The organism is Nonomuraea sp. NPDC049758 (assembly GCF_040674635.1).
Lineage (GTDB): Bacteria > Actinomycetota > Actinomycetes > Streptosporangiales > Streptosporangiaceae > Nonomuraea.
This window is the reverse complement of record NZ_JBFAMZ010000004.1, coordinates 168,401-279,012: the sequence shown is the minus strand read 5'-3', so window position 1 is coordinate 279,012 and position 110,612 is coordinate 168,401. Positions and strand designations below refer to the sequence as shown.

Annotated in this window: 109 protein-coding genes, 2 tRNA genes and 1 riboswitch (1 of these 112 cut by a window edge); of the genes, 67 read left to right on the top strand and 44 right to left on the bottom strand. The window is 72.2% G+C overall.

Going from position 1 to position 110,612, the window contains the following annotated elements; all coding sequences use genetic code 11:
* A protein-coding gene (locus AB0J46_RS12755) for a hypothetical protein (protein ID WP_364330277.1) crosses the window boundary here: on the top strand, positions 1–119 show its 3' end. 778 nt of this gene lie to the left of the window's left edge; the window shows 119 of its 897 coding nt (coding positions 779–897); its start codon lies beyond the left edge, outside the window; the stop codon is at positions 117–119.
* Here the strand turns inward: AB0J46_RS12755 and AB0J46_RS12750 are convergent.
* Positions 101–1,414 carry a GH1 family beta-glucosidase gene (locus tag AB0J46_RS12750; RefSeq protein ID WP_364330274.1) on the bottom strand — a complete coding sequence of 438 codons (1,314 nt, stop codon included), beginning with the start codon at positions 1,412–1,414 and terminating at the stop codon, positions 101–103. The two genes, AB0J46_RS12755 and AB0J46_RS12750, sit on opposite strands and share 19 nt — an antisense overlap.
* 88 nt (positions 1,415–1,502) lie before the next feature.
* Here AB0J46_RS12750 and AB0J46_RS12745 point away from each other — a divergent pair, with 88 nt between their 5' ends.
* On the top strand, positions 1,503–2,141 hold the full coding sequence (locus tag AB0J46_RS12745) for a TetR family transcriptional regulator (protein WP_364330271.1): 639 nt from the start codon (positions 1,503–1,505) through the stop codon (positions 2,139–2,141).
* Positions 2,142–2,159: 18 nt separating this feature from the next.
* Here AB0J46_RS12745 and AB0J46_RS12740 read toward each other — a convergent pair whose 3' ends face one another.
* Positions 2,160–2,552 (bottom strand): aldo/keto reductase, encoded by a 393-nt coding sequence (locus AB0J46_RS12740; RefSeq protein ID WP_364330268.1) that lies wholly within the window; start codon positions 2,550–2,552, stop codon positions 2,160–2,162.
* Positions 2,553–2,599: 47 nt separating this feature from the next.
* Between AB0J46_RS12740 and AB0J46_RS12735 the strand changes: the two genes are divergently transcribed.
* From AB0J46_RS12735 to AB0J46_RS12705, 7 genes are all read left to right on the top strand, one after another.
* Entirely contained in the window at positions 2,600–2,959 is a 360-nt protein-coding gene (locus AB0J46_RS12735; RefSeq protein WP_364330265.1) for a MerR family transcriptional regulator, read from the top strand.
* Between the two features lie 36 nt (positions 2,960–2,995).
* Positions 2,996–4,420, top strand: a complete 1,425-nt coding sequence (locus AB0J46_RS12730; RefSeq protein ID WP_364330262.1) for a penicillin-binding transpeptidase domain-containing protein — start codon at positions 2,996–2,998, stop codon at positions 4,418–4,420.
* A 69-nt stretch (positions 4,421–4,489) separates the two neighbouring features.
* Positions 4,490–6,844 (top strand): LuxR C-terminal-related transcriptional regulator, encoded by a 2,355-nt coding sequence (locus AB0J46_RS12725; RefSeq protein ID WP_364330259.1) that lies wholly within the window; start codon positions 4,490–4,492, stop codon positions 6,842–6,844.
* 358 nt (positions 6,845–7,202) lie between these two features.
* A complete protein-coding gene (locus AB0J46_RS12720; protein WP_364330256.1) occupies positions 7,203–7,976 on the top strand; it encodes an AMP-binding protein in 774 nt (257 codons plus the stop codon).
* A 123-nt stretch (positions 7,977–8,099) separates the two neighbouring features.
* Positions 8,100–9,392 (top strand): ABC transporter substrate-binding protein, encoded by a 1,293-nt coding sequence (locus AB0J46_RS12715; RefSeq protein WP_364330253.1) that lies wholly within the window; start codon positions 8,100–8,102, stop codon positions 9,390–9,392.
* Between the two features lie 54 nt (positions 9,393–9,446).
* Positions 9,447–10,328, top strand: a complete 882-nt coding sequence (locus AB0J46_RS12710) for a sugar ABC transporter permease (RefSeq protein WP_357972963.1) — start codon at positions 9,447–9,449, stop codon at positions 10,326–10,328.
* Positions 10,325–11,185, top strand: coding sequence for a carbohydrate ABC transporter permease (locus tag AB0J46_RS12705; protein WP_364330250.1), 861 nt, complete (start codon positions 10,325–10,327; stop codon positions 11,183–11,185). The genes AB0J46_RS12710 and AB0J46_RS12705 overlap by 4 nt, the downstream gene beginning before the upstream one ends.
* A 14-nt stretch (positions 11,186–11,199) precedes the next feature.
* Here the strand turns inward: AB0J46_RS12705 and AB0J46_RS12700 are convergent, their stop codons facing one another.
* A complete protein-coding gene (locus AB0J46_RS12700) occupies positions 11,200–12,186 on the bottom strand; it encodes an ArsR family transcriptional regulator (RefSeq protein WP_364330247.1) in 987 nt (328 codons plus the stop codon).
* A 59-nt stretch (positions 12,187–12,245) separates the two neighbouring features.
* Here AB0J46_RS12700 and AB0J46_RS12695 point away from each other — a divergent pair, with 59 nt between their 5' ends.
* A complete protein-coding gene (locus AB0J46_RS12695) occupies positions 12,246–13,496 on the top strand; it encodes an MFS transporter (RefSeq protein WP_364330244.1) in 1,251 nt (416 codons plus the stop codon).
* On the opposite strand, the gene AB0J46_RS12690 is transcribed toward AB0J46_RS12695, so the two are convergent.
* Complete coding sequence (locus AB0J46_RS12690; RefSeq protein WP_364330943.1) at positions 13,459–14,430, bottom strand: LacI family DNA-binding transcriptional regulator; 972 nt, start codon at positions 14,428–14,430, stop codon at positions 13,459–13,461. The genes AB0J46_RS12695 and AB0J46_RS12690 overlap by 38 nt on opposite strands.
* An 81-nt stretch (positions 14,431–14,511) precedes the next feature.
* On the opposite strand from AB0J46_RS12690, the gene AB0J46_RS12685 reads away from it, so the two are divergent.
* Both AB0J46_RS12685 and AB0J46_RS12680 read left to right on the top strand, forming a co-directional pair.
* On the top strand, positions 14,512–15,684 hold the full coding sequence (locus tag AB0J46_RS12685) for an MFS transporter (protein ID WP_364330241.1): 1,173 nt from the start codon (positions 14,512–14,514) through the stop codon (positions 15,682–15,684).
* Between the two features lie 14 nt (positions 15,685–15,698).
* Positions 15,699–16,364, top strand: a complete 666-nt coding sequence (locus tag AB0J46_RS12680; RefSeq protein WP_364330238.1) for a hypothetical protein — start codon at positions 15,699–15,701, stop codon at positions 16,362–16,364.
* Here the strand turns inward: AB0J46_RS12680 and AB0J46_RS12675 are convergent.
* Both AB0J46_RS12675 and AB0J46_RS12670 read right to left on the bottom strand, forming a co-directional pair.
* Positions 16,336–16,872: a cysteine dioxygenase family protein gene (locus AB0J46_RS12675; RefSeq protein ID WP_364330235.1), complete on the bottom strand. Its 537-nt coding sequence runs from the start codon at positions 16,870–16,872 to the stop codon at positions 16,336–16,338. The genes AB0J46_RS12680 and AB0J46_RS12675 overlap by 29 nt on opposite strands.
* A gap of 243 nt (positions 16,873–17,115) precedes the next feature.
* The gene (locus tag AB0J46_RS12670) at positions 17,116–17,976 is read right to left on the bottom strand and encodes an amidohydrolase (RefSeq protein ID WP_358288403.1); all 861 of its coding nucleotides are present in this window, start codon (positions 17,974–17,976) and stop codon (positions 17,116–17,118) included.
* Positions 17,977–18,217: 241 nt separating this feature from the next.
* Between AB0J46_RS12670 and AB0J46_RS12665 the strand changes: the two genes are divergently transcribed.
* Positions 18,218–19,201 (top strand): LacI family DNA-binding transcriptional regulator, encoded by a 984-nt coding sequence (locus tag AB0J46_RS12665; RefSeq protein ID WP_364330231.1) that lies wholly within the window; start codon positions 18,218–18,220, stop codon positions 19,199–19,201.
* Here the strand turns inward: AB0J46_RS12665 and AB0J46_RS12660 are convergent.
* Both AB0J46_RS12660 and AB0J46_RS12655 read right to left on the bottom strand, forming a co-directional pair.
* On the bottom strand, positions 19,143–20,474 hold the full coding sequence (locus AB0J46_RS12660) for an aromatic amino acid lyase (RefSeq protein ID WP_364330228.1): 1,332 nt from the start codon (positions 20,472–20,474) through the stop codon (positions 19,143–19,145). The two genes, AB0J46_RS12665 and AB0J46_RS12660, sit on opposite strands and share 59 nt — an antisense overlap.
* A 10-nt stretch (positions 20,475–20,484) precedes the next feature.
* The gene (locus tag AB0J46_RS12655) at positions 20,485–20,865 is read right to left on the bottom strand and encodes a phage holin family protein (protein ID WP_352319465.1); all 381 of its coding nucleotides are present in this window, start codon (positions 20,863–20,865) and stop codon (positions 20,485–20,487) included.
* A gap of 115 nt (positions 20,866–20,980) precedes the next feature.
* Between AB0J46_RS12655 and AB0J46_RS12650 the strand changes: the two genes are divergently transcribed.
* On the top strand, positions 20,981–21,256 hold the full coding sequence (locus AB0J46_RS12650) for a hypothetical protein (protein ID WP_352319467.1): 276 nt from the start codon (positions 20,981–20,983) through the stop codon (positions 21,254–21,256).
* Between the two features lie 29 nt (positions 21,257–21,285).
* Here AB0J46_RS12650 and AB0J46_RS12645 read toward each other — a convergent pair whose 3' ends face one another.
* Together AB0J46_RS12645 and AB0J46_RS12640 are read right to left on the bottom strand one after the other, a co-directional pair.
* Complete coding sequence (locus AB0J46_RS12645) at positions 21,286–22,059, bottom strand: FAD:protein FMN transferase (RefSeq protein WP_364330224.1); 774 nt, start codon at positions 22,057–22,059, stop codon at positions 21,286–21,288.
* A 50-nt stretch (positions 22,060–22,109) separates the two neighbouring features.
* On the bottom strand, positions 22,110–22,820 hold the full coding sequence (locus AB0J46_RS12640) for a hypothetical protein (RefSeq protein ID WP_364330221.1): 711 nt from the start codon (positions 22,818–22,820) through the stop codon (positions 22,110–22,112).
* 52 nt (positions 22,821–22,872) lie between these two features.
* On the opposite strand from AB0J46_RS12640, the gene AB0J46_RS12635 reads away from it, so the two are divergent.
* From AB0J46_RS12635 to AB0J46_RS12620, 4 genes are all read left to right on the top strand, one after another.
* On the top strand, positions 22,873–23,265 hold the full coding sequence (locus AB0J46_RS12635; RefSeq protein WP_358288389.1) for an OsmC family protein: 393 nt from the start codon (positions 22,873–22,875) through the stop codon (positions 23,263–23,265).
* A 286-nt stretch (positions 23,266–23,551) separates the two neighbouring features.
* Positions 23,552–24,475, top strand: a complete 924-nt coding sequence (locus AB0J46_RS12630; protein ID WP_352352100.1) for a nucleoside hydrolase — start codon at positions 23,552–23,554, stop codon at positions 24,473–24,475.
* 41 nt (positions 24,476–24,516) lie between these two features.
* Positions 24,517–24,593 (top strand) — tRNA-Lys (locus AB0J46_RS12625).
* Between the two features lie 80 nt (positions 24,594–24,673).
* Positions 24,674–27,013 carry a helicase-associated domain-containing protein gene (locus tag AB0J46_RS12620; protein ID WP_364330216.1) on the top strand — a complete coding sequence of 780 codons (2,340 nt, stop codon included), beginning with the start codon at positions 24,674–24,676 and terminating at the stop codon, positions 27,011–27,013.
* Here AB0J46_RS12620 and AB0J46_RS12615 read toward each other — a convergent pair whose 3' ends face one another.
* Positions 27,014–27,574 (bottom strand): NADAR family protein, encoded by a 561-nt coding sequence (locus AB0J46_RS12615; protein ID WP_364330213.1) that lies wholly within the window; start codon positions 27,572–27,574, stop codon positions 27,014–27,016.
* 125 nt (positions 27,575–27,699) lie between these two features.
* Between AB0J46_RS12615 and AB0J46_RS12610 the strand changes: the two genes are divergently transcribed.
* Positions 27,700–27,951 (top strand): hypothetical protein, encoded by a 252-nt coding sequence (locus tag AB0J46_RS12610; protein ID WP_364330210.1) that lies wholly within the window; start codon positions 27,700–27,702, stop codon positions 27,949–27,951.
* A 67-nt stretch (positions 27,952–28,018) separates the two neighbouring features.
* Here AB0J46_RS12610 and AB0J46_RS12605 read toward each other — a convergent pair whose 3' ends face one another.
* Positions 28,019–28,867: a DUF4429 domain-containing protein gene (locus AB0J46_RS12605; protein WP_358288377.1), complete on the bottom strand. Its 849-nt coding sequence runs from the start codon at positions 28,865–28,867 to the stop codon at positions 28,019–28,021.
* A gap of 31 nt (positions 28,868–28,898) precedes the next feature.
* Between AB0J46_RS12605 and AB0J46_RS12600 the strand changes: the two genes are divergently transcribed.
* Positions 28,899–29,483 (top strand): HD domain-containing protein, encoded by a 585-nt coding sequence (locus AB0J46_RS12600; protein WP_364330206.1) that lies wholly within the window; start codon positions 28,899–28,901, stop codon positions 29,481–29,483.
* Here the strand turns inward: AB0J46_RS12600 and AB0J46_RS12595 are convergent.
* Positions 29,471–30,190 carry a FadR/GntR family transcriptional regulator gene (locus tag AB0J46_RS12595; protein WP_357972908.1) on the bottom strand — a complete coding sequence of 240 codons (720 nt, stop codon included), beginning with the start codon at positions 30,188–30,190 and terminating at the stop codon, positions 29,471–29,473. The two genes, AB0J46_RS12600 and AB0J46_RS12595, sit on opposite strands and share 13 nt — an antisense overlap.
* 138 nt (positions 30,191–30,328) lie before the next feature.
* Between AB0J46_RS12595 and AB0J46_RS12590 the strand changes: the two genes are divergently transcribed.
* Genes AB0J46_RS12590 through AB0J46_RS12570 form a run of 5 tightly spaced genes read left to right on the top strand, consistent with a single transcriptional unit; the run spans position 30,329 to position 36,746 of the window.
* Positions 30,329–31,933 (top strand): ABC transporter substrate-binding protein, encoded by a 1,605-nt coding sequence (locus AB0J46_RS12590; RefSeq protein ID WP_364330202.1) that lies wholly within the window; start codon positions 30,329–30,331, stop codon positions 31,931–31,933.
* Positions 31,930–32,889, top strand: a complete 960-nt coding sequence (locus tag AB0J46_RS12585; protein WP_357996617.1) for an ABC transporter permease — start codon at positions 31,930–31,932, stop codon at positions 32,887–32,889. The genes AB0J46_RS12590 and AB0J46_RS12585 overlap by 4 nt, the downstream gene beginning before the upstream one ends.
* Positions 32,889–34,832, top strand: a complete 1,944-nt coding sequence (locus AB0J46_RS12580; protein ID WP_364330197.1) for a dipeptide/oligopeptide/nickel ABC transporter permease/ATP-binding protein — start codon at positions 32,889–32,891, stop codon at positions 34,830–34,832. The genes AB0J46_RS12585 and AB0J46_RS12580 overlap by 1 nt, the downstream gene beginning before the upstream one ends.
* Entirely contained in the window at positions 34,825–35,817 is a 993-nt protein-coding gene (locus AB0J46_RS12575; protein ID WP_358288362.1) for an ABC transporter ATP-binding protein, read from the top strand. Before AB0J46_RS12580 ends, AB0J46_RS12575 begins: the two co-directional genes overlap by 8 nt.
* On the top strand, positions 35,814–36,746 hold the full coding sequence (locus AB0J46_RS12570) for a dihydrodipicolinate synthase family protein (protein WP_364330194.1): 933 nt from the start codon (positions 35,814–35,816) through the stop codon (positions 36,744–36,746). Before AB0J46_RS12575 ends, AB0J46_RS12570 begins: the two co-directional genes overlap by 4 nt.
* A 7-nt stretch (positions 36,747–36,753) precedes the next feature.
* On the opposite strand, the gene AB0J46_RS12565 is transcribed toward AB0J46_RS12570, so the two are convergent.
* From AB0J46_RS12565 to AB0J46_RS12555, 3 genes are all read right to left on the bottom strand, one after another.
* Positions 36,754–38,418 (bottom strand): catalase, encoded by a 1,665-nt coding sequence (locus AB0J46_RS12565; protein WP_364330191.1) that lies wholly within the window; start codon positions 38,416–38,418, stop codon positions 36,754–36,756.
* Between the two features lie 85 nt (positions 38,419–38,503).
* Entirely contained in the window at positions 38,504–39,448 is a 945-nt protein-coding gene (locus AB0J46_RS12560; RefSeq protein ID WP_364330188.1) for a sugar kinase, read from the bottom strand.
* Positions 39,445–40,200 carry an IclR family transcriptional regulator gene (locus AB0J46_RS12555; RefSeq protein ID WP_352352086.1) on the bottom strand — a complete coding sequence of 252 codons (756 nt, stop codon included), beginning with the start codon at positions 40,198–40,200 and terminating at the stop codon, positions 39,445–39,447. Before AB0J46_RS12555 ends, AB0J46_RS12560 begins: the two co-directional genes overlap by 4 nt.
* A 122-nt stretch (positions 40,201–40,322) precedes the next feature.
* Between AB0J46_RS12555 and AB0J46_RS12550 the strand changes: the two genes are divergently transcribed.
* The 3 genes from AB0J46_RS12550 to AB0J46_RS12540 are packed head-to-tail and all read left to right on the top strand — an operon-like array spanning position 40,323 to position 43,278.
* Entirely contained in the window at positions 40,323–41,573 is a 1,251-nt protein-coding gene (locus tag AB0J46_RS12550) for an extracellular solute-binding protein (protein ID WP_364330184.1), read from the top strand.
* Positions 41,570–42,460: a sugar ABC transporter permease gene (locus AB0J46_RS12545; protein ID WP_364330181.1), complete on the top strand. Its 891-nt coding sequence runs from the start codon at positions 41,570–41,572 to the stop codon at positions 42,458–42,460. Before AB0J46_RS12550 ends, AB0J46_RS12545 begins: the two co-directional genes overlap by 4 nt.
* Positions 42,457–43,278, top strand: a complete 822-nt coding sequence (locus tag AB0J46_RS12540; protein WP_364330178.1) for a carbohydrate ABC transporter permease — start codon at positions 42,457–42,459, stop codon at positions 43,276–43,278. The genes AB0J46_RS12545 and AB0J46_RS12540 overlap by 4 nt, the downstream gene beginning before the upstream one ends.
* On the opposite strand, the gene AB0J46_RS12535 is transcribed toward AB0J46_RS12540, so the two are convergent.
* A complete protein-coding gene (locus AB0J46_RS12535) occupies positions 43,249–44,355 on the bottom strand; it encodes a winged helix DNA-binding domain-containing protein (RefSeq protein ID WP_364330175.1) in 1,107 nt (368 codons plus the stop codon). The genes AB0J46_RS12540 and AB0J46_RS12535 overlap by 30 nt on opposite strands.
* 50 nt (positions 44,356–44,405) lie before the next feature.
* Entirely contained in the window at positions 44,406–45,536 is a 1,131-nt protein-coding gene (locus AB0J46_RS12530; protein ID WP_364330172.1) for an alpha-hydroxy-acid oxidizing protein, read from the bottom strand.
* A gap of 82 nt (positions 45,537–45,618) precedes the next feature.
* On the opposite strand from AB0J46_RS12530, the gene AB0J46_RS12525 reads away from it, so the two are divergent.
* On the top strand, positions 45,619–47,316 hold the full coding sequence (locus tag AB0J46_RS12525; protein WP_364330169.1) for a protein kinase: 1,698 nt from the start codon (positions 45,619–45,621) through the stop codon (positions 47,314–47,316).
* A 13-nt stretch (positions 47,317–47,329) separates the two neighbouring features.
* Here AB0J46_RS12525 and AB0J46_RS12520 read toward each other — a convergent pair whose 3' ends face one another.
* The 3 genes from AB0J46_RS12520 to AB0J46_RS12510 form a co-directional block, all read right to left on the bottom strand.
* Positions 47,330–50,560: a serine/threonine-protein kinase gene (locus AB0J46_RS12520; RefSeq protein WP_364330166.1), complete on the bottom strand. Its 3,231-nt coding sequence runs from the start codon at positions 50,558–50,560 to the stop codon at positions 47,330–47,332.
* A gap of 105 nt (positions 50,561–50,665) precedes the next feature.
* A complete protein-coding gene (locus AB0J46_RS12515) occupies positions 50,666–51,220 on the bottom strand; it encodes a GNAT family protein (RefSeq protein ID WP_364330163.1) in 555 nt (184 codons plus the stop codon).
* 12 nt (positions 51,221–51,232) lie between these two features.
* Positions 51,233–51,742 (bottom strand): shikimate kinase, encoded by a 510-nt coding sequence (locus tag AB0J46_RS12510; protein ID WP_364330160.1) that lies wholly within the window; start codon positions 51,740–51,742, stop codon positions 51,233–51,235.
* Positions 51,743–51,780: 38 nt separating this feature from the next.
* Between AB0J46_RS12510 and AB0J46_RS12505 the strand changes: the two genes are divergently transcribed.
* Positions 51,781–52,062, top strand: coding sequence for a hypothetical protein (locus AB0J46_RS12505; protein WP_352319513.1), 282 nt, complete (start codon positions 51,781–51,783; stop codon positions 52,060–52,062).
* A gap of 13 nt (positions 52,063–52,075) precedes the next feature.
* Positions 52,076–52,459: a ChaB family protein gene (locus AB0J46_RS12500; protein ID WP_364330157.1), complete on the top strand. Its 384-nt coding sequence runs from the start codon at positions 52,076–52,078 to the stop codon at positions 52,457–52,459.
* A gap of 5 nt (positions 52,460–52,464) precedes the next feature.
* Here AB0J46_RS12500 and AB0J46_RS12495 read toward each other — a convergent pair whose 3' ends face one another.
* Both AB0J46_RS12495 and AB0J46_RS12490 read right to left on the bottom strand, forming a co-directional pair.
* Complete coding sequence (locus AB0J46_RS12495; protein ID WP_364330154.1) at positions 52,465–54,291, bottom strand: transketolase; 1,827 nt, start codon at positions 54,289–54,291, stop codon at positions 52,465–52,467.
* A gap of 124 nt (positions 54,292–54,415) precedes the next feature.
* A complete protein-coding gene (locus tag AB0J46_RS12490) occupies positions 54,416–54,796 on the bottom strand; it encodes a helix-turn-helix domain-containing protein (protein ID WP_364330151.1) in 381 nt (126 codons plus the stop codon).
* 132 nt (positions 54,797–54,928) lie between these two features.
* On the opposite strand from AB0J46_RS12490, the gene AB0J46_RS12485 reads away from it, so the two are divergent.
* Together AB0J46_RS12485 and AB0J46_RS12480 are read left to right on the top strand one after the other, a co-directional pair.
* A complete protein-coding gene (locus tag AB0J46_RS12485) occupies positions 54,929–55,336 on the top strand; it encodes a RidA family protein (RefSeq protein WP_364330149.1) in 408 nt (135 codons plus the stop codon).
* 250 nt (positions 55,337–55,586) lie between these two features.
* On the top strand, positions 55,587–56,102 hold the full coding sequence (locus AB0J46_RS12480) for a GNAT family N-acetyltransferase (RefSeq protein WP_357996673.1): 516 nt from the start codon (positions 55,587–55,589) through the stop codon (positions 56,100–56,102).
* Positions 56,103–56,570: 468 nt separating this feature from the next.
* On the opposite strand, the gene AB0J46_RS12475 is transcribed toward AB0J46_RS12480, so the two are convergent.
* Both AB0J46_RS12475 and AB0J46_RS12470 read right to left on the bottom strand, forming a co-directional pair.
* Positions 56,571–57,575: an SDR family oxidoreductase gene (locus AB0J46_RS12475; RefSeq protein ID WP_364330146.1), complete on the bottom strand. Its 1,005-nt coding sequence runs from the start codon at positions 57,573–57,575 to the stop codon at positions 56,571–56,573.
* A gap of 8 nt (positions 57,576–57,583) precedes the next feature.
* Positions 57,584–57,850 (bottom strand): hypothetical protein, encoded by a 267-nt coding sequence (locus AB0J46_RS12470; protein ID WP_364330143.1) that lies wholly within the window; start codon positions 57,848–57,850, stop codon positions 57,584–57,586.
* Between the two features lie 54 nt (positions 57,851–57,904).
* Between AB0J46_RS12470 and AB0J46_RS12465 the strand changes: the two genes are divergently transcribed.
* Genes AB0J46_RS12465 through AB0J46_RS12455 form a run of 3 tightly spaced genes read left to right on the top strand, consistent with a single transcriptional unit; the run spans position 57,905 to position 59,939 of the window.
* Complete coding sequence (locus AB0J46_RS12465) at positions 57,905–58,912, top strand: DNA topoisomerase IB (protein ID WP_364330140.1); 1,008 nt, start codon at positions 57,905–57,907, stop codon at positions 58,910–58,912.
* A 45-nt stretch (positions 58,913–58,957) separates the two neighbouring features.
* Entirely contained in the window at positions 58,958–59,206 is a 249-nt protein-coding gene (locus AB0J46_RS12460) for a BON domain-containing protein (RefSeq protein ID WP_352352068.1), read from the top strand.
* Entirely contained in the window at positions 59,199–59,939 is a 741-nt protein-coding gene (locus AB0J46_RS12455; protein ID WP_364330136.1) for a metallophosphoesterase, read from the top strand. The genes AB0J46_RS12460 and AB0J46_RS12455 overlap by 8 nt, the downstream gene beginning before the upstream one ends.
* A gap of 14 nt (positions 59,940–59,953) precedes the next feature.
* On the opposite strand, the gene AB0J46_RS12450 is transcribed toward AB0J46_RS12455, so the two are convergent.
* Both AB0J46_RS12450 and AB0J46_RS12445 read right to left on the bottom strand, forming a co-directional pair.
* On the bottom strand, positions 59,954–61,735 hold the full coding sequence (locus AB0J46_RS12450; RefSeq protein ID WP_364330133.1) for a SpoIIE family protein phosphatase: 1,782 nt from the start codon (positions 61,733–61,735) through the stop codon (positions 59,954–59,956).
* 136 nt (positions 61,736–61,871) lie between these two features.
* On the bottom strand, positions 61,872–62,021 hold the full coding sequence (locus AB0J46_RS12445; protein WP_165959640.1) for a GPGG-motif small membrane protein: 150 nt from the start codon (positions 62,019–62,021) through the stop codon (positions 61,872–61,874).
* A 71-nt stretch (positions 62,022–62,092) separates the two neighbouring features.
* On the opposite strand from AB0J46_RS12445, the gene AB0J46_RS12440 reads away from it, so the two are divergent.
* Positions 62,093–63,046: a TIGR03557 family F420-dependent LLM class oxidoreductase gene (locus AB0J46_RS12440; protein WP_364330130.1), complete on the top strand. Its 954-nt coding sequence runs from the start codon at positions 62,093–62,095 to the stop codon at positions 63,044–63,046.
* On the opposite strand, the gene AB0J46_RS12435 is transcribed toward AB0J46_RS12440, so the two are convergent.
* Positions 63,043–63,528 carry a DUF1360 domain-containing protein gene (locus AB0J46_RS12435; RefSeq protein ID WP_358288293.1) on the bottom strand — a complete coding sequence of 162 codons (486 nt, stop codon included), beginning with the start codon at positions 63,526–63,528 and terminating at the stop codon, positions 63,043–63,045. The genes AB0J46_RS12440 and AB0J46_RS12435 overlap by 4 nt on opposite strands.
* Positions 63,529–63,678: 150 nt before the next feature.
* Here AB0J46_RS12435 and AB0J46_RS12430 point away from each other — a divergent pair, with 150 nt between their 5' ends.
* Positions 63,679–64,230 carry a nucleotidyltransferase gene (locus AB0J46_RS12430; protein ID WP_364330127.1) on the top strand — a complete coding sequence of 184 codons (552 nt, stop codon included), beginning with the start codon at positions 63,679–63,681 and terminating at the stop codon, positions 64,228–64,230.
* 117 nt (positions 64,231–64,347) lie between these two features.
* Here AB0J46_RS12430 and AB0J46_RS12425 read toward each other — a convergent pair whose 3' ends face one another.
* Entirely contained in the window at positions 64,348–64,635 is a 288-nt protein-coding gene (locus AB0J46_RS12425) for a PRC-barrel domain containing protein (protein ID WP_364330124.1), read from the bottom strand.
* Between the two features lie 190 nt (positions 64,636–64,825).
* Between AB0J46_RS12425 and AB0J46_RS12420 the strand changes: the two genes are divergently transcribed.
* From AB0J46_RS12420 to AB0J46_RS12400, 5 genes are all read left to right on the top strand, one after another.
* Complete coding sequence (locus AB0J46_RS12420; RefSeq protein ID WP_364330121.1) at positions 64,826–65,641, top strand: SAM-dependent methyltransferase; 816 nt, start codon at positions 64,826–64,828, stop codon at positions 65,639–65,641.
* A gap of 191 nt (positions 65,642–65,832) precedes the next feature.
* Positions 65,833–66,702, top strand: a complete 870-nt coding sequence (locus tag AB0J46_RS12415; protein WP_364330118.1) for an EamA family transporter — start codon at positions 65,833–65,835, stop codon at positions 66,700–66,702.
* A gap of 167 nt (positions 66,703–66,869) precedes the next feature.
* On the top strand, positions 66,870–69,020 hold the full coding sequence (gene secA2, locus AB0J46_RS12410; RefSeq protein ID WP_364330115.1) for an accessory Sec system translocase SecA2: 2,151 nt from the start codon (positions 66,870–66,872) through the stop codon (positions 69,018–69,020).
* 54 nt (positions 69,021–69,074) lie between these two features.
* A complete protein-coding gene (locus AB0J46_RS12405; protein ID WP_364330112.1) occupies positions 69,075–69,449 on the top strand; it encodes a VOC family protein in 375 nt (124 codons plus the stop codon).
* A gap of 164 nt (positions 69,450–69,613) precedes the next feature.
* On the top strand, positions 69,614–70,582 hold the full coding sequence (locus AB0J46_RS12400; RefSeq protein ID WP_364330109.1) for a DMT family transporter: 969 nt from the start codon (positions 69,614–69,616) through the stop codon (positions 70,580–70,582).
* Here the strand turns inward: AB0J46_RS12400 and AB0J46_RS12395 are convergent.
* On the bottom strand, positions 70,551–71,711 hold the full coding sequence (locus AB0J46_RS12395) for an FAD-dependent monooxygenase (RefSeq protein ID WP_364330106.1): 1,161 nt from the start codon (positions 71,709–71,711) through the stop codon (positions 70,551–70,553). The genes AB0J46_RS12400 and AB0J46_RS12395 overlap by 32 nt on opposite strands.
* A gap of 82 nt (positions 71,712–71,793) precedes the next feature.
* On the opposite strand from AB0J46_RS12395, the gene AB0J46_RS12390 reads away from it, so the two are divergent.
* Positions 71,794–72,366 carry a TetR/AcrR family transcriptional regulator gene (locus tag AB0J46_RS12390; protein ID WP_364330103.1) on the top strand — a complete coding sequence of 191 codons (573 nt, stop codon included), beginning with the start codon at positions 71,794–71,796 and terminating at the stop codon, positions 72,364–72,366.
* 42 nt (positions 72,367–72,408) lie between these two features.
* Here AB0J46_RS12390 and AB0J46_RS12385 read toward each other — a convergent pair whose 3' ends face one another.
* The 3 genes from AB0J46_RS12385 to AB0J46_RS12375 form a co-directional block, all read right to left on the bottom strand.
* Complete coding sequence (locus tag AB0J46_RS12385; protein WP_358288272.1) at positions 72,409–72,534, bottom strand: hypothetical protein; 126 nt, start codon at positions 72,532–72,534, stop codon at positions 72,409–72,411.
* A 169-nt stretch (positions 72,535–72,703) separates the two neighbouring features.
* Complete coding sequence (locus tag AB0J46_RS12380; protein ID WP_364330100.1) at positions 72,704–75,100, bottom strand: hypothetical protein; 2,397 nt, start codon at positions 75,098–75,100, stop codon at positions 72,704–72,706.
* A gap of 24 nt (positions 75,101–75,124) precedes the next feature.
* Positions 75,125–75,700 (bottom strand): GNAT family protein, encoded by a 576-nt coding sequence (locus tag AB0J46_RS12375; RefSeq protein WP_352319560.1) that lies wholly within the window; start codon positions 75,698–75,700, stop codon positions 75,125–75,127.
* A 107-nt stretch (positions 75,701–75,807) separates the two neighbouring features.
* On the opposite strand from AB0J46_RS12375, the gene AB0J46_RS12370 reads away from it, so the two are divergent.
* The 3 genes from AB0J46_RS12370 to AB0J46_RS12360 are packed head-to-tail and all read left to right on the top strand — an operon-like array spanning position 75,808 to position 79,222.
* Positions 75,808–77,010 (top strand): acyl-CoA dehydrogenase family protein, encoded by a 1,203-nt coding sequence (locus AB0J46_RS12370; RefSeq protein ID WP_352352052.1) that lies wholly within the window; start codon positions 75,808–75,810, stop codon positions 77,008–77,010.
* A complete protein-coding gene (locus AB0J46_RS12365; RefSeq protein ID WP_364330095.1) occupies positions 77,007–78,170 on the top strand; it encodes an acyl-CoA dehydrogenase family protein in 1,164 nt (387 codons plus the stop codon). The genes AB0J46_RS12370 and AB0J46_RS12365 overlap by 4 nt, the downstream gene beginning before the upstream one ends.
* A complete protein-coding gene (locus AB0J46_RS12360; protein WP_364330092.1) occupies positions 78,167–79,222 on the top strand; it encodes an acyl-CoA dehydrogenase family protein in 1,056 nt (351 codons plus the stop codon). The genes AB0J46_RS12365 and AB0J46_RS12360 overlap by 4 nt, the downstream gene beginning before the upstream one ends.
* Here AB0J46_RS12360 and AB0J46_RS12355 read toward each other — a convergent pair.
* Positions 79,181–79,771 carry a TetR/AcrR family transcriptional regulator gene (locus AB0J46_RS12355; protein WP_364330089.1) on the bottom strand — a complete coding sequence of 197 codons (591 nt, stop codon included), beginning with the start codon at positions 79,769–79,771 and terminating at the stop codon, positions 79,181–79,183. The genes AB0J46_RS12360 and AB0J46_RS12355 overlap by 42 nt on opposite strands.
* Before the next feature lie 173 nt (positions 79,772–79,944).
* On the opposite strand from AB0J46_RS12355, the gene AB0J46_RS12350 reads away from it, so the two are divergent.
* The gene (locus AB0J46_RS12350) at positions 79,945–80,709 is read left to right on the top strand and encodes a nuclease-related domain-containing protein (protein WP_364330086.1); all 765 of its coding nucleotides are present in this window, start codon (positions 79,945–79,947) and stop codon (positions 80,707–80,709) included.
* 6 nt (positions 80,710–80,715) lie between these two features.
* Here the strand turns inward: AB0J46_RS12350 and AB0J46_RS12345 are convergent, their stop codons facing one another.
* Positions 80,716–82,095, bottom strand: coding sequence for a VWA domain-containing protein (locus AB0J46_RS12345; RefSeq protein ID WP_364330083.1), 1,380 nt, complete (start codon positions 82,093–82,095; stop codon positions 80,716–80,718).
* Positions 82,088–82,927, bottom strand: coding sequence for a MoxR family ATPase (locus AB0J46_RS12340; RefSeq protein WP_364330080.1), 840 nt, complete (start codon positions 82,925–82,927; stop codon positions 82,088–82,090). The genes AB0J46_RS12345 and AB0J46_RS12340 overlap by 8 nt, the downstream gene beginning before the upstream one ends.
* Positions 82,928–83,028: 101 nt before the next feature.
* Between AB0J46_RS12340 and AB0J46_RS12335 the strand changes: the two genes are divergently transcribed.
* The 8 genes from AB0J46_RS12335 to AB0J46_RS12300 all read left to right on the top strand — a co-directional run bounded on the left by AB0J46_RS12335 (position 83,029) and on the right by AB0J46_RS12300 (position 91,445).
* Positions 83,029–83,102, top strand: a tRNA-Lys gene (locus AB0J46_RS12335).
* Positions 83,103–83,326: 224 nt separating this feature from the next.
* Complete coding sequence (locus AB0J46_RS12330; RefSeq protein ID WP_364330077.1) at positions 83,327–84,466, top strand: aminotransferase class V-fold PLP-dependent enzyme; 1,140 nt, start codon at positions 83,327–83,329, stop codon at positions 84,464–84,466.
* On the top strand, positions 84,463–85,773 hold the full coding sequence (locus AB0J46_RS12325; RefSeq protein WP_364330074.1) for an extracellular solute-binding protein: 1,311 nt from the start codon (positions 84,463–84,465) through the stop codon (positions 85,771–85,773). The genes AB0J46_RS12330 and AB0J46_RS12325 overlap by 4 nt, the downstream gene beginning before the upstream one ends.
* Positions 85,770–86,639, top strand: coding sequence for a sugar ABC transporter permease (locus AB0J46_RS12320; RefSeq protein WP_364330071.1), 870 nt, complete (start codon positions 85,770–85,772; stop codon positions 86,637–86,639). Before AB0J46_RS12325 ends, AB0J46_RS12320 begins: the two co-directional genes overlap by 4 nt.
* Complete coding sequence (locus AB0J46_RS12315) at positions 86,636–87,445, top strand: carbohydrate ABC transporter permease (protein ID WP_352352042.1); 810 nt, start codon at positions 86,636–86,638, stop codon at positions 87,443–87,445. The genes AB0J46_RS12320 and AB0J46_RS12315 overlap by 4 nt, the downstream gene beginning before the upstream one ends.
* A 2-nt stretch (positions 87,446–87,447) precedes the next feature.
* Positions 87,448–89,091 carry a glycoside hydrolase family 36 protein gene (locus AB0J46_RS12310; RefSeq protein ID WP_364330068.1) on the top strand — a complete coding sequence of 548 codons (1,644 nt, stop codon included), beginning with the start codon at positions 87,448–87,450 and terminating at the stop codon, positions 89,089–89,091.
* Complete coding sequence (locus tag AB0J46_RS12305) at positions 89,092–90,108, top strand: LacI family DNA-binding transcriptional regulator (protein ID WP_364084755.1); 1,017 nt, start codon at positions 89,092–89,094, stop codon at positions 90,106–90,108.
* Entirely contained in the window at positions 90,105–91,445 is a 1,341-nt protein-coding gene (locus AB0J46_RS12300; protein ID WP_364330065.1) for a hypothetical protein, read from the top strand. The genes AB0J46_RS12305 and AB0J46_RS12300 overlap by 4 nt, the downstream gene beginning before the upstream one ends.
* A 46-nt stretch (positions 91,446–91,491) precedes the next feature.
* Here AB0J46_RS12300 and AB0J46_RS12295 read toward each other — a convergent pair whose 3' ends face one another.
* Complete coding sequence (locus tag AB0J46_RS12295) at positions 91,492–92,124, bottom strand: L-threonylcarbamoyladenylate synthase (RefSeq protein WP_358288226.1); 633 nt, start codon at positions 92,122–92,124, stop codon at positions 91,492–91,494.
* 63 nt (positions 92,125–92,187) lie between these two features.
* Complete coding sequence (locus tag AB0J46_RS12290) at positions 92,188–92,928, bottom strand: hypothetical protein (RefSeq protein ID WP_364330062.1); 741 nt, start codon at positions 92,926–92,928, stop codon at positions 92,188–92,190.
* Between the two features lie 225 nt (positions 92,929–93,153).
* On the opposite strand from AB0J46_RS12290, the gene AB0J46_RS12285 reads away from it, so the two are divergent.
* The 5 genes from AB0J46_RS12285 to AB0J46_RS12265 all read left to right on the top strand — a co-directional run bounded on the left by AB0J46_RS12285 (position 93,154) and on the right by AB0J46_RS12265 (position 100,140).
* Entirely contained in the window at positions 93,154–93,780 is a 627-nt protein-coding gene (locus AB0J46_RS12285) for a hypothetical protein (protein WP_364330059.1), read from the top strand.
* 136 nt (positions 93,781–93,916) lie between these two features.
* Positions 93,917–95,626: an ATP-binding protein gene (locus tag AB0J46_RS12280; RefSeq protein ID WP_364330056.1), complete on the top strand. Its 1,710-nt coding sequence runs from the start codon at positions 93,917–93,919 to the stop codon at positions 95,624–95,626.
* Between the two features lie 10 nt (positions 95,627–95,636).
* A complete protein-coding gene (locus AB0J46_RS12275; protein ID WP_352352034.1) occupies positions 95,637–96,776 on the top strand; it encodes an exonuclease SbcCD subunit D in 1,140 nt (379 codons plus the stop codon).
* The gene (locus AB0J46_RS12270) at positions 96,776–99,196 is read left to right on the top strand and encodes an SMC family ATPase (protein ID WP_364330053.1); all 2,421 of its coding nucleotides are present in this window, start codon (positions 96,776–96,778) and stop codon (positions 99,194–99,196) included. Before AB0J46_RS12275 ends, AB0J46_RS12270 begins: the two co-directional genes overlap by 1 nt.
* Positions 99,193–100,140 (top strand): hypothetical protein, encoded by a 948-nt coding sequence (locus AB0J46_RS12265; RefSeq protein ID WP_364330050.1) that lies wholly within the window; start codon positions 99,193–99,195, stop codon positions 100,138–100,140. Before AB0J46_RS12270 ends, AB0J46_RS12265 begins: the two co-directional genes overlap by 4 nt.
* A 5-nt stretch (positions 100,141–100,145) precedes the next feature.
* Here AB0J46_RS12265 and AB0J46_RS12260 read toward each other — a convergent pair whose 3' ends face one another.
* Positions 100,146–101,333, bottom strand: a complete 1,188-nt coding sequence (locus AB0J46_RS12260; RefSeq protein WP_364330047.1) for a HAMP domain-containing sensor histidine kinase — start codon at positions 101,331–101,333, stop codon at positions 100,146–100,148.
* Positions 101,330–101,986, bottom strand: a complete 657-nt coding sequence (locus tag AB0J46_RS12255) for a response regulator transcription factor (RefSeq protein WP_352352030.1) — start codon at positions 101,984–101,986, stop codon at positions 101,330–101,332. Before AB0J46_RS12255 ends, AB0J46_RS12260 begins: the two co-directional genes overlap by 4 nt.
* Positions 101,987–102,121: 135 nt before the next feature.
* On the opposite strand from AB0J46_RS12255, the gene AB0J46_RS12250 reads away from it, so the two are divergent.
* The 4 genes from AB0J46_RS12250 to AB0J46_RS12235 are packed head-to-tail and all read left to right on the top strand — an operon-like array spanning position 102,122 to position 105,787.
* Positions 102,122–102,637: a hypothetical protein gene (locus tag AB0J46_RS12250; RefSeq protein ID WP_364330044.1), complete on the top strand. Its 516-nt coding sequence runs from the start codon at positions 102,122–102,124 to the stop codon at positions 102,635–102,637.
* Positions 102,637–103,767 carry a peptidoglycan-binding protein gene (locus AB0J46_RS12245; RefSeq protein WP_364330041.1) on the top strand — a complete coding sequence of 377 codons (1,131 nt, stop codon included), beginning with the start codon at positions 102,637–102,639 and terminating at the stop codon, positions 103,765–103,767. The genes AB0J46_RS12250 and AB0J46_RS12245 overlap by 1 nt, the downstream gene beginning before the upstream one ends.
* A 59-nt stretch (positions 103,768–103,826) precedes the next feature.
* Entirely contained in the window at positions 103,827–104,573 is a 747-nt protein-coding gene (locus AB0J46_RS12240) for an ABC transporter ATP-binding protein (RefSeq protein WP_364330038.1), read from the top strand.
* Positions 104,573–105,787 (top strand): ABC transporter permease, encoded by a 1,215-nt coding sequence (locus AB0J46_RS12235; RefSeq protein WP_364330035.1) that lies wholly within the window; start codon positions 104,573–104,575, stop codon positions 105,785–105,787. Before AB0J46_RS12240 ends, AB0J46_RS12235 begins: the two co-directional genes overlap by 1 nt.
* Positions 105,788–105,803: 16 nt before the next feature.
* Here AB0J46_RS12235 and AB0J46_RS12230 read toward each other — a convergent pair whose 3' ends face one another.
* The 4 genes from AB0J46_RS12230 to AB0J46_RS12215 all read right to left on the bottom strand — a co-directional run bounded on the left by AB0J46_RS12230 (position 105,804) and on the right by AB0J46_RS12215 (position 108,493).
* Positions 105,804–106,268, bottom strand: coding sequence for a hypothetical protein (locus AB0J46_RS12230; protein WP_364330032.1), 465 nt, complete (start codon positions 106,266–106,268; stop codon positions 105,804–105,806).
* A 90-nt stretch (positions 106,269–106,358) separates the two neighbouring features.
* Complete coding sequence (locus AB0J46_RS12225; RefSeq protein ID WP_358288195.1) at positions 106,359–106,928, bottom strand: YetF domain-containing protein; 570 nt, start codon at positions 106,926–106,928, stop codon at positions 106,359–106,361.
* Positions 106,925–107,911, bottom strand: a complete 987-nt coding sequence (locus AB0J46_RS12220) for a rod shape-determining protein (protein ID WP_364330029.1) — start codon at positions 107,909–107,911, stop codon at positions 106,925–106,927. The genes AB0J46_RS12225 and AB0J46_RS12220 overlap by 4 nt, the downstream gene beginning before the upstream one ends.
* A gap of 84 nt (positions 107,912–107,995) precedes the next feature.
* The gene (locus tag AB0J46_RS12215) at positions 107,996–108,493 is read right to left on the bottom strand and encodes a PadR family transcriptional regulator (protein ID WP_364330026.1); all 498 of its coding nucleotides are present in this window, start codon (positions 108,491–108,493) and stop codon (positions 107,996–107,998) included.
* Positions 108,494–108,549: 56 nt separating this feature from the next.
* Here AB0J46_RS12215 and AB0J46_RS12210 point away from each other — a divergent pair, with 56 nt between their 5' ends.
* Both AB0J46_RS12210 and AB0J46_RS12205 read left to right on the top strand, forming a co-directional pair.
* Positions 108,550–110,004 carry an MDR family MFS transporter gene (locus AB0J46_RS12210; RefSeq protein ID WP_364330023.1) on the top strand — a complete coding sequence of 485 codons (1,455 nt, stop codon included), beginning with the start codon at positions 108,550–108,552 and terminating at the stop codon, positions 110,002–110,004.
* A gap of 47 nt (positions 110,005–110,051) precedes the next feature.
* The gene (locus AB0J46_RS12205; RefSeq protein WP_352323331.1) at positions 110,052–110,252 is read left to right on the top strand and encodes a DUF5302 domain-containing protein; all 201 of its coding nucleotides are present in this window, start codon (positions 110,052–110,054) and stop codon (positions 110,250–110,252) included.
* Positions 110,253–110,417: 165 nt separating this feature from the next.
* Positions 110,418–110,552, top strand: a riboswitch (cyclic di-AMP (ydaO/yuaA leader).
* Positions 110,553–110,612 lie beyond the last annotated feature (60 nt).

The window sequence follows — 110,612 nt, the reverse complement described above, 5'->3', positions numbered from 1 at the left end:
ACATCATCTGGAAGCAGCGCTACTACGACATCCGGTCAGGCGGAGGCTGGGACCCCATGTCCGACCGGGGCGGCGTGACCGCCAACCACTACGACCACGTTCACGTCTCGGTGTTCTGAGCGACCCGCTCCCGGTACCACGCGTAGGACGCCTTCGGGGTGCGGCGGCCCGTGGCGAAGTCCACGTGCACCAGGCCGAAGCGCTGGTGGTAGCCCTCGGCCCACTCGAAGTTGTCCAGCAGCGACCAGACGAAGTAGCCGCGCACGTCCACGCCCTCGGCCCGCGCGGCCATGACGGCGTCGATGTGGCCGCGCAGGTAGTCGATGCGGGCCTGGTCCTCGACCGTGCCCTGCGGGGTGAGCTCGTCGGGCTGGGAGCAGCCGTTCTCGGTGACGTGGATCGGCGGGAGCGCGCTGCCGTACCGGGCCTTGAGGCCGGTCAGCAGCTCGCGCAGGCCGTCGGGCACGACCGGCCAGCCGAACGCGGTCGTGGGATACCCCGTGACGCCGGTGTCGCTGAACGGGAGCAGCTCGCCGGGCGGCGGGGCCGCGATCCGGGTGGGGTTGTAGTAGTTGATGCCGAGGGCGTCCAGGGGCGCGGAGATGGTGTCCAGGTCGCCGTCGCGGACGAAGTCGAGGGCGGCGGTGTAGGCCGAGAGATCCGGGTACCTCCCGAGCAGCACCGGGTCGTTGAACAGCCGGTTGTGCAGGACGTCGTAGGCGTCGGCGGCCTTGACGTCCGCCTCCTCCCGCGACGCGGGCCAGACCGGCGTGCAGTTGTTGGTGATGGCCACCTGCCGCGCGCCCGCCGCGCGCAGGGCCGCGACCGCCAGGCCGTGGCCGAGGAGCTGGTGGTGGGCGACGGGGAGGGCGTCGAGCAGCAGGGCCTGGCCGGGGGCGTGGATGCCCATGGCGTGGCCGAAGGCCATGTGCACGAACGGCTCGTTCAGGGTGATCCACAGCGGGATGCGGTCGGCCAGGCGCTCGGCGACGATCGCCGCGTAGTCGGCGAAGCGGCCGGCCGTGTCGCGGTCGGTCCAGCCGCCGCGGTCCTGGAGGGCCTGGGGCAGGTCCCAGTGGAAGAGCGTCGGCACGGGCTGGATGCCGGCCGCCAGCAGGCCGTCGGTGAGGCGTTCGTAGAAGTCGAGGCCCGCGGGGTTCACCTCGCCGGCGCCGAACGGCTGCACCCGCGGCCAGGCGATGGAGAAGCGGTAGGCGTTCACGCCGAGGCCGGACATGAGGGCGACGTCCTCGCGCCAGCGGTGGTAGTGGTCGCAGGCCACGTCCCCGGTGTGGCCGTCCCTGGTCCGGCCGGGCTCGTGGGCGAAGGTGTCCCAGATGGACGCGCCCCGGCCGTCCTCGGCCACCGCGCCCTCGATCTGGTAGGCGGCGGTCGCCGTACCCCATAAGAACATCTCGGCTCCTTTATGCGAGTATGGCTCATGTTAACGGACGGCAAAGTGGCCGGTCTGTACCTGCTGGTAATAAGCCAGGATGGGGAGCATGACGAGTACCTTGCGCCGCCGTCCCGCCCAGCGCCGGAGCGTGGAGCGGGTGGAGCGGATGCTCGACGAGTGCGCGCTCCTGCTCGACGAGGTGGGCTACGAGGCGTTGACCACGAAGGAGGTCGCGCGCCGCGCCGAGGTCCCCATCGGCACCTTCTACCAGTTCTTCCGCGACAAGCAGGGCCTGGTGCGCGCCCTCGCGCTGCGCAACCTGGAGGCGTTCCTCCAGCGGGTCACCCAGTGCATCGCCGAGGCCGATCTCAGCCACTGGACCGACCTGGTCGACCTGGCCATCGACGAGTTCGTCGACATGAAGCGCACCACCCCCGGGTTCGCGGTGGTCGACTTCGGCGAGGTCCTGCCCACCCCGGGCGGGCCGCCGCTGGAGGGCACCAAACGCACGCTCGACAGCGCCCTCGACAACAACGTCATCGTGGCCGACCGGCTGCGCGCCCTCACCCTCGCCCTGCTCGACGCGCCCGCGGGCCCCGGGCTCGACCGGGCGCTCGTGGTGGCCGTCGAGGCCACCGACGCCGTGCTCAAGCTCGCCTTCCGGGCCGATCCCGGCGGCGACGCCGACCTGATCGCCGAGTGCAAGCAGCTCGTCCGCCGCTACCTCGCCGACCACCTGCCCTGATCCCCTAGGCGACGGCGTTCAGGCGGGCGCGCCCGACAGGTTCCTGGCCCGCTCCAGCCGCCAGGCGGCGATGTTGCTCGCCCCCAGCGCGCGGACCTTGCCCTGCTCGGCCAGCGTGTTCGGGGCGCCGAGCGTCTCGTGCAGCGGCGCCGAACGGTCTTCGATGTGCGACCAGTACGGGTCCACGTAGTCGGTCCGCAGCCTGCACAGGCTGCCCTCGGCGGCCCGCGCGACGGCCGCCGCCGACAGGCCCTCGGCCGAGTCGAGGGTGCGGTCGCCGGGCACGGTCGGCCGGGCCCCGCCCTTGGTGCCGATGAAGATCCGGTCCCGGTTGCCGCGCGCGGCCGGCCAGGCGCCGACTGCCTCCTCGCTCTCGTCGCCGGTGCAGCTCGGACCTGGAGCGCACTCCATGTCAAGTCGTTGACCTGGAGTGCGCTCCAGGTGAAAGACTGGGACGCGTGAGCGTGTACACCCCCGCCGAGGTCGTCGAGGAGACCGGCTTCAGCCTCGACACCCTCCGCTACTACGAGAAGATCGGCCTGCTGGAGCGCGTGGAGCGCAACGCGGCCGGTCAGCGCAGGTTCAGCGAGGAGGACGTCGGCTGGCTCGGCATGATCCGCTGCCTGCGCGACACCGGCATGCCCATCGCCATGCTGCTGCGCTTCGCCGAGCTCGTCCGCGGCGGCGACGACACGATCCCCGACCGCATCAGGCTCCTGGAGGAGCACGACCGGCAGGTCCAGGCGCAGATCGCCAACCTGGCCGCGCGCCAGGACTACATCCACCGCAAGATTTCCTACTACCGCAGCGTCCTGTAGCCCTGCCTTGGTGGTCCGGTTGTTAGACCAAGGACCATGGCGGGAACCAGGGCGAAGCAGATCGACGTCCCGCTGGGCCGCATGGCCGTGCTCTGCGCGGCCCTGCTGTTCGTCCTGCTGGCCCACATCACGGTCGTCCAGGCGTTCGGGACGCGGGGGCTCAACGCCGACCGCCGCAACGAGCGCTCGCTCATCTCCCGCTTCGCCCGTCCGCGCGGCGACATCCTGACCTACGACGGCGCGACCGTGGCCAGGAGCCGCCCGACGCCCGGCGGCGGCCCGTACCGGTTCCAGCGGGTCTACACCGACGGCGAGCTCTACGCCCCCGTGACCGGCTACCTGTCCCTCTACCGGTCCACGGGCATGGAGGAGGCCGAGGACGGCGTCCTGTCCGGCGACGACGCCAAGGTCAAGGTGCGCTCGATGGTCAGCGACGGCGACGTGGCCGGCGCCGACGTGCGGCTGACCATCGGCCAGCGCACCCAGTGGGCCGCCTACCACGCCCTGGAGGCCGCCGGCGTGCCCGGCGCGGCCGTGGCCATCGACCCGGCCACCGGCGCGATCCTCGCCCTGGCCAGCTACCCGTCCTACGACCCCAACACGCTGGCCACCTTCGACCCCGCCCGGCTCGCCGGCGCCCTCGACCGGCTGCGCGACGCCCCCGGCCGGCCCCTGCTGAACCGGGCGCTGGACCAGGTCTATCCGCCGGGAGCCACGTTCAAGGTGGTGACCACGGCCGCGGCGCTGGCCTCGGGCGAGTACACGCCCACGGCCCCCGTGGACGCCGTCGTCCGCCCGCGGCTGCCCGCCTCGCTCGCCGGTTCGTGCGGCAGGGCCCGGCCCACGCTGCTGCGCGCCTTCCAGACCTCGTGCGACACCGCGTTCGCGGGCATCGGGGTGCAGCTCGGCCAGGACAGCCTCAGGGACCAGGCCGAGGCGTTCGGGTTCGGCGACGGCGACCTGCGCGTGCCGATGGCCCCGGCGCCCAGCACGTACCCGCAGGGCATGGACCGGGCGCGGACCGCCCTGTCGGCCGTCGGCCGGGACCAGGACCGGGCGACGCCGCTGATGGTGGCGATGTTGTCGGCGGCCGTGGCCAACAACGGCGTGCTGATGCGGCCGTACCTGGTGGAGGAGGTGAGCCTGCCGGACGGCTCGCTGCTCGGCCAGGCGGGGCCGCAGCCGTACCGCACCACCATGACGACCGTCCAGGCCCGCTACCTGGCCGCGATGATGACGGCGGGGACGCACGCGGGTGGGCCGGCCGCGGCCGTCGCCGTCCCCGGCGTCGAGGTGGCCGCCAAGATCGCCGCGACGGGCGGCGAGCACGCCCTGGCCACGGCGTTCGCCCCGGCGACCGCTCCGGAGGTGGCGGTCGGCGTGGTGCTGGAGCACCCCGGCCCCCGGGCCGGCGCGGTGGCGCAGGTGGCCCGCGCGGTGCTGGAGGCCGCGCTGGCCTGACCGCGGGCCGCCGAGTTCGCCACCGATTGAGTCTGGGCGCGAACGGTAGTTGATGCCACACTCACAGTGATGCTGCGAACCGCCGATTTCCGCAACCTGCCGGCCGAGCCCAACCTGTTCGTGGGCCGGGAGTCCGATCTCGATGAGCTGGCCCATCTCGGCCGCGTCTCACGCGTGGTGACGCTGTGCGGCGCGGGGGGCATCGGCAAGACGCGCCTGGCCCTGCGCCTGGCCGCCCGGGTCGCCGCCGAGCACCCCGACGGTGTGTGGCTGGTCGAGCTGGCCGACGTGGAGAGGGGCGAGCTGCGGGAGCGGGTCCACGCCGCGCTCGGCATCGCCGAGGACCTGGCGGACACCATCGGCGGCCGCCGCGTGCTGCTCGTCCTGGACAACTGCGAGCCGGTGGTCGGCGAGTGCGCCGAGCTCTGCCGCGACCTGCTCGGCGCCTGTCCGCGGCTCACCGTGCTGGCCACCAGCCGCGAGCCGCTGCGGGTGCCGGGCGAGACGGTCTGGCGGGTGCCGCCGCTCTCGCTCGTCGGCGAGGAGAGCGAGGCCGTACGCCTGTTCGTGACCAGGGCCACCGCCGCGCGTCCTGGCTTCGAGCTGACCGAGGAGACGCTGCCGCTGGCGATCGAGCTGTGCCAGGCGCTCGACGGGCTGCCGCTGGCGATCGAGCTGGCCGCCGCCATGGTGCGGGTGTTGTCGGTCAGGCAGCTCGTCGAGCGGCTCGACGACCGGTTCAGGGTGCTGGCGGGCGGCGCCCGTACGGCCCACGCCAGGCACCGCACGCTGCGGGCCGCCGTCGACTGGAGCTACCGGCTGCTCAGCCCGCAGGAACGCCTGCTGCTGCGCCGCGTGGCGGCCTTCCGCTCCTGCTGGACGCTCGACCTGGCCGAAGCGGTGTGCGCCGGCTCCGGCCTGCCCGAGGAGGACGTGCTGCCGCGCCTGTGCGACCTGGTCGACAAGTCGCTGGTCGTGCTCGACGGCGAGGTCGCCGGCCAGGCCCGCTACCGGCTGCTGGAGACCGTCCGCGAATACGCGCTGGAGCGGCTCGCGGAGTCCGGCGAGGAGGCGGCGCTGCGCCGCGCGCACCTGGCCGCGCTCGCCGGGCTGGCCGGGCGGTTCAAGGACGTCCTCGCGCCGGGCACGCGCACGTCGTGGCCCGTGGTCGAGCGGTACGTCAACCTGTTCGACGGGCTCAAGGCCGAGGTGGGCGCGGCCTGCGACTGGGCCGTGGCGAGCGGTTCGCCGCAGACCGCCCTCCAGCTGCTCACCGACGTGCGCTACCTGCTCATGGCCAGCGGGCGGCGGCTGGACATCGCCGAGCGGCTCGACCGGCTGCTCGCGCTCGACGGCCCCGACGTGCCCGAGGGCTTACGCGGGCAGGCGATGATCCTGCGCGGTGAGCTGGCGCTCGCGGCCGGCGAGACGGGGCTCGCGGCGCGGTGCGTACAGATCGGGCTGGCGCTCTGCGTCGACGCCCACGACGCCTACGGCGAGGCCGTGGGCCTGATCATGCTGGCCCAGGCGACCGGCGACCAGGAGTCCCTGACCCCGGCCCTGGAGGCGGCGCGGCGGCGCGGCGACCCGATCCTGGAGTCCCTCGCCCAGGGCACCCGGGCCGACTTCGGCCTGCGGGCCGGCCGCCTGCACGAGGCGCGGCGCGCGTTCGAGGAGGTCCTGTCGCTGAGCGAACGGCTGGACAACCACCTCGGCCAGTCCTACGGGCACGTCGGCCTGGCCCAGATCGCCCGGCGCACCGGCGACCGGCCGGCCGCCCGGCGGCACTACGAGGCCGGCCTGCGGCTGCTGCGGCACATCGACGCCCGGCAGCAGATCGTGAGCTGCCTGGCCGGGCTCGGCCGCGTCGCGCTGGAGGAGGGCGACCTGGCCGAGGCCCGCGCGCGGCTCACCGAGGCGCTGGTGCTCAGCCGCGACGCGGGCCTGCGTGACAGCATCGCCCGGCGGCTGGCGGCCTGGGCGCGCCTGGTGGCGGCCGAGGGCGACGACCGGCGCGCGGTCCTGCTGGCCGCCGCCTCCCTGGGCCTGCGCGACCGCCGCCCCGACGCCCGCACCGAGGAGCTGCTGGCCCCCGTCCGCGAACGGCTCGGCGAGGCCGTGGTGGCGCTGCTGTGGGCCGAGGGCCTGGCCATGACGGCTGACCAGGCGGTCTCGTGCGCGCTCGGCGGCCCGTTGCCCGAGCTGCCGGCCGCGCCGGTCGCCCCGGCGGCCCAGGACAGCAGGCTGACGGCCCGGGAACGCGAGATCGCCGAGCTGGTGGCCCGCGGGCTGAGCAACCGGGCCATCGCCGACGAACTGGTGATCAGCCCGGCCACCGCCGCGCGGCACGTCGCCAACATCCTCGGCAAGCTGGGCTTCTCCACACGTACACAGATTGCCGCATGGGTGATCGGCGGACGCTGATCCCGGCGGGTTCTCTACACATCGCCGCCGCCCGGCGCTTACATCGTCGAATGGCCATGTCAGCGCATGTGCCGCCCCGGTCCGAACGCCTACCGTTCTGCGTGTGATCGACCGCGTCCCGCGCTTCCCGTCCTCGCGCCGGGGGCCGCGGCGGCCGATCGACCGAGGGACGTCACGCGTCCCGACGGAGCCGGGCCTTCTCGGAGGGGTGGGGGCCCGGTTCCAGGGCGCGTGACAGCGGGCTCGAGTCGCGCAGGGCTCGGGCCCGCCCACCTCGGCCCTGGGCTGGGGAAATGCACACCGCTCTACATAGATCGGTGGATGCGGCCGGCGCGCGGGCGACCGTACGTTGACGGGCATGACGCCGTCCGCCTCGTCCTCCGGCACCGTGATCCACGAGGTGTTCCGCCGGGCCTACGAGCGGGGCGAGCGGCCGGCGCTCATCGATCTGCGCGGCGGCCACGTCTACGGCTACCGCAGCCTGGTGACCGAGGTGACCAGGGCGGCGTCCGGGCTGGTGCGCAGGGGAGCGCGCCGCGACCAGGTGGTGGGGGTGCACGTCTCCACGACCGGCACCCAGACCGTGGCCCTGCACACCGTGCTGGCGGCGGGCGGGGTGGCCGCGCCGATCGGTCCGGGGCTCGGCGCCGAGGAGGTGGCGGCGCTGCTGCGCGAGTGCGACGCCCGCATGCTGATCACCACCCCCGACCTGGCGGAGACGGCGATCGCGGCGGCCGACGGCTCCCGCGTGCGCCAGGTGGTCTCGCTCGGCCCGGCGCTCGACACGATCGACTTCCGCGGCCTGCTGGTGCTGGAGCCCACCGCGCTGCCCGCCCTCGACGCCAAGCGCCAGGACGCGTTGGCGCTGCCCGGCGGCGCCCGGCTCACCCATGCCGACCTGCTGGCCAGGATGGCCGAGCTCGACGTGCCCGTCGGCCTGAGGGAGTCCGACGTCGTGCTGTGCACGTGGCCGCCCGGCGCCGGCGCCGACCTGCCCGCCCTGGTCGGCCTGGCCGTGTCCAAGGGCGCGCTGGTCGTGGCCGCGAGCCCCGGTGACCTGCCCGGGTCCGGCTACGACGCGGGCGTCACCGTGCTCACCGGGCCGGCCGGCACGCTGGAGCGCGTGGGCTGAGTATGCGGACCTGTTACCTGCCCCGCCCTTGACGTCGGCGCGCGCGAAGTGGGTTGATAGCCGTTGTTGACAACGTTGTCAAAGGTCACCAACTTCGGGGGATCGCGAAGGGAATGGTGTGCGATGCGACGGTGGTTAGCGGCCGTCTCGATCACGATGGCGGGCGTTCTGGGCCTGGCGGGCTGCGGCGGAGGCAGCGGCGGCCAGACTTCCGATCCGGGTTCGTCGAGCGGCGGCAAGCAGCAGGTGGAGGTCTTCTCCTGGTGGACGGGCCCCGGTGAGGCCGACGGCCTCGCGGCGATGAAGAAGATATTCGAGGACAAGAACCCGAACTACACGTTCTTCGACGCCGCCGTGGCGGGCGGCTCGGGTGACAAGGCCAAGGCGTTGTTGCAGTCGAAGTTGCAGGCCGGCACGCCGCCCGACACGTTCCAGGGGCACGCCGGCGCCGAGTTGCAGGGCTACATCAAGGCGGGCAACCTGGAGGACCTGACGTTCCTGTACGACGAGCTGAAGCTCAAGGACGTCTTCCCCGCCCAGCTCGTCGAGCAGATCAGCGTCGAGGGCAAGATCTACTCGGTGCCGGTCAACATCCACCGGTCCAACGTCCTGTGGTTCAACCCCAAGGTGCTCAAGGACGCCGGCATCGCGGCCGCGCCCAAGACGATCGAGGAGTTCATCGCCGACCTGGAGAAGGTCAAGGCCAAGGGCAAGATCCCGATCTCCGTCGGCTCGGAGTGGACCGCCACCCACCTGCTGGAGAACGTGCTGCTCGGCTCGCTCGGCACCGACGCCTACAACGCGCTGTTCAAGCCGGGCGCCGACTGGAGCGGCCCGCAGATGACGAAGGCGCTGGAGAACTACGCCAAGATCATGTCGTACGCGGGCGACCCGCAGGACGACTGGCAGCCCGCCGCCAAGCAGGTGGCCGACGGCGAGGCGGCGTTCAACATCATGGGTGACTGGGCCTACGGCTACTTCCACAACCCGCCGGAGGGCGGCCTCGGCAAGACGTCCAAGACGGACTTCGACTGGGCGCCCGCGCCCGGCACCGAGGGCACCTACATGTGGCTGTCGGACAGTTTCACGCTGCCCAAGGGCGCCAAGAACCGGGACGGGGCCGTCGCCTGGCTGAAGGTCGCGGCGAGCAAGGAGGGCCAGGACGCCTTCAACCCCAAGAAGGGCTCCATCCCCGCCCGCAAGGACGCCGACCAGTCGCTCTACACCGACTACCTGGCCGACGCGCTGAAGGACTGGTCGGGCGACAAGCTGGCCGGCTCCATCCAGCACGGCGTGTCGGTGAGCCAGCCGTGGCTGGCCTCGATCAACGAGGCGGTCGGGCTGTTCATCGGCAGCAAGGACGTCAAGGGCCTGCAGCAGGCCCTGGCCGACGCGGCCAAGGCCAACGCTCAGTGACGCATGCGGGTACGGCGGGACGCTCCCGCCGTACCCGCGCGAAGGGAAACGGTTGTGAGGCGGGCACGCACCTGGCTGCCCGGACTCCTCCTCGTCGCGCCGTCGATCGTGGCGATCGGCGTGTTCGTGTACGGCATGCTGGGCTGGAACTTCCGCCTGGCCATGACGGACCAGCACGATGAGGTGTCCGAGGGCACGTTCGTGGGGCTGAAGAACTTCGTCGACATCTGGGACCAGGCGCGCTGGCGTCTGTCGGTCGACCACGCGATCGTGTTCACGATCGCGTTCGTGGCGGGGGCGCTGGTGCTGGGCTGGTTCCTGGCGTTCCTCATGGAGAAGGGGATCTGGGGGGAGGGCACGTTCCGGGCGATCTACCTGTTCCCGATGGCCGTGTCGTTCGTCGCGACCGGCATCGTGTGGCGGTGGCTGATGAACTCGGGGACGGGTGAGCGGGCGGTCGGCCTGAACCGGCTGTTCGACGCGATCGGGCTGCCGCAGTGGCAGTGGTTCAGGGACCCGGACTGGGGGATGGCCGCGATGGCGCTCCCAGCGATCTGGCAGATGTCCGGATATGTCATGGCGTTGTTCCTGGCGGGCTTCCGCGGCGTCCCCGAGGAGCTGCGCGAGGCCGCGCGGGTGGACGGCGCCGGCGAGTGGGGCGTCTACCGGCACGTGGTGCTGCCCATGCTCAGGCCGGTCACCCTGTCGGCGCTGATCATCCTGGGGCACATCTCGCTCAAGGTCTTCGACCTCATCGTGGCGGTGTCCGGCAAGCAGATCATCACCGACGTGCCCGCGGTGTTCATGTGGGTGGCGGTCTACGACTCGCACGACCCGGCGAAGGGGGCCACGATCGCCTCGTACATCGTGCTCAGCGTGGCGGTCTTCGTGATCCCGTACCTGATCTGGTCGGTGCGCAAGGAGCGCAGGCCATGACGGCCGTCGCGGCCCGGCGCAGGACCGGGTTCGGGATCGTGCGGTTCTGCCTGCTGCTCGCCCTGGTGGTCGTCGTCCTCGTCCCGATCTACGTGCTGCTGGCCACCAGCTTCAAGCCGCTCACCGAGGCCGACCCCGGCCAGGCGTGGAACCTGCCCAGGACGTGGACCACCGAGGCGTGGCGGGTGGCCTGGGAGAAGCTGGCCCCCGGCCTGTGGAACAGCGTGCTGCTGGCCGTCCCAGGCTCGCTGCTGTCGTGCGCGTTCGGGTCGATGAACGGCTACGTGCTGTCCAAATGGCGCTTCCCCGGCGCGGACGTGCTGTTCACGCTGTTCCTGTTCGGCATGTTCATCCCCTACCAGGGCGTGATGATCCCGCTGGTCAAGCTCATGGTCTGGCTGAACGAGCAGACCGGGCTGCAGGGCGTCTTCTACGGCGGCATCCCGGGCCTGGTGCTCGCGCACGTCGTGTACGGCATCCCCATCTGCACGCTGATCTTCCGCAACTACTACGTCACGATCCCCGACGAGCTGATCGAGGCCTCGCGGGTGGACGGCGCGGGGATGCTGCGCGCGTACTGGTCGGTCGTGCTGCCGGTGTCGTGGCCCGCGATCGCGGTGGTGATCATCTGGCAGTTCACCTCCCTGTGGAACGACTTCCTGTTCGCCGTCTTCATCACCGGCCCGCAGAGCTGGCCGACCACCGTCATGCTCAACAACATCGCCGGGGCCCAGGCCACCCCCTACAGCCAGCAGATGGCCGCGGCCATCCTGGCCTCGATCCCGACCATGCTGATCTACGTGCTGCTCGGCCGGTTCTTCATGCGCGGCCTGATGGCGGGCGCGCTGAAGGGCTGACGCGGGGCGGCCCGCTACGCCGGTGACCGGCCGGCCAGCGCGTCGCCCAGCGGCGTCCGGGCGTACAGGACGGAACGGCCGGTGCGGGTGCCGACGACCAGGCCCGTCCTGCGCAGGACGGCCAGGTGCCCGCCGGTCGCGCCGAGGCTCTGGCCGAGCAGGGCGGCCAGGTGGGTGGTCGTCGCGGGCACGGCCAGCTCGGTGAGGAGGCGCGCCCTGGTGCGGCCGATCAGCAGCGCCAGGTCGCCGTCCGGCACGCCGACCGCGGCGCCGGTGCCGCGGGCCGGGTAGACCAGCGCGTTGGGCCAGGCCGCCTCCAGGTACACGCCGACCGAGCCGGAGAAGGCGGTCGGCACGAACAGCAGGCCCCCGCCGCCCAGCACGTGCGAGCCGTGGCGGGTGTGCAGGCGCACCTCGATGTGCCCGTCCGGACGCCAGCGCACCTGGTCGCTCAGGTCGTCCAGGGCGGCGGCCCAGCCGTAGGCGGCCAGGCGTCCGGCCCGCTGGATCACGTCGCGTTCGAGGATCGTGTGGAGTCGCGGCCAGCCGACCGAGATGATCTCCCGCCACAGCGCCTCGTACGCGTCGGCCAGCACCTGCACCACCCGCGGCGAGAACAGCAGGTCCCGGATCGGCTCCGGCGCCGGCGGCAGCGCCGCCAGAACGCGGGCGATCTCCTCGTGCGCCTGGGCGACCGGGGTCCGGCGCATGGAGGCCAGCTCGGTCTCGAACGGCACGCTCATCCCGGCCGGCGGCGGGGCGATGAAGTCGACGTTCGCATGGCCCTTGTTGCCGCTGATCGCCGCCACCGCGCGCAGCGCCGGATGCCGCCGCACCAGGTCGAGGTACGGGCCGCGCCAGCGCTCCACCCACCGGCGGTGCACGCCGGGCTCGTTCCTGCCGTCGAGCGTCCAGTGGGCGTGCATGGTCTCGATCAGCGGCGAGATCGCGAACCTGCTGGCCACCAGGTCCTGCGGGGTCACCTGGATCTTCAGCGCCATCTTTCGGTTATATCCGAAACCATGGCCGGGCCGGGCGCCGGTTCAGCAGCATCGGGGACGTGAGAGCGGCGACGTACGGCGACGTGTTCGCCGTCAAGGAGTTCCGGGTACTGTTCGGCAGCTTCGCGCTGCTGGTCACCGGGGAATCGATCAAGATGCTGGCCCTGTCCGTGCTGGTGTACGCGCGGACGGGCTCCCCGGGATTGTCGGCGGCGGCCTACATGGCGGGGTGGCTGCCGTACATCGTGGGCGGGATGTTCCTGCTGTCGCTGGCCGACCGGCTGCGGCCCCGGGCGCTGATGGTGACCGGCGAGCTGGTCAGGGCCGCGGTGTGCCTGCTGCTCGCCTACGCCGGGCTGCCGGTGTGGGGGATGCTGGCGCTGGTGCTGGTCAGCGGGCTGTTCTCGCCGGTGTTCGGCGCGGCCAGGTCGGCGGCGCTGCCGGACGTCCTGCCGGGGGACGCGTTCGTGCTCGGCCGGTCGGTGATCGGGGTCACCTCGGCGGCCTCCCAGGTCGGCGGCCTCGCGGCCGGAGGCGCGTTCCTCGCCTTCGCCGGGGCGCCCGGCGCGCTGGCCGCCACCGCCGCGCTGTCGGCACTCGGCGCGGTGGTCCTGCGGTTCGGCCTGCCCGACCGTCCCGCCCGCGCCGCCGCGCGGAGCGGCGGGACAGGGGCCGTGCGGCAGACGTTGCGGGTGAACCGCTCGCTGCTGGCCGACCGGCGGGTGCGCGGGCTGCTGCTGGCCGGATGGCTGCCGACGATGTGCCTGGCCGGGGCGGAGGCGATGATCGTGCCGTACCTGGGCGGTGAGGGGCGGGCGGGCGTGGTGCTCGCCGCGGCGGCGGCCGGGATGGCGGTGGGGGAGTTCACCGTGGGCAGGTTCGCCGCGCCGCCGCTGCGGGAGCGGCTGTCGGCGCCGCTCGCCGTGCTGCTCGGGGTGCCGTGGCTGGGGTTCGCGCTCGGGCCCGGCGTGGGGTGGGCCGCGGTGCTGGCCGCGTGCGCGGCCGCGGGGCTGTCGTACCAGCTCGGGTTGCAGCGGCGGTTCGCGGACGCGGTGCCCGAGGAGGGGCGCGGGCAGGCGTTCGGGCTGCAGTCGGCGGGGCTGATGACGGGGCAGGCGGCCGGGGCGGCGCTGGTCGGCGTGCTGGGCGAGACGATCGGGCCGGGGGGCGCGATCGTCGCGGCGGGCGCGGCGGGCGTCCTGGTCGCGCTGGCCCTGCTCGGCCCCCTGCGCCCTTCCAAGCCCTCCGGCCCTGCTGGTTCCTCTGTTGCGGTCACGTCACGGGAAGCTCGCCGGAGCCGCGCGGGATGAGGCGTACGGGCAGCTCGACGTGCTCCGGCGGCCCGCCGTCACCGCGCAGGCGGCGGAACAGCAGCTCGGCGGCCACCCGGCCCATCCAGGCCGGATCCTGCGCCACCACGCTCACCCCCGGCCGCAGCAGGTCGGCCAGCTCGAAGTCGTCGAACCCCACCAGCGCCAGCCGCCGCCCCTCCAGGGCCCGCAACGCGGTCACCGTGAGCCGCCCGTTCCCGGTGAACAGCGCGGTCGGCGGCGCGTCCAGGGCGAGCATGCGCCGCAGGTCGGCCCGTACGTCGTCGAGCGACGGCGGGCGCATCGCCACCAGCCGCGGATCGAACAGCCCGCCGAGCGCCCGCCGGTAACCCGCCAGCCGCCGCGCCGCGGTGTAGATCGCCGGATCGTCGCCCAGGAAGGCGATCCTGTGGTGCCCGTGCGTGAGCAGGTGCCGGACGGCCTGCTCGGCCCCGCCCGCGTTGTCGGCGAGCACGGTGTCCACCTCGATCCCCGGCTCGGGCGGCCGGTCGGCGAACACCACGGGCGTGCCGGCCTCCAGCTCGCCCCGCAGGTAGGCGTGGTCGTCACCGGCCGGGACGACGATCAGCCCGTCCACCCGGCGCGCGCAGAACGTCTCGACCAGCTCGCGCTCCCGGCCCGGCTCCTCGCCCGAGGACCCGCTGAGCAGCAGGCAGCCGTGGTCGATGACGACGTCCTCGACGGCCCGGCTGAGACCGGCGTAGAAGGGGTCGGCGACGTCCTCGATGACCAGCCCGATGGTGGCGGTCATGCCCGTGCGCAGGACCCGGGCGCTCTCGTTGCGGCTGTAGCCCAGCCGGTCGATGGCCGCCCGCACCCGCTCGGCGGTGGCCGGATGGACGCCGGGCTCGCCGTTGACCACGCGCGAGACGGTCTTGAGCGCCACGCCCGCCGCCGCCGCGACGTCCTTCATCGTCGGTCTCACGCATGGATCATGTCCTACTGCACCCGGGCGGACAACGTTGTCAGACGCCTGTGCCAGAGTAGGTGCCCTATGTCGTTGCGACACGCCTTGCTGGTGGCCGGGTTCGTGCTGGCCGCGCTCAACCTGCGGCCCGCCATCGCGGGCCTGTCACCGCTGCTCGACGAGATCATGAAAGACCTGGGGCTGTCGCCGTCGGGCGGCGGCGCGATCACCACCGTCATGGTGGTCTGCCTGGGCGTGTTCGGCCCGGTGGCCCCGCTGCTCGCGCGGCGCATCGGCCTGGACAGGACGCTGCTGGCCGGCCTGCTCGTGGTCGCGGCCGGCGAGTGCCTGCGCGGGCTCGACGGCGTTCCCATGCTCTACCTGGGGTCGGCGCTGGCCGCGACCGCCATCGCCGTCATGAACGTCTCCATGCCCGGCATCGTCAAGCAGCACTTCCCCGAGCGCGTCAACCTGCTCACCGGCGTCTATGTCGCGGCCGTGGTGGCCGGCGCGGCCGGGGCCTCGGCCCTGGTGATCCCGCTGGAGCGGGCCACCGGCTTCGGCTGGCGCGGCGTCTCGGCGCTGCTCGCCGTGCCCGCCGTGCTCGCGGCCCTGCTCTGGCTGCCGCAGGCGGTCCGGGGCGGGCCCGCCGAGCAGGGCGGCCCGAGGCCGTTCGGCGCCGTCCTGCGCAGCCGCGTCACCTGGTACGTGACCGCGCTCATGGGCCTGCAGTCGCTCACCTTCTACGTCATGCTGGCCTGGCTGCCGACCATCTTCCTCGACGTCGGCCTGCCCGCCGACCAGGCCGGCTACCTGCTCAGCCTGACGAACCTGGTCCAGGTCGCGACCTCGCTCGCGGTGCCGGTGCTGGCCGGCCGCCGGGCCTCGCAGGTGCCGTACGTGGTGGGCGCCGGCGTGCTGACCGTGCTCGGCTACCTCGGCGTGCTGCTGGCCCCGGCCACCGTGCCGTGGTTGTGGATGATCGTGCTCGGCATCGGCCAGGGGGCCTCGTTCGCGCTGGTGCTGCTGATCATCGCCCTGCGCCCGGCCGATCCGGCCGGCGTGACCGCGCTGTCGGCCGTGGCCCAGTCGGTGGGGTACGTCGTGGCCGCCCTCGGCCCGCTGCTGTTCGGCTACCTGAGGGAGGTCTCGGGCGGCTGGACCGTGCCGCTGACGGTCGGCCTGGGGGTCCTCGGGGCCCAGCTGGTGGCTGGATGGTTCGCCGGACGCCCTGCTACCTTAGGTAAGGCTAACCTGTAGAAGGGATCCGCAGCGTGCTGACCGAGGCTCTCCAGCGTCTGGCCGACGGCCGGGGCGGTGTCATCGGGGTCGAGCCAGGGCTCGTCATCGACCCCGACGAGAGCTGGACGGCCGCCGCCGACCTGGTGCGGGAGCCGTACACGCTGTTGGCGGGCCTGGTCGGGCAGACGGCAGCACGCTGGAACGCGCCCCGGCACGTCGGCGCGGCGCTGTTCTGGAAGACCTTCGGCTACTGGCAGACCCTGCCCATGGCGCTCGGCTGGGCCCTCGACGGCCGCGTCCCCGTCATGCGGCTGGCCGACACCTACTTCAAGGTCTCCGACGCCGGCGTGACGATCGCCGCCAGCCGCGTGAGCTGGGGCACGGGCGTCGAACCCATCCGCGAGTCGCTGGCCGAGGCGCAGCAGCCGCTGGTCAAGGCCATCAGCGCGCTCGCCAAGGTCGGCGAGCGCACCTTGTGGGGCTCGACCGCCGAGGCGTTCGCCCATCCGCTGACCTGCATCGTCAAGGGCGACTACATGGCCCTGCTCGCCGAGCTCGGCAGCCCGGTCGACGGGCTGGTCGAGCCCGCCGACGACGGCTACTTCCGCAGGACGTGCTGCCTGTGGATCACCCTGCCCGACGTCGAGGCGTGCGGGAGCTGCTGCGTGCTCAGGCCACAGCGACCGGCTCGTTCATAGGACGCAGCTCGTCGGCGTAGCTCACCGACACCCGGCGCATGACGCCGCTGTCGTCGATGGAGTACTGGCCGAGCCGCCACAACGGCGGCGAGTACGCGTGGATCGAGACGCTCTCGCCCGCCGCGCCGCCGAGCCGGTGGATGTGGTCGGGCCCGAACGAGAACGACTGCCCGGCCGGCACCACGGTCTCCAGGTGCTCGCCGCCGATGCGCGGGTTGCACTCCTGCAACGCCCCCTGCACGACGTGCACCGCGCCCGAGGAGATGTCGTGGTCGTGCCAGCCCGTGTCGTCCTCAGGACGCCAGCACAGCACCCAGACGTCCACATAGGCGTCCCGGTACAGGGAGGCGTAGTGCCGTCCGCCGTCGGCCGGGAAGTCGACCATGTCACGCCACTCCTGCGGGTTGGCGGCCAGCTCGTCGACCAGGTCGCGCAGCTCACGCCGGTCGAGCGTGCGCTCCGGCAGCCCGGCACACACGCCCCGCCCCTGGATCTGGATGTCACTCACGTACGAGTCTCCTTTCTGTATCTAATTGCCTCACTCCGTGAGGCGGCTCGGTCGCCTGTATGCCGGCGTCTTCCCCCGCTCTGGTCGCTGCGCTCCCGCCGCTCCTCCAGACGCCGGCGCTCCCTCGCGTGTTCAATGGCCTCACTGCGTGAGGCGGGCTCGGTCGCCATATGCCGGCGTCTTCCCCCGCTCTGGTCGCTGCGCTCCCGCCGCTCCTCCAGACGCCGGCGCTCCCTCGCGGGGTCATGGTGGGGGGAGACCCAGGAGGCGGCGGGGGTTGGTGGAGTGGATGGCGTGGTGGGCGGCGGTGCCGAGGCCGGGGTCGGGGGCGGTGGCGTACGGCGCGTCGGAGCCGTTGACGACGACGTCCACGCCCAGCTCGCGGACGATCGCGTCGATGGCGCGCGGCCCGTACGAGGACGTCTCCACGTAGAAACCGGGATCGACCAGGCCGCGCCCGGTGCCGCCACGGGCGATGAGCCGTTCGGAGTGCAGCGGCGCCAGCCCCGCCAGCAGCGCGAAGCACACCCGCAGCCGAGGATGCCGGGGCCGGACCACGGCGTGGAAGTGGTGCCAGGCCGCGTGCATCTGCTGCACGTACGGCACCAGCGCCGGCCACCACGGCGGCGTCCCCGGCGGCGGCGGCACGGCGGCGGGCCCGGGATGCACGAACAGCGGCAGGTCCCGCTCGGTGAGCACGTCGAGCAGCCGGTCGTCGGGTACGGCGGTGGCCGGGATCTGCAGCCCGGCCAGCCCCCGGTCGAGGTCCTTGGCCAGCCGCTCCGGATCGGGCTCGCTGTGACAGGTCGCCGCCCACACCCCGAACGGCTCGCCCAGCCCGAGCGCGCCCTCGTGGTAGGCGTCGATCAGCGGCCACGCCTCCTCCGGCGGCAGGAACTCCACGCCCAGCGGGCTCGACATCGACACCAGCGCCAGGTCGAGCCCGGTCGTGTCCCGGTGCTCGTGGTCGGCCGGGTTCACCTCGTACGGCGGCTCGCCGTCGAGCAGCAGCGTCCAGCCGTCGAGCCGGGGCGGGACGGTGCGAGCGCGCAGCGCGGCGACGAACGAACCCGTCCACAGGTGCTGGTGCACGTCGATGCTCACGATCACACCTCCCTCTATTTCCTACTGAGATTACAGGTAAACGAACTGTACTGCGAAATCAAACAAGTGAACCGTTTCAGTGATACGGTTCAGTGAACCGCTTCACTGCCCTATTTGTCAACGGTTCGCACGTCGAGGGCGGTCCGAGAAGAACCCCGCGAGCCCGTGCGGGAGTCCGGCTTCTGTCGGTGGCAGGCAATAGGCTGGCGGGATGCCGCGGAAGAGAGCGACGATTCGGGAAGTGGCCCGCGCGACCGGTCTGTCTCCGGCGGCCGTCTCCTATGCGCTGCGCGGCATGCAGGTCTCGGAGGAGACCATGGAGCGCGTGCGCGCCGCCGCCGCCGAGCTCGGCTACGAGGCCGACCCCATCGCCAGGGCCCTGGCCAGCGGCCGCACGGGCATGATCGGCCTGCTCTGCGGCTCGCTCGAAGACCTGTGGCAGCAGTCGCTGGCGGTCGGCATCAGCAGGGGCCTGCGGGAGAAAGACCGCTATGCCCTGATCCTCGACGCGGTCGGCGACCCCGACCGTGAGCGCATGCTCGCCCAGCAGCTCCGCGACCAGCGCGTCGACGGCATGATCGTGCAGCCGGTCGACCCGGCCGCGCCGTTCTGGGCCGAGCTGTGCGAGTCGCTGCCCGTCGTCGCGATCGGCGACTCACTGGCGGGCACGGCTGGCGAGGTCGTCTTCGACAACCGCCGGGGCGTCACGCTGGCCCTGGAACACCTGGCCGGCCTCGGTCACCGGCGGGTGGCCGTGCTCACGCCCACCCAGGCCAGCACCCCCGACCGTCCGGCCGACGTGCACGTCCTGGCCGAGGCCGACCGGCTGGGGCTCGACATCGAGGTCGTCACGGCCCCCCACGACCTGACGGCGGCCACCTCGGCGGCCCACGAGATCCTCTCCACGTCCAGGCCGAGCGCGGTCTTCTGCTTCGCCGACTCCATCGCCTACGGCGTCTACGCCGCGGCCAAGGAGCTGGGCCTGTCCATCCCGGGCGACGTGTCGGTCATGGGCTACGACGACCATCCCATGTCGGGGCTGCTCACCCCCGGCCTGACCACCGTCGACTGGGACATCGACGGCATCGTCAGGGCCGCGGTGCGGCTCATCGCGGCCGCGGCCGACGGCGGCACCCGCCGCCGCCGGGTGGTCCAGGAGCCGACGCTCAGGGAGCGGGGCTCGGTCGCGCAAGCGCCGCCCGCGCCTCGTCCAGCTCGTCGGTGAGCTGCCCGTCGGGCCGTGCCCCCTTGCGGGCCCGCACGGCGGCGGCGCGCTCGCAGGCCAGCACGATCTCCAGCGGTTCGAGGCAGCGCAGCGCGTGGCGGGCGGCCTGGGTGGCGAAACCGGCGTGGTCCTCGGTGCCCAGCGAGATCACCGCGGTGCCGGTCGTCACGGGGGCCGCGAGGTGGCGCAGCTCGGCCAGGGCGTCCTGGGCCACGTACTCCAGGATCATCAGCCCGGAGGCGCCCGGCCGGTCGGCCAGGAAGGGCAGCTGCCCGGTGTAGGCGGGGTTCATGAGGGTGGCCAGGCGGGCGGTGCTGAGCTGGGCGGTCTGGGCCAGCGCGGCGCGCAGCGCGTCGAGGGCCAGGGCCACCGGGGCCGAGTGGAAGTTGCCGTTGTGCCAGGCCAGGGTGTCGGTGATGAGCGGGTTCTCGGTGGCGGCGTTCAGGTCGGTCTCGACGGTGACGGTGGCACGCTCCAACGCGTCCACGGCCGCGCCGTGCACCTGCGCGAAGGCGCGGTAGCCGTACGGGTCCTGGACGCGGGTGGCCAGCTCGTGGGTGAGCAGGCCGCGCAGGCGTCCGGCCACGCGCGACTGGCCCGGATGCGGCCTGGCCTCCTGGACGGCGGCGGCCAGCGGCTCGGCGGAGGCGTCCACCGCGGTGAAGGACAGGGCGGCCACGTCGATGGCCGCCTCCAGCAGCACGCCCAGCCGGTGGCAGGCCAGCGCGGCGTCGGCCAGCGTGGCCGCGCCCGAGCTGATGAAGGGCAGCGCGTCGCCGGAGGCGAGCGCGAAGCGCGGCCCGGCCGTCTCCTCGCCCGCCCGCCGCCAGGGCACCTCGCCCAGCAGGCACAGGGCCGTGGTGGCGAGCGCGGTCAGGTCGCCGGTGCCGATCGCGCCGTACGTGCGGACCGGCGGCGTGAACCCGCCGGTGACCGCCTCGGCCAGGACGGGCAGCACGGCGGGGTCGATGCCCGAGCCGCCCGCGACGAGCTGGTTGAGCCGCACGACGAGCATGGCCCGTGCGCGCTCGTCGGCCACCAGGGGACCTGCTCCGCAGGCGTGGCTGCGCAGCAGGCCGAGACCGGGGGAGTCGAGCCGGACGTCCCGGTTGGCGCCCACGCCCGTGCTGCGGCCGTAGACGGGGCCGGTCAGCCCCTGGGCGGTGGCCCACGAGGCCCGGGCCCGATCGAGGGGACCGATCGTGACCCGGGCCCGGCCGTGGGCGGCTTCGTGCACCTGGGCGCAGGTCAGGCCGGCGCCGTTGAGCTGCATGGGGAGGGGATCAGTCGTTGTCGGGGATGAACAGGCCGAGCAGCCAGCTGACCACGCTGATGATGATCGCGCCCCAGAAGGCGGCGGGGTAGAAGTTGTCGACGTGGAAGGGGATGTCGAACTGGCCGGCGATCCAGCTCGTCAGCAGCAGCATGGCCGCGTTGATGACGAGGAGGAACAACCCGAGGGTCAGCACGATGACCGCGCAGCCCAGCGCCTTGACGATCGGCTTCACGATGGCGTTGACGACACCGAAGATCAGGGCCACGAGGAGCAGGACGCCCCAGTACTTGGCCGAGTTCTCCGGGGCGGTGATCTTGATGCCGTCGAGGAGCTGGATGGCGACCCAGAGGGCGGCGGCCGCGGCCACGGTTCTGATGATGAATCTCACGCTGGTTGATCCTCCCACTTCGCGATCGCCGGCGCGATAGATCGACCGCGCGAAGCCGGTCGAGCACGCACGGTGGCGGCGGTTACCTGTGACTCATGTCGGGAAAGGGAGCGGGATGGACGCTAATGGTCTTGATTCGTTGCCCGCGGCGGAGTTGCACGACCGAGCGGTGCGGTACGCCGTACGCCATGGGGATCTGGGCTTCCTGTGGAACCTGCTGAAGGTGATCCCGGCCGCCGAGGCCGCGAGCGGTCACGAGAGTGAGACCGCCAACGACCTCAGCCGGGTGTCCGCGCTGCTCAGCGACGCGCTCGCGGCGGGCGAGGGTGAGCTGGGCGAGGCGTTGCGCCCGATCTACCTGGAATATCTGCGCGATCATCCCGACGCCTGACGCCTGAATCCCGGTGCTTGGGCCGCACCTCAGCCGGCCAGGCGCGCCCCCGCGGCGATGCCCGAGATGCCCGGCGTGCTGACCTCCTGGCCGTCCCGGAGCACGATCATGGTGTCGTACGCGCCGGCCTCGGCCAGGTCGGTCGCGAACCGTCTGGCCAGGGCAGGGCCCATGGCGTACATGGCGGTGGCGTAGGCGTCGGCCACGCCGAGGTCGGGGCCGATCACGGTGACCGAGCCGAGCGTCTGCTGGCGCTCCCCGGTGCGCGGGTCCACCACGGCCGCGCCGCCCGAGGTGGCGATGCCGAGGTCGTGGGCGAACAGCGCCTTCCTGACGACGTCGGTGCGCGGGTCGCGGATGCCGACGCGCCACGGCTTGCCCGGGGCGGCCGAGCCGCGCACCCTGATGTCGCCGCCCGCGTTGATGCGGTGGTCGCCGGCGCCCGCGTTGCACAGCGCCCGCGACAGGCGTTCCAGGGCCCAGCCCTTGATGTAGCCGGACGGGTCGATCACGCCGTTGATCCGGTGCTCGAACCAGCCGCCGGTCGCCTCGCCCAGCTCCTCGCAGCGGTGCAGGACCTCGACGAGCTCGGGGATCTGCCTGATGGTCAGGCCGTGGTTGAGGCGCCAGATCTGGCTGTCCTCCTTGGCCGGGCTGAAGGTGTCGGCCACCCAGCGCAACCAGGAGAAGGCGTCGTCGAGCAGGGGGGTGAGCTCTCGGGCCGGCAGAGCCGTGCGGATGTCCACACTGACGGGCATGCCCATGACCGTGTCGACACGGGCGCTTCCGGGGAAAATCGTCACCTGGCCTCCTTGTCCGCTGCCCACGCTCTCACGTCGGCCGTAACGTGGGGCTAAACCTTTTGCCCTGGTTTGAAATGGACCCGTGACCTCGGGATCGCGAGGCGTGACAATGCGCCGCCGACGTACCGGGTGAACGGGCGCGGGCCCTCGACGACCACCTCGCGCTCGGCGATGTCGGGGATCTCGCGGCTGAGCCCGGAGGCGCTGATGCGCTCCTTGGCCCTCGGGTCGTGCTCGGCGCCGGTGACGAGGATGAGGCCGTACCTGGTCTCCAGGTCGCGCAGCTCGCTGGTGGCGCGCTCGGCCCGGTAGACGGCCACGGTGTCCGTCCTGGTGCCCGCGCCGGCCAGCCGGGTGCGCAGGGTCTCCGGGTCCATGCCGGACACGATCAGCACCCTGCCCCTGGTCTGCGGGACGACCGTGTGGCTGCGGACCGCCATGACCGCCGCCGTCGCGTACAGCAGCAGTGAACCGACGCGGCTGAGTTCCGTCACGTACGCGGTGGAGCTCAGCTCGTGGGCCACCAGCAGCGCGCCGGCTAGGTAGCCGCCGAGCCGCAGCCGCTGCCGGGCCTGCTCGGTGCGGAGCAGGTCGGCGGCCTTGACGGTGGCGAAGCCGAGCGCGACGAGCAACGCCGCGGCGGCGTAGGCGGTGGGCCGCCAGGGGTAGCCGAACCCCGGCTGGATCGCGCCGAACTCGGCGACCGCGACCCCGCACCAGAAGAGGATGGGACCGTGACTCGCATTCACCTCACTAGCCATGTCTACGACGATGCTGAAGGAACATGAGAGCTTTCTGAGTAAGGTCTGAAACATGGCTAACGTGCGTGTTGAGCGGACAGAAGACGGCGGTTTCCGGGCCACGAACGCCCGCGGCGCCGAGGTGAAGATCGGCGGCGGCGACGACGAGGGCGTGTTCACCCCGGTCGAGCTGCTGCTCGCGGCGGTGGGCGGCTGCAACATCGTGACCGTCGAGCCGCTCACGGCCAAGCGCGGGCACCGGCTGGTGCGCCTGGCCATGACGGTGGAGTCGGAGAAGGTCGAGCCGAACAAGCTCGGGCCGGTGACGGTGACCTACGACGTGGAGCTGCCCTCGGAGGCGGCCGACGAGGTCTTCAGGGCGGTGGCCGGGCGGGTGCACGACAAGTACTGCACGGTGAGCAGATCGTTGCAGGACGGTACAGAGGTTCGATTGGAGCTTCCCTAGTCGGATTAAACGCTTATTCGACCCCGTTATGACGCGACCGTTGCATTCGTCTCGGTAGCGTTGTAGCAGGTCGAGAGGCCACAACAGACCTTCACCGATGCGGACGCGGAGGGGGACCGCGGTCCGCGAGTGCGGGACCGCCGACGTTTTTGGGGGAAGACGTCGGCCTGGACCGCCACCGATCGGGGCCGGGCAGATTTGGGGGAACTGCCCGGCCCCGATCCATGCCCGCAGCCGGCACAGGCGCTGCCTCACCTGCCATCGGCCATGCGTATTGTCCTGTGGTGTGAAGAAAGTTCTCATCGACTGCGACCCCGGCATCGACGACGCCCTCGCCCTGGCCCTCGCCGCCGGCTCCCCCGACCTCGACGTCGTGGGCGTCACCACCGTGGGCGGCAACGTCGACCTGGAGCTGACCACCGCGAACGCGCTGGCGCTCAGGGAGTTCCTCGACCTCGGCGACGTGCCGGTCACGCCCGGCAGCGCGGGCGCCCTGCTGCACCGCACGGTCCGCGCCGGGCACGTCCACGGCGACACCGGTCTCGGCGACGTCGTCCTGCCCGCCCCCGTGCGTCCCCTGTCGGAGGGGCACGCGGTGGACTTCATCGTGGACGCCCTGCGTGCTGCCCCTGGTGAGATCACCCTGGTCGCGGTGGGCCCGCTGACCAACATCGCCCTCGCCGTACGCCGCGAGCCCCGCGTCGTGGAGTGGGCCCGGGAGCTGGTGATCATGGGCGGCTCGTACACCCGGGGGAACCACAACCCGGCGGCCGAGTTCAACATGCTGGCCGACCCCGAGGCCGCGGCGATCGTCTTCGAGGCCGGCTGGCAGGTCCGCCAGCTCGGCCTCGACGTGACCCTGTCCGCCCTGGTCACCGCGGACGTGCTCGACCGCATGCGGCCGCTCGGCCGGCTGTCGGAGCTGCTGGTGCCCGCCGCGCAGTTCTACGGCGTGGTGACGGCCGAGGGCGGCCCGGCCATCCACGACGCCTGCGCGGTCGCGTACGTGCTGGACCCGTCCTTGTTCACCTGCGTGCCGGCCGTGGTGAACGTGGAGACCGCCGGGACGTACACGCGGGGGATGACCGTCACCGACTTCGACCTGCGCGGACGGCCGGCGAACGCGCTGGTGGCGACGTCCGTGGACGTGAAGGGGTTCTGGGACCTGGTGCTGGGGGCGTACGGGCGGCTGGGGGAGCGGCTCGGCTGATGTGCGGGCACCGTCCGGCGGCTGATACAGTTGACCCTGTTGCGCCGCTAGCTCAGTTGGTTAGAGCAGCTGACTCTTAATCAGCGGGTCCGGGGTTCGAGTCCCTGGCGGCGCACCACACCGAAACCGCCTGGTTCACCAGGCGGTTTCGCTGCTTTCCGGGCTCCTTCGCTCTCCGCGGCTTGCGACAATCGGTCGGTGGACGAGACGTTTGCGGAATGGCTGGCGGGGCTGGGGCGCGAGCGGCTGGCCGAGCTGCTGGCGGCGCGGCCCGACGTGTTGCGGCCCGTGCCGCCGCGGCGGCTGGCGGAGCTGGCCGAGCGGCTCGACGCGCCGGAGTCCGTGCACCTGGCGCTGTCCCGGACGCCGCTGCCCTGCCTGCTGCTGGTGGAGGCGATCCTGGTGTCGGCCCGCAGCGGCCGGCCGCTGTCCGACCTGGTGGCCGCCGGCGCCGACCTGCCGGAGCTGATCGACCGGCTCGAACGCGTCGCGCTCGTACGGCGGGGCGAGGGCGGCGCGCTGCACCTGGCCGCCGGGTTGCCCGCGGTGCTGCCGACGCCCCTGGGGCTGGGCCCCGACCTGTCCGGGCTGCTCGCGCACGTCACCGTGGCCGAGCTGATCGACGTGCACCGGCGGTTGGGCGGCACGGGAACGCCGCGCAGAGCGGCGCTGATCGAGTCGATCACCACGGCCCTTCGCGATCCCGGCAGCCTGGCCCGGCTGGTCGCCCGCGCCCCGGCGGGCACCCGCGAGCTGCTCGACGACTTCCTCGAACGCGGGCCCGCACGGGTGCTCGACGAGTTCCCGCCGCGCGGCCAGCACCAGCCGCGGCGGCCGGCGACCCCGGCGCGGTGGGCCCGCGACCACGGTCTCGTCTGGAGCGTCGACTGGGAGCGCACCTACGTCATGCCCATGGAGGTCGCGCTCGCGCTGCGCGGGCCTGACCACCGGATCGACCTGCCGGTCGAGCAGCCGGCGGTCCGTACCCGGCCGGTCGCCGCCGACCTGGTCGCGCACGAGGCGTCCGTGGCCGCCCTGCGCCTCCTGGACCGGGCCGCGGCCCTGCTGCAGGACGCGGCGGCGCAGCCGTTGCCCGAACTGAAGGGCGGCGGCGTCGGCGTCAAGGAGGTGCGCCGCCTGGCCGGCCGGCTGGGCTGCGCCGAGGACGAGGTCCGCCTGCTGCTCGACCTCGTGCACGCCGCCGGGCTGCTGGCCGCCAACCCGCTCACGCAGGTGCGCACCCGGCGCGCGACCGAGACCCGGCCTGCCGGGGTCTCGCCGACCAGGGCCTACGACGCGTGGTTGCGCCTGTCGCCGGCCGACCGCTACGCCGCGCTGGCCGAGGCGTGGTGGCGGCTGCCGATCAGCCCGACCCGCCGGTACGACGGCAAACCCCGCACCCCGCTCGCCCCCGCCGGGACCGGGACACCGTCCAGCGTCATCCGGGAGGTGGTGTTCGGGCTGCTCCCGGGCGCGACGGCGACGGGAGAGGCGGCGGCCGTGCCGGACGCGGAGGAGGTGGCGGCGGCCGCGAGCTGGCACCTTCCGCTGTTGCAGCGGGCGAGCTGCCGCGAGGTCGTGCTCGCCGTGCTGGCCGAGTCGAGGCTGCTGGGCCTGCTCGGCGCGGACGCCCTCAGCCCGCCCGGCCTGGCCCTCCGGACGCCGTCCGGGCCACGGGTGAGCGAAGCCGCCGCCGGGCTGCTGGCCGCCGCCCGGCGGCAGGCGTTGTTCGGGACCGACCTGACCGCCGTGGTCACCGGCCCGCCCGCCGCCGCCCTGACGGAGGTCCTCGACCGGGCCGCCGACCGCGAGCCCGGCGGTTCGTGGCGGTTCGGCGCGTCCTCGGTGCGCCGCGCCCTGGACGCCGGTCACACCGCCGCAGATCTCGTCTCGGCCCTGGAGGAGGTGGCCGCCGGCCCGCTGCCGCAGCCCCTGACGTACCTGATCCACGACGTCGCCCGGCGGCACGGGGAGATCGAGGTGGTCCCGGTGGGCTGCTGCGTGGTGGGCGACGACGAGGCCCTGCTGGCCGAGCTGGCCGCGCATCGCAGGCTGGCCAAGCTGCGTCCGCGCCTGCTGGCGCCCACCGTCCTGGCCAGCGCGCTCGACCCGGCGCAGACATTGGCCCTGCTCAGGGAGGCCGGGTACGCGCCGGTCGCCCGCGAGGCCGACGGCACGCTCACCGTGACCGGCCGCACGCCCCGGCGCGCCCCGGCCCGTCCGGCCGGCCGCGCGCAGGGGGTCCTCAGCCCGGAACGCGCCGCCGCCTGGCTGGTGACCAACGCCGGCGAGCCGCTGCCGGGCCACCACGGCCTGCGCGACCTCTTCGCCCGGTACGCCACCGCCCTGTCGCCCAAGGCCCGCGAACGGGTGGCGATGGAGCTGCAGTACCACGGCACGGCCCGGATCGTCCACGACGGCGAGGAGCTCACCGTCAGCGGCCCGGAGGTGCGCGGCGCGGATCTGGACGTGTGGTGCCACGAGCCCGCCGAGTTCCGGCTGCTGGACCTGGCGAAGATCACCAAAGTGCTGACCTGATCAGGCGTCCAGCTCGTCGCGGGCCGCCATCAGCGCGAAACCGAGCAGGTTCAGCCCGCGCCAGGTCGCCGCGGACGCGGCGCGCTCGTCGTCGGCGGCCAGGCCGATGCCCCAGACCCGGTCCAGCGGGCTGGCCTCGACCAGCACGTGCGCGCGGGTGCCGACCAGGAACTCCCGCAGGGCCGGGTGCGCCCCGAACTTGGCGAGCGAGGCGCGGGTGACGATGTCGAGCCGGTGGGCGTCCCAGACGGCCTCGTCGAAGCCGCGCACGGTGCGGCCGAGCTTCTTGGCCTCGCCCGGGGTCGCGGCCAGGAGGATGCGGCCGGCGCTGTCGTGGTCGCCGAACAGCCACGCCTTGTGGGCCATCATGTAGTGCTCGGCCGAGGCGAAGGTGTGGCCGCCCTCGGTGAAGGTGACCGGCCACCACTGCGACAGGCAGCCGCGGCCGGGGCCGCCGTCGCGGGCCGGGCGGTGGCCCCAGAAGTGGAGGTAGCGCGGCCGGCGGCCGTTCCGCTCCGCCTCGACGGCCTCGTCAACGGTACGGGGAAGCTGGTCGGACACCGCTCAACCGTCCCACAGGGACGGACGCCGGCCAAGCCGATTAGGCCGGCGGATGATTATGATCATGCTGGAGGGAAATGATCTAGTTTTCTCCGCCATGACCCCCTGACCCCGAAGGGACGTCCATGTTCAAGCTCACCCGCGCCGCCGCCACCTCCGTCGCGGCCGTCGCCCTGGCCGCGACGTGCACCGCGATGACGGCGCCCGCCGCCTCCGCCACCACCTCGGTCGCCGCCTCCACCTGGATCAAGTACGGCGACTACAGCAGTGAGGCCAAGTGCATCGCCAAGGGCAAGGAGCTCAAGGCGAACGGCACCTACCTGTCGTACTTCTGCCAGTACACCGGCTTCTTCACGCTGATGGTGCTGACCCGATAACTGCCTGACCGGCCGCGGCCCGGTGGCTCGTCCTCCGGGCCGCGGCCGTCACAGCCGGCCGAGCCGATCAAAGCCGGCGGATCATGGCCTGCTTGGCCGCCGCGAACTCCTCGTCGGTCAGCACCCCGGACCGGTGCAGCTCGCCCAGCTCGGCCAGGCGGCGCAGCACCGCGTCGTGGGCGTCGCCGACGGAGGCCGCCGGCTCCAGCTCCTCGGGCTGCTCGCGCGGCAGCCGGGCCAGCACCGCGGCCCCGACCAGCGCGGTCGCGCCGCCGAAGCGCTGGATGCCCCAGGACACGCAGTGGGGGTCCTTCTGCGGGGACGCGCCGGGCCCGTCGCCCTTGAGCCGGAAGCGGAGGGTGCCGTAGCCGAGGCCGGACTGCGGCTTCCACTCCACGCCCACCAGCTCGGCCAGCGGGAACTCCTGCGACCCCGCCCGCTCCTTCTCCGTGCTGGCGAAACCCGTCCATTCCAGGCGGACGCGCTCGCCGTCGAAGATCGCGGTGCCGTCGCCCGCCGTGGCCGAGACGGGGATGGCGGGGCCGGGGAGCAGGTAGTGCTCGCAGGGGCCGCTGGGCGTCTGATTGATCTCCAGGGTGTCGCGGACCTCGTCGGCGAAGTACTGGGCCGCGCCGGCGCGCTCCTTGGGCACCGCCAGCCGGTACGGGTCGGCGGGGGCGGCCAGCGATCCGGCGACGAGGTCGGACAGGGGGTCGGCGCCGTAGCGCAGGCGCAGGCGGAGCTGGCCGCCCTTGCGGCCGGGCTCGAACGCGCACGTCGCGATGGCCTCCAGCGGCACGGCGACCTCGCCGAGCACCTTGCGGAGCTCGTGGACGTTCTTGTCGCCGCCAGGGACGACGCGCAGCATCTCTCCGTTGAACGTCCACGAGCCGTCGGGAACGGCGATCTCGGTCATATTCTCAGCCTAGGACGTCGAGAGGAGCCCGATGAAGATCTTCACGAGCTGGATGTCGTGGGGCCAGGCCGCCGGCCCCCTGGCCGAGGCGCTCCCGTCGCAGACCGTCACGGGGTTGCGCGACGCGGTGCGCTTCGCCCGGACGCAGCACGGCGTGCAGCAGCGTCCCACCGGGCGGCCGTACGTGGAGCATCTGCTGGAGGCGCTGGAGGTGGCGGTGGCCGGGGCACGGCTGCACGACCCCGACGTGCTGACCGCGATCGTGCTGCACGACGTGCTGGAGGACACCGCGTGCACCGAGCGGGAGCTGGCCCGGCGGTTCGGCGCGGAGGTGACCGGGCTCGTCCGCTGGGTGACCAGGCCCGCCGGGCGCGCGAAGGCCGACCACCTGGCCGCGCTGGCCAAGGCCCCGGCGCAGGCGGTGCTGGTGAAGCTGGCCGACCGGGTGAGCAACGTGCAGGAGTTGCAGCGCCTCCACTGGCGGTTCCAGAAGCGCTACTACCACGAGACCGTCGCCCACATCGTGCCGCTGGCCGCGCCCCACCCGTGGTTCGCCGAGTGGTACGAGGAGTGGCGGCGGCCCTGGGCCAGGCGCGTGGCCCGCTACCCGGACTGACCCCCCAGCCGGGCCAGCCGGTTGCGCACGCCGTCGAAGTGCGCGTACACGGCCGACACCGCGGCGGCCCGGTCGCCGGCCAGCACCGCGGCGTAGATGTCGCGGTGCCGCCTGGCCACGTCGCCGGGCGGCTCGTCGGGGGCGCCGAGGTGGTCGCGGAGCTGGTGGTAGACGTCCCAGAACGCGCCGAGGAGCTGGCTGACCAGCGGGTTGCCGAGCGGCCGGTAGAGCAGGTCGTGAAAGAGCCGGTCGGTCTCGGGGGAGACCTCGCCGACCTGCGACTCGTGGTCCATGCGGGCCATGACGTCGGCCACCGGGGCGAGGTCGGCCTCCGGGCCGAGGTCGATGAGCCGCTGGACGAGCCCGCTCTCCAGGATCTCGCGGATCTCGATGAGGTGCGCCAGGTGGTTGCGGCCGTTCTGGAGGGTGATGCGGCTGTGGAAGGCCAGCTCGTCCACCAGCCCGGACAGCGACATCCGGCCCACGAACATGCCGAAGCCGTGGCGGATGTCCACGATGCCGACCGCCTGCAGAGCCTTCAGCGCCTCCCGGACGGAGTTGCGGCTGACCTGCAGCTCCTCCATGAGCTCCGACTCCGTGGGCAGCGGGTCGCCCGCGACCAGCCCGCGCCTGACGATCAGGTCCTTGACGCCCTCCTGGGCCTCGACGGCCCGGCTGGGACGTGCCGGACGCGGGACTGCGGCCATGGAGCTTCCTTTCATCGTAGGTAACATTCCGGAAATCCTCTGTTGACCTCAAGACGCTCTGGCGTTTAGCGTCCACGTTACGCACAAGATAGGACATGGGATGTCCTACGTTCTACCTGTTCCCCCCAGGAGGCATCCGTGAGCTCTGAGTTCAGCCGCCGTGACTTCCTGCGCTACAGCGGGGCCACGGGTGCGGCGGCGTTCATCGCGGCCACCCTCTCCGCCTGTTCCGGAGGCCCGGCCTCGACCGGCTCGGTCGGCGCCGGATCGAACAAAGACCTGATCACCGCCGTCATCGGCTACGGCAACGACCAGAGCTGGGACCCGACGCAGACCGCGTCGGCGTTCGCGATGGCCGGGATCAGCCACGTCTACGAAGGGCTGCTCGACACCGACCCGGTCACCCGGGAGCCGTACCCGGCCCTGGCGACGGCGCTGCCCGCCGACGCCAACGCCACGTCGTGGACGTTCGCCCTGCGCGAGGGCGCCAAGTGGCACGACGGGCAGCCGGTCACCGCCGACGACGTGGTCTTCACCTTCGAGCGCATCCTCGGCCCCGACAACGTGCTGACCGGCAACTTCTTCAAGCCCTGGCTCCAGGAGGTGAAGAAGGTGGACGACCGGACCGTGGAACTGGTCCTGAAGTTCCCCTTCCCCGACGCGGCGCCCCGGCTGACCATCGCCAAGATCATGCCGAAGCACGTGTTCAGCCAGGCGGGCGCGTGGGACAAGGCCAAGAGCGGCATGGCGGTCGGCTCCGGGCCGTACAAGCAGGCGGCGCACAACCCCAAATCCAACACCTCCTTCGAGGCGTTCGACGGCTACAACGGCCCCCGCCCGGCCACCGTCAAGAAGATGAACTGGCTGACCATCGTGGACGCCTCCGCCCGGGTGGCCAAGATCTCCGGCGGCTCGGCCGAGGCGCAGATCGCCGACAACATCCCGTACGCCAACGTCGACCAGCTCAAGCAGCAGGGCCTCACCGTCGAGGGCGGCAAGGGCATGAACCACATGTTCCTGATGTTCAACACCGCCGCCAAGCCCTTCGACGACGTACGCGTCCGCCAGGCCCTGCACTACGCCATCGACAAGCAGAAGATGATCGACGTGGCGCTCAAGGGCCACGGCACGGCCTCCAGCTCCTTCCTCAACGAGGGCCACCCCGACCACCGGCGCGCCTCGGTCGTCTACGACCACGACCCCGACAAGGCCAAGGCGCTGCTGAAGGATGCGGGCGTGACGAACCTGACGGTCAACCTCATGGCCGTCAACGTGAGCTGGATCGTCGACTGCCTGCCCACCATCGCCGCCTCCTGGGAGGCGGTCGGGATCAAGACCACGCTGGAGCCGCAGGACACGGCCGCGCTGTTCACCAAGATGGACCAGTTCCAGGACTACCAGGTGGTCGCGGCGGCCTCGAACCCCAACCAGTTCGGCATGGACGCCGACCTGATCCTGCACTACAACTACGTGCCCGGCGGCCTGTGGATGAAGTACAGCCACTGGGACGGCAGCAAGGACGCCGAGAAGCTGTTCGCCATGATGGACGCGGCCGGCAAGGAGACGGACAAGGCCAAGAAGAGCGAGCAGATCCACAAATATCTGGACCTGGTCGCCGAGCAGGCCGTGCTCTATCCCGTCGTCCACAACGAGCTGATGACCGCCTGGGACCCGAAGAAGCTCTCCGGCATCCGCGCCCAGCCGTACCCCGGCATCAACCTGCTGCAGGCCAAGAGGACATGACGCTCGTACTCAGGATGCTGCTGCGGCGGCTCCTCATCCTGATCCCGCTGGTCCTGGGCGTGGTCGCGTTCGTGTTCGTCGTGATGCGCTTCTCGGGCGTCAAGCCCGAGTACGCCTACTTCCAGGGCGCGAACCCCACGGCGGAGCAGATCCACCGTTTCCAGGAGGAGAACGGCCTGCTGGACCCGCTGCCGCTGCGGTACGTGCGCTTCGTCGCCGACCTCGCCCAGGGCGACATGGGCACCAGCGTGCTCACCAAGAAGCCGGTCGTCGAGTCGGTGACGACCGCGCTGCCGCTGACCCTGCAGCTCACGTTCCTCGGCCTGGCCGTGGCGATCGTGCTCTCGCTGGTGTTCGGCGTGACCGCGGCGCTGTTCCGCGACCGCTGGCCCGACCAGGCGATCCGGGTCGTGTCGCTGGTCGGCGTGGCGGCTCCGGCGTTCTGGCTGGCGCTGCTGATGATCCAGTGGCTGGCGGTCGGCGAGGGACTGTTCCCGACCGGCGGCTACATCAACCCCGCCGACTCCCTCACCGGCTGGCTGCAGTCGATGACGCTGCCCGCGCTGTCGTTGTCGCTGCCCATCGCCGCCCAGCTCACCCGCATCATCCGCACGTCGATGGTCGAGGAGCTGGACCGGGACTACGTGCGCACCGCGATCGGCAGCGGCCTGCCGATGATCGTCGTGGTCGGCCGCAACGTGCTGCGCAACGCCCTGATCAACCCGCTGACCGTGCTCGGCCTGCGCATCGGCTACCTGATCGGCGGCACGGTGGTCATCGAGACGATCTACGGCCTGCCCGGCATGGGCCAGCTCATGATCAACGCGGTGCGCGACGGCGACCCGGCCGTGGTGCAGGGCGTCGTGCTCACCATCGCGATCGGCTTCATGGTGGTCAACCTGGTCGTCGACATCCTCTACCTGCTGGTCAACCCCCGCCTGAGGAGTGCCGCCTGATGAGAAGCGGACTCACCGAACGCCTGGTCGTGTTGGCCGGCAGGCCCGGCGTCGCCTTCCGGCGGCTGCCCGCGGCGTCGTGGCCGGCGGTCGCCGTCGTCGTCCTGGTCGTGCTGGCCGCCCTGTTCGCGCCGCTGATCGCGCCGCACTCGCCGTACTTCCAGGAGGCCGCCGGCGGCGGCCCGTCGGCCGCGCACTGGATGGGCCTGGACAGCGCCAACCGCGACATCCTGTCCCGGCTCCTGTACGGCGCCCGCTGGTCGCTGATCATCGGCCTCGGCGCCACCGGCCTCGCCCTGGTCGCCGGGGCGGTCGTCGGCGCGGTCGCGGCCACCTCGCGCCGGGTGGTGGACGAGACCGTCATGCGCGTGCTCGACGTGATCATGGCCTTCCCGGGCATCGCGCTGGCCGCCGTGCTGGTCGCGGTGTTCGGCGGCAGCATCCCGGTGCTGGTCATGGCCATGGCCTTCCTCTACATGCCGTCCGTGGCCAGGGTCGTGCGGGCCAACGTGATCGCCCAGTACGGCGAGGACTACGTGGCGGCCGAGCGCGTCATCGGCGCGCGCACGCCGTACATCGTGCTCAGGCACGTCGCGGTCAACTGCGCGGCGCCCGTGCTGGTGTTCTGCACGGTGATGGTGGCCGACGCGATCGTGTTCGAGGCGTCGCTGTCGTTCATCGGCGCCGGCGTACGGCCGCCGAACCCGTCGTGGGGCAGCGTCATCGCCGACGGCAAGAACCTGGTGCTGCTCGGCGGCTGGTGGGCCACGGTCTTCCCCGGCCTGCTGATCCTGCTCACCGTGCTGGCCCTGAACATCCTGTCCGAGGGCATCTCCGACGCCTGGGCCGCCCCGGTACGCAGGGCCGCTCCCAAGAAGGACGACGCCTACGAGCAGGCCGTCCCCGGCACCGGCCAGGTCGTCGAGCTGCCCGGCCTGGCCGAGGCCGCCCGCCGGCTGGCCGGACGCGCCCGCCCGCTGCCGCAAGGACAGCCGATCCTCAGCGTCGAACGCCTCAGAATCGGCTTCGACCCCGGCGTGGACATCGTGGACGGCGTCGGCTTCGAGGTGTGGCCCGGCGAGGTCGTCGGCCTGGTCGGGGAGTCCGGCTGCGGCAAGTCGCTGACCGCCCTGACCGTCATGGGCCTGCAACCGCGCCAGGCCCGGGTCGGCGGGCACGTGCGCTTCGACCAGAAGGAGCTGCTCGCGCTGCCGCGCCGGGCCCGCCGCCGCCTGCTCGGCCACGAGATGGCGATGATCTACCAGGACGCGCTGTCCTCGCTCAACCCGGCCATGACCATCAGGGCCCAGCTCAGGCAGCTCACCCGCAGGGGTGGCCGGCGTACCCCGGCCGAGCTGCTGGAACTCGTCGGCCTCGACGCGCGCCGCACCCTGTCCGCCTATCCGCACGAGCTGTCGGGCGGCCAGCGGCAGCGGGTGCTGATCGCGATGGCGCTCTCCCGCGACCCCAAGCTGATCGTCGCCGACGAGCCGACGACCGCGCTCGACGTGACCGTCCAGGCGCAGGTCATCGAGCTGCTGCTGCGGCTGCGCGAGGAGCTGGGGTTCGCACTGATCCTGGTCTCGCACGACCTGGCGCTGGTCGCCGACGTCACCGACCGCGTCGTCGTCATGTACGGCGGCCAGATCGTCGAGACCGGCGCCACCGCCGCCCTGGTCGGCGAGCCCGCCCACCACTACGCGCGGGGGCTGCTCGGCTCGGTGTTGTCGCTGGAGTCGGGGGCCGAGCGGCTGACCCAGATCCCCGGCGTGGTGCCCGCGCCCGCCGACTTCCCGGCCGGATGCAGGTTCGCCGACCGGTGCCCGATGGCCACCGGTGTGTGCCGTACGCAGACCCCGGTGCTGGCCGGAGAGGCCAGGCGGCACGCGGTGGCCTGCCACCACCCGGCGGTCGAACTCGCAGGGAGTGAGACACGTGCTTGAGCTGAACGACGTGCACGTCGTGCACAAGGCCCGCTCGGGAGGGCTGTTCGCGCGGGACCGCGTGCACGCCCTGACCGCCGCCTCGCTGACCGTCGCGCCCGGCGAGACCGTCGGGATCGTGGGGGAGTCGGGCTGCGGGAAGTCCACGCTGGCCAAGGTGCTGGTCGGGCTGCAGCGGCCGACCTCGGGGAACGTGCGCCTGAACGGCCGCGACCTGTGGACGCTGAAGCAGGACGAGCGGCGCGCGCTCGTCGGCGGCGGCGTCGGGCTGATCTTCCAGGACCCGTCCACGGCGCTCAACCGGCGGCTGCCGGTCGGGCGGATCCTGCGCGACCCGCTCGACGTGCACCGCCGGGGCACCCCCGGCGAGCGCGAGGCCCGCGTGCGCGAGCTGCTGGACCTGGTCGGCCTGCCCGCCGGAGTCGCCGGCGCGCTGCCCGGCCAGCTCTCCGGCGGTCAGCGGCAGCGGGTGGCCGTGGCCAGGGCGCTCGCGCTCGAACCGCGGCTGGTCGTCGCCGACGAGCCCACCAGCGCCCTGGACGTGTCGGTCCGCGCCCAGATCCTCAACCTGCTGCTCGACCTCAAGGACCGGCTCGGGCTGGCGATGGTGTTCATCTCGCACGACATCCAGACCGTGCGCCGGATGAGCGACCGCGTGGTCACCATGTACCTGGGCAGGATCGTCGAGCAGACGCCCGCGCGGTCGGTGCCGGGGCGGGCCAGGCATCCGTACACGCGGGCGCTGTTCTCGGCCACCCCCGGGCTGATCTCGCCCATCACCCCGATCCCGCTGGTCGGCGCCGTGCCGTCGGCCACCAGGCCGCCGAGCGGCTGCCCGTTCCGCACCCGGTGCTGGCGGGCCGACGACCTGTGCGCGGCCGAGATGCCCGCCGCCACGCGGGCCGGGGACGACCACCTCTTCCACTGCCACCACCCGGTGGCGGCCGGAGCCACCGACCTAGAGCTGATCCAGGAGCACTCATGACAGATCCCGATGTCGCCGGGGCCGCGACGGTGACCGGCGTGATCCCCCCGGTCTGCACCCCGTTCACCCCCGGCCACGAGGTGGACGCCGCCTCCCTGACCCGGCTGGTGGACCACCTGCTGGAGGGCGGGGTGGACGCGCTGTTCGTCCTCGGCTCCTCCTCGGAGGTGGCCTACCTGACCGACGCCCAGCGGCGGGTAGTGCTGGACACGGTCGTCGGGCACGTCGGCGGCCAGGTGCCGGTGCTGGCCGGGGTGATCGACATGACCACGCCACGGGTGCTCGAACACGCCCGCGTCGCGGCGGCGGCGGGGGCGTCCGGGCTGGTGGCGACCGCGCCGTTCTACACGCGCACCCATCCCGAGGAGATCCGCACCCACTTCCGGACGATCGCCGCCCGCATCGGCCTGCCGGTCTACGCCTACGACCTGCCGGTCAGCGTGCACACCAAGCTGGGCGCCGACCTGCTGCTCGACCTGGCCGCCGAGGGCGCGCTCGCCGGGGTCAAGGACTCCAGCGGCGACGACGGCGGGCTGCGCCAGGTCATCCTGGGCCGCCGGGCGCCGTTCAGCGTGCTCACCGGGTCGGAGGTGACCGTGGACTCCGCGCTGTGGATGGGCGCCGACGGCGTCGTGCCCGGCCTGGGCAACGTGGACCCCCACGGGTACGCCGAGCTCTACCGGGCCGCCACCCGCGGCGACTGGGCGGCGGCCAGGGCCGAGCAGGAACGCCTGGTCAGGCTGTTCGAGATCGTCCGGGTCGGCGCGGGCCGCATGGGCGGCAGCTCGGCGGGGCTGGGCGCGTTCAAGGCCGCCCTGCACCTGCGGGGCGTCATCGACTGCCCGCTCACCGCGCTGCCGCAGATCCCGCTGAACGACGACGAGACCGGCCGGGTCGGCAAGCTGCTGGCCGCGGCCGGGCTGCTGTAGCCGCCGCTCAGAGGCCGTCGGCGTGGGCGGCCCGCGCGTTCGGCACGCAGTGGGTCATCTTCAGGCCCTCCACGTCGCGCGGTCCGTTGCGCCCGAGCTTGACCAGGCGCTCCCGGTCCTCGTCGGTGAGGTCCTGGCTCGCCAGCGGCTCCAGGTGGGCGACGTCGTCCGGGGTGATGCCGAGGCCCTCGCCGACGCGCAGGCCGAGGTCGTCCTCCACGAGCAGGAAGTGCCAGACCATGCGCTCCTGGATGCGCCGGTCGCACTGGCTGAGCGCGTCGACGAAGTTGCGCACCAGGTCGTCGCGCTCCCACTGCTCCATGAGCAGGTAGCGCTGGCCGGCCTGCTTGTAGTCGTTGGTCCGCGGGATGCGCCTGCGCATCACCCGGCCGCTGATGACCGGGCCCTCCTCGTCCAGGGTCGGGTACTCGGCCTCCCGCAGGCCGCCGCGCAGCGAGGGCTCGTAGTTGATGTGCGGGTCCTCGCCGCCGGTGTCGACGAAGTACGCCATCTGGCCGTCGCGCTGATTGGTCCTGATGGGCGCGTTCCTGGCCTGGTTGACCGGGAGTTGCAGGTAGTTCGGGCCGACCCGGTAGCGCTGGGTGTCGCTGTAGGAGAACGTCCGGCCGACCAGCATCTTGTCGTCGGAGAAGTCCAGGCCGTCCACCAGGACGCCGGTGCCGAAGGCGGCCTGCTCGTTCTCGGCGAACTGGTTCTCGACGTTGCGGTTCAGCACCAGGCGGCCGACCGGCCTGGCCGGGAACTCGTTCTCCGGCCACACCTTGGTGTCGTCGAGCGGGTCGAAGTCCAGCTCGGGGTGCTCCTCGTCGCTCATCAGCTGCACCAGCAGCTCCCACTCGGGGAAGTCGCCGCGCTCGATGGCGTCGTGCAGGTCCTTCGTCGCGTGCCCGAGGTCGCCCGCCTGGACGACCGCCGCGTCCGCCGCGGTCATGCTGCGCACGCCCTGCTTGGGCATCCAGTGGTACTTGACCAGGAACGTCTCGCCCTGCTGGTTGACCCACTTGTAGGTGTTCACGCCGAATCCCTGCATGTGCCGGTAATCGGCGGGGATGCCGCGCGGGCTGAACAGGTTGACCAGCATGTGCATCGACTCGGGCGTCTGGGACATGAAGTCGAAGATGCGGTTCGGGTCCTGCCGGAAGGTCACCGGGTCGGGCTTGAGCGAGTGGATGACGTCGGGGAACTTGATGGCGTCCCTGATGAAGAAGACGGCCAGGTTGTTGCCCACCAGGTCCCAGTTGCCGTCCTCGGTGTAGAACTTGATCGCGAACCCGCGCGGGTCGCGGGCGGTCTCCGCGGAGTCGCGGCCGCCGATCACGGTGGAGAAGCGCAGCGCCACGTCGGTGCGCTTGCCGGCCTCCTGGAACAGCTTGGCCCTGGTGTAGCGGCTGACCGGCTCGTCGCCGATCTTGCCGTACGCCTCGAAGTAGCCGTAGCTCAGCGCGCCCCTGGCGTGCACCACCCGTTCGGGGATGCGTTCGCGGTCGAAGTGACTGATCTTCTCCAGGAACTGGTAGTTCTCCAGCGTCGCCGGTCCGCGCGGGCCGACCGTCCGCTGGTTCTGGTTGTCGTAGACGGGATGCCCTTGTCGGTTGGTGAGCACCTCGCGCTCGTCGTTCGACTGCGGACCCTTGCTGGAGACGTCTGTCATCGCACTGTTCCTCTCCCCGGACGAGATCTTCCCCGGCTGCCCTCAAGAACGGGCCGAAAACGGGCAAAACCTCGTCCTCGGGCGGCTACCTGCTCACGTCGTCGGCGGCCCGGCCGAGCAGGCCCAGGTCGGACCGGCGGGGCAGGCTCTCCCAGTCGCCCTGCGAGGTCACCGCGAACGCGCCCGCCGCGCAGGCGCTGTCCAGCCGCTGTTCCGGAGCGGCCCCGGCCAGCCAGTCGGCCAGCCAGCCGGCCGCGAACGCGTCCCCGGCGCCCACCGGGTCCACCTCGGTCACCCGGTACGGCCGCGCCCGCCGCAGCACCCCGCCGGACAGCTCCAGCGCGCCCGCCGACCCCGACTTGACCAGCACGTACGAGGGCCCGAGCGCGGCCAGCGCCTTGGCCAGCTCCGCCGGGTCCTCGATGTCGGCGACCAGGCGGCCCTCCGGCACGGTCGCGAACAGCACGTCCACGCCGCCCACCGTCTCCCGCAGCCAGGCGCCCGCCTCCTGCGCCGTCCACAGGGCCCGCCGGTAGTTGACGTCCAGCGAGACGAGCACGCCGGCCGCCCGCGCGACGGCGATCGCGTGCGCCACGGTCTCCCGGGCCGACGCCGACAGCGCCGGGGTGATCGCGGAGACGTGCAGCACGCGGGCCGAGGAGATCAGCGCCGGATCGAGGTCGGCCGGTCGCAGCCGGGAGCCGGCGCTGTCCTTGCGGTAGTACCGCACGTCCACGAGGTCGGCCGTGCGCCGGCCCTTGATCATCAGCCCGGTGGGGGCGTCCGGGTCGGTGACCGCGCGCACGTCCACGCCCTCGCCGGCGAGCGTGGCCCGGATCAGGTCGCCGAACTCGTCGTCGCCCACCCGTCCGGCCCACGTCGCCCGGTGGCCGAGCCGGGTCACGCCGATCGCCACGTTCGACTCGGCGCCGCCGAGGCCCAGGTCGAAGTCGCGGGCGAAGCGCAGCGGCCCGGTACGCCGGGCGCCGAACAGCGCCATGGTCTCGCCGAAGGTCACCAGTTCGGTCATGTGGTCGGCCTGCCCAGCTTTCTGGAGATCCGCGACGCCGCCCCGGCCACCAGCGGCCCGAGCTCCCGCACCCGCGCGGCGGTGATCCGCGAGGTGAGCCCGGAGACCGAGACGGCGGCGACGACGGCGTCGTTGTGGTTGAAGATCGGCGCGGCGACGCAGCGCACCTCGGGCTCGTTCTCGCGGTCGTCCACCGCGTAGCCGCGCCGCCGGACGTGGGTCAGTTCGGCGCGCAGCCGGTCGGGGTCGGTGATGGTGTGCTTGGTGATCGGGTCGAGCGCCAGCCCGGCCAGCGCCTCCTCCGGCTGCCAGGCCAGGATCGCCTTGCCGACCGCCGTGGCGTGCACCGGGCCGCGGCTGCCGATGCGCGAGGCCATGCGCACGTTCGTCTCGTTCTCCACCTTGTCGATGTAGACGACGTGCGGGTGGTCGTAGACGACCAGGTGGACGGTCTCGCGCACCTCGCTCATCAGCCGGTGCGACTCCTCGGCGGCGACCGCGCGCAGGTCCAGCGTGGCCAGGTACGCCTGCCCGAGCTGGAGGGTGCCGTGTCCCAGCCGGTACGCCCCGGTCCTGCGGTCGCGTTCGAGCAGCCTGGCCTCCACGAGCGGGACGGTCAGCCGCAGCACCGTGCTCTTGGACAGGCCCACGGCCTCGGCGAGCTGGGTGAGCGACAGGCCGGTGTGGCCGCGTACGTGGTCCAGGACGGCCAGGGCGCGCCGGAGCGAGGCGGACTGGTTGCGGTCAGGCACGCAAGTCACCATATTCGATGAAATTTCGCGAAATGCAGCACGCTGTTGTGCACTGCACAACATCTCCTGACAACTCTTCTCGACTCCAGAGCGAATTCCTAGTGTCTGCGCAGGAGGTAATAGTGAAGTTTCTTTACTTTGCCGCGGCCGGAACGGCCCTGCTCACGCTGGCCGCCTGCGCGCCCTCGACCGCCCCCGCCTCCGGCGGCGGCGACGAGCGGACGGGAATGCTGCGCGTCTGGCTCTTCGACGAGCCCAACCGGGCCCCCAAGGACAAGGTCGTCAACGAGGCGATCAAGGAGTTCACCGCCGCGCACGCGGACGTCAAGGTCGAGGTCACCTACATCCCCACCACGCCCGCCCGGCACGAGAAGTTCAAGGGCGCCTTCAACGACCCGGCCAGCTCCCCGGACGTCGCCGAGTACGGCAACACCGACCTCGCCGAGTACGCCGCCGCCGGCGGGTTCGCCGACCTCACCGCCGACCTGAAGGGCCTGGACCTGACCCCCGACCTGGTCAGGTCGGCCTCCGTCCAGGGCAAGCAGTACGGCCTGCCCTGGTTCATCGGCATCCGGGCCCTCTACTACCGCACCGACGTCTTCGACGAGCTCGGCCTGAAACCGCCCACGTCCATCGGCGCCCTGACCGAGACCGCCCGCACGATCCGCAAGAAGAAGCCCGAGCTGTACGGCATGGCCGTCGGCGGCGAGTACACCTTCGGCGCCCTGCCCTTCGTCTGGGACGCCGGCGGCGACATCACCTCACTCGACTCGCCGCAGTCGCGCAAGGGCGTCAAGGCGTACACGGACCTGCTGACCGACGAGGTCTGCCCGCCGCAGGCGTGCGTCTCGCTGACCGGCGGCAAGACGGTCGAGCTGTTCGCCGGCGGCAAGGCCGCGATGGGCATACTCGGCAACTTCAACCGCTCGGCCGTGGACGCCGGCGCGGCGGCCGGCAAGTACGCCGTCGTCCCGCTGCCCGGCGCGGCCGAGGGCTCGATCGCGCCCGCCTTCGCCGGCGGCAACAACCTGGGCGTGCTGAAGAACGCCGGTCACCGCACCCTGGCCGCGGACTTCGTCAAGCTGCTGGGCGGCAAGGCGTACCAGACCAAGATGTACGACGCGATGGGCAACCTGCCGACGCTCACCTCGGCCCGCGACGAGCTGGCGGCCAAGGACCCGTTCGTCAGGCCGTTCCTGGACACGGTGGCCAAGGGCACCCGGTTCGTGCCGATCGACCCCGCCTGGGTGAAGATCGACAACGGCAAGGTCATCCCCACGATGCTGCAGAAGGTCGCGACCGGTCAGTCCACCGTCGAGCAGGCCACCGCCGAGGCGGCCGCGGCCGTCAAGACCGCCTTCGGCCGCTCGTGAGCCGAGATACGACCGCCCGCCGCGGACGCCCCTGGCTCTACCTGCTGCCCGCGGCGGCCGTGCTGGTCCCCATGTTCGGCTATCCGGTCTACATGCTGGGCCTGCTGTCGGTCTTCGACTACCGGCAGGCGCAGGTCAGCGGCGGGCAGCCGAGCACGTTCGTCGGGTTCGGCAACTACGCCGCGCTGCTCGGCGACCGGCGGTTCTGGGAGGTGCTGGCCCAGACGGTGGGGTTCGCGGCGGCGCTGGTCGTCGCGACGCTGGCGGTCGGCGCGGCCCTGGCCGTGCTGCTGACCAGGACCGGGCCGCTGCCGAGGACGGCCCTGTCGCTGGCCGCGCTCGGCGCGTGGGCGGCCCCCGCGATGACCGGTTCCACCGTGTGGATGTTCCTGTTCGACGCCGACCTCGGCCTGGTCAACCAGGTGCTCGGGATCGACGGGTTCAACTGGTTCTACGACCGGTGGGTCACCTTCGGCGTGGTCGGCGCGACGGTCGTGTGGCACTCGTTCCCGCTGGTGATGATCACCCTGTACGCGGGCATCCGGGCCGTCCCCGCCTCGGTGCTGGAGGCGGCCGCCCTCGACGGCGCCTCGGCCTGGCAGGGGTTCTGGCGGATCATCGTGCCGATGTTGCGGCCGCTGGTCACGATCGTGGTCATCCAGTCGGTCATCTGGGACTTCAAGCTCTTCACCCAGATCTACGTGATGACCAACGGCGGCGGCGTGGCCGGGCAGAACACCGTGCTCAACGTCTACGCCTACCAGATCGCCTTCGGCTCCTCCGAGTACGGACTCGGCTCGGCCGTCGCGGTCGTCATGACGCTGATCCTGCTGGTGATCACCCTGTTCTACATCCGGGCGCTGCGGCGCAGTGGGGAACGCCTGTGAACCGACGACGTCTTCTGCCCAACGCGGTCGCGCTGGTGGTCGCCCTGCTCACCGCGTTCCCGCTCTACTGGATGGTCCTGTCGGCGCTCAAGCCCGCCGGGGAGATCCAGTCGCTGGAGGTCAGGCCCTGGACCTCGCACCCGACGCTGGACAACTTCGTCCGGGTGCTGACCGGGGAGAACTTCGCCCGCTACCTGCTCAACAGCGCGATCGTGGCGCTCGTCGTGGTCGTGCTGTCGGCCGGGGTCGCCTTCCTCGCGGCGGTGGCCGTGACCCGGTTCGCCTTCCGGTTCAGGACGACCGTGCTGATCATGTTCCTGGTCGCGCAGATGGTGCCGGTCGAGGCGCTGACGATCCCGCTCTTCTTCGTGGTCCGGGACCTGGGCCTGCTCAACACGCTGGCCTCGCTGGTGGTGGTGCAGCTCGCCTTCACGCTGCCGTTCGCGATCTGGATGCTGCGCGGGTTCGTCGCCGGGGTGCCGGAGGCGCTGGAGGAGGCGGCGATGATCGACGGGGCCGGACGCGCGACCGTGCTGTGGCGCATCCTGTTCCCGCTGGTCGCGCCCGGCCTGGTGGCGACCAGCGTGTTCTCCTTCATCACCGCCTGGAACGACTTCGTCTTCGCGCGCACCTTCATCATCTCGGCCAAGGACAACCAGACCCTGCCCGCGGCGCTGCTCGTCTTCTTCAAGCCGAACGAGAACGACTGGGGCGGGATCATGGCGGCATCGACGCTGATGACGCTCCCGGTGCTGATCTTCTTCGTGGCGGTGCAGCGGCGGCTCGTGTCAGGGCTTGGAGGGGCGGTCAAGGACTGAGACGTCGTGCTCGTCATCGGGGGCGAGGAACTCCAGCAGCAGCCGCGCCTCCCGCTCGACCTCCTCCAGCTCGGCGATCGGCGTCCACTGGTGGACGTTCAGCGTGGAGACGCCCTTGGCCCTGGTCACCGTCCAGTCGCCGGCGGTGACGCCGTCCACCAGGATGATCCGGGGGATCACGTTCGTGCCCATGAACGACCCCTGCATGACGGCCGCGCCGCGCTCGCTGATCACCCGCGAGCGGTCGGCGTGCGACAGGAACAGGTTGTCGAAGTCGTACATCAGCCGCACCGGCGCCGGGACGTCCTCCGCCGGCCGGACGGCCTCCGGCAGGTCGTACAGGGTGCGGCCGGCGGCGTCCCTGAAGCGGACCAGGTCCATGGACTCGACGACCTCGCCCAGCCTGGTCAGGCCCGACCAGGTCTGCGCGTCCTGCACCGAGGCCGGGCCGAACGCGGCCAGGTAGCGCCGGACCAGCTCGGCGGGCGTCGTCGGCGGCACCTCAGCCGGGCCCAGCCACGACTCGGCGGTGGTGTGCGCGACCGGCCCGCTCCTGCCCCACAACCCGCGCGGCGGCACCTGGACCAGCGGCAGCAGCCAGCGCACGCCCTGGCCGAGCGCGTGCTGGTCGTGCTCCGGCCACCGCTCGGCCAGCGCCCGCCCGAGGTCGGCGAAGGTCATCGCACGCTCCTCCAGCAGCGCCCGGCCGGTCGCGGCCAGCTCGTCCAGGTCGACGCCCGCCAGCCGCTTGCCGAACGTCGTACGCGTCATGCGCTCGGTGACGGCCTGCAGCAGCGGCCGCATGGCCAGGCAGTCGCGGGCGGTGACCAGGTGGATGGTGGAGCGCTGCAACGCGATCCGCACCAGCTCGCGGCCGGCCAGCAGGCCGGAGACGTCCTCGGGCTTGAGCCCCTCGATGCGGTTCCACAGGCCGACGTACCAGGTGTGGGGGGTCTGGGCCTGGAGGCCGCCGAGCCGCTCGACGACCTCCTGCACGCTGCCGCCGCCGCGGCGCAGCAGCAGCTGCCGGTCGAGCGTGGCCCGGTTGAGCGCCCGCTGGGAGATGAGGGGATCCATGGGGACCAAGGTAGGGGCAATCGCGGTCACTTCCGGACCGCGATGTGCACTCAGGCGAGCGCGCCGGGGCCCAGCTCGTCCGGCGCGGAGTAGCCGGACAGGGCGAGCGTGATGTCCAGCTCGCCCAGCAGGCAGCGCAGCACGTGCTCGACGCCCGCCTGCCCGCCCAGCGCCAGCCCGTACAGCACGGGACGGCCGACCAGCACGGCCCGCGCGCCCAGCGCGAGCGCCTTGACCACGTCCGCCCCGGTGCGCACGCCCGAGTCGAACAGCACCGTCAGCCGGTCGCCGACCGCCTCGGCGATGCCGGGCAGCGCGTCGAGCGCGGCCAGGGCGCCGTCGACCTGGCGGCCGCCGTGGTTGGACACCACGATCCCGTCCATGCCGTGCTCGGCGGCCAGGCGCGCGTCCTCGGCGCTCATGATGCCCTTGAGCACGATCGGGCCGTCCCAGTGGTCGCGCAGGAACGGCAGGTCGTCCCAGCTCAGGCCCGGATTGGGGAACATGCCCGCCCAATGGGCGACCGGGTTCTCGACCCCGGCGAAGTTGGGGTCGCTCAGGTAGTTGGCGATGCCCGTGCCGGCCAGGAACGGCAGGTAGCCGCGGTCGAGGTCGGCCGGACGCCAGCCGAGCAGCGTCGTGTCCAGCGTGACCACCAGCACCGAGTGGCCGGTCGCCCTGGCCCGGCGCAGGAAGCTCAGGCACACGTCCCGGTCGGTCGGGTAGTAGAGCTGGTACCAGCGCGGCGCGTCCCCGCCCGCCGCCGCCACCTGCTCGAAGTCGTGGGCGGCGGCCGTCGAGTGCACGTACGGGACGCCGACCGCGGCCGCGGCCCGCACGGTGGCGAGCTCGCCCTCCTCGTGGGCCAGCGTCTGCACCCCCATGGGCGCCACCAGCACCGGCGCCGCCATCCGGGTGCCCAGCACCTCGCACGACAGGTCACGCTGCCGCGCGACGCCGCGCAGCATCCTCGGCACGATCCGGCGCCGCTGGAACGCCTCCAGGTTGGCCCGCGCGGTCGAGCCGCTGCCCGCGCTCGGCACGATGTAGCCCAGCGCCTCGGGCGAGAGCACCCGCCCGGCCGCGCCCTCCAGGGCCGACAGATCGGTGGTCAGCTCCGGCGTACGGCCTTCGAGCATGCCCGTCAGGTAGATGCCGAGCTGGTGATCGCCTGCGTTCATGGCGCCCATCCAACCAGCCCGCCCGTCCCCGCCGCGACCACCCTGATGACGGCGACCACGACGCGGCCCTACGCTGCTTCCCATGCACAAACGCGTGATCGACAACCGCTTCGAGCTGACCGAGAGGCTCGGCGGCGGTGGCATGGGCCTGGTGTGGCGCGCCTGGGACACCGCCCTCCACCGCGAGGTCGCGCTGAAGGAGGTCCGGCCGCCCGATCCCGCGTTCGAGGAGCACGACCCCGAGGCCGCCCGCGAGCTGCGGGCCAGGGTGCTGCGCGAGGCCCGCGCGCTGGCCCGGCTGAACCATCCGCACGTCGCCACCATCCACCACATCGTCGATCCGGGCGGCGACGGCTACCCGTGGATCGTCATGGAGCTGGTCACCGGCGGCTCGCTCGCGGACCGCCTCGCGCGCGGGCCGATGACGCCGTGGGAGACCGCCCGGCTGGGCCGCGAGGTGCTGTCCGCGCTGCGCGCCGCGCACGCCGTCGGCATCCAGCACCGCGACGTCAAGCCCGCCAACGTGCTGCTGCGCGAGGACGGCCGCTCGGTGCTCACCGACTTCGGCATCGCCGCCGTGCGCGAGTCGACCAGCCTGACGGCGACCGGGTCGTTCATCGGCTCGCCCGAGTACATGGCGCCCGAGCGCATCAACGGGCACGAGGGCGACCCCGCCTCCGACCTGTGGTCGCTCGGCATGCTGCTGTACGTGGCCGTCGAGGGCCGCCACCCGCTGCGCAGGAGCACCACGCTGGCGACGCTGGCCGCCGTGCTCAACCAGGACGTGCCGCCGCCGGAGCGGGCCGGGCCGCTCGGTCCTGTGCTCGGCGCGCTGCTGCGCCGCGACCCGGCCGGCCGTCCCGACGCCGAGACCCTCGACCGCATGCTCGCCGCCGCCGCCGACCCCGGCGCGGCCCCGCCCGCCTACCTGCCCCCCGGCCCGGCACCGCTGCACCAAGCCCCCTCGTCGCCGGGCCCGCTGCACCAAGCCCCCTCGTCGCCGGGTCCGCTCCGGCAAGGCCCGCCGTATGGGGCCACCGTGCCGCCCGGGGCGCGGCAGGGGGCCACCGTGCCGCCCGGGGCGCCGCGGCCCTGGGGGCCGGAGCCGTCGTTCTCGCGGGCCGGCACCATGGCGTCGCGCCGCGCCCGCCGTTCGCCGGTCGCCGCCGTGACGGCCTCCGTGGGCGCGCTGGCGGTGACCGGCGTGCTGGTCTACACGCTGCTGCCCGGCGTGCGCGGCGCGGCGGAGCCGACCCAGCCGAACACGCCGCAGATCACCCCGGTGGAGACCACCGACGTCGAGGAGCCGAAGGCGAGCGAGGAGCCGGAGCCGCAGCCGGAGAACCTGCTCACCGCCGACGGCATCCGCACCGCGATCAAGGCGCTCAAGCCGGTCATGGGCGGCACCAAGGTCGTCCGGATGGTCGTCTACCCGACGTACATCTCCGCCGAGGCCCCGGTCAAGGGCGACCCGTCCGTCTACGACCGCTACGCCTACCGCGACGGCAAGGCCACCCACGAGGGCACCGGCTCCACCATCCGCACCCCGACCGTCGACCTGGCCAGGTACAACTGGGACGCCCTGCCCGGCCTGTTCAAGAAGGCGCAGAGCGTCCTCGGCGTGCGCAAGCCCACCGCCCGCTACGTCATCATCGATCCCGACTACGTCTTCACCAACCCCAAGCAGGTCATGCTCGTCTACCTCACCGACGCCTACCGCTCGGGCTACCTGGCGGCCGACCCCCAGGGCAGGGTGCTCAAGACCGTCCCCGCCTCCTGACCGGCCGTCCGGCTCAGCAGCCGCCCTGGTAGCCGCTCTCCGGGATCAGCCGGCTCCACTCGTCCTGGCTGAGCGGCCCGCCCGCGCGGGCGCACACCTCCTGCGCCGTCAGCGCCGGGTCCACCGGGCTCTCGCGGATGCTGCCGTCCGCCGCCACGCTGCGCAGCCTGCGGCCGTCCTGGCTGAAGGCCAGGCCCTCGGCCCACGACCCGACCTGGCCGACCTCGCGCAGCGTGCCGGCGTCCCACAGCGAGGTGTGTTCCGCGTCGATCGCGAGCAGGTCGCCGCCGGGGGAGAAGCGCAGGTCGCGTACGGGGGTCGGGCCGGTCTCGACCGAGCCGGCCCGCTCGCGCCCGCGTACGTCCCACAGCTCGACGCGTCCGCCGCCGAGCCCGAGGGCCAGCGTGCGGCCGTCGGGGGAGAAGGCGAGCGCTGTGGGCCGGGCGGCGGCCGGGGCCAGCGGGGTGACCTCGCCGGTACGCAGGTCGAGCAGGTTCGTGCCGGAGGCGAGCGTCGAGCCGTCGGGGCTGAAGGCCATCGCCAGGTCGCCCGCACCCTCGTAGGCCCTGATCCGGCGGCCGCCGCGCACGTCCCAGGTCTCCAGCAGCCGGCCGCGCGCGGTGGCCAGCGTGTCGCCGCCGGGGGACAGGGCCACGGCGGGCACGTCGCCGCCCGCGTCGATGACGGCGACCCTCCTGCCGCCCGACGCCTCCCAGACGGTGACCGGGTCGCCCGCCACGGCCAGCAGCCTGCCCGCCGCGTCGAAGGCCACGTCGCCGGTGGCGGCGATCTCGGCCAGCGGCTTGCGCGCCACCACGTCGGTGAGCCGGATGGCGTTCCCGACGTCCTTGGCCGCCACCCGGCCGTCGCTCGACAGCGCGGCGGTGCGGACGCCGGAGGAGGGCGCGGGCAGCCCGGAGACGTCGAGCGAGACGACCGAGCCCAGGCCGCTCAGGTAGCGCAGAGTACGCCCGTCGGCGGAGAAGGCCAGGTCGCCGTGCTGGTCGCCGCGGAACCGGTAGGCGCCGGCCAGCCGCCGCTCGGCCACGCTCCACAGGCGCACCTCGTCCCGGCCGGGGAGGGCGAGCAGGCTGCCGTCGGGGCTGAACACGGGCGTGCCGGCGGAGCCGTCCGCGGGCATCGCCGCGTCGCCCGCCTCCGCCGCGAACACGGTGGCGGCGGTGCCGGTCGCGGCGTCCCGCGGCGGCTCGGCGCCGGGTGTGAGGAGGGTCACGCCGTCGCGGCCCGCGACGGCCAGGGTGCGGCCGTCGGGGCTGAACGACAGGGGCGGCGCCGACCGGTCCGGCCCGGTCTGCGGCCGGACGGTGAACTCCCGCTCCTTGGCCCGGCCGGGCAGCGACCAGAGCTCGACCCGCCCGTCCAGGTCGGAGACCGCGGCCCGGCTCCCGTCGCGGGACACCGCCACCCGGCGGTCGAGCACGTCGAGCAGCACCTCGGCGCCCCGGTAGACCCTGGTGCGGTTGCCGCTGGTGATCGTGTACGTCCCGGTCGCGGGGGCCCGGCCGGTGGCCACCTCGACGGGCTGCCCGCCGGGGCTCTCGGCGTACCGGCCGTCGTCGCTCAGCGCGGCGCTGCCCTCGGGGAGCGCGTGCGCGGCCAGCTGCCGGCCGCTGCGCACGTCCCAGACGGTCAGCGTGCGGTCGCGCCATCTGACCAGCTCGTCGCCGCGCAGCAGGTAGCCGGCCCGCTCGTCGGCCGCGGGGTCGGTGAACACGCCCAGCTCCGGCTGTGCCAGCGAGGCCTGCAACGCCACCCGTGCCTCGAACACCGGCGACAGCCGCCAGGCCGCCACGCTCAGCCGCATCGCCGTACGCGGGTCGGAGGAGCGCAGCGCCTCGGCGCGGGCGGCCACGGCCCGCGCGTTGGCCTCCAGGAGGTGTCCGCGCAGCTCCCGCTCGCCGTTGAGCGAGACGGCGGACATCGACACCGCGACGGCCAGGGCGGCGGCCAGGGTCGCCATCGAGGGCCGCAGCAGCCGCCTGCGCTGCTTGGACATGGCCACGCTCGCGCCGATGAAGTCGCGTTCGAGCTGGCTGAGCCGCAGGTGGCGGCGCTTGGCCGCGGCCCAGCCGAGCGCCGTGTCGAGCCGGTCGCCCCGGTAGAGGTAGGTGTGCCCGCGCCGGTGGCGCGACCACCGGTCGGCCGCCAGGCGCAGCTCCCGGTGGACGGCCAGGCCGTCGTGCTCGTCGGCCACCCAGCCGCGCAGGCGAGGCCAGGCCCGGTAGAGCGCGGCGCTGGCCGGCGCCACCCGGTCGTCGCGCACGGCCACGAGCTTGCCGACCGCGGTCTCGGTCGGCGGCACCCGAACGCTCCGGCGTACGAGCAGCCCGGCGTCCATCAGCGGGGCCAGCACGCCGCCCTCGTCATGGGGGTCGTCGCCGTCCATCAGGCGCAGCAGCAGGCCCGGCACCGCCTCCTGCTGGCGCGGCGTGAGCCCGGCGTAGACGCGCTCGGCCAGCTCGCCGAGCGACCGGTGCCCGGCCACGCCCGCCGGCGGGCGCAACGCGGCGGGGTCGGCCTCGACCAGCAGCTCGTCCGCCGCTGGGCGGGCGGCGGGGTCTTTGGCCAGCGCCCGCCCGACCAGCTCGCGCAGCCCGTCGGGCAGGGCGCTCAGGTCGGGATCGACGGTCAGCAGCCGGTGCAGCACCGCGCCGAGACTCCGCCCGGAGAACGGATCGCCGCCCGTGGCCGCGTAGAGCACCACGGCCCCCCAGGAGAAGACGTCCGTCGCCGTCTCGTGGCCGCTGCCGGTCAGGATCTCCGGGGCCAGGTACGTGCACGTCGCCCCCAGCGACCCGCCGACCGCCACCCCCATGTCGATCACCTTGGGGCCGCCCGCCGCCAGCAGCACGCTCTCCGGCCGCAGGTCGCGGTGGGTGAGCCCGGCCGCGTGCAGCGCGCGGAGCGCCCCGGCCAGTGCGCCCGCCAGCGCCGCCAGCTCCTCGCCCCGGTACGGCCCGTGCCGCTCGACCGCCTGCCGCAGGTCGGGCCCGTCGACGAACTCGCTCACCACGTAGGGGATGCCGTGATCGACCCCGGACGCGACCACCTCCGCCAGATGCGGGCAGCTCACCCGCGCGACCGGCTCGACCTCGACCCGGGGCACCTTCACCGCGTAGCGGCGGCCCTCGTCGTCGTAGGCGTCGTAGACCACCCCGCGCGCGCCCGCGCCGAGCCGCGCGGCCAGCCAGAAGCCGCCCAGCCTCTCGGGATCACCAGGCACCAAGCGCATCGTCACTGATGCTTAGATGCGCCGGACCGGCCGTTGGTTGTCGGTGAACGACCACAGGTCCCCCGCGCGCCTCGGGGGACCCATGCGTCATGATCATTATGCCAGGCTTCTGGATCTTGACTGCCACTCCGGCCGCAGCACCGACATCGTCACGGAGTCGTGCCACTCGCCCTCCCACAGCAGGGTGTCGCGCTGCACGCCCTCCTCCACGAACCCGATCTTCTTGTAGACGTGCCGCGCCCGGTCGTTGAAGGTGAAGACGCCGAGGCCGATGCGGTGCAGCGGCGTGGTGGCGAAGGCGTGGCCGAGGACCAGCTCGATCGCCTCGGTGCCGTAGCCCTTGCCGAAGACCCGGGCGCCGATCAGCGCGATCCGCAGGTTGCACGACAGGTTGTGCCGGTCGAGCTCGTTGAGCACGACCTCGCCGACGTACTCGTCGCCGGCCATGACGGCCAGGTCGAGCCGGTCGGCGTGCTCGCCTCTCGTGCTGTACCACTGGCGGGCCACCTCGTGGTCGACCTCGCCGTGCGAGCCCGTCAGCCGTTGCACCTCCGGATCGCTGATCAACGTGATCAGGCCCTCGACGTGCTCGGGGCCGACCGGGAGCAACCTGACGCGCTCACCCGTCAAAGTGGGTTTCTCGGCGAACATCCCCTCTGGGTATCAGTCCTGCTCATCGGCGGGCAAACCCATTTTCCGCAGGGCCGCGTCGCGCACCTCCTCGGGGGTCAGCACGCCGACGTCGCACGTCAGGTCCGCCACCTGCTGGAAGTAGCCCTCCCGCCGGGCCCGCATCGCCGCCGGCTGGAACTCGGGACGGTGCGCGCCCGAGCTCATGCGCCGGGCCAGGACGGCGTCGGCGGCGTCCACCCAGACCACGAACGCCTCGCGCAGCGCCGCACGCACCCGGGGGTCCTCCACGGTGCTGGCCGCCGCCGCGATCACCTTCGGCTCGCCCGCCAGCGCCGCCAGCACGTGTTCGGCCTCGTACCGGTGCAGCGCCTCGGCCCCTTCGCGGACGGCGATCTGCGCCGCCGTGCCGCCGTGCTCCTTCTCCAGGAACGGGTCGCTGTCGGTGAACGGCATCCCCAGCGCGGTGGCGAGGAGGCGGCCCGCGGTCGTCTTACCCGATCCCATCAGCCCGATCACCACGACTGGTTTGTTTTTCGACATGTGGATAGAGGTTCCTTCGTGTCAAGGAGGTAAATCTGATGACCATCGCCGGAAGCATCATCCTCATCATGCTCGGTGCGATCCTCACCTGGGCCGTCGAGTTCGACCTCGCCGGTCTCGACATCAACGTCGTGGGCGTCATCCTCATGCTCGGCGGCCTGGCGGGGCTGCTGTTCGGCATCTACCGGATCAGCGTCACCCGCAGGGCGGTCGGCCCGATCGACGAGCCGGTGCACCGGCACGAGATCTACGAGGAGCCGGAGACCCGCAGGACCACGGTGTACGAGGAGCGCCGCCACTACGACGAGCCGCCGCTGTAGGAGGTGAATCGACATGCCAGCCGTTGACGAGCTGCCGTCGACCATCAAGCGTTCGCCGAAGAAGGCACAGAACACGTGGATCAAAGCGCACGACTCCGCCGTGAAGGAGTACGGAGAGGGGCGGCGCGCGCACATGACCGCGTTCGCCGCACTCAAGCACTCCTTCGAGAAGGTCGGGGACCACTGGGAGCCCAAGGGGCAGAAGGGACCGTCCGACAAGGGCGCGACCGACCGCTCCGGCAGGACCCAGGAGGGCGTGGACGCCAACGCCAGCAAGGAGCACTTGCAGGGCGTGGCGTCCAGGCTCGGGGTGCGCGGCCGATCCAGGATGACCAAGAAGGAGCTGGTGGACGCCATCAAGAAGGCCAACAGGAAGGCCACGGCGAAAGCCCGCTAGTTCCTTCACAACAACCGCTTGACCGCCTCGGCAATCGCGTGGCGGTCTATGCGGGCGTCCGCGAGCTGTTCCTCAGGCGTCGCCGACCCGGGCAACCCGGTCACGGCGAGCTTCACCACCCGCGGGCCGAGCTCGCTGACGGCGTCCAGCACGGCGTCGCCGAGACCGCCCTCCAGCCGGTGATCCTCGACCGTGATCAGGTTGCCCGTCGTCGTGGCGGCCTCCACCAGCACCGCCGCGTCCACCGGCTTGACCGAGTACAGGTCGATCACGCCGACCGGGAGGCCGGCCGCCGTCAGCTCGTCGGCCGCCGCCAGCGCCTCGTGCACCGTGATCCCGGCCGCCACGATCGTGGCCCGGTCGTCGGGCGAGCGCCGCAGCACCCGCGAGCCGCCCACCGGGAAACGTTCGCCGGGCGGGTAGATGACCGGCGTCTCGCCGCGGGTGGTGCGCAGGTAGGACACCCCTGACACGTCCGCCATCTCGACGGTCAGCGCCGCCGCCTGGTTGGCGTCGCACGGGTACAGCACCGTGCTGCCGTACACCGCCCGCATCATGGCCAGGTCCTCCAGGCCCATCTGCGAGGGGCCGTCCTCGCCGATCGAGACGCCGGCGTGCGAGCCGACCAGCCGGATCGACGCCTGGCTCACGCCGGCCATCCTGATGAAGTCGTGCGCCCTGGTCAGGAACGCCGCGAAGGTGGCCGCGTACGGGGTCCAGCCGCGCACCGACAGGCCGACGGCCGCCGCCACGAGCTGCTGCTCGGCGATGTACATCTCGAAGAAGCGCTCGGGGAACGCCTGGCCGAACTCCTCGGTCTTGGTCGAGTCGGCCACCTCGCCGTCCAGCGCCACCACGTCGCCGCGGGCCGCGCCGAGCGCCGTCAGCGCCGCGCCGAACGCCGCCCTGGTCGCCGCCTTCGCGCCGACCTCGTACTCCGGCAACGTCGCCGGGCGCGGGTCGAAGTGGAACGGCTCGGCCGCGCCCTCCGGCCGGTGCACGTCCACATGGACGCTGCGCGGCCCGCCCAGCTCGTCGATGGCCTTGTCGGGGTCCTTGAGCGCCTTGCCGTGCGCGCCCTCCCGGTTCTCGACCTCGACGACGCCCTCGCCCTTGCGCGTCTTGGCCAGGATCACGGTGGGACGCCGGCGGGTGTTGCAGGCGTCCCCCAGCGCGAAGTCGATCTGGCCGGGGTCGTGGCCGTCGATCTCGATCGTGTGCCAGCCGAAGGCGCCGAACCGGCGCGCGTACGCCCCCGTGTCCCATCCGTGCCGGGTCGGGCCGCGCTGACCCAGCCGGTTCACGTCCACGATCACGACCAGGTTGGCCAGCCCCTCGGCCCCGGCGTGCTCGGCCGCCTCCCAGATGGACCCCTCGGCCAGCTCACTGTCACCGCACAGCACCCACACCCGGTACGGCAGCCGTTCCAGCCGTCCCGCCATGGCCACGCCCACGCCGACCGGCAGCCCCTGACCGAGCGAGCCGGTCGCGACGTCCACCCACGGCAGCCGGGGGGTGGGGTGCCCCTCCAGCCGGCTGCCCCGGCGCCGGAACGACAGCAGCTCCTCGTCGTCGATGACCTTCGCCGCCTTGTAGAGCGAGTAGAGAAGAGGGGAGGCGTGGCCCTTGGAGAAGATCAGGTGGTCGTTGCCTGGGTTGTCGGGGCGGTCGAAGTCGTACCTGAGGTGGCAGGAGAACAGCACGGCCATCAGGTCCGCGGCCGACATCGACGAGGTGGGGTGCCCGGAACCGGCCGCCGCGGCGGCGCGCACGGAGTCGACGCGCAGCTGCGCGGCCAGTTCGGTCAAGTACTGGAGATCGCGTTCAGGCATCAAGACCCTCCTCGTGAGTTTCACGCCGCCTACCCCCTGCGCGGCGCTTAACTCGGGCCTGACGTCACCTGATCCCATTTGTCGGCAGTTGAAACCTCCCCCGCCTGGGCGGTTCGCGGCGGCGTCAGGCGTCGAAGCGGCGGCGGGCGGCCTCGATGTCGCCGAGGTGGGCTTGCGTCCACGCGCACATCGCGTCGACCGTCGCGCGTAGGGCCCGCCCCGGCTCGGTGAGCGTGTACTCCACCCGCGGCGGCATGGTCGGATACACCGTCCGCTCGACCAGCCCGTTGCGCTCCAGCATGCGCAGGTTCTGGGTGAGCATCTTGTGGCTGATGCCCTCGACCTCGTCGCGCAGCTCGCCGAACCGCAGGGTGCCCTCGCCGATGGCCTCGATGATCAGGAACGCCCACTTGTTGGCGACGTCCGTGAAGATCTCCCGCGCCAGGGAGTCGGCCCGCCTCAGGTCCGCCGCGCCGTCCGAGCCCTTGAACTGCTTGGTCACCATGAGGTTCCCCAGTCACTGAAAAGTGCGTTCTTACACGTCAGCGCTAACTCTCCTACAGTTCCTCAGTAACCACAAGAGAGTCTTGGGTGGCCGTGCGCGCGTTCCGGCCACCCCTGTCAGGAGGCGCACACCATGCCCGTCACCCTGCTGAACCCCGAGGGCCTGCCCGAGATCGACGTCTACCACCAGACGGCGGTCGCGTCGGGAACGAGGCTGATCTTCGTCGCCGGCCAGGTCTCCTGGGACGCCGAGGGCACGACCGTCGGCGCGGGCGACCTCGCCGCGCAGGTCGAGCAGTGCTACCTCAACGTGGCCACCGCCGTCGCCGGGGCCGGCGGGTCGTTCGACGACGTGGCGAAACTGACCGTCCACGTCGTGGACTGGACCCCCGACAAGATGCCCGCGCTCCTGGACGGGATCTCCCGGGCGAAGGCGAGACTGGGCACGACGGCGACCCCACCGGCGACCCTGCTGGGCGTCGCGGCCCTGTCCGTCCCGGACCACCTGGTCGAGGTCGAAGCCACCGCGATCCTCCCGTAGGGGACGCGCGACGTACTGAGAGCAACTGAGAAACGTCGTTGAAACCCCACTTCTCAGTTGTGCTCAGTTGAGCAAGGGGCAGGATGCGACAACGCGATCTTCGGAGTCGCGGCGCTGCCCTCGAATGGGGGATCGGCGCGCGTATGCCTGGCTGATCTGCCAGGCCAAGTGGATGGGGAGGGGCCGGCAGGTCAAATCCTCGTCCCCCCGGGCGGGGCCGGCGACGGCGGCTGACAGTAGTGTCTGAGGCATGCCTGACGTGATCACGGTCCACCCCGCGCAACCCGGCGACGGGGACGTCCTCGGCGAGATCCACGCCCTGTCCTGGGGCGTCTCGCACGGCCCGCTGTGTGCGCCGAAGGTCGCCGCGGCCGGGATCGAGGAGCGGCGCGGCAAGTGGCACGGCATCCTGGCCGAGGGCGGGGACCCGATCCTGCTGGCCCGCCTGAACGAGCGGCCCGGGGCATTCGCCCGGTTCGGGGCCTCCACCTCCCGTCCCGGCTCCGCGGAGATCTATACCTTCTTCGCCCATCCGGACGTCTGGGGCAGCGGCATCGCCGGCGTTCTGCTGACGGCCGTCCTGGACGCGGCACGCGACGCCGGGTACGACGACGTGCACCTGTGGACGATCCGGGACTCGGCCCAGGCCCGCCGCTTCTACGCCAAGAACGGCTTCACCGAGACCGGCAGGACCCACGACCACGAGTTCGAGGAGGGGCCTGCGCTGGCTTTGATCGAGCTGGAGCGAGCCTTGCCGGGGCGCTGAGCCGAACTGCCTTGCCCCTCGGGCCCTCTGGAGCCGAGTGCTGCGACTCTGAAGATCGCAGTGGTCGTGGGACGCTCCCGTTGCCCAGCCAGTGATCTTTGGGGCGGCTGGTGGGGATGAGCGGGGCCGTTGCCGGGGTCGGGTGTTGGCGAGTGGCCGGTACCTCGGTGGAGGAAGCCAGTTTTGGGGCCCTGGTCCGGGACGGGCTCCCGTTGTCCATCCGGTGATCTTTGGTGCAGCTGGTGGATGAGTAGGTCCGCTGCCAGCGCAGGCAGTAGGGGCATGTCCGGTACATCGGCAGAGGACACTTCGTTGCGGCCCTGGTCCGGGGTGGGCTCCCGTGGCCCAGCCGGTAGCCGGGTGCCGGGCGAGTGACCATCGGGAGCGGAGCGAGCATCCGGGTGGGCTCCCGCGGCCCACCCGGTAACCAGGTGCCGGGCGCGGGCCAGAAAAAGGCCCGTCGCCCGGTCAGCGAGCGAGCCGGCGGGCCACCGTGACCGCCGCGGCCACACCCCCCACAGCCACCATCACCGCCCGCCGGTGCTGGGAGAGCCACACCTGCGGGCTGTGACCGTGGGAGCGCCGGTCGAACGTGCCGTGCGCCCCGTAGTCCTTGTCCTCGTCGGCCGGCTCCCAGAGGTTCGACACCCCGCTCGGCTGCTTCTCGTCCGTCTGCTGGGACTGGATGCCGGTCCTGGCCAGGTACCGGTCCACCAGGGCGGGGGCGACGCGCTGGGCCATGAGGGTGGCCGCGGTGCTGGCGCCCACCCAGTATTCCTTGCGTCCGGGGTGCTCGGCGGCGTACACGATGGCGCGCGCCGCGACCTCCGGCTGGTAGATCGGGGGTACGGGCTGGGGGTGCCGCCGCAGCTTGGACAGGACCCACTCGAACTGAGGGGTGTTGACCGCGGGGAGCTGGACCAGCGTGACGTCGATGCCGCTCCGGTCGGCCAGGAGCTCGGTGCGCAGCGACTCGGTGAAGCCCTTGATGGCGTGCTTTGCCCCGCAGTACGCCGACTGGAGGGGGATGCCGCGATGGCTCAGGGCCGAGCCGACCTGGACGATGGTCCCGGCGTTGCGAGGGCCCATGAGGTCGAGGGCGACCTTGGTTCCCCACACATAACCGAGATACGTCACCGAAGTGGTACGAGCGTACTCATCTGGCGAAATATCGGTGAACTTGGCGAAGACTGAGGAAAAGGCGGTGTTGATCCAGGTCGAGATCGGTCCCATCTCCGCCTCGACGCGCTCCGCCGCCGCCTTCACCTGCTCGTAATCGGCCACGTCCGCCTCGTAGACCTTCGCGTCCCCGCCCGCGGTCCCCACGTCCACGGCGGCCGCGCCCAGGCCCGCCGTGCCGCGGGCGATCAGGGCCACCCGAGCGCCGCGAGCGCCCAGCTCGCGCACCACCGCCCGCCCGACCCCGCCGCTCGCGCCCGTCACCACTACCACGCGTCCTCGAAGGGATGCCATGTCGGTTGTCAGCCTGCCTCTCCCGTGTTTCGGTCCTTCTGCCGCCGGATCGCCAGGGCGATGTCGACGATCGTGACGATGAACAGCACGATCGCGATCCCTGCCATCACCGGCGCGCCTGCTATGAGTCCCAGCACCGTGAACGCGAAGAGGAACACCAGGATGAACGATCCCACCCTGATGTGCACCACGTCGCGCGGTGTGGCGGGCACCATGGGGTGGCCCTTCCGGTCACCCTCTTCGTGCCATCTACCGTCATCCGTGTTCTCAGGCATGCCGCTCACCTGCCCGTCCTGTTTGTTGCCTAACGTGCTGGGTAGCCGCCCTGCGTGCCCGAGCTACATCCCAGTGACCAGAGTGAGCCGGGGATCGTCCGGCGCCGCCGCGGGCGCGGGTTCAGCTACGAAGGACCGGACGGGCGGCCGGTGCGCGACAAGGCGACGCTGGAGCGCATCAGGTCGCTCGTCATCCCCCCGGCGTGGAAGGACGTCTGGATCTGCCCCTCCCCGTACGGCCACCTCCAGGCCGTCGGCGTGGACGCGGCCGGACGCCGGCAGTACCGCTACCACGACCTCTGGCGCGAGCAGCAGGACAAGGCGAAGTTCGACCACGTCCTGGAGGTGGCCGAGCGCCTGCCCGCGTTCCGCAAGGCCGTGGACGACCGCCTCAAGGGCCGCGGCCTGACCCGGGACCGGGTGCTGGCCGCCGCCGCCCGCCTGCTGGACGTCGGCTTCTTCAGGATCGGCGGCGAGAGCTACGACACCTACGGCCTGGCCACCCTGCGCATGGACCACGTGACCTGCAGCAACGGCGTCGTGACCTGCGCCTACCAGGCCAAGGGGGACATCTCCCGCGAGGTCGTGGTGGCCGATCCCGGAGCCTGCACGGTGCTGCGTTCGCTCAAGGCGCTCGGCGCGGAGGGCGAGCTGCTCCGCTACCGCCGCCCGGAAGGCGGCTGGGGCGACGTCAGGAGCGAGGACATCAACGACTACCTGCGCGAACTGGTCGGCTGCGAGGTCTCCGCCAAGGACTTCCGCACCTGGCACGCGACCGTCCTGGCCGCGGTGGGCCTGGCGGTCTCCAAGCACGCGCAGGGGAACGGCACCGCCAGGAAGCGGGCGGTGACCCGGGTGATGCGGGAGGTGGCCGAGTATCTGGGCAACACGCCGACCGTGGCGCGGGCGTCGTACGTGGACCCGCGGGTGGTGGAGGCGTACGACCAGGACAGGACGATCGCCGGAGCCCTCACCGAGCTCGGAGCGGACGCCGATTACGGGCAGCTCGCCACCCACGGGACGGTGGAACGGGCCGTTATAGACCTTATTCGCGCCGTTTGAGCCGTTAATCCCCGGGCATGCGGCGACAATAGAAGGAGGCAAGCGATGGAAGCTCCGCAGTACGTCGCGGCCCGCGTCCAACAGGCGCTGGCCGAGGACGGACGCACGAACGAGCTGGGCATCCGGGTCGACGTCCGCGGCGACCAGTTGTTCCTGCGTGGTCAGGTGAGCGGAGCCGAGCAGCGCGACAGGCTCGGCCAGGTGGCGCGGGAGATCGCGCCCCAGCTGCACCTGCACAACGAGATACGCGTGGTCGACGTCTCGGTGCTGGGGGAGGATGAGCATCTTGACTGACCTGCGAATAGCGGCGGTGGGCGACATCCACCTGGGCGAGGACGTCAGAGGCCAGTACCGGCGCAGGCTTGAGGGCATCGAGGAACGTGCCGACGTGTTCATGGTCGCGGGAGACCTCACCCGGCACGGCACGCTGGAGGAGGGCCGGGTCGTGGCCGACGAGCTGCGCGGCCTGCCCATCCCCACCGTGGCGGTCCTGGGCAACCACGACTACCACTCCGACCTGCAATACGAGATCGCCGCCGAGCTGCGCGACGCCGGCGTCATCGTGCTCGACGACGACGGCACGGTGATCCAGTGCGGTGACCGGAAGCTGGGCGTGGTCGGCGGCAAGGGGTTCGGCGGCGGGTTCGCCGGCAAGAGCGCCAGCGAGTTCGGCGAGCGCGAGATCAAGAACTTCATCTCCCACACGCGCTACATCGCCGAGGCGTGGAAGGTCGCGCTCAAGGAGCTCGTGGCCGACCAGCGCGTGGTGCTGTCCCACTACTCCCCGATCAAGGAGACGCTGGAGGGCGAGCCGCTGGAGATCTACCCCTTCCTCGGCAGCTACCTGCTGGCCGAGGCGGTGGACACGGCAGGGGCCGACCTCATCCTGCACGGGCACGCCCACAAGGGCACCGAGAAGGGCATGACCTCGGGCGGCATCCGGGTGCGCAACGTCGCCCTGCCCGTCCTCGGCAGGGCGTACGGCGTCTACTGCCTGGAGGAGCCGGGCAACGGCTACGACGACTGACCCCGCAGGAGGCGTCACAACACGCGTGCGGCGATCACGCACACGTCGTCGGTGGAGTCGTCGGCGCCGAGCCGGCGCAGCAGACAGTCGATCATCTGCTCGGGATCGTCCCCCACGCACGAGTGCGAGGCCCGCAGGAGCGCGGCCAGGCCGACGTCCAGGTCCTGCCCGCGCCGCTCCACGACGCCGTCGGTGTACAGGACCAGGGTGTCGCCGGGTTCGAGCTGGGTGACGGTCATGTCGTACTCGGCCGCGTCGAACGCCCCCAGCAGCGTGCCGGTGACCCCGTCGATGGCCTGCCCGCGCCCGTCCCTGATGAGGACGGGCGCGAGGTGCCCGGCGTTGGTCCAGGAGAACGTGCGGCGCTCGGGGTCGAAGTGGCCGATGATCGCGGTTCCGGTGACGGTGACGTCCTCGTTGGAGTGCACGATGAGGTCGTTCAGCCAGGTGGCGAGCTGACCGGCGGGAGCGCCGGTGTACGCCAGGCCGGCCAGCCCCGAGCGCATCTGCAGCATGATGCTCGCGGCGGTCAGGCCGTGGCCCATGGCGTCGCCGATGGCCAGCAGCACGCGGCCGTCGGTGATCAGCCGGGCCTTGAACCAGTCGCCGCCGAGCCTGGCCAGGTCCTCGCTCGGCAGGTAGCGCACGCCGACGGCGAGCCCCGGCAGCTGGATGAGGCCCCGGCGGATCGGCAGGATCGTGTTCTGCAGCTGGACGGTGATCCGGTGCTCCTGCTCGGCCCGTTCCTTCTCCTTGGTCGCCTGCTCGTGCGCCACGGCCAGCGCGCGTTCCCTGCGGCGGTTCTTGGTGACGTCCTGGACCAGGCAGCGGACCTTGACCGGCACGCCGTCCCCGTCGAGGATCGGCTCGCTGTAGACGCACAGGTGGCGTACGCCGTGCCGGTGCTGGATGCGGAACTCGTTCTCCACGGCCTCGCGGAACTCCAGCAGCGTGCGGATCTGCTCGTCCATGACGGGGAGGTCCTCGGCGACCACCACGGCGGGCAGCTCCTCCAGGGGCATCGGGCCGTCGGCGCGGGCGCGGCCGAACATCTCGTACATCTGCGGCGTCCACAGGGTGCGCTCGGTCGCCAGGTTCCACTCGCCCCAGCCCAGCTCGGCCAGGCGCTGGGCGCGTTCCCAGCCGGAGACCAGCAGCTCCTCGTCGTCGAGGATGCGCCAGCTCACCAGCAGGCCCTCGTCCACGCGCGCGGCGCGCACGGCCAGGGTCGCCGGCCACAGCCGGTAGTCCATGGCCTCGACGAACTCCAGCGGCATGTGGTGCAGGGACTCGCCCGACTCGTACACGGCGATGTAGTCGTCCAGCAGGCCCGAACTGGCCACGCCGGGGCTGACCGACAGCAGGCGGCGCCCGGCCAGGTCGTCGGCCGTGCGTCCGGCGGGGGTCCTGGCGTGCTTGTTCGCGGCCAGGACGAGGAAGTCCACGACGCGGCCCGCGTCGTCGTGGACGGGGGTGAGGAAGAGGGCCGAGGCGTGCACGCCCGCCAGCATGCCGCGTACCCACTCGGGCGCCTCGGGCCGTTCGAGCACCTGCTCGGACGGCCGTTCGATGCCCTTCGCGACCTCGATCAGATCCAGACCGCTGTGCTGGGCCATCCTGGCGAGTTGCTCGGCGGCCTCGCCTGGGCGGATGTTGAGCCGGGTGGCCAGGCGGGCCGTGGCCTCGTCGAGGATGGCCTGGGTACGCAGGTGGCGGCGGACGTGAACAAGTTGCTCACGAACCCGTGCCGAAGCCGCGTTCATCTCGTAGCGGCTGAACGGCGGAAATCTGCTCACTCGCTCCCCATGCCCGATCATTCGGGATTGAGGGCTGGTGGTGCTGATATTTCGGCAAAGCTAGGTGGTCCGCTGGGCCGTTCTCGAGGTTCGGCCCAGCGGGTTGTCACGGACGGAGTGCGGGGCGGCGTGCGCCCTACACATTGAAGATGCTGACCCCGCCCGGGCCCACGAGGAAGCCGAGGACGATGAGCACGATCCCCCAGAGGAGGTCGCGACGGGCCAGAATCACGTAGATCCCGGAGATGACGAGGATTACGGCGATGATCCAAAGCAAAGTAGCCATGTGACTGCAACTGCCCCCACGCGCGACTCAGTAACATGTTTTCCTCCGCCGTAACGGGCAGGTGCTGATTCATGACGACATTTGGCTATTTCTTGTCGTGTGAGGAACACGGACCCAAAGAACTGGTACGTCAGGCCAAAGCCGCCGAACGCGCCGGTTTCGCGGCTCTGTGGATCTCCGACCACTTCCACCCCTGGCTGGACGAGCAGGGCCAGGCGCCCTTCGTCTGGTCCGTGATCGGCGCGCTGGCCGAGGCGACCTCCCTGCCCATCACCACAGCCGTCACCTGCCCCCTCATCCGTACGCACCCGGTCGTCGTCGCCCAGGCCGCCGCCACCACGGGGGCGCTCACCGGCGGACGTTTCCGGCTCGGCGTGGGCACCGGCGAGGCGCTGAACGAGCACGTCGTCGAGTCGCGCTGGCCCCCGCTCAGCGAACGCCTGGAGATGCTCGAAGAGGCCGTCGGGCTGATGCGCGAGTTGTTCACCGGCAGGCTGGTGACCCACCGGGGCGCCCACTACCGCGTGGACACGGCCCGGCTCTACACGCTCCCCGACGAGCCGGTGCCCATCCTGATGTCGGGGTTCGGCGAGAAGTCCACGACGCTGGCCGGCCGGCTGGCCGACGGCTACATCTCCACCGCGCCGGACGCCGAGTCGGTCACGCGGTTCCGCGAGGCGGGCGGCGCGGGCAAACCGGCGCTCGGCGGCCTGAAGGCGTGCTACGCCGCCGACGAGGCCACCGCGCGCAAGACCGTCCACCGCCTGTGGCCCACGCAGGGCATCAAGGGGGAGGCGTCGCAGATCCTGCCGCTGCCGCGCCACTTCGAGCAGCTCGCCGAGTCGGTCACCGAGGACGAGGCCGTGGGCGGCAGCCCGGTCGGCCCCGACCCCGAGGTCCACGCGCGGGCGCTCAAGGAGTACGTGGACGCGGGGTTCGACGAGGTCTACGTCAACCAGATCGGCACGGAGCAGGACGCGTTCTTCGACTTCTACGAACGCGAGGTGCTCCCCAGGGTGCGCTAGTCGGCCGACTTCATCAGCTTGGCGTACCCGAGCTGCAGCCAGTCGGAGATGGCCACCGCGGTCATCGTGGCGCCGACGAGCCTGGTCACCCTGGGGGCGAAGACCAGGCCGACGGCGTACGCGGTGGCCGCCCACTGGGCCAGGCAGAACGGGCAGGCCAGCAGCTCGCCCATCGGCCCGCGCGGCTCCTCCTGGACCTCCGACGGGCCGCCCTGGCCCTCGTACCTGGTGAAGGGCGCCCGCAGGGGGCTCATGACCGGGTCCTTGGCCAGGCGCCGGGAGACCTTGTGCGTGCAGGCCGCCATGAGCGCGAGGTCGAGGACGCCGACCCGTTCGGGCAGCTTCCGCTTGGTGAGCACCGCGGCCGCCGCCGCCCCGGCCACCCCCGCGCCGTACGTGGCGAGGATGCCCAGGTAGCCGCCCAGCGGACGATCATGCCCGTTGCCGTAGGCCCGTTCCGTCTTCTCCAGCATCTCGGTCATAGGGTGTGGCGCTACCCTCAGCCCCTGCCTCTACGCGCCGTCCCCGGGCTGTCTCTTGGGCTGTTCCCGACGTCTACATGACGATCGTGAGGGTAGCCCGGAACCATGAGCAGCCATGGTCACGCGGTCACTGACGCCATCCTTGACACGTTGAAGCGCGCCAGCTCCGGGCTGAAGGACGCCGGGGTGAAGTTCGCGCTGGCCGGCGGCTGCGCGGCCTACGCCAGAGGCGCCGCCCCCTCCTTGCACGACGTGGATTTCGTGCTCACCGAGCATGACGTGCCCGCCGCCCTGGAAGCCCTGCGCGGGCTGGGCTTCGAGACCGCCAAACCGCCGGAGGACTGGCTGGTCAAGGCGTACGACGAGGGCCGGCTGGTCGATCTGATCTTCCGGGTCTCCGACCATGAGATCACCGAGGAGCTGCTGGACCGGGCCGAGCCGTTGAAGGCGTCGGCGGTGATCGTGCCCGTGCTGGAGGCCACCGACCTGGTCATCTCGTGGCTGCTGCCGCTGTCGGAGCACGCCTGCGACTACGGCTCCCTGCTGGCCCAGGTGCGGGCGCTGCGCGAGCAGGTGGACTGGCCGCGGGTGGTGGCGGTGGTGGCCGACTCGCCGTACGCGACGACGTTCGTGACGCTGCTGGAGCGGCTGGGCGTGCTGAGCGAGCCGGTGGTGGCCGGCGGCGAGAGCCGGTGGCCCTGACCCTGCGGCCCTGACCCTGCAGCCCTGACCAGGTGGCCCCGAGGAGGGCGGCCAGGAACGGGCGGAGGGCCGCGCCCCGATCGGACGCGGCCCTCCCTCTAGGACAGACTGCCAGGGTCACCCGCCGTAGCGGCCGTAGTAGTCACCCAGCCGCGTGCGGTACTCGGTCTCCTTGTAGCTGCCCTCGTCGAACTCGGGCGCGTCCTTGATCTCGGCCTTGGTGCGCGCGACGTGCACGTTGCGCTCCTGAGGGTCGATGCGCGTGACGACCTGCGCCGGCAGCATGACCTTCTTGCCGAAGATCCAGGGACCGGTGTCGACGATGATGTAGCTCTCGCCGACCTCGTACGTCGCCTCGTCGACGGACCCGATCTTCCCGTCGGTCGCCTGGACGTGGTACCCCACGAGATCCAGACTCTGACCGCGGTCATAGACGTCAGGACGATAGTTCCAGAGCTCCATCGGGCTCTCTTCCTCTCTTCTTCCGTCTTTTCTCGGGCAAGACCTCCGCTACCCGGACAGACTCCGGTAAACCCCCAACAAAGCGTCGGTGGCGGCGGATACGATCCGCGTCACGCACTGGAAAGGGGGCCGGATGACCGTCGGCGAGGCGCAGGAGTGGGCCCCTCCGGGCGTCGACGTCACGCGTCCCAGCGTGGCCCGCGTGCACGACTGCCTGCTCGGCGGCGTGGAGAACTTCTCCGTCGACCGCTCGGTGGCGCGCCGGCTCAAGGACGCCGTGCCCGAGGTGGTCGACCTCGTCTGGTGCAACCGGGCCTTCATCGGCCGGATCGTCGACTTCCTCGTCCGCGAGGCGGGCATCAGGCAGATCATCGACCTCGGCGCCGGGCTGCCGACCATCGAGAACACGCACGAGGTCGCCCAGTTCGCCGACCCCCGTACCAGGGTCGTCTACGTGGACATCGACCCCATGGTCGAGCCGCACGCCCGCGCCATCCTGAGCGGCAACCCCGGCGCCACCGCGATCACCGCCGACGCCCGGGACGTCGACGCCGTGCTCGGCCACCCCGAGCTGGGCCGCCTGATCGATCTCGACCAGCCCACGGCCCTGCTGGCCATCGGGCTGCTGCACCTGCTCCCCGACGCCGACGACCCCCACGGCCTGGTCCGGCGGTACGTCGCCGAGCTCGCCCCCGGCAGCCACCTGGCCGTCTCCAACATGCTCGCCTCCGGCAACCCCAAGGCCAAGGCCCTGGAGGCGCTGCTCCAGGCCACCATGGGCACCGGGCACTTCCGCGAGCGCGCGGCGATCGAGGCGTACTTCGACGGGCTCGTGCTGGTCGAGCCCGGGGTGGTGCACTTCCCCGAATGGCACCCCGACGAGCGGCTCCCCGGCCCGCTGGCCCCCTGGGAAGAGCTGCTGCTGGGCGGCGTGGCCCGCAAGCCGTGAAACCCAGGTGCTCTCTGGGCGGACGGACGGCTAGGGTGACGCCCATGCCGCGTCGATTCCTCGTCTGCTCCCCGCCGCCGGCCCTCTAGCGGGCGGCGGCGTTTCAGGATTCTCCGGGTCTGACCGATCCGGGGGTGGTTGCTGCCCGCATACGGGCCCATTCCAACCACTCCATCCGGAGAACTCCTGTCATGACCCCTGTCTCCGCCCGCCGTGGCGCCGTCTACGTCTCCGTGGCAGCCACGGCCTGGGGCACCGGCGGCGCCGCCGGCGCGCTGCTGTTCGAGTCGGGCCACCTCGGCCCCGTCGGCGTCTCGCTCTGGCGCTACCTGCTCGGCGCCGCCTTCCTGCTCACGCTCACCCGCCGCGCGGCGCGTCCGCGCCGGCTCACCTGGCACGTGCTGCCGGTCGGCGCCGGCATGGCCGTCTACCAGACCGCGTACTTCGCGGCCGTCGCCGGGTCCGGCGTCGCGGTCGCGACGGTCGTGACCATGGGCGCGACGCCGATCTTCACCGCCCTCGGCGGGCGGCTGCTGCTGCGCGAGCCGCTCGGCCCGGTCGCCCGCGCCTCGCTGGCCGCCGCGCCGGTCGGGCTCGTCCTGCTCACCTGGGAGTCCGTCGTCCAGACCCGCTCTCTGTCCGGCATCGGGTACGCCCTGCTCTCGGCCGCCGGGTACGCCGGCGTGACGCTCTTCTCCCGCCACCACAGGGCGGCCGACCCGCAGGCCACCGCGGTCGGCGGGTTCGCGGTCGGGGCGGCCTGCCTGGCGCCCTTCGCCCTGCCGGCGGGCGTGCTGCCCGAGCTGAGCGTGTCGTCGGTGGCGCTGCTGGTCTACCTGGGGGCGGTGCCCACCGCCCTGGCCTACGGCCTGTTCTTCCGGGCGCTCACCGCGTTGCCGGCCACCACGGTCTCGATCATCTCACTGGGCGAGGCGGCCGGGGCGGCGCTGATCGGCGTCCTGCTGTTCGGCGAGCGGCTGACCCCGCTCGCATGGGGCGGGTGCGCGCTCCTGCTCGCCGCGGTCGCCGTTCTCGCGCTGAAAGCGGAAACGGAGATGTGAGGTCCGGGGCCCGTGATGAGTTAAGGTCCGGTACGGCGACGCTTGCCGTATCGTCGCTCCGTTCTCTCATTTCGGCATAACGGAACGGCGCCGGCGAAACGTGCGTTGGAGGAACTGTGGCCTCGATAAAGGGAATATTCAGAAACCTCCTGGATCGTCCAGGCGGCGTGAACCTGAGCCCCTATCTGAAGATCGTCAAGGCGGCCGAAGAGCGCGCCGGCCGCGTCGGGAAGCTCGACGAGCTGCCGGCGCCGGCCATGGACGATCTGGCCGAGTTCTGCGCCGTCGTGCGCGAGGCCGCCGACCGCACTCTCGGGCTGCGGCCCTACGACGTGCAGTTGCTGGGCACGCTCGCCCTGCTCGACGGCAAGGTGGCCGAGATGGCGACCGGCGAGGGCAAGACCCTGTCGGGCGCCATGGCCGCCGCCGGCTACGCGTTGCAGGGCAAGCGCGTCCATGTGATGTCCGTCAACGACTACCTGGCCAGGCGCGACGCCGAGTGGATGGGCCCGCTCTACGAGGCGCTCGGCGTCAGCGTGGGCTGGATCGACCAGAACTCCACCCCGGAGGAGCGCCGCGCCGCCTACGCCAAGGACGTCACGTACGGGCCGGTCAGCGAGATCGGCTTCGACGTGCTGCGCGACCGGCTGCGCACCGACCCGGCCGAGATCGTCGTGCCGGCGCCCGAGGTGGCGCTGATCGACGAGGCCGACTCCGTGCTGGTCGACGAGGCCCGGGTGCCGCTGGTGATGGCCGGCGCGGCCGACCCCGGCAGCGCGGTGCCGGAGATGGCGGCGCTGGTGCGCACGCTCGTCCGCGGCTACCACTACGAGATCGACGAGCAGGCCCGCAACGTCTACCTCACCCCCAAGGGCGCCGACAGCGTCGAGAACATCCTCGGCGTCGAGCTCTACGACGAGCACGAGCCCGGCACCCTCATCGAGCTCAACCTCGCCCTGCACGCCCACGCGCTGCTCGCCCGCGACGTCGACTACATCGTGCGCGACGGCAGGGTGCAGCTGATCAACCCCTCGCGCGGCCGGGTCGCGCTGCTGCAGCGCTGGCCCGACGGCCTCCAGGCGGCCGTGGAGGCCAAGGAGGCGCTGCCGCCGAGCGAGAAGGGCGAGATCCTCGACTCGATCACCGTCCAGGGGCTGATCCGCCGCTACCCGCAGATCTGCGGCATGACGGGCACCGCCGTCGCGGTCAACGAGCAGCTCGGCGAGTTCTACGGCCTCAAGGTCGCGGTCATCCCGTCCAACCGGCCGTGCGTGCGGCAGGACGAGCCCGACCGCATCTACCCGACCGTCCCCGACAAGGACGCCGCGCTGGTCGAGGAGATCCAGGAGGTGCACGAGACGGGCCGGCCGATCCTCATCGGCACCCTCGACGTGGCCGAGTCGGAGAACCTCGCCAAGCTCCTGCAGCGCCGCGGCATGGAACCGGTCGTCCTCAACGCCAAGAACGACGCCGAAGAGGCCGCGATCATCTCCAGGGCGGGCGAGCGCGGCGCGATCACCGTCTCCACCCAGATGGCCGGTCGCGGCACCGACATCCGGCTCGGCGAGGGCGTGGCCGAGCTCGGTGGCCTCTACGTGATCGGCTCCGGCCGCCACGCCAGCAGCCGCCTCGACGACCAGCTCCGCGGCCGGGCCGGCCGCCAGGGCGACCCGGGCGGCTCGGTCTTCTTCGTCAGCATGACCGACGACCTGATCACCCAGTTCGTCCCCGACGAGCGGCCGCCCGCCGCCGACCCCGACGGCCTGGTGCGCCACCGGCGCGGCGCGTACATCGTGGGCCACGCCCAGCGGGTGGCCGAGGGCGTCAACCTGGAGATCCACCGCAACACCTGGCGCTACACCCGCCTGCTCGAACACCAGCGTGAGCTGATCCTCGAATGGCGCGACAAGGTCCTCCACGGCGACGCCGCCGCCAAGGCGCTGGCCGAGGCCGACCCCGAGCGCTGGGCCGAGCTGCCCGAGGACACCAGGGACGAGACGGCCCGCCAGATCGTCCTGCACGCCATCGACACCTGCTGGACCGAGCACCTGGCCTTCCTCAACGACCTGCGCGAGGGCATCCACCTGCGCGCGCTGGGCCGGATGAGCCCGGTCGACGAGTTCCAGCGGGAGGCCGTGGCCGAGTACAAGGCGCTGCAGGCCGAGGTCGAACGCCGCTCGCTGGAGTCGTTCGAGGCCCCCGAGCCCGACCTCAAGCGCCCGTCGGCCACCTGGACGTACCTGGTGCAGGACAACCCGTTCGGCACGGAATGGGACCGGATCCTCAAGCGGGTGACCGCCGCCACGCGTCGCGGCTGAACCCGCCGGGCGTACCTGACAGAAGATGACAGGTACGCCTGCCAGCATGGACACATGACGACGAAAGCCAAGCTCATCGCCTTCACCATCGACTGCGACGACCCCCGGAAGCTGGCCGCCTTCTACCACGAGGTGACCGGCTTCGAGATCCAGTACTCGGAGGAGGAGTACGCGGCGATCGGCGACGGCTCCACGAACATCTACTTCGGCCGCGTCCCCGGTTACAAGCCGGGCGAGTGGCCCAGCGCGGACAAGAAGTTCCATCTCGACTTCCGCGTGCCCGACCTGGACAAGGCGGTCGAGGAGTACATGGCGCTCGGGGCGGTCAAGCCGGAGTTCCAGCCGGGCGTCACCGAGGAGGGCACGCGCTGGATCGTGCTGCAGGACCCGGAGGGCCACCTGTTCTGCGTGGTTCCCGAGCAATCGTAGGCCCCGCGACGCCCCCGCGGGGGCTCAAGGATCAGCCACAAGTTCGTGCAGGTGGCGGCCCCAATTGGGCGAATTATCAGCCTAAAGAATGATGGTAGTGCTCCGCTCGGCTCTTAAGCTGGAGCAATGCTCCTGCACGGACCCCTGCCCCTGCGTGGGCGCCGATGACCTGGATCGGGCTGCTCATCGCGCTGGCCGGAGCGCTGGGATACGCGCTCGGCGCCGCCCTCCAACAGTACGAGGCCGTGGCCGCGGGCGCCTCGCTCAAGCTGGTCCGGCGCCCCCGCTGGTGGATCGGCGGCGTCATCGGCTTCACCGGGGCGTGCCTGCACGCCGTGGCGCTCAGCTTCGCGCCGCTGGTGGCCGTGCAGCCGATCAGCGTGGCCACCCTGGTGTTCGCGGTGCCGCTGGCCGCCTTCATGTACGGGCGCAGGCCGTACCGGGCGGAGATCCTCGGCTCGATCGCCGTGGCCGTGGGCCTGCTCTGGCTCATGCTGCTGGTGCCGCAGCACAACGTCACGCCCCGGCTGAGCAGCGGCGCCGCGCTCGCCTTCCTGGGCGTCATCGCGGCGATCGCGCTGGTCTCGCAGGTGCTCGCGCGGCGCTTCCACGGGCCCGCGCGGGCGCTGCTGCTCTCGGTGGGGGCGGGCGTGGTGACGGCGAGCGTCTCGACGTTCGTCCGGGTGGTCGGCGGCGGGCTGGAGGGCGACTGGGGGCGGCTGATCCACTGGTTCACGCTGGCCGTGCCGGTGCTGCTGGTCTGCGCGGTGGTGCTGCTCCAGCGCTCGTACGCGGTCGGCTACTTCGGCATCGCCTACGCCGGCGTCCAGGTCATCGACCCGATCACGTCGGTGCTGGCGGGGGCGATCCTGCTCGGCGAACCGCTGCCTGCCAGCCCGTCCACGGCGATCCCCGCCCTGCTGGCCGGGGCGCTGACCATCGGCGGCACGATCACCCTCGGCCGCCTCACCCCCGACCACTCCAAGCCGGCCCCGGCCCCCGCTCCCGTCCCCCCGGTGCTCACCTCGGCGACCGTGGCCGCCGAGGCTGCGTCCAACACGGCGTCCAAGACGGCACCTGAGACGGCGTCCGAGGGCGCGGTCACCGGTCGGCGGCCCGCGTCCGGTCAGTGACCGCCTCCACCGGCGGACGCCAGGCCAGCACGTCGTCCATCGAACGCAGCATCAGCTCCGGGCTGAGCCGGCCCGCCACGGTCACCGCGAGGTCGCGCAGCCGTACCGCGAGCGGGTTGCGCAGCTTGGTGACCCGGCAGATCGTCATCGACTGCCGCACGACGCCCGACGTGCGCGCCAGCCGCGCGGCGGTGTAGGCGGCCAGGTCGCCGTCCGCCACGTGCGCGAGCACCACGGCGTCCTCCAGCGCCTGGCAGGCCCCCTGGCCCAGGTTCGGGGTCATCGGATGGGCCGCGTCGCCCACCAGCGCCGCCTTGCCCCGGTGCAGGGCGGGCAGCGGCGTCTTCAGGTAGTGGACGTCGTTGCGGATGATCCGGGCCGGGTCGGCGGCCCGCAGCAGCGCCGGGATCGGCTCGTGCCAGCCGCCGAACCTGCGCAGCAGCTCCTCCCGCTCGTCCCCGTGGGCCGCGCCGGCGGGTGACAGGTCGGTGGCGTACAGGTAGACCAGGTCGTCGGTGAGCTGGTGGACGCCGAACACCAGCCCCCTGCCCCAGCTCTCCGACCGGGGGATCTCCAGCCCGTTCCGCGGGACGAGCGCCCGCCACGCCGTCACCCCCGAGTACACCGGCCCCGGATGGCCGGGGAAGAGCGCCCGCCGGGTCGCCGAGCGGATGCCGTCGGCGCCCACGACGAGGTCGGCCTCGATCTCGCCCGCGTCCGTGCGCACGATCCCGCGCTCGGCGTCCACGCCCGTCACGGTGACGCCCAGCCGCAGGACGCCCGGTTCCAGGGCGTCGGCGAGCACGTCCATGAGGGTCGCCCGCAGCATGACGACCACCGAGTCCCCGTACCGGGCGTCGGCGTGATCGGTGGTGGTACGCGTCAGCCAGCGGCCGTCCGCCCGCCGCACGCCGAGCGGCCCCTCCACGGTGGACAGCTCGCGCACCCGGTCGCCCAAGCCCAGCGTGTCCAGCGCCTTGAGGGCGTTGGCGGCGACCGCCAGCCCCGACCCGACGGGCTCGACGGCGGCCGCCCGCTCCAGGACGCTCACCTCCCACCCCTTGCGGCGCAGGGCCACGCCGCAGGCCAGCCCTCCGATGCCGCCACCGATCACCACAGCCTTGGGCATGACGCCTCCTTGGTTACTACGTCTGTAGTGCCAGCGTACTACGCCTGTAGTCCGCTCGCACTACCCCTGTAGTATTCGGTCCGTGAAACGAGCTGACGCCGTCGCCGACACGGCCATCACCCTGCTGGCCGAGCGGGGCATGCGCGGCCTCACCCACCGCGCCGTGGACGAGGCGGCCGGGCTGCCGCCCGGGTCCACGTCCAACCTGGCCCGCACCCGGGCCGCCCTGCTGGAGCTGACCCTGTCCCGGCTCACCGAGCTGGAGATGAAGGCCATGGCGATCGCCTACGAGCCGGTGCCGCCGACCCTCGACGACCTGCCCGCCCGGCTGGCCGAGGCGGTGCGCGTGCAGCTCGACGACCGCAGGCGCACCCTGGCCCGCTACGAGCTGGCCCTGGAGGCCACCAGGCGTCCCGAGCTGCGCGAGATCTACAACCGGGCGGGCCGCCACTTCCGCGACCCGGCGCCCGCCATGCTGGCCGCCCTGGGGTCGAAGGACCCGGTGCGCCACGCCCGCCAGCTGGTGGCCTTCGGGGAGGGGCTGATGTTCGACGCGATCGCGGGCGCGGGCTCCGTGCCCACCGTGGAGGAGCTCACCCTCGCGCTGCGCGACCTGCTGACCGGCATGCTGCGTGACGAGGGCGCCGGCGGATAGGACCGCCGGCGCCCGTGTCGGCCATGCGTGGCCTCGGGCGGCCTACTCCTCGCCGCCCGCGTCCTCGCCGTCCCTCGCGTGTTTGCCGCGAGGCTCCCGGTGGCCGTCGGCCGCGCCGGACCCGGCCTCCGGCGACTCGTCCTTGGGGGGTGCCTCATGCCTGCCCATACGGGGGGAACTCTCCTTCTCTTCGACCAACAGCTCACGGTGACCGTATGACTACGATTACGCGCCCGGCAAGGGGATTGGTTCAAGATCCACGCCACGAATTCGAGAAAAATTCGCGTAACGCCGTGATCAGCCGCAATCGGCCAGGATCAGCCGTCATCAGCCGTCGTCAGCCGGGGCAGGTCGCCCGGTAGGGCACCTCGGGCAGGTGCCGGACCCAGTCGGCGGCCGACAGGCCCCCGTAGCGGGCGCACACCGCCGACGCAGGATCACCGGCCGCGGGCGACCGGGCCAGGTCCAGCGTGAGCACCGTCCCGCCGGCGGCCAGCACGCGGGCCGTACGCCCGTCACCCGCCAGCACCGCCCGCGGCGGCCGGTCCGCGCCGCCCACCGGCACCTGGCGTTCGGCCAGCAGCACGCGGTCGGGGACGCGCCACACCCGCACCCGGTCGTTGTCCGTCCCGGCCAGCAGCCGCCCGTCCGGGCTGAAGCGGAGGTGGCCGGGGGAGGGGCGTAGCCGGGTGCCGAGCACGGGGACGCCGTCCAGGTCGTAGATCTGGATGCCGGTCTCCTCGGCGATGGCCACCCGCTCGCCGTCCGGGGCGAACGTCGTGTACTCCCACGGCATCCGGTCCAGCCACGGCGCGGGCGTGACGCGGTCGCCGCGCCTGATCGCCGAGCGCCGGCCCTCGAACGTCAGCGCCACCCGGTCGCCGGGACCGGCCACGGCGTACTCGCCGACGAAGGCAGCCCGGCGGGCCCGCAGGTCCCAGGCCCACCGCTCGCCCGACTGCCGGGCCGCCGCGAACAGCAGCCCGCCGCCCGGGCTGAACCACGCCGACTGCTCGCCCGGCGCCCCCAGCCCCCTGCCGAACGGCGGCCCCACGCCCTGCCCCGACGCGGTGTCCCACAGGTACGACCGGTCCACGCCGACGAAGGCCAGCGTGCGCCCGTCGGGGGACCAGGCCATCGCCCGCACGCTCTGCTCGGGACCGGCCGTCTCGGCGAGCCGCCGGTGCCCGGGGACGTCGTAGACGCGTACCGTGTCGTCGCTCAGCGCGGCCAGCCGGGAGCCGTCGTCGCTGATCGCGTACAGCGAGCGCGGCCCGGCGTGCGGGTCGGTGAAGACGTCCACGGCCGGGTCGGCGGCCGCCGTCGTCAGCGCCCGCCGCGCCTGCGGCACCTGGGCCAGCCGCCAGGCCGCCAGGCTCAGCCGGCGCGCGGTCACCGGATCGGCCACCCGCAGCGCCTCGGCCCGCGACGCGGCGACCTTGGCCATCGCCTGCTCCAGCCGCCCGTCGGCGGCACCGCGCTGCCACACCGCGAGCAGCGCCGCCAGCAGCGCGACCGACAACAGGCCCGACAGCAGCATGACCACGAGCCTCCGGCGCCTGCGCGCGCCGCCGCGGGCCCGCGCGAGCCCCTCGTCCAGGAAGGTCTGCTCGCCGGGGCTCAGGGTGACCCGGCGCCGCCCGCCGGCCGCCCACGCCATCGCCTGGTCGAGGGGTTCGCCCTGGTAGAGGTCGGACTCGCGGCGTCCGCCCGCCTCCCAGGCGCGCGCCGCCCTGGCCAGTTCCCGGTGCACGGCCAGGCCGTCCCGCTCGCCGTCCAGCCATTCGTGCAGGCGCGGCCAGGCCCGTAGCAACGCCGCATACGTGATCGTGAGGGATCCCCGGTCGCCGATGGTGAGGATTCCGGCCTTCCCGTACGCCTCCAGCACCCGGTCGATCGCGGCCACCTCGTCGGGGGCGCGTCCGGCGACCAGGTCGTCGCGGAGGGCGGGGGCCACGGTGTCGCCGCCGGACTCGTCGAGCCCGACCAGGCGCAGGAAGACCTCGGGCACCAGATCCTGGTCCGCCCGGCAGAGCTGGAGGTAGAGGGCCTCGGCGCGGACGCCGAGCGGCGGGTCGTCGATGGGCTCCGGCGGCAGCAGGCGGCCGAGCTGGGACTGCGGGGCGTCGAGCAGGGACATGAGCAGGTGGCGGGCGTCCGGGCGCCGCTCGGGGTCGTCGTGGAGCGCGGCGGCGACCAGGCCGCGTAACAGCCGGTCGAGGCGCTCCCCGTTGCCTAATCGCTCGGTGAGCCCGTACGCGGCGAACAGCAGGACGCGCCCCCACGCCCGCACGTCGTCCGCCGGGCCGGCCTCGGCGTCGGCCAGCCCCAGCCCGACCAGGCGCGGCCCCTCGGCGCCTAAGATGATCTTGTCGGGCGTGAGCGACCCGTGCACCGCCCCCGCCTCGTGCACCGCGGCCAGCGCGGTGGCAGTGGCGGCGGCCAGGCGGTAGAGGTCGTCACCGGCGAAGGGGCCGTGCCGCTCGACGACCTGGCGCAGCGTCGGCCCCTCGATGTACTCGCTGACCAGATACGGCGGATCGCCCTGCGGGCACGCCTCGACCAGTCGCGCCGCGTGCACCGAGCGCACCTGCGGGACCGTCGCGTACGCGCCCGGTCCGGGCAGGTGGAGGGCATGGCGACCGCCCGACTCGTCGTAGGCCTCGCGGACGGTGGTCCGCCCGCCGCCGTCGAGCCGGGCGCCGAGCCAGTAGCCTCCCAGCCGATCAGTCATGCGGGATTAGATGCCGCCTTCCGTTCAGCGGTTCAGTCGAGCCCGGTGCTCCGGCCATTCCTCTTCGAGGATGCCGAAATAGACCGTGTCGCGCCAGGTGCCGTCGGGCCTTCTGCGGTGGCGGCGCAAGGTTCCCTCGTGCACGCCGCCGATGCGCCGGATGGCGGCCTGGGAGCGCAGGTTCAGCACGTCGGTCTTGAGCAGGACCCGGTTGAATCCGAGGCCGAAGGCGTGGTCGAGCAGCAGCAGCTTGCAGTTGGTGTTCACCGCGGTGCGCCAGTGGGCGCGGCCGTACCAGGTCCAGCCGATCTCGACGCTGTCGTCGAAGCCGGGCACGTCGATGTAGGTGGTCCAGCCGCCCGGCCGTCCGGTCTCCTTGGGGATCACGGCGAACGGCACGTGCTGGTCGTCGCCGATGAGCGCGCGGGCCGTCCTGGCCAGGTCCTCCTCGGTGCGCGGGGTGGCGATCGGCAGCCAGCGCCACAGCTCGTCGTCCCCGCCGCCGGCGGCGAACAGGTCGGGGACGTGTTCCAGGGTGAGCGGTTCGAGGCGCACGACGTCGTTCTCCAGCACCACGGGCGCGGGCAGCTTGGCGGTCATGCCGCCACGATAGGCGGCGGTCCCGTCGCAGGTTGACGGCCACCTGGCCCTTTTTGCGGGGAACCACCTGTCGACATCCATACCGGCCGGTCGGTAGGCTCACCAGCATGGACTTCGCCTTCGACACCGTCACCGAGGACCTGCGCGAGCGCCTGCTCCGCTTCATGGACGAATGCGTCTATCCGGCCGAGCCCGCCTTCGAGGAGCAGGCCGCGGCCGCCGGCTGGAGCCCGCCACCGCTGCTCGACGACCTCAAGGACGAGGCGAGGAAGCGCGGCCTGTGGAACCTGTTCCTGCCGGGCGCGCACGGCGCCGGCCTGACGAACCTCCAGTACGCCCCGCTGGCCGAGATCATGGGCCGCAGCCCCAGCATCGCTCCCACCGCCACCAACTGCGCCGCCCCCGACACCGGCAACATGGAAGTGTTGTCGATGTTCGGCAGCCAGTGGCAGCGCGAGGAGTGGCTGCGCCCGCTGCTCGACGGCGAGATCCGGTCGGCCTTCGCGATGACCGAGCCCGACGTCGCCTCCTCCGACGCCACCAACATCGCCACCTCGATCGTCCGCGACGGCGGTGAGTACGTCATCAACGGCCGCAAGTGGTTCATCTCCGGCGCGATGAACCCCAACTGCAAGATCTTCGTCGTCATGGGCAAGACGAACCCCGACGCGCCCAAGCACCGGCAGCAGAGCATGGTCCTGGTGCCGCGCGACACCCCGGGGCTGCACGTCAAGCGTGGCATGCACGTCTTCGGCTACACCGACGCCGACCACGGCGGCCACGCCGAGGTGATCTTCGAGGACGTGCGCGTGCCGGCCGAGAACCTGATCGGCGAGGAGGGCGGCGGCTTCGCGATCGCGCAGGCCAGGCTCGGCCCCGGCCGCATCCACCACTGCATGCGCCTGATCGGCATGGCCGAGCGCGCGGTGGAGCTGATGTGCGAGCGGGCCCTGGCCAGGACGGCGTTCGGCAAGCCGGTCGCCCAGCAGGGCGTGGTCCAGGACTGGATCGCCGAGTCCCGCATCAGGATCGAGCAGTTGCGCCTGCTCGTGCTCAAGACCGCCTGGCTCATGGACACCGTGGGCAACCAGGGCGCCCACACCGAGATCCAGGCCATCAAGATCTCCACCCCGATCACCGTCGAATGGATCCTGGACAAGGCCATCCAGGTGCACGGCGCGGGCGGCGTCTCCCAGGACTTCCCGCTGGCCGCGCTCTGGGCGGGCGCCCGGTCCCTGCGCCTGGCCGACGGTCCCGACGAGGTGCACAAGCGGTCCCTGGCCTATCGCGAGCTGAAGAGGTTCATGTGAACGAAGCGCAGATCAAGGAGCGCGTGCGCGCGTTCCTGGGCGAGCACGACCCCGAGGGGGACCGGCTGGAGTTCCTGCGGGCCAGGTTCGACGCCGGGCTGGCCTGGGTCTGGTTCCCCGAAGGGCTCGGCGGCCTCGGCGCGGCCAGGGAACTGCAGCAGGTGGTCGAGCACGAGCTGGCCGGCACGCCGCAGATCAACAGCGGCGTCCAGGGCATCGGCCTCGGCATGGCCGCGCCGACGATCCTGGCGTTCGGCACGCCGGAGCAGCGACGGCGCTTCCTGCGCCCGCTGTGGACCGGCGAGGAGATCTGGTGCCAGCTCTTCAGCGAGCCCGGCGCCGGCTCCGACCTGGCCACGCTCGCCACCCGCGCGGTCCGGGACGGCGACGAGTGGGTGATCGACGGCCAGAAGGTGTGGACGTCCGGCGCCCACCACTCCCGCTGGGCCATCCTGGTCACCCGCACCGACCCGGACGTGCCCAAGCACCGCGGCATGACGTACTTCGTCTGCGACATGCACGCCCCCGGCGTCGAGGTGCGGCCGCTGCGGCAGATCACCGGCGAGGCCGAGTTCAACGAGGTGTTCCTGACCGGCGTGCGGCTCTCCGACGACCTGCGGCTGGGCGAGGTCGGCGACGGCTGGCGGGTCGCGCAGACCACGCTGATGAACGAGCGCGTCGCGATCGGCGGCGCGCCCGTGCGGCGCGGCGGCGGCATGGTCGGCGCGGTGCTGGAAGCCTGGCACGCGCACCCCGAGCTGCGCACCCACGACCTGCACCAGCGGCTGCTGGCGCTGTGGGTGGAGGCCGAGGTCACCCGCCTGTCCGGGGCCCGGCTGCGCGAGCAGCTCGCCGCCGGCCAGCCCGGCCCCGAGGGGTCGGGCATGAAGTTGTCGTTCGCCAAGCTCAACCAGGCGCTGTCCGGCTTCGACGTCGAGCTCCGCCGCGACCTGGGCTACGACGACTGGACGTTCCGCCGCTCGGAGGACGTCGACTTCTACGGCCGCGGCCCCGGCTACCGCTACCTGCGGGCCAAGGGCAACTCGATCGAGGGCGGCACGTCCGAGATCCTGCGCAACATCATCTCCGAACGGGTGCTCGGCCTGCCCTCCGAGCCCCGCGTCGACAAGGACGTGCCCTGGAAGGACCTGCCGCGATGACTCTGCTCTACTCCGAGGTCGAGGAGGAGCTGCGGGCGGCCGTGCGCGGCCTGCTCGCCGACCGTTGCCCGCCCGCCGCGGTGCTCGGGCGCGTCGAGTCGCAGCCCTACGACCTGGACCTGTGGAAGACGCTGGCGGGCGAGATCGGCGTCGCCGGGCTCCTCGTGCCCGAGGAGCTGGGCGGCGCGGGCGCGTCGGCCAGCGAGGTGGCCGTCGTGCTGGAGGAGCTGGGCCGGGCCGTGGCGCCGGTGCCGTTCCTGACCAGCGCGGTGCTGGCCACGAAGGCGCTGCTGCCCACCGGTGACGCCCTGCTCGGCGAGCTGGCCGAGGGGCGCAGGACGGCGGCGCTGGTCGTGTCGTTCGCGGCCTCGCCGTACCGGCCGGGGCGCGGGTCGTCGCTGCGGCTGGCGGGCGGGCGGCTGTCCGGCGACGTCACCGGCGTGGCCGGGGCGGACGTGGCCGACGTGCTCCTCGTGCCCTTCGAGGGCAGGCTGTACGAGGTCGAGGGCGCCACCGTCGAGGTCGTGCCCTCGCTCGACCTGACCAGGCCGGTCGCCACCGTCACCCTGTCCGGGGCGCCGGCCCGCGACGTGGGGGAGTGCGACCTGGCCGGCGTGCTGAGGTTCGGGGCCGGGCTGCTGGCCTCCGAGCAGGTCGGCGTGGCCGAGTGGTGCCTGGACACGACGCTCGCCTACGTCAAGGAGCGCCACCAGTTCGCCCGGCCGGTCGGCTCGTTCCAGGCGATCAAGCACCGGCTGGCCGACCTTTGGCTGGACGTGGTCAGGGCCAGGGCCGCCGCCCGCGGCGCGGCCGCCGATCCCGGGGACATCGCGGTCGCGGTGGCGCAGTCGTGGAACGCGGGGGTGGCGGTGCACGCCGCCGAGGAGGCGGTGCAGCTCCACGGCGGGATCGGGATGACCTGGGAGCATCCCGTGCATCTGTATCTCAAGCGCGCCAAGGCCACCGAGATCGCGCTCGGCACGCCCGGCGACCATCGGGAGGCGCTGGCCTCACTCGCCGGCGTCCCCGGCCCCGAGGGAGTTCAGCAGTAGGTCGGCGAAGTGCTTGCCCACCTGGGCGCCGGTCAGCGGCCCGTCCGCGTGGAACCAGGTGCCCAGGTGGTGCACCGAGCCGAAGAAGTAGTCCACGACCAGCTCGGCGGGCACCCGGTCGCTGAGGACGCCCGTGCGCTGCCCGTCGGCCACCAGGTCGCGGAAACGCTCGTGGTAGCGGCGGCGCTCGGCGCGCACGGTCTTCTGCTTCTCGGTCGCGAGCAGGTGCATCGACCTGAAGAAGATCTTGGAGTCGTCGAGGTTGGCGGTCGTCGTCTCCACGACGTCGGCCGCGGCCCGGTGCAGCCGCTCGCGGATCGTGCCGGGGCCGTCGGCGATGCGCGTCAGCCGGTCCATCTGCATGCGGAGCAGGCGGGCGTAGATCTCGTGCAGCAGATCGTCTTTTGAGTCAAAATAGTGATACATGGCGCCCTTGGTGACGCCGGCCGCCTGGACGATCTCCTGGACCGAGGTCCCCTCGAATCCACGGGCCGCGAACAGCCTGGTCGCCTCGGCGAGCAACCGCTGCCGAACGGGTTCTTCCTTCACATCGTCCCCCTTGTCACCCGCCACAGCATACCGACTGGTCGGTTGACGGTCTTGCAGGTTTTATTTGCGTCACCTTAGGCTCACCTTGGTTCGTGCTTGGGTATGCCTTAGACCGGCGAGGGATCTTCGGAGTGGCAGATCCTGAGGGTTTCTACTCATTCGGGGAGTTTGCCGTGCCCGGTGGCTCTATCTACGTGCAGCAGGACGAAAAGTACACAGGCTCATCCCCGCAGTGGTGGTACGAGAAGTTCTGGCGTGAGGACGCGCCCAACCGGCGCCGGTCCCGGTACGTCAAGGCGGGCGTGGGCGCGGTGGCCGGCGTCCTGCTCGCGCTGCGGTTCGGCTCGGAGTACATGCTGTTGTGGGGGGCCGTCACCGCCGGTCTCGTGGCCGCCGTCGACTGGTACATCGACTGGCGATCCTTCCGCGCGACGGCCGTCTGGCGGGGCGCCCGGCGCGGCGAGCTGATCACCGGCCGGCTGCTGCGCAGGCAGCTCGCCCGGCGCGGCTACCAGGTGCTCGACGGCCGCGCGATCCGCGACCAGGCCTCCATCGACCACCTCGTGATCGGCCCGACCGGCATCTGGGTCATCGACAACGAGTCCTGGAGCCCCGACACCGAGATCGGCTGCTACAACGGCAGGCTCTTCTTCAGCGAGAAGTACGGCACCAAGTGGGCCAAACCGCTGGTGGACACCGCCGAGGCCTTCGCCGAGCTGCTGACCCGCGAGACCGGGATCGAGGTCACGATCTCGCCCATGCTGGCCGTCCACTGCGGGCTGCTGCCGCGCGGCGGCGTCGTGGTCGGCGAGGGGCTCGCGCTGCTCAAGCCGCGCCTGGTGGCCAGGCGCATCAAGGCGGTCGAGGGCGTGGTGTTCACCGACGAGCAGGTCGAGCTGCTGGCCCGCACCGCGGCCAGGGAGCTGCAGAAGGTCTGACCGCCGTCAGGCCAGCGTCTCGATGAACGCGGTGAGCTGGGCGACGTTGCGGCACTCGTGCATCTCGACCACGGTGCCGTACTCGCTCGCGACCGAGTCGCCGGTGTCCCACTGCTGCCTGGGCTCGGGGTTGAGCCAGTAGGCGTGGCGGGCCCCCGACGTCAGGCGCCTGAGCACGTCGAGGGCCGGCGGCTGGTAGTTGGAGCGGGCGTCGCCGAGGATCAGCAGCGAGGTTCTGGGGCCGATCGCGTCGGAGTGGCGCTCGGCGAAGCCCTCCAGGGCGTGGCCGTAGTTCGTGCGTCCGAAGCGGGACATGTCGGCCTCGTCGGCGAGCCGGGTCATGGCCTCCACGACGTCCGCGCCGGGCACGAAGAAGCGGGTGATCTCGTCCACCCTGTCCACGAACCCGAACGCCCGCACCTTCGTGAACTGCTCCCGCAGCGCGTACGTCAGCAGCAGCGTGAAGTGGGCGAACGACGAGACCGAGTCGCTGGTGTCGCAGAGGATGACCAGCTCGGGCTTGTGCGGCCGGGGCGGCTTGAAGTGCGTGGTCAGCGGCACGCCGCCGCTCTGCAGCGAGGCCCGTACGGTGCGCCGGAAGTCCAGCCGCCCCCTGCGCCCCTTCCTGTGCTTGATCGTCAGCCGCGCGGCCAGCCGCCTGGCCAGCGGATGGACCTCCTTGCGCAGCCTGGCCAGGTCGGCCCTGGTGATGCGGAGGAAGTCGATCTGGTCGAGCGGCGGGCGCACGGCCGAGCGGGCGATGCGCTCGATCCCCGAGTCCTCGGCGATGCGCCGGCGCACGTCGGTGGCCACGGCCTCCTCGAACCGCCGGATGTTGCCGTTGACGCGCTGCCGCACGGTCTTCTCGGCCAGCCCGCCGCGTTCCCGCCCGGCCAGCACGTTCTGCAGGATGCGGGCCATCAGCGTCTCGGGCGACAGGGCGCGCAGGACGCTGTAGGAGAACCAGTTCTGGCGGCCAGGACCGGTGGTCTGCTGGCGGCCGAACCGCTCGACCATGGCCTGGGCGAACTCCCGCAGCTCGGCGTCCGTGCTGCCGGTGAGCAGCTCCGCCAGGCGCTCGCGCAGCTCGTCCACCGGGGCCGTCCGCGGGTCCAGGCGGGCCTCGGCGGGGCGGGGGGCGTACATGCCGGTCGTGGACGACGGGAACCACAGGTCGAACAGCACGTCGAAGCCGGGACGGTAGGCCGGCTTCTTGACCAGCGTGGCCGCGTAGGCGGCGCGCAGCGACTCCCGCTCGCTCAGGTCGATCACCCGCAGCGCGCGGGCCGCGTCGAGCCCCTCGGCGAGCGACACCGGCAGGCCCGCCTCGCGCAGCGCGTGCACGAAACCGACATGCCGGTCCACCAGCGATCCGCGCTCAGGCATCCGGCAGCCCCAGCTCCTTGATCGCCCGGGTCTGGTCGGAGGCGTGCTTGAGCACCACGCCCAGCGTCCCGGCCACCGTCGCCTCGTCCAGCTCCTCGCGGCCCAGGGCCAGCAGCGTGTTGGCCCAGTCGACGGTCTCGGCGACCGAGGGCGCCTTCTTCAGCTCCAGCGCCCGCATGGTGGCGACCGTCCTGGCGAGCTGCTCGGCCAGGTCGGCGCGGATGGTCGGCACCTGCGCGAGCACGATGTCGCGCTCCCGTTCCGGCGTCGGGTACTCGATGTGCAGGTAGAGGCAGCGCCGCTTGAGCGCCTCGGACAGCTCCCGGGTGGCGTTGGAGGTCAGCAGCACGAACGGCTTACGGGTGGCGGCGATCGTGCCCAGCTCGGGAATGGTGACCTGGAAGTCCGACAGCAGCTCCAGCAGCAGGCCCTCGACCTCGACGTCGGCCTTGTCGGTCTCGTCGATGAGCAGCACGGTGGGGGTGGCCGACCTGATCGCCTTCAGCAGCGGGCGTTCGAGCAGGAACTCCTCGGTGAAGATGTCGTCGTCGGCGCTGGTGGCCTGGATGCGGAGCAGCTGCTTCTTGTAGTTCCACTCGTACAGGGCGCGGGCCTCGTCGAGACCTTCGTAACACTGGAGGCGGACCAGCTCCGAGCCCGTCGCCTGGGCCACGGCCTTGGCGAGCTGCGTCTTGCCCACGCCGGCGGGCCCTTCGACCAGCAGCGGCTTGCCCAGCGCGGCGGCGAGGAACACCGAGGTGGAGATGGCGTCGTCGGAGAGGTAGTCCACGGCGGCGAGCCGCGCCGTCACGTCGGCGGGCGAGTCGAACATCGATGCTCCCTGTCTGCAGGCCGAACTTTATTCTAGCGGTAGGAGCTCGACCCAGGTCGATTCGACCAACATGCGGATCACCGGTATATTCCTCTCTGCAAGCGCCGCTAGCTCAGTTGGTTAGAGCAGCTGACTCTTAATCAGCGGGTCCGGGGTTCGAGTCCCTGGCGGCGCACCGCGCGAAAGCCCCAGTTCAGTACGCTGAGCTGGGGCTTTCTCGTTTTCCCGTGGCTCTGGCCGGACCGCTGTGAGCCGCCTGCTTCCCCGGGCCGTTATGCAATCTTTGCTTGCGGCCATGAGGAAGCTGCGTAATATGAACGTTCATATCGCTGAGCCCTGTTATCCCCGGTCAGCCGCACACCCCTCACTTCGTCATGCCTGGATGAGCCGTCAGAGGATATGAACGTTCAAATTTTTGCGGAGCCGCCCGGCTACCTCGACTTCGCCCGGCTGGGGCCGCTCTCCCACGCGGTCGCGGCGGTCCTGGCCGAGTCGGCCCGCCGCCGCGTCGGCGACATGCCGCTGGCCTGGTTCGAGGAGCAGGCGGCGCGGACGCGCTCGGCGGCGGCGCGGCTGCTGCGGGCGGCCGAGCACGAAGTGGCGTTCGTCTCCTCCACCAGCCACGGGCTGTTCGCCGCCGCCGCCGCGCTGCCCGGAGAGGGCGTGGTGCTGGTGCCCCGGGGTGAGTTCCCCGCGAACGTCTACCCCTGGCTGCGGTTCGAGGGGCGCGGCGGGCTCCGGGTGCGGTGGATCGACGAAGTGCGCCTCACCCCACAGGTGCTGGCCGAGCACCTGGACGCGTCGGTGCGGGCACTCGCGGTCAGCGCGGTCGACGCGCTCACCGGCTACCCGGCGCCGCTCGGCGCGCTGAAGGAGGCGCTCGGGCCGGGACGCGTGCTGGTCGTGGACGCGATCCAGGGGCTGGGCGTCGTGCCGCTGGAGGTGGAGGCCGCCGACGTGCTGGTCTGCGGCGGGCAGAAGTGGCTGCGCGCCGGATGGGGGGCGGCTCTCTTCCTGGCCCGCGACCGCGTCGCCGGGCTGATGGCGCCAGGGCTCGGCGGATGGTCGGGGGTCGAGGGCCCGCTGGCGGGGCCCGCGCCCCGGCCGCCGCTCGCGGGAGCGGCCGCGCACACGATGACCAATCCCGACTATTCCGGCGTCGCCGCCCTGGGCGTCGCGATCGAGCTGGTCCTGGAGGCCGGCGTCGCGGAGATCGGCCGCAGGACGGCCGATCGGCTGGGTGAGCTGCTCGACACGGCCCGCGCCGCCGGGGCGCGGGTGCTGCTGGACGCGCCCGCCGGCGCCGGCGGACCGGCGCCGCCCGGCGCCGGACGTGGCGCCGCGGAGTGGAGCGGGATCGGGTCCTTCACGATGCCCGGCCGGGATCCGGCGGCCGTCCATGCCGCGCTGGCCGCCGCCGGGCTCACCACGACTCTGCGGGGCGAGTGGATCCGTCTCTCGCCCCACGCCACCACTTCGGGCGAGGCCGTACAGCGTCTGGCCGCCGCCCTGCACCCCCCGAGAAAGGAATCGTCATGAACCGACCTCTCGTCATGGTCGTCTCCGCGACTCTCGCCCTGGCCGTCACGGCCTGCGGCGGCGAGGGCGGGAGCGACCAGAAGTCCGCCGGTCCCGTGAAGATCACGGTCTGGAGCTGGAAGCCCGCCTCCGACGGGCTGGCCTCGGTGGCCAAGGACTTCGAGCAGGCGAACCCCGGCATCAAGGTCGACGTCCAGGTGGTCGGGAACCCCGCGATCTGGGAGAAGATCACGGTGGGGCTGGCCGCGGGAGGCAAGGGCCTGGGGGACGTCCTGCACATCGGCATCGACTACCTGCCCGGATACATGGAGAAGTTCCCCGGCGGGCTGGCGGACCTGAGCGAGCTGGGCGCCGACAAGTACAAGGACGCCTTCGCCAAGGGCCTGTGGCCGACGGTCACCGGCAAGGACGGCAAGGCGTACGCGATGCCGTGGGAGGTCAACCCGGTCGGGTTCTTCTACCGTTCGGACCTGTTCGACAAGGCAGGCATCGACTCCGCGGCGATCAGGACCTGGGACGACGCGATCGAGGCGGGCAAGAAGCTCAAGGAGAAGACGGGCGCCTACCTGATCGGCCTGAACAAGCCGGCGGCCGGCAGCATGGACATGGACCTCTTCCAGTCGCTGCTGCAGCAGCAGGGCGCCTTCTACTTCGACCGTCAGGGCGCGGTCACGCTCTCCTCGGCGCCCGCCGTGCAGGCGATGACCCTGATCAAGAAGATGAACGACGCCGGGATCGTCGCCGACACCTCCGGCGAGGGGACGCGGAAGAAGCTGATCAGCCAGGACAAGGTGGCGGTGCTGCCGTGGGCGGCCTGGGGCGTCGGCTACATCCCCGAGACGTGGCCGGAGCAGAAGGGGCTCTGGCGCGTCATGCAGCCGCCGGCCGTCGTGCCGGGCGGCAAGCGCACCGCGATCGTCAACTCCACGTACCTGTCGGTCTCCGGAACCAGCCCGCACAAGGCGGAGGCGTTCAAGTTCCTTGAGTACGCGCTGACCAGGCCCGAGGTCATCAACAAGATGTTCAAGGACGGCGGGGTCTTCCCCGCTCTCAACGCCGCCTACGCCGACCCGCGGTTCACCGCCAAGACGGACTACTACGGCGGGCAGCCCGCGCTCAAGACCTTCGTGGACTCGCTGGGCGAGGGCGCGGACGCCACCTACTACTCCGGCGACTACGCCCGCGCGCTGAAGATCGCCAGTGACGCGCAGACCCAGGTCCTGCTGAAGGGCGCCGACCCGGCCGCCGCGCTGAGCCAGGCGGCCCAGCAGCTGTCCCAGCAGTCCGGCAGGAAGCTCGCGGGATGACCGCCCGCCTGCTCACCAGGAGAAACGTTCCGTACTTCCTGGTGCTGCCCGCGCTGCTCGGCTTCGTCTGCTTCAAGGCCTATCCGATCCTGGCGGCGGCCTACATCAGCCTGACGACCGGCGCCGGGGCGGCGCGTTCCTTCGCCGGACTGGACAACTACGTCAGGCTGGTGCACGACCCGCTGTTCTGGACGTCGTTGGGGAACACCGCGCTGATCCTCGTCGTCCAGGTCCCGATCATGCTGATCCTCGCGCTGCTGCTGGCGCTGGGCCTCAACTCCAAGCTCGTACGGCTGCGCGCCCTGTGGCGGCTCGGCGTCTTCATGCCCTCGCTGACCGGCCTGGTCGCCTACGGCGTGATGTTCTCGGTGATCCTCAGCAAGGACTCCGGCCTGCTCAACTGGCTGCTCGGGCTCTTCGGCGTCAGCCCGATCGACTGGCTGGGCAGCCCCTTCTGGGCGCGAATCGCCATCGTCATCGCGCTGACCTGGCACTACTGCGGCTACAACGCGGTGATCTACCTGGCCGGGCTGCAGAGCATCGCGAAGGAGCTGTACGAGGCGGCGATGGTCGACGGCGCGGGAGCGGTCCGCCGTTTCTGGTCGATCACCGTCCCGCAACTGCGGCCGATCCTGCTGCTGACGATCGTGCTGTCGGCGATCGGCACGCTGCAACTGTTCGACGAGCCGTTCGTGCTCACCGGCGGCGGCCCGGACAACTCCACCCTGACGATCTCCCTCTACCTGTACCAGAACGGCTTCCGCTACTTCGACTTCGGTTACGCCTCGGCGATTGCCTACGCGCTCACGCTGATCGTGGCCGGCTTCGGGCTGGTGCAGCTCAAGCTCACCGGAGGCAGGAAATGAAGGGCTGGCTGCTGACCTTCGCGCTCGCCGCGTGCTTCGCCCTGTGCGTCGGCCCGTTCTACTGGCTGACCATGGCGGCCACGCACGCCAACGCCGACATCTTCGGCGCCACGCCCACGTTCTCGCCGGGCGACCAGCTCGGAGCGAACACCGCGAAGCTGGAGGAGTCCATCGGCCTGCTCCGCGTGCTGGGGAACACGCTGCTCGTGGCGGCCGTCCAGACGTCGATCGCGCTGGTCGTGGCGTTGCTGGCGGGCTACGCGTTCGCCAAGTTCGAGTTCCGTGGCAGGAACGCCTTCTTCGTCCTGCTGCTGTCGACGCTGGTGATCCCGGGCGGCGTCACCATCATCCCGATCTTCGAGATGATGAACGACCTCGGGCTGATCGACACCTTCCCGGCGCTCATCCTGCCGAACCTGACCGTTCCGTTCGGGATCTTCCTCATCCGGCAGTCGCTGCAGGCCGTGCCCGACGAGTTGCTCGACGCGGCGCGCGTGGACGGGGCAGGGGAGCTCCGGGTGCTGTGGCGGGTGGTGGTGCCGGTCATGCGGCCCGCGCTCGCGGCGTTGGCGGTCTTCCTGTTCCTCGGCGCGTGGAACGACTTCCTGTGGCCGCTGATCGCGCTGCGCACGCCCGAAATGTTCACCCTGCCGGTCGCGCTGGCCACCCTCCAGGGGCTGGCCAGGACCGACTTCGGCCAGGTCATGGTGGGCACCGCGATCTCCGCGCTGCCCATGATGATCCTCTTTCTCATCCTTCAGAAACAGTTCATCTCCGGCCTGCTGGCCGGGGCCACGAAAGGTTGACCATGCAGATCTGGGAGCCGCACGCCCTCGGGGAGACGACCGTCGTCCGCGCGGGCGAGGTCGAGGTGGCGATAGCCGGTACGGAGGCGATCACGGTCACCCCGGTCGCGCCGGACGTCTGGCTGATCGACGCCCCGGAAGGGCACGCGGCGCAGTGGAAACTGCCGTGCGTCGACGCCGCGGCCTTCTGGACGCCGGGCTCGGGCACCCGCTGGATCCCGCCGATCTGGAGCTCTCCGACGTCGGCCGGGCTGGTCTCCGGCGCGCCGGTCGTCAGCCTGGTCGGCACGGCGGGGGCCAACCTGTGCACGGTGGCCCTGGCCTCGGTGACCGGCAGCTTCACCGGCGGCGTGATCGAGGAGACCGGCGAGTTCGTCTTCACCGTGCAGAACGAGGGGCTGCGGATCCGGCTGGACCTGTCGGACCGGCAGTTCTCCGCGGCGCTGACCGAGGTCGCCGGATGGTGGCAGGAGGGCCGCGACCTGCCGCCCACGCCGCGTCAGGCCAGGCTGCCCGTGTACTCGACCTGGTACAGCATGCACCAGGAGGTCTCGCGGGAGTCGGTGGAGCTCCAGGCCCGTCTGGCGAAGGAGCTGGGCTGCGCCACGATGATCGTGGACGACGGGTGGCAGACGGCCGACCGGTCGCGGGGGTACGCCTTCTGCGGCGACTGGGAGCCCCACATCTCCGACATCCGGCAGCACATCCAGCGGGTCCAGAGCGACGGCATGGCCTACCTGCTGTGGTACGCGCTGCCGTTCGTGGGCAAGCACAACGCCGCGTTCGAGCGTTTCGAGGGGAAGTTCCTGCGCTACCTCGACCACATGGACGCGGCCGTCCTCGACCCGCGTCACCCCGAGGTGCGCGCGTTCCTCGTCGACAAGCTGGCGCGAGCGGTGGAGGAGTGGGGCGCGGACGGCCTGAAGATCGACTTCATCGACCGGTTCGGTACCGACGAAGGGGTGGCGGAGCTGCTGCGCGAGCTCGACGTCAGGCTCCGGGCGGCGAAGCCGGACGTGCTGATCGAGCACCGCCAGCCGTACACGAGCCCGGGTCTGTGGCCGTACGCGAACATGGTCAGGGCGGTGGACTGCCCGCTCAGCCCGCAGGAGAACCGGCAGCGGACGATCGACCTGCGGCTGACCGCCGGACCTCAGGCCGTGCACTCGGACATGATCCTCTGGCATCCGGACGAGTCCGCCGAGCAGGTCGCGGTACACCTGATCAACGTGCTCTTCTCGGTGCCGCAGATCTCCGTGGACCTGGCCGCCCAGCGGCCCGACCAGCTCGCCGCCATCCGGTTCTGGCTGGGCGTCTTCCGGCGCCACCTCGCCACGCTGCAGCTCGGCGTGCTGGAACCGCACGGGGTCGAGCACGGATACCCGCTGGTGCGGGCCTACAGTGAGGAGAACGAGGTCGTGGCCCGGTACGCTGCCCTGCCTGTGGACGTGCCGGAGACCGCAGAACTGCTCGTGGCCAACGCCGCCCCCGACACCCGCGTCGTCCTGTACGGGCGGGGTGTCGCGACGGCCGAGGTCCGCGACTGCGGCGGGCGGCTCGTGAGCGAGAGCGAGCTGCGCTTCACCTCCGGCGCGAGCGTGGTCGAGGTACCCGTTGGGGGCCTGCTGACGGTGAGGAGAGACTGAGTGGCGGCACGCCGTGGGATCACCATCGAGGACGTCGCCCGCGCGGCGGGCGTGTCCCGCCAGACGATCTCCAACGCGCTCAACGCCCCCCAGCGGCTCAAGCCGGAGACGCTGGAACGGGTGACCCGGCTGATCGAGGAGCTCGGCTACCGGCCCGACCAGTCGGCGCGCAGCCTCAAGTCGGGCACCAGGCGCATAATCGCCTACCCGACGCCGGTGGACGACCCCGCCAACCCCAACCCGCTGATGGGCGGGTTCCTGGAGGCCGTGGTGGCCTCGGCCGGTGAGGTCGGCTACCGGATCCTGCTGCTGCGTCCGCGCCCGGGCCAGAGTCAGGAGCAGGCACTGGACGAGGTGATCGCGGCCCGCACCGTGGACGCCTTCCTGCTGTCGGACGTGATGCGTGACGACCCCAGAGTCGCGCACCTGACCGCGGCGGGGTTCCCCTTCGCCGCGTTCGGCAGGACGATGCCGGACCAGCCGCAGTCGTGGGTGGACGTCGACAGCGTTCAAGCGGTCATCGAGCTGGTCGGGCTGCTGGCCGCCAGGGGGCATCGGCGCGTGGCCTTCCTGGCCTCCGTCGGCGCGCAACCGTGGATGGAGGACCGCAGAGACGGCTTCCGCGCCGGCGTCCGCAGGCACGGCCTGGTGGGGCAGGAGTTCTCCGCGCCGGGCGACGGCCCCGCGGAGCTCGTCACGGTCACCCGTGAGCTGCTGCGCGGCCGCAACCGCCCGACGGCCGTCGTGGCCGCCGGTGACTGGCTCGCGCTCGGCGTCTACGCCGCGGCCAGGGAGGAGGGCATCGAGATCGGCGCCGATCTCGCTCTGGCCGCCTTCGACGACCTTCCCCTCACCGCGTTCCTCCATCCCGCCCTGACCACGGTACGGCTGCCGCTCCAGCGCATCGCGCGGGCGCTGATCGGCCGTCTGATCCAGACGGTGGAGGACGGCGCGACCCCTCAGGCGGGGCTGCTGCTGCCCGGGGAGCTGGTGATCCGTCCCAGCATCGGCCCATGATGCGCATCGGCTCGGCCAGCTCCGAGCTGGTCGCGATGTTCGAGTGGGCCCGGGCGAAGGCGCTGCGCCTGCGGCACGAGGGCGGCTCGTGGGGCCCCGTCGACGTCGACGAGCACCGGCCCGCGGGGGCGGGACAGAGCCGCTACCTGCCCTCCTACTGGGCGGGTTACGCACACCGCAGCGGCTTCTACGCCCGCGACTTCGCCCACCAGATCGTCGGCGCGCACCTGCTCGGCATGGCCGAGGCCAACCTCACCATGCTGCGCTGCTTCGCCGCCTCGGCCACCCCCGAGCACGGCTTCCACCCGGTGTGGGCGTTCAACTTCGACGGCTCCTACCTGTCCATCGACTACCGCGGCCCCGACTCGTTCGTCCGCGAGCTGCCCGCGGTGTACGAGCTGGTGGAGAAGGCCGGGACCGCCTACCGATGGACCTGGGACCGCGCCTACGTCGAGGATCCCGTGCTGTGGTCCTACTACCGCAACGCGCTGACGGAGATCGTGCCGCGTGCCACCGGAAGGGGGATCTTCCAGGGCGTGGCCAGCTACAACGAGCTGGCCGGCGAGCACCTGGCGGAGGCGGGGGACTCCGTCGGCTCCCGGTACCAGGCATACCTGGCGATGAGCGCCCTGAGCCGGGCCCGCGGCCTGGACGGCGAGGACTTCGCCTGCCGGGCCGCCGAGCTGAGGCGACACTTCAACGAGGTCTGGAGCGTCGGCGAGAACCCCGCGGACCTGGTGCGCGGCTACACCGTGGACGGCGCCCCCGTCACCGGATGGGGCCGTGAGAACAGCTGGTTCATGCCGCTCAAGGACCTCATCGAGCCGGGTCCGCGCAACGAGGCCTACCTCGACTTCATCGACGGCCAAGCCGCCGGCCCCGAGCGTCCCCGCAACATCGAGGCCTACACGTACCTGCCCGACACCTTCTTCCGTCACGACAGGAACGCGGCCGCCTGGCGCTGGATGCGGCACGTCTTCGACCGGCGTGCGGAACCGCACGTCGCGGGCGGCCTCAACGGCGACTACCCGGAGGTGTCCTTCACCCTCGTCAGCCAGGTCGTCGAGGGCCTGCTCGGCGTCACACCCGAGGTGAACGCCGTGACCACGCTGTCCCACCTGCCCGACGACATCGCCTGGGCCGAGGTCTCGGGCATCCCGTTGGGCGACGGCACGATCACCGTCCGGCACGACGGCAGGACCGCCACCACGCTCACCAACACCTCCAGCGACACCACCTACCGCTGGGAGGCCCGCTTCCCGGACGCCCCCGCCGTGGTCACGCGGGTCGCACCGGGACAGAGCGCCCTGGTCACCGCTCCCGGCCGGCCAGGGTGAGAGCGGGCCCGGCCGGCCTCCCGAAGGGGTGGCCGGCCGGGTGGGCCTATTCGAAGAGGGACGGGTCTCCGGTGCCGCGACGGAGGATCTCGGGCTCATCCTGTGACAGGTCCACGACGGTCGTCGGCGTGGCGCCGCATTCCCCCGAATCGATGACGGCGTCCACCATGTGGTCGAGGCTCTCCTTGATCTCCCAGCCCTGCGTCGATGGCTCGGTCTCGCCGGGCAGGATCAGCGTGCTCGACACCAGCGGTTCGCCGAGTTCGGCCAGCAGCGCCTGGGTGACGACGTGATCGGGGATCCGGACGCCGACGGTCTTCTTCCGGGGATGCAGCAACCGCCGCGGCACCTCCTTGGTCGCCGGCAGGATGAACGTGTACCCGCCCGGAGTCGCCGCCTTGACCAGCCGGAACACCGCGTTGCTCACATGAACGAACTGACCGAACTGCGCGAAGTCCTTGCAGACCAGAGTGAAGTGATGATCGCTGCCGAGGTGCCGGATCTCTCTGATCCGGTCGAGGCCGTCCTTGTTGCCCAGCCGGCACCCCAGCGCGTAGCACGAGTCCGTCGGGTACGCGATCAGCCCGTCGGCATGCAGGGACTCGACCACCTGGCCGATCAGGCGAGGCTGGGGATTGTCAGGGTGCAGGTCGAAGTACTTGGCCACGCATCGGATCATAGGAGCACGTACCTCCACGCATGACACGTGGCCCCTTACGGCCGAGTGCCGGGCGTGGATCGGCTACGGCCGGGACGGGCGGCGCAGGCGTAAGCCGGTGAGGGCGGCGGCGAGGACCAGCGAGCCGGCCAGCACCAGCGCCCGCCCGTCGGGGCCCGCCTCGCCCCCGCCGCCCGTGTTCGCGCCGCCCGTCGGCGTGGCGGTGGGCGTGTCCTCGGAGGTCTCGTCCGGGGGCGTGGCCTCCCTGTCCGGGGTGTCCGTTGTATCCGGGGTGTTCGGGGCGGCGCCGGCGGCGGTGACGGTCAGGGGGTACGACGCCGGCGCGTCCTTGTCCTGGAGCTCGCACTCGATCAGGCGCTTCTGCGGGGTCGGCCCGAAGTTCACCGACGCGGGCCGGACCGTGCCCGTTCCCGGATCCCGGGGCGTGGTCCGCAGCTCGACCGTGTCCCGGGGGAGGGGGATGACCGCCCCCGGGACGATCAGGCCGGGGCTGCCGACGCCCGTCGCCGAGGTCAGCCGGTCGATCCCGCTGACGGCGGCGTAGGCGTAGAGGTTGACCTCGCCGTCCAGGCCGGTGGCGGGGGCGCGGAGCTCGGCGCCCTCGACGTACGAGCCGCGCCAGCCGATGGTCATCTGCCGGCCTGCGGAGGCGGTGGCGGGCACGGTGAGCTTGATGTCCATCTTGACGACCTGCGTCTCGTTCGTACCGGTGGTCTTGCACGTGTACGCCGCCACCGTGCCGCTCTCGGGCGCGGGCGTGGCGAACAGCAGGACGGCCAAGGGCAGGATCAGTGGCAGGCGCACGACGTTTTCCCTTTGCGACGGATGTGACACAGAAGGGACGGCGGACGGATGCGACAGGTTGACCGGACCGTCCACATCCGGACAACACGTGCTGTGCGGAGCCGGTTCTGTCGGACCCGGGTGGTATCCATGGCTCCCATCAAGATGATCACGCTGGACGGCGGAGGCCCCGGGCTCTCGTGGAGAACGCGCAACTGAAGGTAATCGGTCTGCAACAATTCGTGCATGGCGATGTTGCGGTCAGTCAATGGCCTGCCCCACCACGGGTGCGGCGAGCTGGGGCGGGTGGCTCACGGCGCGCTGACCGGCCCCTCGGAGTCGGCCGGGTGGCCGAGGCTGTTCCTCGGCTACAACACCCTCCCCGAGCCGCCGTTCCCGCTGGTCGGCTACCTGCAGTACGAGCTGGCTCCGCCGGCGGGCGAGCTCGACCTGCCCGCGTTGCTGCGCACGATGGCCGAGTCGATGCGGGCTCAGCCCGTGCCGCCCGAGACGGCCTTCGACGAGTCCCGGCGGCGGGTGGCGACGGCGATGCGGGTCGACGCGATGGTGGTCGTCGCCCCCGCGCCTGCCCTCGCGCCTGCGGAGAGCCAGGCGGCGTGGCGACCTCCGGCGCACCGGGAGGGGCCGCGCAGGCCCGCCGCGGCGCACCGGGACGGCGCGTGGGAGCCGGCCGCGGCCCTGGCGGTCGACCGGGCGGGCGCGCGGGTGCTGCTGGTGGCCGGGCGGAGCGCCGAGGGCGGCCGCATCGGGCCGAGGCAGTCGGCCGAGCGGCCCGATCCCGCGCTGGCCGGCCTGCTGGGCGAGGTTCTCGAGGCCCAGTTCGCCTGGACCAAGGCGGCCTTCGCGCTCTGACGCGGCGCGGCGAAGGCGGCAATGAGCCGGACGCATCCCCGGCCCCCGACTACTCTCCTTTGGAAGGGCATGTCTGGTGGTGGAGGGATTCGTGACGGTCAACGGGGCTGCGAGCCGCGAGGCGTCTCCTGCGGCGATGGCGACCGGTGAGGCGGTCGGCCGGGTCCTGGGCACCCAGGCCGCCTCGCCGCTGTCGTTCTGGGTGGGCCTGGAGCCCGGCAAGGTGCTCCAGCTCGACGACGTCGTGGTCACCAGGCGCGACGTGCCCGGCCACGGCCCGGTGCTGGTCGCCGGCGTGGTGACCACGGTCGAGGCCAGGCACGAGGGCGCCGCCTACGACTCCGACGTGTTCCTCATCGCCGAGGGCGCGCTGCCCGCCGCCGTGGTCGAGGTGGCCGAGGTGCGGGTGACCAGGGTCGAGCCCGAGGTGTTCGTGCCGCCGCTGCCGGGCGCCAAGGTGTTCCTGGCCGGGGCCGGCGACCGCGACCAGGCGCTCTACTTCGACGTGATGGACCGCCGGGTGCCCATGGGCATGGGCCGCGACGGCCTGCCGCTCTACGTCAACTTCGACTTCCTCGACGGCACCCGCGGCGCGCACGTGTCGATCTCCGGCGTCTCCGGCGTGGCCACCAAGACGTCCTTCGCCACGTTCCTGCTCTACTCGATCTTCAACTCGGGCGTGCTCGACGCCGAGTCGGCCAACACCAAGGCCCTGATCTTCTCCGTCAAGGGCGAGGACCTGCTCTTCCTCGACCACGACAACGTGCGCCTCGACGAGCAGGCGCGGGCCGCGTACGCCCGGCTCGGGCTGCCCGCCCAGCCGTTCGGCAGCGTGCACGTGTTCGCGCCGCCGCGGCCCGGCGACCCCAACGGCGTGCCGCACGTGTCCGCCCGCACCCAGGGCGTCAGTTCGTTCTACTGGACGCTGGTCGAGCTGTGCGAGGAGGAGCTGCTGCGATTCGTCTTCGCCGACGCCGACGACGAGCGCGCCGGCTACTCCCTGCTGGTGGGCCAGGTGGCGGCCCGGCTGAAGTCGTGGGCCGAGCCGGTCGGCGACGGCGGCGCGGTCATGATCAGGGGCACCGCCTGCCGCACCTTCGGCGACCTGGTCGAGCTGCTGTCCGACCAGTTGCAGGACGAGGCCACCCGCATCGAGTGGACCGGCGCCCAGACCCCGCTCGGCACGGTCAACGCCTTCCTGCGCAGGCTGCGCAGCGCGGTCAAGCCGCTGTCCCCGATCGTCCGCGGCGACCTGCCGTTCTTCCGGGCCCACTCGGTGCGCACGTCCGACGCCCAGGTCACCATCGTCGACCTGCACAACCTGCCCGAACGCGCCCAGCGGTTCGTGGTGGGCGTCGTGCTGCGCGGCGAGTTCCACCGCAAGGAGACCTCGGGCACGGCCAAGCCGCTGCTGTTCGTGGTGCTCGACGAGCTGAACAAGTACGCGCCGCGCGAGGGCGACTCGCCGATCAAGGAGATCCTGCTCGACGTGGCCGAGCGCGGCCGGTCGCTCGGCGTGATCCTCATCGGCGCCCAGCAGACCGCCTCCGAGGTCGAGCGCCGCATCGTCTCCAACAGCGCCGTACGCGTCGCCGGCCGCCTCGACCCGGCCGAGGCCGCCCGCTCCGAGTACGGCTGGCTGCCCCCGGCCGTCAGGGAACGCGCCACGATCGCCAAACCGGGCACCATGTTCGTCGCCCAGCCGGAGATCCCGGTGCCGCTGGCCGTCGCCTTCCCGTTCCCCGCCTGGGCGACCCGGCCGGCCGAGGCGGCGTCGAAGGCCAGCCCGTCGGCCGATCCGTTCCAGGGGTTGCCGGGCGTCGAAGACGACATTCCGCCGTTCTGAAGGGATCTCGGTGAAATTCCTGCACACCGCGGACTGGCACGTGGGCAAGGTGCTCAAGGGCCGCTCCCGCATGGACGAGCACCGGGCCGTGCTGCGCGAGCTGGTCGCGGCGGCCCGCACCCACGACGTCGACGCGGTCGTGGTGGCCGGCGACCTGTTCGACACCTCCGCGCCGACGCCGGAGGCCCAGTCGCTGGTGCTCAACGCGCTCATGGCGCTGCGCGGCGACGGCCGTGACGTGGTGGTGCTGGCCGGCAACCACGACAACCCGCAGCTCTTCGAGGTCTACCGGCCGGTGCTCGGCAAGCTCGGCATGCACGTGGTGGGCGTCTTCCGCCGCCCCGACGCGGGCGGCACGCTGGCCTTCACCGCGCGCTCGGGGGAGCCGGTGCGGCTGGGCGTGCTGCCGTTCCTGTCCCACCGCTATGTCGTACGCGCCGCGGAGGTGCTCACCGGCACCACCGCCGACCACAACCGCGACTACGCCACCCGCATCTCCGAGCTGGTCGGCGCGCTGACCGCGGGCTTCCAGAGCGACACCGTCAACCTGATCACCACGCACGGCACCCTGCCGGGCGGCGCGTTCGGCGGCGGCGAGCGCGAGGCCCAGTCGATCTTCTCCTACTACTTCGAGTCCAACGCCTTCCCGGTCTCCACCCAGTACGCCGCGCTCGGCCACCTGCACCGCAGGCAGCAGATCCCCGGCCCGTGCCCGATCTGGTACAGCGGCTCGCCGCTGGCCGTCGACTTCGGCGAGGAGGGCAACACGCCGGGCGCGCTGCTGGTGGAGGTCACGCCGGGGCGGCCCGCGGTGGTGCGGGAGCTGACGTTCGCCTCGGCGCGCCGGCTGCGCACGGTGCGCGGCACGCTGGAGCAGCTGGAGGGCCTGGAGGCGGGCGACGACTGGCTGAAGGTGATCGTGGAGGAGAAGCCCCGCGTCGGCCTGTCCGACCAGGTGCGCGACCTGCTGCCCGGTTCGGTCGACGTCGTCCTCGACGAGCGGTTCCGGCCGGTGCCCGCGGTGCGCCGGGCCGGGTCGGCCGCGCGCAGCCCGCGCGAGCTGTTCCGCGAGTACCTGACCGCGACCGGCCGCCACGACGACCAGGTCGCCGCCCTGTTCGACCGGCTCTACGACGAGGTGACCGGCTGATGCGTCCCCTGCTGCTGCATCTCGACCACTTCGGCAGTTTCCGCGAGCCGGCCACCGTCGACTTCTCCGACACCGAGTACTTCGCCCTGGTCGGCCCGACCGGCGCCGGCAAGAGCACGATCATCGACGCCATCTGCTTCGCCCTGTACGGCACCGTCCCGCGCTGGGGCAAGGAGAACGTCATCGCCCACGCCCTGGCGCCGTCGGCGAGCTCGGGCAAGGTGGCGCTGGTGTTCGAGAGCGACCGGCGGCGCTACGGCGTGGTGCGCTCGCTGGTCCGCGACGCCAAGGGGACCGTCCGTACCAAAGAGGCCAGGATCGACGAGCTCGACCCGGCGGCGCCGCTCGACGCGGCGTACGAGATGGTGCTGAAACCGCTGGCCGAGGGCGAGAACGTCACGCCCGAGGTGCAGCGGGTGACCGGCCTGGAGTACAAGTTCTTCACCCAGTGCGTGGTGCTGCCGCAGGGCCGGTTCGCCGAGTTCCTGCACGCCGCGCCGCGCGAGCGCCAGGACCTGCTGGTGCAGCTCCTCGACGCCGACGTCTACGAGCTGATCAGGCAGCGGGCCGCCCGCGACGAGGAGGCCGCGCGCAACGCCGCCGCCTTCGCCCGCGACCAGCTCGCCAAGCTGGCCGGCGCGTCCGACGAGGCCGAACGCGAGCTGGCCGACCGGCTGGCCGCGCTGCGGCGGCTGGCCGGCACCATCGACACCGACCTCGACCTGCTGCGCTCCCGCGAGGCCGACATCGGGCGGGCCGAGCAGGAACGCGCGTCCGTGGCCGAGCGGCAGTCGGCGCTGGCCGCGCTGCGCATGCCGCCCGCGGTGCCGACGCTGGCCTCGGCCCGCCGCGAGGCCGCCGACGCGGTCGCCGCGCTGGAGACCGAGGCGGCCTCCGTGGAGGCCGACGAGCACGAGGCGTTCGAGGCGCTGGCCGCGCTCGGCGACCGCGCCGAGCCGGTGGCCGCGCTGGCCGCCCTCGACGCCCGCGAGCGCCTCACCGCCCAGGCCGCCGACGCCCGCAAGGCGGCGGCCGAGGCCGCCACGACGCTGGAACGCCTCACCCCCGCTGTCGCCGACGCCGAACGCGCCCTGACCGACGCCGAGCACGAGCGCGAACGGCTGCGCGACGCCCACACCGCGGCCGGTCTGAGCCACCGGCTGGCCGTGGGGGAGCCGTGCCCGCTCTGCCTGCGCCCGCTCACCGAGCTGCCCCACCACGACAGGCCCGCCGATCTCGGCGCCGCCGACCGCGCCCTGGCAGCCGCCCGCGACCACGCGGCCCGTGGCCGGGCGGCCCTGGCCAAGGCCGAGACGTCGGCGTCCATGCTGGCCACGCAGTCGGGCAGGCTCGATGCCGAGCTGGCCGCGCTGCCCGCCCCCGGCGACCGCAACGAGATCGAAGGCCGCCTGGCCGCCATCGCCAAGGCCGAGGCCCTGGCCACCGAGGCCCGTACGGCCATGCGCAACGCGCGCAAGAAGCTCGAACGCGCCCGTACCGCCGCCGAACAGGTCGAACGGCAGGCCGAGAGCGCCTGGCAGACCCTCGCGGCCACCCGCGACCGGCTGCTCGTGCTCGCGCCCTCCGGCGAGGCCCCGCCGCCGCTCACCCGCGACGACCTCCACCGCGCCTGGACCGAGCTGCTCGGCTGGCGCGACCGGGCCGCCGAGGCCGCCCGCGCCGCCCTGGCCGAGCGGGAGCAGGAGTTCGCCCAGGCCACCGCCCGGCTCGCCGCCGAACGCCACCGGCTGACCGAACGCCTGGCCGAGCACGGCGTCACCGTCCCGCGCAACGCCACCCCCGACCAGCTCGGCGCGGCCGTCGCCGGAGCGGTCGCGCGGGCCGACGGCGCCCTCGAACGGGTCCGCGAGGAACGCAGGCGCGCCGCCGAGCTGGAGACCGCCGTCGCGGAGAAGGATCACGAGGCCAAGGTCGCCCACGAGCTGGCGCTCCGCCTGCGGGCCAACGCCTTCGAGCGGTGGTTGTGCGCCGAGGCGCTGGCCGTGCTGGTCGCCGCGGCGTCCGAGACGCTGATGGAGCTGTCCGACGGCCAGTACGAGCTGGCGCTCGGCGAACGCACCGGCGACATCGAGGTCATCGACCACGGCGAGGCGGGCCTGCGGCGCAGCGCCCGCACGCTGTCCGGCGGCGAGACCTTCCAGGCCGCGCTGTCCCTCGCCCTGGCGCTGTCGGGGGCCGTCGCCAGAGGGCTCGACTCGATCTTCCTGGACGAGGGCTTCGGCACCCTCGACCCGGCCACCCTCGACACCGTCGCCACCACCCTCGAACGCCTGGCCGCCGGTCAGGAGCGCATGATCGGCGTCGTCACCCACGTCCCGGCGCTGGCCGACCGGGTGCCGGCGCGCTTCGAGGTGCTGCGCGACGCGAAGGGCTCGCACGTGCGCAAGGTGGGGCCGTGAACCCGGGTTTCACCGTCGATCCCTGGGACCCGGGTTACGCCGCCGCGATCGCCGTCGAGGCCCTGTCCGAGCTGGGCGCCACCAGCGCCGAGCTGATCCTCGACATCGAGCGGCCGGCCGCCGACTGGAAGCCGGTCACGCCGGGCCCCGGCGCCGCCGCCCCCGAGACGCTGCTGGTCGCCGACGGAGTGCGCCGGATCGACGCCCGCGTGTGGGTGCACGATCCCGACCTGCCGATGCCCGTTCCCGGGATCGCCGCCTCCTACGCCGCCGGGATCGTCCGCTGCGAGCGCGAGGGGGCCGAGCTGGCCGCGATCGAGGTCAACAGGACGCTGATCTCGGCCTCGCCGTACGCGCCGGAGGTCAAGACCGCGCACGCCTCCTACCTGCCGAACAAGGCCGCCGACTCCAGCTTCGAGGAGCTGTCGCTCGCCCTGCAACGCCAGGTCACCCAGCTGGAGGTGGACCTCGCGGTCCGCCACCGGTCGCTGGGCGACGACCTGCTGCTGGTGGACGGCCCGCTGCGGGGGCGCACCCACCTGCCCCGGACGGTCGGCTACATCAAGACGCACCACGCGGCGTACCTGCCGCAGCCGCAGTCGGCCGTGGTGGCCGCGCTCACGCCGGGGCAGCGCACGCCGGTGTTCCTCATGGGCACGAGCTGGCGCCGGCACGCCTGGTACCTGCGGCTGCCGGTCCAGTCGACGGCGCCGTGGGCGGGGATCGCCCGCTGCGAGGCCAGCGCCGAGCTCGACCCCGCGCAGGTCGTCGAGCTGGCCGACGCCGTCACGCTGGCCCTGCCTGCGCTGGCCGGCGTCGACTACAAGGACCCGCGCGCCCCCCAGAACCTGGTCCCGATCGGCGGCCTGGAGAAGCTGCTCCGCCACCACCTCGGCGACCCGCGCCTGCTCTACCGCTCACTGCGCACGGCCGCCCACCAGTAGCCGGGTCAGCCGGCCGGGAGGGTGGCGGTGACGACCAGGCCGCCGCCCTCGCGCGGGCGGGCCGTCACGTCGCCGCCGTGCGCGACGGCCACCGAGCGCACGATCGACAGCCCGAGCCCCGCGCTCATCCCGGTGACCACCCGTTCGGCGCCGTGCCGGTGGAACGGCTTGAACAGCAGCGGCACGTCGTACGGCGGCACGCTGGGGCCGCTGTTGGTCACCTCGACCTCGGCCAGGCCACCGGGCGCCGTCCGGCTCACCACCCGGACCCATCCGCCGTCACTCAGGTTGTGCCGGATGCCGTTCTCGACCAGGTTGTGCACCAGTCGTTCGAGCAGCAGCGCGTCGCCCGCGGTCGGCGCGGGTCCGGCGTCCTCCTGCACGACGACGTTGGCCTCCGCGGCGGCGCGGGCGGTCTGGGCGACCACGTGCGAGACGATGTCGGCGAGGTCCACCGGGGAGCGGTCGGTGATCTCCTGCTCGGAGCGGGCCAGCAGCAGCAGGCCCGAGATGAGCCGCTCGTGGCGGGCGTTGATCTGCAGCAGGCTCTCGCCCAGCTCCTTGACGTCGTCGGAGGCGGTACGCCGGTGCATCGCCAGCTCCACCAGGGCCCGGTTGAGCGTCAGGGGCGTGCGCAGCTCGTGGGAGGCGTTCGCGACGAACCTGCGCTGGCCGTCGAAGGAGCGGTCGAGCCGCTCCACCATCGTGTCGAACGTGTCGGCCAGCGTCTTGACCTCGTCCGGGGGGCCGCCGAGCGCGATGCGCTCGTGCAGGCCGCGCTCGGCCATGGGGGCGGCGGCGATCCTGCGCGCGGCCTCGGTCACCAGGTGCAGCGGGGCCAGCACGCGTCCGGCCACCACCCAGCCGAGCCCGATGGCGGTCCCGCACACCACGACGAGCGCGATCGCGCCCTGGGTGAGCAGCGAGGTCACGGCGGCCTCCCGCACCCCTTCCTCCTGCTGCCGCATCCAGTTGACGGCGGCGGGGCCGACCAGCTCGACGCCGTCCTGCTTGAGGAAGATCACGTTCTTGCGGGTGCCGTCACTGGTCATGAACCGGTTCTCGAACGACTGCGCGAGCTGCTGGTTGAACAGCAGGTACGTGACGCCCAGCAGGGCCAACCCCGCCACCAGGAACAGGGCGCCGTACACGAGGGTGAGGCGCAGCCTGAGGGTGGGGTGGGGCGGTCTCATGCGATCCGGTACCCCACTCCCGGCACCGTCTCCACCACCGGCGGGTCGGCCAGCTTGCGGCGCAGCTTGAGTATCGTCAGCCGCACCGCGCCGGTGAACGGGTCGGCGTGCTCGTCCCACGCCTTCTCCAGCAGGTGCTCGGCCGAGACGACCGTGCCCTGCGCCCGCATCAGCTCGGCCAGGACGGCGAACTCCTTCTTCGACAGCGGCACGAACCGCCCGTTCCTGAACACCTCCCTGCGCCCCGGGTCGAGCGTGATCCCGGCCCGGCGCAGCACCGGGGGTGTGGCCGGTCGCGAGCGCCGTCCCAGTGCCAGGACGCGCGCCGCCAGCTCGGGGAAGGCGAACGGCTTGGACAGGTAGTCGTCGGCGCCGATGGACAGCCCGCTGACCCGGTCGTCGAGCTGGGCGGCGGCCGTGAGCATCAGCACCCGCGCGTCGGACTCGGAGGCGACCAGCTCCCTGCACACGTCGTCGCCGTGCACGCGCGGCAGGTCGCGGTCCAGGACGACCACGTCGTAGTCGTTGACCGCGATCCGCTCCAGCGCAGCCGCGCCGTCGTGCGCGAGGTCGACCGCGTGGGTCTCGTCGCGCAGCCATTCGGCGATCGCGCCGGCGAGCACGCGCTCGTCCTCCACCACCAGCACCCGCATTCCGTACCTCCGGCTCGATTCTTGCGCGGGTGGCATTTGATCCGGATAAGCCGGAGATGGAAACGCTGGAGAAACACGTCCGCGTATTGCATCTCCCCTCGTAAGGCCACCGGCTTTCGACGGAGGAGAACATTCATGCGAGGACGATCCCTCATGGCGCTGGCCGCGGCCGCGCTGTTCCTGACGGCGTGCGGCGCCCAGGAAGGCGGATCGGACGTGGCGTCGGTGACCGGCACCGGCGCCAAGCCGACGGCCGGCGCCACGGCCACCGCCGACCGCAACGCGCAGGCCGTGAAGTACACCACCTGCCTGCGCGAACAGGGCCTGGACATCGCCGACCCCGGCCCGGACGGCCGGATCCAGATGAAGTTCGACAAGGGCTCCGGCGGCCCGGAGAAGGTCCAGAAGGCCATGGACGCCTGCAAGGCGCTCCAGCCCGCGGGCATGAACCTGGGCAAGGGCGGCGACCCCAAGCAGGCCGAGAACATGCGCAAGCAGGCGCAGTGCATGCGGGACAACGGCGTGGAGGCGTTCCCCGACCCCGAGGGCGGCATGGTGCGCATCACGCCCGAGGTCGGTGAGGACCCCGACTTCAAGGCCGCGCAGGAGAAGTGCCGGATGAACATCGGCGGGGGACAGGGGGGCTCTTGATGGGGACGGCCACCATCGACGGAAAGGCCGAGCCGGACGTCCCTTCCTCCCGCGCCCGCCGCCGCCGCGGCGGGCGGGCGGTCCTCGCCCTCGTCGGGGTGGCCGCCGTCGCGGGGGCGGCGGTCCTGGCGGTCAATCCCGGCGGGGTGCTGGACGGCGGCGCCGCCCCGTCCGCGTCGGCCGCCGCGCTGCCCCCGGCCACCACCCCGGTCGCCCGCCAGACGCTGAACGACACCAGGGACGCCGACGGCGAGCTCGGCTACGGCCCGGTCACCACGGCCATGGCCAGGAAGGCCGGCACCGTCACCTGGCTCCCGGACAGCGGCGACCTGATCACCCGCGGCCGGTCCCTGTACCGCCTGGACAACAAGCCGGTCATGCTCCTGTACGGCACCACCCCCGCCTACCGCGACCTGCGGATCGGCAGCGAGGGCAAGGACGTCGAGAACCTGGAGCGCAACCTGCGCAAGCTCGGCTACGACGGCTTCACCGTGGACGACGAGTACACCTACGACACCGCCCAGGCGGTGCGGGAGTGGCAGGAGGACCGCGGCCTCGACGAGACCGGCGTGGTGGAGCTGGGACGGGTCGTCTTCGCCCCCGGCAAGGTCCGGGTGGAGAGCCTGGAGGCCGAGCAGGGCCAGCCCACCGGCCCCGGCCAGAAGATCCTCACCTACACGGGCACGAAGAAGGTCGTCACCGCCGAACTGGCCGCCGAGGACCAGCGGATGGCCAGGAAGGGCACCAAGGTCTCGGTCACCATGCCGGACGGCAAGGACGTGGCCGGCCGGATCACCGAGGTGGCCACGATCATCGACCCCGGTGACGGGCAGAACGCCGACCCGGAGACCCGCCTGGAGGTGCAGGTCTCGCTGGGGAACGCCAAGGCCGCCAAGGGGCTGGACCGGGCGGCGGTGAAGGTGACGTTCACCGCCGACCGGCGGAAGGGCGTGCTGACCGTGCCGGTGTCGGCGCTGGTCGCGTTGCGGGAGGGCGGGTTCGGGGTGGAGGTGGTGGAGGGTGGCAGGTCGCGGTACGTCGCCGTGCGGACCGGGTTGTTCGCCGGTGGCCGCGTCGAGATCTCCGGCGACGGGCTCACCGACGGCATGACAGTGGGAATCCCGAAATGACCCCCACCCCAACCCCCTCCGAACCCACCACCCCGTCCCCTGCGGGTGCGGGGCGGGGCATGATCGTGCTCACCGACGTGTCCAGGACCTATCCCGGCGGGGTGGCCGCGCTGGACTCGGTGTCGCTGGAGGTCCGGCACGGCGAGCTGGTCGCCATCGTCGGCCCGTCGGGCTCGGGCAAGTCCACGATGCTCAACGTCGTCGGCACCCTCGACCGTCCGTCGGCGGGCCGCGTCGAGATCGACGGCCACGACGTCTCCAAGCTGTCGGACAACCAGCTCTCGGCCCTGCGCGCGACCACGATCGGCTTCGTCTTCCAGCACTTCCACCTGGCCGCCAAGGTCACCGCGCTGGACAACGTGGCCGACGGCCTGATCTACACCGGCCTGCCGCTGCCCGAACGCCGCCGCCGGGCCGGGACGGCGCTGCGCCGCGTCGGCCTCGGGCACCGCGTCGACCACGAGCCGCACGAGCTGTCCGGCGGCGAGCGGCAGCGCGTGGCCATAGCCAGGGCGGTGGCCGGCGACCCGCCGCTGCTGCTGGCCGACGAGCCCACCGGCGCGCTGGACTCGGTCTCGGGCGCCGGCGTGATGGACCTGCTGCACGAGCTGAACGGGAGCGGCACCACCATCGTGATCATCACCCATGACCGGGAGATCGCCGCCGGCCTGCCCCGCCAGGTGAGCATGCGAGACGGCCGGATCGTCTCCGACTCGGGCTCCGGACGTGGTGCGGAGCGGCTCGGGGGCGGGGAAGAGGGCGGTGGCCGGTGCGTGCGCGAGCCCGTCGAATCCGAGGTGGCGTGATGGCGACCCTGGAGCGTCCCCGGCTCTCCCCGGCCAGGATGCGCCCGCGCGACGTGATGCGCGTGGGCGCGGTCGGCCTGCGTACGCGCCCGCTGCGGGCGTTCCTGTCGGCGCTCGGCATCGCGATCGGCATCGCCGCGATGATCGGCGTGGTCGGCATCTCGTCCTCCTCCAGCGCCGAGCTGGACCGTACGCTGTCCGCGCTGGGCACGAACCTGCTCACCGTCTCCTCCGGCACCACGCTCCTGGGCGAGGCGGCCCAGATGCCGACGGACGCCGAGGCGATGATCGAGCGCATCGGCCCGGTGGAGTCGGTCTCGTCCACGGGCAAGGTGCCCGAGGCCAAGGTCTACCGCAGCGAGGAGATCCCGGCGCCCCAGACCAACGGCCTGGTCACGATCGCCGCCCGCCTCGACCTGCTGCCGACCGTGGGCGCGACGGTCCGCCGCGGCACCTGGCTCAACGCGGCCACCGAACGCTACCCGGCCGTCGTGCTCGGCTCGGCCGCCGCCCAGCGGCTCGGCATCGGCACGGTCACCCCCGACACGCAGGTGGTGATCGGCGGCATCCGGTTCACGGTGGTCGGGCTGCTCGAGCCGGTGCCCCTGGCCGAGGAGCTGGACAGCGCGGCCCTGGTCGGCTGGCCGGTCGCGGAGTCCAGGCTGGACTTCGACGGGCATCCGACCACGCTCTACACCCGCTCGCAGGAGGCGAGGCTGGCGGACGTGCGGTCGGTCCTGGCCGGCACGGCCAACCCCGAGGCGCCCAACGAGGTGGACGTCTCCCGCCCGTCCGACGCGCTGGCCGCCAAGCAGGCGACCAGCCAGGCCTTCGCCGGGCTGCTGCTCGGCGTCGGGGCGGTGGCGCTGCTCGTGGGCGGCGTCGGCGTGGCCAACACGATGGTCATCTCGGTGCTGGAGCGCCGCGCGGAGATCGGCCTGCGCCGTTCGCTCGGCGCGACGCGCGGCCAGATCCGCACCCAGTTCCTCGCCGAGTCGCTGCTGCTGTCCGCGCTGGGCGGCGCGGGCGGGATCCTGCTGGGGGCCGGCGTCACCGTCGCCTACGCCTTCTCCCGGGGGTGGCCGGCCGTGGTGCCCGCGTGGGCGACCGTCGGGGGCCTGGCGGCCACGCTGCTCATCGGCGCGGTGGCCGGGCTCTACCCGGCCGTGCGCGCCTCCCGGCTGTCGCCGACGGAGGCGCTGTCGGCGCCCTGAGACAAGCGCCCCGGGGTCAGGACAGAGTTGTCTCGGGGGCGGGGGAGTAGCAGGTCGTCCTGCCGACGATCCTGACGTTCGGCCCGTCGAGCACGGTGAGCTCGAACGTCAGGTTCGTCCGCGGGTTGCGCAGGACGGAGATGACAGGGGTCTCGTCACGCAGGTCGAGATCCTCGATGATCTGGTCGTAGCCCATGTCCTGGAGGGTGTGCAGCAGGCCGTCGGGGGCTTCGGCGGCCTCGCCCTCGGCCCGGACGAGCCGGCGCACCTGGCCGGGCACGCACGAGCGGTCTTCGGTCTCGTCGGAGCGGTCGGCCGGCGACACATGCAGCGCGGCGCTGGTGAGCAGGGTGTCGGTGTCGGCGGTGAGCTGCCTGGCCGCCTCCTCGAAGGAGGACTGGCGGCCGGAGGTACAGGCTGCCGCGACCGCGACGCATACAAGCACCGCGGACATCACGACCGAGCGACCAGCCAGGCGCACGTTGGGACGATATCGGAGATCAATTCCGGGCGCAGGAGGATTAACGCAATATTAATGGCCGATATCAAAAGGCAGTCCGGTCGCCCATTCTCAGGAGGGGCCGGTTCTCAGCTCGTCCAGCTTGCGTTCGATGCGGTCGAGGCGCCGGCACAGGTCCTCCAGGTCGCCGCGTTCGGCTCCCTCCTCCTCGGGGCGCAGGTGAACCAGGAGCGAGCCGCCGGGCTCCAGGCGTACCAGGTCGGTGTCGGTGACGCTCTCGGCCCCCCGGAGCTGGAGCATCACGTTGAGATCGGCCTGCCGGACGCCCATCCGGCGCAGCGCCGAGGGGATGAAGTGCCCGTCGCGGGCCAGGACGACCGGCGTGCCCTCGAACACCCTGCCGACCGAGGGCACGGTCGCCGCCAGCCGCACCACGACCGAGTTGACCGCCACCAGGATCACCACGCCCACCAGGCCGCCGATCAGCGAGTTGTCCGGGCCGATGATCGCGTTCTGCACGACGTTGCTCATCAGCAGCATGACCACGAAGTCGAAGTTGTTGAGCTGCGCGATGCCGCGTTTGCCGGCGATGCGGAGCAGCACGGCGATCGTCACGTAGACGGCGATCGTCCTGACGGTCTTGTCGGCGACGGAGACCCCCAGGTCGAACAGGTCGCTCACCGGCGCCTCAGCTTGGCGATCAGCCCCAGGTCCTCCACGCAGCGTCCGAGCCCCAGGGCCACCGCGTCGCTGGGCCGCTCCGCGCGCCGCACCGGCATGGACAGCCCCTCCTGCAGCCGCCGGCGCAGACCGGGCAGCAGCGCGCCGCCGCCGACCAGCACCATTCCGCGCTCGCCCAGGTCGGCGGTCAGCTCGGGAGGGCAGCGTTCCATGGTGTACTCCGCGGCCCGCACGATGTGCTCGACCGGCTGGACGGCCACCTCGCGCACGCGCGCCGCGGGCAGCGCCACCGCGCGCTCCTCGCCGGTGCCGGCGTCCCTGCCGCGGATCAGCACGTTCCCGGCCGGCTCCCGCGTCGCGCGCAGCTTGGCCGACTCGGCCTCCCGCTCGTCGGCCTGCAGGCCGTGCTCGTCCTCGACCAGGCGGGCGACCGCGCGGGTCACGGCGTGCCCGCCGCCGCGCACGGTTCCGGCGGCGACCACGGCCCCGCAGGAGAGCACGGCGACCCTGGTGGCGTCCCGGCCGATGTCGACGACCATGTGCCCAGAGCCGTCGCGGACCGGCAGGCCCGCGCCGAGCGCGGCCGCGATCGCGTGTTTGACCAGCAGGATCCCGCGGGCCTCCGCCTCGAAGCCGGCGTCGCGCAGCGCCACCCGCTCGATCGGCGTGAACTCGTCGGGCACGGCCATCACCAGGCGCGGCCGGGGGAACGGGTGCCGGTGCACCTTGCGCAGGAAGTGCCTGATCATGCGCCGGGCGAGCTCGCCGTCCTGGGGCAGGCCGTCGCTGATCGGCCAGTACGTCTCGCCGTCCGTGCCGTCCGCGCCGTCCAGGGCCTCGGCGCCGAAGCCGACGACCCTGCCCGTCTGCCTGTCGCGCAGGACGACCGACGGCTCGTCCAGCACGATGCCCCTGCCCTTGGCGTAGATCCTCGTGCCGGCCGCGCCGAGGTCGATCGCCAGGTCACGACCCAGGAGGCTCATCGCCGTACTGGGAGGTTGAGCATCATGCCTGGGTGTATATCCGGCGCTTCTCCAACGCAACACCAGGAACCGCAGAGTTCCGTTTTACCCTTCGCGCCGCAGGGCGGCCAGCGTCTCGTCGGCCCACTCGATGCCGGAGCGCGCCTGGTGCAGGCCGAGGGACAGCGCGTACTGGCCGAACAGGCCCCCGGGCCGGCAGTCGAGCGTCGCGAGGCGGGCCTGGAAGTGGGCCTTGATGCGCTCGACCACGGCGACGGCCTGCCCGGTGTCGAGCAGGGCCAGCAGGAACGCCTGGAGGGCGGTCTCGCTGCGCACGGTCGCCGACGGGTCGTGGCCGACCAGCCACTCGGTGACCAGCGCGCGACCCTCGGCGGTGACGGCGTAGATCTTGCGGCCCCGGGCGCCCTCGTGCTCGACCGTCACCAGGCCGTCGGCGGCCATCTTGACCAGCTCCGGATAGATCTGCGTGTGCCCCGCCTGCCAGACGTGGTTGAGCGAGTGCTCGAACTTCTTGGCCAGGTCGTAGCCGCTGGCCGGGCCTTTGGTGGCGAGCAGGCCGAGGAGCGCGATCCGCAGGGACATGCCCGCCAGCATAGCGAAGGCTTGACATGTCAGCTCTTACATATCAATCTTCACCTGTGACTAATGACATGAAGACCAAGGGCAACGGGTTGGTGTTGCTGGCGGTGCTCGGCGGGATGTTCCTGGCGATGCTCGACCAGACGATCGTCGGCACCGCGCTGCCCCGCATCACCGGCGAGCTGGGCGGCACCCGGCTCTACACCTGGGTGGTCACGGCCTATCTGCTCACCTCCACCGTGACCGTGCCGCTGTACGGCCGGCTCTCCGACCAGCACGGCAGGAAGCCGCTGCTGCTCATCGGCATGTCGGTGTTCGTCGTCGGATCGGCGTTGTGCGGGCTCGCCCAGGACATGACCCAGCTCATCGCCTTCCGCGCCGTGCAGGGACTGGGCGCGGGCGCGTTGTTGCCGCTGTCGCTGGCCCTGGTGATGGAGATGTTCCCGCCCGGACGCAACGGCGCCCGCGTGCAGGGCGCACTCGGCGGCGTGATGGCGTTGACGTACCTGGCCGGGCCCTTCCTGGGCGGGTTGTTCACCGACCACGCGAGCTGGCGGTGGGCCTTCTACGTGAACGTGCCGCTCGGGATCGTGCTGATCGCGATCGTGGTGCTGCGGCTGCCGTTCCGTCCGGGCACCGGCGGCGGGGGCCGGCCGGACTACGCGGGCATCGCGGTGTTCGGCGTGGCCATCAGCGCCCTGCTGCTCGGCCTGACCGAGAAGGGCCTGGACGGCAACTCCTGGACCTCCCCGCCCGTGGCCGGGCCGATCCTGCTGGGGCTGGTCCTGCTGGCCGCGTTCGTGCTGGTCGAGCTGCGGGCGGCGAACCCGGTCATGCCGATGCACCTGTTCCGGGACCGCACGTACACGCTGGTCAACGCGACCTCCTTCTTCACCGCCTTCTGCATGTACGCCGGCGTGGTGTTCCTGCCGCGCTACTTCCAGCAGGCGCTGGGCGTCAGCGCCACCGAGTCCGGGCTGAGGATCTACCCGATGACGCTGGCGATGGTGGCGGGCAGCGCGCTCATGGGCACGCTGATGTCCAGGACGCGCACGTACAAGCCGTGGCTGGTCGGGGCGCCGTTCCTGCTGGTGGCCGGCAGCCTGCTCTGCCTGAACCTCACCGTGCGCACCGACGGCCTGCTGCTGGCCGGGTGGATGGCGCTGCTCGGGCTCGGCATGGGGCCGATGTTGTCGGGGCTGACCGTGGCCGTGCAGCAGGCCGTCGCGCCGCGGTACATCGGCACGGCCTCGGCCAACCTCACCTTCTTCCGGCAGATCGGCGGCTCGGTGGCGCTGGCGCTGGCCGGCACCGCGTACACGTCGGTCATCACCACGGACGCGCCGGTCCACGGGCTCGCGGCCGCGCACGCCTCGGCGGCGGCCGTGGTCATCCCGTCGCTGGGCGTGGCGGGCGCGGTGATCGCCCTGGTCGCGCTGGTCATGATGCCCGGCAGGCGGCTGGAGCAGCCGCCCGCGGCGGAAAGCAGAGTGGAGGCCGGTTTCGCGTCGTAAGCGACGTCGTGCGAAGCTGTGGATGTCCCCAGAACCAGGAGGTCCTCATGGCGGAAACACCGGAGCCGGAAGTCAGCGAGACTCCCGAGGACGAGATGAAGCGCAAGTTCCGCGAGGCGTTGGAACGCAAGCGCGGGCAGCAGGCCGACTCGGCCGCGGGTGGCAGGGGCGTGGACCCGTCGAAGATCCACGGGGCGCACGGTCCGGCAGCGAGTAAAAGATCCTTCAGGCGCAAGAGCGGCGGCTGAAAGGTCCGATTTAGCAGGGGGTACGGCATGCCGTGCCCCCTTTCTCTTTACCTCGATAGGTAGATCTTTACCCGGTTCATGACGATTCGTTTGTATTTGTCCGAATCTCTGGGTACCGTCTTAACCAATTACCAGCTGGTGGCGTAGTCCCTACCAGGAGAGGGACGACAGCTGGCGCCGAATCCCGACTTGTCGGGAACCGGGGACCCATCTCATTGGGGTGAATCCGGCCATGTGCCGGTAGGGCATCTCCACGCCCGAACCCGTCAGCTAACCCGGTAGGCGAGATGGAGAGGACTTCACGCATGTACCACCTCGTCGTACCCCCGGACAGTGTAGTGACGACCGCCTGCTGAGCGG

What these genes read in the sequence shown, in the direction of transcription:
- AB0J46_RS12510 (WP_364330160.1), bottom strand. Translation starts at nt 51,742, where the DNA reads ATGTCGAAAAACAAACCAGTCGTGGTGATCGGGCTGATGGGATCGGGT.
- AB0J46_RS12360 (WP_364330092.1), top strand. Translation starts at nt 78,167, where the DNA reads ATGACTCTGCTCTACTCCGAGGTCGAGGAGGAGCTGCGGGCGGCCGTG.
- AB0J46_RS12470 (WP_364330143.1), bottom strand. Translation starts at nt 57,850, where the DNA reads ATGCCTGAGAACACGGATGACGGTAGATGGCACGAAGAGGGTGACCGG.
- AB0J46_RS12460 (WP_352352068.1), top strand. Translation starts at nt 58,958, where the DNA reads ATGGAAGCTCCGCAGTACGTCGCGGCCCGCGTCCAACAGGCGCTGGCC.
- AB0J46_RS12640 (WP_364330221.1), bottom strand. Translation starts at nt 22,820, where the DNA reads ATGGCTAGTGAGGTGAATGCGAGTCACGGTCCCATCCTCTTCTGGTGC.
- AB0J46_RS12570 (WP_364330194.1), top strand. Translation starts at nt 35,814, where the DNA reads ATGACAGATCCCGATGTCGCCGGGGCCGCGACGGTGACCGGCGTGATC.
- AB0J46_RS12530 (WP_364330172.1), bottom strand. Translation starts at nt 45,536, where the DNA reads ATGAACGCAGGCGATCACCAGCTCGGCATCTACCTGACGGGCATGCTC.
- AB0J46_RS12400 (WP_364330109.1), top strand. Translation starts at nt 69,614, where the DNA reads ATGACCTGGATCGGGCTGCTCATCGCGCTGGCCGGAGCGCTGGGATAC.
- AB0J46_RS12730 (WP_364330262.1), top strand. Translation starts at nt 2,996, where the DNA reads ATGGCGGGAACCAGGGCGAAGCAGATCGACGTCCCGCTGGGCCGCATG.
- AB0J46_RS12310 (WP_364330068.1), top strand. Translation starts at nt 87,448, where the DNA reads ATGCAGATCTGGGAGCCGCACGCCCTCGGGGAGACGACCGTCGTCCGC.
- AB0J46_RS12385 (WP_358288272.1), bottom strand. Translation starts at nt 72,534, where the DNA reads ATGGGCAGGCATGAGGCACCCCCCAAGGACGAGTCGCCGGAGGCCGGG.
- AB0J46_RS12650 (WP_352319467.1), top strand. Translation starts at nt 20,981, where the DNA reads ATGGACGCTAATGGTCTTGATTCGTTGCCCGCGGCGGAGTTGCACGAC.
- AB0J46_RS12405 (WP_364330112.1), top strand. Translation starts at nt 69,075, where the DNA reads ATGACGACGAAAGCCAAGCTCATCGCCTTCACCATCGACTGCGACGAC.
- AB0J46_RS12740 (WP_364330268.1), bottom strand. Translation starts at nt 2,552, where the DNA reads ATGGAGTGCGCTCCAGGTCCGAGCTGCACCGGCGACGAGAGCGAGGAG.
- AB0J46_RS12280 (WP_364330056.1), top strand. Translation starts at nt 93,917, where the DNA reads ATGGCGACCGGTGAGGCGGTCGGCCGGGTCCTGGGCACCCAGGCCGCC.
- AB0J46_RS12440 (WP_364330130.1), top strand. Translation starts at nt 62,093, where the DNA reads ATGACGACATTTGGCTATTTCTTGTCGTGTGAGGAACACGGACCCAAA.
- AB0J46_RS12525 (WP_364330169.1), top strand. Translation starts at nt 45,619, where the DNA reads ATGCACAAACGCGTGATCGACAACCGCTTCGAGCTGACCGAGAGGCTC.
- AB0J46_RS12445 (WP_165959640.1), bottom strand. Translation starts at nt 62,021, where the DNA reads ATGGCTACTTTGCTTTGGATCATCGCCGTAATCCTCGTCATCTCCGGG.
- AB0J46_RS12315 (WP_352352042.1), top strand. Translation starts at nt 86,636, where the DNA reads ATGAAGGGCTGGCTGCTGACCTTCGCGCTCGCCGCGTGCTTCGCCCTG.
- AB0J46_RS12685 (WP_364330241.1), top strand. Translation starts at nt 14,512, where the DNA reads ATGTCGTTGCGACACGCCTTGCTGGTGGCCGGGTTCGTGCTGGCCGCG.
- AB0J46_RS12370 (WP_352352052.1), top strand. Translation starts at nt 75,808, where the DNA reads ATGGACTTCGCCTTCGACACCGTCACCGAGGACCTGCGCGAGCGCCTG.
- AB0J46_RS12485 (WP_364330149.1), top strand. Translation starts at nt 54,929, where the DNA reads ATGCCCGTCACCCTGCTGAACCCCGAGGGCCTGCCCGAGATCGACGTC.
- AB0J46_RS12725 (WP_364330259.1), top strand. Translation starts at nt 4,490, where the DNA reads ATGCTGCGAACCGCCGATTTCCGCAACCTGCCGGCCGAGCCCAACCTG.
- AB0J46_RS12750 (WP_364330274.1), bottom strand. Translation starts at nt 1,414, where the DNA reads ATGTTCTTATGGGGTACGGCGACCGCCGCCTACCAGATCGAGGGCGCG.
- AB0J46_RS12395 (WP_364330106.1), bottom strand. Translation starts at nt 71,711, where the DNA reads ATGCCCAAGGCTGTGGTGATCGGTGGCGGCATCGGAGGGCTGGCCTGC.
- AB0J46_RS12480 (WP_357996673.1), top strand. Translation starts at nt 55,587, where the DNA reads ATGCCTGACGTGATCACGGTCCACCCCGCGCAACCCGGCGACGGGGAC.
- AB0J46_RS12690 (WP_364330943.1), bottom strand. Translation starts at nt 14,430, where the DNA reads ATGAAGGACGTCGCGGCGGCGGCGGGCGTGGCGCTCAAGACCGTCTCG.
- AB0J46_RS12220 (WP_364330029.1), bottom strand. Translation starts at nt 107,911, where the DNA reads ATGAGCCTCCTGGGTCGTGACCTGGCGATCGACCTCGGCGCGGCCGGC.
- AB0J46_RS12260 (WP_364330047.1), bottom strand. Translation starts at nt 101,333, where the DNA reads ATGAGACCGCCCCACCCCACCCTCAGGCTGCGCCTCACCCTCGTGTAC.
- AB0J46_RS12565 (WP_364330191.1), bottom strand. Translation starts at nt 38,418, where the DNA reads ATGACAGACGTCTCCAGCAAGGGTCCGCAGTCGAACGACGAGCGCGAG.
- AB0J46_RS12660 (WP_364330228.1), bottom strand. Translation starts at nt 20,474, where the DNA reads ATGCAGCTCAACGGCGCCGGCCTGACCTGCGCCCAGGTGCACGAAGCC.
- AB0J46_RS12320 (WP_364330071.1), top strand. Translation starts at nt 85,770, where the DNA reads ATGACCGCCCGCCTGCTCACCAGGAGAAACGTTCCGTACTTCCTGGTG.
- AB0J46_RS12560 (WP_364330188.1), bottom strand. Translation starts at nt 39,448, where the DNA reads ATGACCGAACTGGTGACCTTCGGCGAGACCATGGCGCTGTTCGGCGCC.
- AB0J46_RS12635 (WP_358288389.1), top strand. Translation starts at nt 22,873, where the DNA reads ATGGCTAACGTGCGTGTTGAGCGGACAGAAGACGGCGGTTTCCGGGCC.
- AB0J46_RS12505 (WP_352319513.1), top strand. Translation starts at nt 51,781, where the DNA reads ATGACCATCGCCGGAAGCATCATCCTCATCATGCTCGGTGCGATCCTC.
- AB0J46_RS12490 (WP_364330151.1), bottom strand. Translation starts at nt 54,796, where the DNA reads ATGGTGACCAAGCAGTTCAAGGGCTCGGACGGCGCGGCGGACCTGAGG.
- AB0J46_RS12580 (WP_364330197.1), top strand. Translation starts at nt 32,889, where the DNA reads ATGAGAAGCGGACTCACCGAACGCCTGGTCGTGTTGGCCGGCAGGCCC.
- AB0J46_RS12475 (WP_364330146.1), bottom strand. Translation starts at nt 57,575, where the DNA reads ATGGCATCCCTTCGAGGACGCGTGGTAGTGGTGACGGGCGCGAGCGGC.
- AB0J46_RS12700 (WP_364330247.1), bottom strand. Translation starts at nt 12,186, where the DNA reads ATGGCGCTGAAGATCCAGGTGACCCCGCAGGACCTGGTGGCCAGCAGG.
- AB0J46_RS12380 (WP_364330100.1), bottom strand. Translation starts at nt 75,100, where the DNA reads ATGACTGATCGGCTGGGAGGCTACTGGCTCGGCGCCCGGCTCGACGGC.
- AB0J46_RS12500 (WP_364330157.1), top strand. Translation starts at nt 52,076, where the DNA reads ATGCCAGCCGTTGACGAGCTGCCGTCGACCATCAAGCGTTCGCCGAAG.
- AB0J46_RS12235 (WP_364330035.1), top strand. Translation starts at nt 104,573, where the DNA reads ATGGCGACCCTGGAGCGTCCCCGGCTCTCCCCGGCCAGGATGCGCCCG.
- AB0J46_RS12330 (WP_364330077.1), top strand. Translation starts at nt 83,327, where the DNA reads ATGAACGTTCAAATTTTTGCGGAGCCGCCCGGCTACCTCGACTTCGCC.
- AB0J46_RS12585 (WP_357996617.1), top strand. Translation starts at nt 31,930, where the DNA reads ATGACGCTCGTACTCAGGATGCTGCTGCGGCGGCTCCTCATCCTGATC.
- AB0J46_RS12375 (WP_352319560.1), bottom strand. Translation starts at nt 75,700, where the DNA reads ATGACCGCCAAGCTGCCCGCGCCCGTGGTGCTGGAGAACGACGTCGTG.
- AB0J46_RS12300 (WP_364330065.1), top strand. Translation starts at nt 90,105, where the DNA reads ATGATGCGCATCGGCTCGGCCAGCTCCGAGCTGGTCGCGATGTTCGAG.
- AB0J46_RS12255 (WP_352352030.1), bottom strand. Translation starts at nt 101,986, where the DNA reads ATGCGGGTGCTGGTGGTGGAGGACGAGCGCGTGCTCGCCGGCGCGATC.
- AB0J46_RS12595 (WP_357972908.1), bottom strand. Translation starts at nt 30,190, where the DNA reads ATGGCCGCAGTCCCGCGTCCGGCACGTCCCAGCCGGGCCGTCGAGGCC.
- AB0J46_RS12240 (WP_364330038.1), top strand. Translation starts at nt 103,827, where the DNA reads ATGATCGTGCTCACCGACGTGTCCAGGACCTATCCCGGCGGGGTGGCC.
- AB0J46_RS12340 (WP_364330080.1), bottom strand. Translation starts at nt 82,927, where the DNA reads ATGTTCGACTCGCCCGCCGACGTGACGGCGCGGCTCGCCGCCGTGGAC.
- AB0J46_RS12415 (WP_364330118.1), top strand. Translation starts at nt 65,833, where the DNA reads ATGACCCCTGTCTCCGCCCGCCGTGGCGCCGTCTACGTCTCCGTGGCA.
- AB0J46_RS12745 (WP_364330271.1), top strand. Translation starts at nt 1,503, where the DNA reads ATGACGAGTACCTTGCGCCGCCGTCCCGCCCAGCGCCGGAGCGTGGAG.
- AB0J46_RS12435 (WP_358288293.1), bottom strand. Translation starts at nt 63,528, where the DNA reads ATGACCGAGATGCTGGAGAAGACGGAACGGGCCTACGGCAACGGGCAT.
- AB0J46_RS12705 (WP_364330250.1), top strand. Translation starts at nt 10,325, where the DNA reads ATGACGGCCGTCGCGGCCCGGCGCAGGACCGGGTTCGGGATCGTGCGG.
- AB0J46_RS12245 (WP_364330041.1), top strand. Translation starts at nt 102,637, where the DNA reads ATGGGGACGGCCACCATCGACGGAAAGGCCGAGCCGGACGTCCCTTCC.
- AB0J46_RS12325 (WP_364330074.1), top strand. Translation starts at nt 84,463, where the DNA reads ATGAACCGACCTCTCGTCATGGTCGTCTCCGCGACTCTCGCCCTGGCC.
- AB0J46_RS12345 (WP_364330083.1), bottom strand. Translation starts at nt 82,095, where the DNA reads ATGCCTGAGCGCGGATCGCTGGTGGACCGGCATGTCGGTTTCGTGCAC.
- AB0J46_RS12535 (WP_364330175.1), bottom strand. Translation starts at nt 44,355, where the DNA reads ATGGATCCCCTCATCTCCCAGCGGGCGCTCAACCGGGCCACGCTCGAC.
- AB0J46_RS12285 (WP_364330059.1), top strand. Translation starts at nt 93,154, where the DNA reads ATGGCGATGTTGCGGTCAGTCAATGGCCTGCCCCACCACGGGTGCGGC.
- AB0J46_RS12250 (WP_364330044.1), top strand. Translation starts at nt 102,122, where the DNA reads ATGCGAGGACGATCCCTCATGGCGCTGGCCGCGGCCGCGCTGTTCCTG.
- AB0J46_RS12720 (WP_364330256.1), top strand. Translation starts at nt 7,203, where the DNA reads ATGACGCCGTCCGCCTCGTCCTCCGGCACCGTGATCCACGAGGTGTTC.
- AB0J46_RS12715 (WP_364330253.1), top strand. Translation starts at nt 8,100, where the DNA reads ATGCGACGGTGGTTAGCGGCCGTCTCGATCACGATGGCGGGCGTTCTG.
- AB0J46_RS12205 (WP_352323331.1), top strand. Translation starts at nt 110,052, where the DNA reads ATGGCGGAAACACCGGAGCCGGAAGTCAGCGAGACTCCCGAGGACGAG.
- AB0J46_RS12605 (WP_358288377.1), bottom strand. Translation starts at nt 28,867, where the DNA reads ATGACCGAGATCGCCGTTCCCGACGGCTCGTGGACGTTCAACGGAGAG.
- AB0J46_RS12215 (WP_364330026.1), bottom strand. Translation starts at nt 108,493, where the DNA reads ATGTCCCTGCGGATCGCGCTCCTCGGCCTGCTCGCCACCAAAGGCCCG.
- AB0J46_RS12420 (WP_364330121.1), top strand. Translation starts at nt 64,826, where the DNA reads ATGACCGTCGGCGAGGCGCAGGAGTGGGCCCCTCCGGGCGTCGACGTC.
- AB0J46_RS12295 (WP_358288226.1), bottom strand. Translation starts at nt 92,124, where the DNA reads ATGATCCGATGCGTGGCCAAGTACTTCGACCTGCACCCTGACAATCCC.
- AB0J46_RS12610 (WP_364330210.1), top strand. Translation starts at nt 27,700, where the DNA reads ATGTTCAAGCTCACCCGCGCCGCCGCCACCTCCGTCGCGGCCGTCGCC.
- AB0J46_RS12495 (WP_364330154.1), bottom strand. Translation starts at nt 54,291, where the DNA reads ATGCCTGAACGCGATCTCCAGTACTTGACCGAACTGGCCGCGCAGCTG.
- AB0J46_RS12600 (WP_364330206.1), top strand. Translation starts at nt 28,899, where the DNA reads ATGAAGATCTTCACGAGCTGGATGTCGTGGGGCCAGGCCGCCGGCCCC.
- AB0J46_RS12515 (WP_364330163.1), bottom strand. Translation starts at nt 51,220, where the DNA reads ATGTTCGCCGAGAAACCCACTTTGACGGGTGAGCGCGTCAGGTTGCTC.
- AB0J46_RS12270 (WP_364330053.1), top strand. Translation starts at nt 96,776, where the DNA reads ATGCGTCCCCTGCTGCTGCATCTCGACCACTTCGGCAGTTTCCGCGAG.